The sequence below is a fragment of the Mycobacterium sp. NGS41 genome (genome assembly GCF_059812725.1).
Genome location: NZ_JCALDF010000002.1, coordinates 1 through 113,728, shown reverse-complemented (window position 1 = coordinate 113,728; position 113,728 = coordinate 1). Strand labels below are relative to the sequence as shown.

The following is a 113,728-nucleotide window of genomic DNA, read 5'->3' as shown; positions in this document are numbered from 1 at the left end:
CGTCCGCCGACTGTCATCTCGTGGCGGTGGTCGAACGTCGTGGTCGGCTCGGGAAACGAAAAATCAAAGGTGGTGGGGTCCGCTGGACCTTGAGTCTGGAAATGCTCGAGGAACGCGTCGGAGAACTTTTGGAAGGCGAACGCCGTTTTGGGTACGCGGTACCCCATGAGACGTTCGTTGTCGTCGCGCCAATACCGGTAGTTGCGGTGCATGACTATGTCGGTTCGACGGTCGGTGCCGTTTTCGCGCAGCGAGTTGACCCCGCCCCAATGATCGGCGTGCCCCTGGGTGACGACGATGGCACGGGTGGGGCCGGGGATATCGGCGAACGCCTTGCGGTGCAATGGTCCCTCGAACACCAGCCCCGCGTTGACGAGGACGCGACCGTCATCGGTGGCTACCGCGTAGGCGTTGGAAACGCCGGGCGACATCCAGATGTCGTTGCCCAGGGGCGTCGCGGCGGCACCGGTCGCGGCTGCGAGGTCGTCGGCTCCGGGACGCTCGCGATAAATCCCAGCCATGACACGCGATCCTCTATAGTTCTAGAGGTAATGTCAAGATTCATGGGAGCCATGGGACTACGCGGTCTGGCAGACAAGGTTGCGGTCGTGGTCGGCGGCGCGACCGGCATCGGCGCGGCGACCGCCGCTCGGCTCGGCGCGGAAGGCTGCCGGGTGATTGTCGGCGACGTCGCCGTGGACGCCGCTCAGCACACGGCTGCGCGCATCGTCGCGGCGGGCGGGGTGGCATCGCACGTCGGCTTCGACCTGGCCGACACCGAGTCGGTTGCCGGGCTGATCGACACCGCTGCCGCTACCTACGACGGAGTCGACATGCTGTTCAACGTCGGTGCGGACATGGGGGTGTTGCGCGACGATTCCGACGTGGTCGATATCGATTTCGGGGTGTGGGACCGCGTGATGGCAGTGAATCTGCGCGGATACGTGGCCGCCATGAAATACGCGATCCCGAGAATGCTGGAACGCGGTGGCGGTGCGATTGTCAACATGTCCTCGGCGGCGGCGTTCCAGGGCGAGCCGGCTCGCCCTGCGTACGCCACCGCGAAGGCCGGAATCGGCGCGCTCACAAGACATGTCGCCTCGCGGTGGGGAAAGGAAGGTATCCGCTGCAATGCCGTCGCACCCGGGTTTACCGCGACCGAGGCCATCCGCTCGGTTCCACAGTGGGAGCAGCTGCAGGCCGGCGCGCTGAAACGTATTCGCGGTACTCGCGTCGGCGATCCTGAAGATGTCGCGTCGTTGGTCGCCTTCCTGCTGTCTGACGAAGGCGGGTGGATCAACGGCCAGGTCGTCAACATCGACGGCGGCACGGTTCTGCGCTGACCCATGGCCATCGACACTCCACGGAAACGCGACGGCGACGCCCGTCGGCGCGAATTGTGCGACGCGGCAATCCAAGTGCTGGCCGAGCACGGATCTCGTGGGCTCACGCACGGCCAGGTCGACCGTTACGCCAAAGTCCCCGAGGGCACCACGTCGTACTACTACCGCACCCGCGCCGCCCTGCTGCGCGGGGTCGGCAAGCGTGTCGCCGAAATCGACACCGCCAACCTGCGTTCGGTGATCGACGAGCCGCTCGACCTGGATTCGCCGTTCGCGCACCTCGCAGAGCTCACCATGATGCAGGCCGACGGACCCGGTCTGGTGCTGAACCGGGCGCGCCAGGAGTTGCTGTTAGGCGCCGCGCGTGACCCCGATCTCGCGGCGACGTCACAAACTTTCGTCGGCCGGATCATCGGCATGGCTCAGGACGCCATTGCCCATCTGCAGCCGGGCACCGGTGACGCCGACCTGCTTGCCGCGCAGACCACGGCCGTGACCACATTTATCGCGGGTGTGTTCTCCCGGCTCGCCATGGGGGACCGCACCATCAACAGCGCCCAGCAACTCAGCCGCCTACTGGAGGCGGTCGCCGCCGCGGTGTTGCTGCAGCAGGCATAGCGTCTCGCCGAAAACGCTGTGTAGTCGCCCGACTAGACCTAACGTTATTGCCGTATCTCCACGCTGGAGCACCGCACGAGGATTGGACGGACATGAAGCGATCGATTTCCAAATGTGTCGCCGCGGGTGTGCTGGCTGTTGCGGGGTTGGTGACGACCGGGGTAGGCATCAGCAACGCCGACACGCTGCAGACCGAGGGCACCTACCCGTCTCACCAGGCTTGTCAGAACGCCGGGCCCGGCGTGAAAGCCTCGACGCCGCCGTTTAATTGGACCAGCTTCTGGTGTGTTCCGGATCCGCAAAATAGGAGCAACTGGCGCTTGGTTCTCAGCAACGGTTAGGACCGCGGCTCAGGACGGCGAGCAGACGCAAAAGCACCCGACACGCCGGGCGTGCGGGTGCTTTTGCGTCTGCTCGCCCTAATAGGTGTAGAAGCCCTCGCCGGACTTGATGCCCAACTTGCCCGCATCGACATACTCCTGCAACAGATCCCGCACACTCTCTGGGAGGTACGGGAACTCCTCGGCGTAGTGGTTTTCGATGTCGAGCACGACGTCCAAGCCGACGATGTCCATCATTTGGAACGGCCCGGCCGGCACGCGCCAGTTCACCTTGAACATCCCGTCGACATCCTCGGGCCGGGCCACGCCCTCGGCAACGACGGCGATGCATTCCCGCTTGATGGCGGCCCAGACCCGATTGAAGATGAAGCCGGTGCACTCCTTGCGTGCCTCGAAGGGGTGCACGCCGAACTCAGGCAGGACAGCCAGCAGGGTGTCCAGCAAGCCGCGGTCGGTCTGGCCGTCGGACATCAGGTCGAGGGCGTTGAATTGCGGTGGCATGTAGAAATGTGTGTTGCACAAACGTGTTTTGTCGCGGACGTTTTCGGCCATCAGTCGCGACGGGAACGACGACGAGTTGGTCGCGAAAATGGTGTCCGCCGGGGCCGCCCGGTCGATCTCGCCCCACAGCGGGATCTTGATGTCGAGCCGTTCGGGGACGGATTCGACGGCAAGCCAGCTGCTGTCTAATGCCTCCTCGAGCGACCCCGTTCCGATCGCGGTGCCTAGCTCGCCGAATCCTCTGTCCTGCAACAAACTTGGCAGATTATCGGTCACGTACTGCGTGGCCTCGGCGCGCTGCTCGGCTCGGCGTGCGTAAATCCGCACGGTTCCACCGCGACTGGCGAGCATCAGCGCAATACGGCGGCCCAGGGTTCCCGCCCCGATTACCGCGACCGGGCGGTTCTGGATGTCTTCAAAGGTGTAGATGTACTTGTCAGTCACACAAGCATGCTAAGTCGCGACCGGGTGCGCGCATGCGTGGCTAGTCGACAAAGATGACGTGACAGTTGTCGTCGGTAGACAACGACGACGAGCAAAGCGCCTGTTACGCGTAAAGCCGACAGCGCTCAAGCAACATGCCGGCGAGCCGTTCCGGTTCGCTGACCATTAGGCAGTGACACGTATCGATCTCTATGAGCGTCTGCACACCGCCGAGTGCCTCAATATTCTTCCGTTGCAACTTGGGACCGATGGCGCGATCCCGCAGGGTCAGAATCCAGGTACGCGGAATGTCCTCCGGCATTCCTTGCCGAGAAACATTCTCAGTGAGAATGCGCAGTGATTCGGCGTAGAGCTTGCCGGTCATGAATCGGCGTCGATACGAAGGAATTCCGTTCAGGTAGGCGAATCGCGCCAACCACCTTGGCGTTTCGCTCGGCACGCCTCGTTTTACGAATCGTCGGGCGATGGTCGCCAGTAGCCACGGTAGGCTGTCCGCAATTGACTTGCCTTCGGGCGGAAGGAAAGCCGCGGCGAAAATCATTTCACGTACCCGCGCTTTTCCAAGCCTGGCGGCCAGTGCTGGCAGCGTCATACCTCCTATCGAATGACCGACAATGACCATGTCCTCCAACGCGGCGCTCTCGATGTCGCCGACGAGCGAGTCGACAAAGTCGGCAACGGTCAGCTCCCTCAGGTCCCCAGGCTTGTTTCGCCGCCCTGGCAGGTCCGACGCAAGCACGTGTAATTCCGGTGCCAACCGGTGGATCTCCGCGACCGCCAGCTCCCATGAATCGGCGGCGAGCCCGCCCCCATGCACTAAAACCAGAGCGGGTAGCGCCATGGCGGGCCTCCTTCAGCGCGGCGAGCCTAGGATCGCATCGTAAAGCGCGATGACCCCTGCACGAGGGTGCGCAGTTGTACACGAAATACGGCGTGTCGATGTACAGACACGCACGCTCGCGAAAAGGCGCGGGCGTGCCGCCGCCGCTACAAGAGCGTGATCTGTTCGGGCTGCGGCTCGGCGGGCTCGAGCAGCTCGGGCCCGTTATTGCGGATGCTGTTGACCAGTGTCGACACCTGACGTAACTCGATGCCGCCCACGTCCGGTGGTTGGGCCAGCAGTTCGGCGTCCAGCGGGGCATCCGGATTCAGCCAGGCATCCCAATCGTTCTCGCCCACCACCAGCGGCATCCGGTCGTGGATTCCGGCCAGCTCTCCCGCCGCATCGGTGGTGATGATTGTGCAGCTCAACAGCGGTTCAGCATCTTTTGCCGGCTTCCACACCGACCACAAGCCGGCCATGCAGAGCAGTTCGCCGTCGTCGCGGTGCATGAAAAACGCCGTCTTGGCGGACTTCTTTCCAGCTGGCGCATCGGGGTTGGCTCGCCACTCATACCAGCCGTCCATCGGGACCAGGCAACGTTTGCTCTTCGCCGAGCTCCGGAACGCCGGTGAGGTGGCGACCTTGTCGGCGCGGGCGTTGATCAGCAGGGGGCCCTTGTTGTCCGGGGCACCGTCGGGACCGGCCTTGACCCATGGCGGAATCAACCCCCAGCGCATCAGCCGCACCCGGCGAGTCGGCTCGTCGTCGCGCTCGCTGTGCCGCGATACCACGGTCGCGATGGTGTTGGTGGGCGCCACGTTGTAGTTGGGCGCCGAGGCCCTATCGGAAGCGCCGGTGGCCTCGTCGATGGCCTTGATTTTCTGGGCCAACAGGGCCGGATCCGTCGTGACTGCGAACCGTCCACACATGACTCCATGGTGTCAGATCTATCCGACAGGCTCAGACAGGCAATGATGGAGCGATGAGCACATGGCCGGCACCGATCGCGCCGACCCCTGTCTACGCGACGGTGACCGTGCCAGGCTCGAAATCCCAGACCAACCGGGCGCTGGTGCTCGCGGGGCTATCAGCAGCCCAGGGCCAAGGCACGCCGACCATCTCCGGCGCGCTGCGCAGCCGGGACACCGACCTGATGATCGGGGCCTTGCGGACCCTGGGCCTACGCGTCGACGGGGATGCATCCGAGCTGACGGTGAGCGGACGAATCCAACCCGGCCCCGACGCACGCGTGGACTGCGGCCTGGCGGGCACGGTGTTGCGTTTCGTTCCGCCGCTGGCCGCATTGAGCGCCGTTCCGGTCACCTTCGACGGTGACGAGCAGGCCCGGGCCCGGCCCATCGCACCGCTGCTGGACGCACTGCGCGGTCTGGGTGTTCCCGTCGACGGGACGGGGCTGCCGTTCCGGGTTCAGGGCAGCGGATCGGTCGCCGGCGGCACGGTGGCCATCGACGCGTCGGCGTCGTCGCAGTTCGTGTCGGGCCTGCTGCTGTGCGGGGCGTCCTTCGCCGAAGGCCTGACCGTGCAACACACCGGCCCGTCGCTGCCGTCGGCCCCGCACATCGCGATGACGGTGGCGATGCTGCGGCAGGCCGGCGTCGACGTCGACGACTCGGCCGCTAACCGCTGGCAGGTGCGCGCGGGAACGGTCGCGGCCCGGCACTGGGACGTCGAACCGGACCTGACCAACGCCGTCGCCTTCCTGTCGGCGGCCGTGGTCACCGGCGGTACCGTGCGCATCACCGGCTGGCCGGCGACCAGCGTCCAACCCGCCGACCACATCCTGGATATCCTGCGCAAACTGAATTCCGTTGTCGTCCAGACTGCTTCATATCTAGAGGTGCGCGGATCGGCGGCTTACGAGGGGTTTGACGTCGACCTCCGCGCCGTCGGGGAGCTCACGCCGTCGGTAGCGGCGCTCGCCGCGCTGGCTACCCCGAGATCGGTGTCAAGGCTGACCGGTATCGCCCATCTGCGCGGCCATGAAACCGACCGGCTCGCCGCGCTGAGCACCGAGATCAACCGGCTGGGCGGCAACTGCCAGGAAACCGCGGACGGTTTGGTGATCACAGCGACACCGCTGGGGTCCGGCACCTGGCGAGCCTATGCCGATCACCGGATGGCGATGGCCGGGGCCATCGTCGGGCTGCGGGTCGCGGGAGTCGACGTGGACGACATCGCCGCCACCACCAAGACGCTGCCGGAGTTCCCGCGGCTGTGGGCCGAAATGGTCAAGGGATCCGGCGTTTGAGGCCCGGCGACTACGACGAATCCGACGTCAAGATTCGCTCCGGCAGGGGCTCACGACCGAGGACCAAGACACGTCCCGAGCACGCCGACGCCGAATCCGCCATGGTGGTCAGCGTCGACCGCGGTCGCTGGGGGTGTGTGCTGGGCGGCGATCCCGATCGACGGGTCACGGCCATGCGGGCGCGCGAGCTGGGCCGCACCCCGATCGTCGTCGGCGACGACGTCGACGTGGTCGGCGATCTGTCCGGCCGCACCGACACCCTGGCCCGCATCGTGCGGCGGGGCCCGCGGCGAACCGTGTTGCGGCGCACCGCCGATGACACCGACCCGACCGAGCGAGTCGTGGTCGCCAACGCCGACCAGCTGTTGATCGTGGTGGCGCTGGCCGACCCGCCGCCCCGCACCGGCCTGGTCGACCGGACGCTGATCGCCGCCTACGCCGGCGGGCTGGCGCCCATACTGTGCCTGACCAAGACGGACCTCGCGCCGCCCGAACCGTTCGGCGAGCAGTTCGCCGACCTCGACTTGACGGTGGTCGCGGCCGGCGTCGACGACCCGCTGCTGGCGGTGGCAGACCTGCTTGCCGACAAAACGACCGTGCTGCTGGGCCACTCCGGGGTCGGCAAGTCGACGCTGGTGAATCGCCTTGTGCCCGAAGCCGATCGCGCCGTCGGTGAGGTGACTGAAATCGGCCGCGGCCGGCACACTTCGACGCAGTCGGTGGCTCTTCCCCTGGGGAGCCCCGGGCTTCCGGAAGGCTGGGTGATCGACACCCCGGGGATCCGCTCGTTCGGGCTGGCCCATATCGAACCCGACGACGTGCTGATGGCCTTCTCGGATCTGGCCGAGACGATCCAAGACTGCCCGCGCGGCTGCGGGCACATGGGACCACCGGCCGACCCCGAGTGCGCGCTGGACACCCTTTCCGGGCCCGCCGAGCGCCGAGTCGCAGCGGCCCGGCGGCTGCTGGCTGTGCTGCGCGAGACCTAGCGGCCTGCCGAGCGTGCGTGGATGTACAGCGACACGCCGCTAAGGCCGTACATTTACGCACGCTCGCGATGTCCGGCGCTAACGGACCAATCGCATGCCGAGTTCGTCGGGCGGTACCGGATGCCCTTTGGTGCAGCGGATTTCGACGTCGGCGTCGGCCTCGCAGCCCAGATGCGTCAGCCGGAGACGATGGCGCCCCGGCAGGTGGCGTTGCCCCCACTGGAACATCGCCCAGACCACCGGCATGAACTCGACGCCGGCATCGGTGAGGACATACTCGTCGCGGCTACGCTGCCCGGGCTCCTGGTAGGGCTGCCGCGTCAGTAGCCCGAGGTCGACCAGTTCAGCCAACCGCGCCGAGGCGGCGGCCTTGGTGATGCCCACCCGGCGAGCGAAGTCGTCGAACCGGGTGGTGCCGTAGTACGCCTCGCGCATGATCAGCATCGCGGATTTGGTGCCGACGACCGTCATCGTCTTCTCGATCGCGCACTCCCCCACGGCCGACCACGTGTCGCGATCGGCGAGGCGGCCCTGAAGCATTGTCACGAAGATCACTCTCCCCTCTGGGTTGCGTTCAGTATACCCAGGCGTTATATCTGAGTATAGTAGTCAATACTCAGCTCAAGGAGGAGCCATGAGCCGTGACGCCGTCATCGTCGGCGCTGTTCGCACGCCCGTCGGAAAGGGCAAGGTCAGCGGCGCGCTGCACGACGTGCTGCCGGCCGACCTGCTGGCGCACAGTCTGCGCGAACTGGTGGTCCGCACCGGCGTGGACCCGGTGCAGATCGACGACGTCGTCGCCGGCGCTGTCACCCAGGCCGGCGACCAGGCGGCCAACATCGCGCGTAATGCGTTGCTGGGTGCGGGTTTTCCGGAATCGGTCCCCGGAACGACGGTCGATCGACAGTGCGGCAGCAGCCAGCAGGCCATCAGCTTCGCCGCCCACGGCGTGATCGCCGGCGCATACGACCTGGTGATCGCGGGCGGCGTGGAATCGATGAGCCGCGTCCCGATGGGTACCTCCGTACTGCCGGGCAGCAACCCGTTCGGCGAGGGTATGACCCGACGCTACCCCGACGGCCTGGTGCCGCAAGGCATCAGCGCCGAACTGATCGCCGCCCGCTGGGGCCTTTCCCGCACCCAACTAGACGAGTTCTCCGCGGGCAGCCACGAGAAGGCCGCCGCGGCCACCAAGGACGGGCTCTTCGACAGCGAGCTGATCCCGATCGCCGGATTTGCCACCGACGAGATCATCCGGCCCGGCACGACGGTGGAAACACTGGCCGCGCTTCAGCCCGCGTTCTACAGCGACGCAATGGAACAGCGCTTTCCGCAGATCAATTGGTCGATCACGCCGGGCAACTCCTCGCCGCTCTCCGATGGCAGCGCCGCGGTTTTGATCACCAGCAGCGAGGTCGCGAGGAAGCTGGGTCTGCGGCCGCTGGCCCGCATCCACACGACCACCGTGGTGGGCTCCGACCCGCTCTACATGCTGACCGGCGTCATCCGCGCTACCGAGAAAGTGCTGCAACGAGCTGGGCTGACGCTGGCCGATATCGATCTGTTCGAGGTCAACGAGGCGTTCGCACCCGTCGTACTCGCCTGGGCGCACGACACCGGCGCCGATCTGGCCAACACCAACGTCAACGGTGGGGCGATCGCGATCGGGCACCCGCTGGGCGCGAGCGGCGCGCGCATCATGACCACATTGGTCAATGCGCTGCACCATCGCGGGGGGCGGTACGGGCTGCAGACCATGTGCGAAGGCGGCGGCATGGCCAACGCCACCATCATCGAACGGCTCGGCTAGAAAGGAGCCTGGCAATGGGGAGTCCAAGCACGTCAGCGACTGAAACCCGTTTTGACGGAGTGCGATTGCGCTACGACAGTACGAAAAGCTACGACGAGCTGGTCGCCGCGCTGCTGGCCGACATCGGCGAACGGCCTGTTCCGATCGACGATATCGCGACGACGGCCGACAGTTGGCAATCGTACCAAGCCGAGGTCGAATCCCACGCCGGGCCAAGCGGATTCATGTTGTTCGGCGTGGTCGACCACGGCGCGTGGATCATCAAGGCCGGCATCGACCGCAAAGCGATACGCATCATTCTCGGTAATCCGCTTCTCGCGATCACCATGCTGCGGCACGACGTGACGGCGGGTCTGTTCGCCCCGGTCGAGCTGCTGGTGACCGACGCCGGCGACGGCCACAGCAGCCTCACCTATGTCAAGCCGTCGTCGCTGATGGTTGTCGATCACAACCCGGCGTTGCTTGCCGCCGCGGAACAACTCGACGCCAAACTGGCCGCACTGGCTGCGAAAGTCGTCTAACGCGAAAGTGAAGCCGCCGCGAAAAATCGGGAGATTTTTCGCGGCGGCTTCACGCTCGCCGTTCGGGCGCTAGGCGGCCAAGTCGCCGGGCGATCCCTCCGGCGAACGCTTGGCACGACGCCAGCGCCGCACGGAGGCGATCGCGGTCTTCAGTCCGCGCCGCCGGCCCGTCACCGGGTCGGTGACCGCGAAACCCGGCTCCAGTTCGGCGAACATCCGCTCGCTGCGGGTCTCCGGCGCATCGTCGGCGTTGTCCCGCAAGTACTTGTTCGGCAACGACAGCTTGGCCAAAGTACGCCACGTCTTACCGTACTGCACCAGGAATGAGCCTGTGGTGTAAGGCAAGTCGTACTTGTCGCACACCTGGCGCACCCGCACCGAGATCTCCGCCAGCCGGTTGCTCGGCAGATCGGGATACAGGTGGTGCTCGATCTGGTGGCACAGGTTCCCGCTCATGAACCGCAGCGCGGGACCGGCTTCGAAGTTCGCACTTCCCAGCATCTGCCGCAGGTACCACTGACCCTTGGTTTCGCCGATCATGTCGGTCTTGGTGAATTTCTCTGCGCCGTCAGGAAAATGACCGCAGAAGATCACCGCGTTGGCCCACACGTTGCGGATCACGTTGGCCGTCGCGTTGGCCGTCAGCGCGGACCGGTACGTCGCACCCGGTGACAGTGCGGTCAGTGCGGGGAACGCAATGTAGTCCTTCACTACCTGGCGACCGGCCTTGGCGAAGAACTCGTCGATCCGCTGGCGGGCCTCCGCGTGATCCATTCGGCGCTTGAGGATCTTGCCGATCTCGACGTGCTGCAGCCCGACACCCCACTCAAACAGCAGCGCCAGCAAGGTGTTCCACACCAGATTGAAGATGTTGAAGCGCTTCCAGCGCTGATCGCGGGTGACGCGCAGCATGCCGTAGCCGACGTCGTCGTCCATGCCCAGGATGTTGGTGTACTTGTGGTGCACGAAGTTGTGGGTGTAGCGCCAGTGCTTGGACGACCCGCTCATGTCCCACTCCCACGTGGAGGAGTGAATCTCCGGATCGTTCATCCAGTCCCACTGGCCGTGCATGACGTTGTGGCCGATTTCCATGTTCTCGACGATCTTGGCCACAGCCAGGGTCGCGGTGCCTGCCCACCAGGCGGAGCGTCGTGAGCTGGCGGCCAACAGCAGGCGTCCGGTGACTTCCAGTGCGCGCTGCGCGGCGATGGTGCGGCGGATGTAACGGGCATCGCGTTCGCCGAGCGAGTCTTCAACGTCCTGGCGGATGGCGTCGAGCTCAACGGCCAGGCCTTCGATGTCGGCGTCCGTCAAATGCGCGAACACGTCGACGTCGGTGATAGCCATCGTCTTGCCTCCCTACGGTTATGCAATCGGTGACCTTGTACGACTTACGCCATCGTAACCTACGATGCCGTAAGTTACCAATCAGTAGCTTTAAATCCCGACGACGCAATCGCCGGACGCGGCGGACACGCAGGTCTGGATGCGAGTGCCGGGGTCATGCTCCTGGCCAGTGCGCAGATCACGGACGTGGCCGTCGACCAAGTCGACCACACACGACTGACAAATACCCATCCGGCAGCCGAACGGCATCTGCACACCGACCGACTCACCCGCGTCCATCACGGACGTCGCGGCATCGGCGGCCACGCTCCGGCCGCTTCGCGCGAAAGTAACCGTCCCGCCGGCGCCGGCGGGCGCCGCCTTGGACACCGCGAACCGCTCCAAGTGCAGCCGGTCGCCGATACCCGCAGCAGACCACACCTTTTCGGCCTGGTTGAGCATGCCTTCCGGGCCGCAGGCCCAGGTCTGGCGTTCGCGCCAGTCCGGCACTTCGGCATCCAGCCGCCACAGATCGAACCGCCCCTCGGTGCGGGTTTCACGCACCCGCAGCCGGTAGCCGGGCTGGTCGACCTCGAGCGCGGCGAGTTCGGCGGTGAACATCGCGTCGGCCGCGGTGGGCGCCGAATGCACGTGGGTGATGTCGCCAATCTGGTTGCGACGCATTAACGTCCGCAGCATCGACATCACCGGGGTAATCCCCGATCCGGCGGTGAGGAACAGAATCGCTGCCGGCGCCGGGTCAGGCAGCACGAAATTGCCCTGGGGTGCGGCCAGCCGCACGATGGTCCCGGGCTCGACACCGGCCACCAGGTGGGTGGACAGGAAGCCTTCGGGCATCGCCTTGACGGTGATGGTGACCGTTCGGGCCGGCCCGGAATTGGCCGGGCTAGAGGTCAGGGAATACGAGCGCCAGCGCCAGCGCCCGTCGACCAGCAGCCCGATCCCGATGTACTGGCCGGGCTGATAGTCGAAGCTGAAGCCCCAGCCCGGTTTGATGACCAGGGTGGCGGAGTCTTCCGTCTCGCGGCGGACCTCCAGGATGCGGCCCCGCAATTCGCGGGCGGACCACAGCGGATTGGCCAGATGCAGGTAGTCGTCCGGCAACAGCGGCGTGGTGATGCGCGCAGCGACCTTGCGCAGCGCATGCCAGCCCGGATGCCTGTCGGCGCCGGCCACGGTCGCGGGCCGGGTATCGACCACGTTGGCGGTAATGGATGCGGTTTTCTTACTCATCTGGAAGCTCCTGCTCACGGCGCGGCCTTTGGCTTTCCGCTCATGTCGCGGACGGTTCCAGGTCCGTCTGGATAAAGCTACGGTACCGTAACTTACGGCACCGTATCCAGCCCTCGAGCGCTGACGTGCGTCACATATTGGCGTGTCTGATCCGTTTACAGCAGGTCGAGCAGGAATGGCAGCTCCTGGTTGGCATACCAAGCCAGGTCATGATCCTGGGCGTCGCCGACGATCAGGTCGGCGTCCTCATCGCCCAGGTCAGCCTCGTCGATGACCGCGATCGCGGCGACGACGGCCGGCTCGGCGTCGGCATTGTCGACGTAGGCGGCGATGACCTGGTCGATCGCGACGGCCCCACCCAGCCGAACGACTGCGTCGTCGAGGTCGGGCCGGTACTTGGCCCCGCATTCGCCCAAGTCGACTTCGGCGGCGAGCACCGCGCGTCGCGGCGGCAGGGCGGCCCCGGCGCCGCTTGTGTCGGGGACGTCGCTGACGTCGTCGTCAGCACCAGCCGCCAGTAGACGCAGGGACGCCAGCGCCGCCTCCTGCAATGCGACCTCGGCGAGCTCGTCGTCGTCACCCTCGGCATAGGACTCGCGCAACGCCGGCGTCACGGCGAACGCGGTGCCGTTCACCGGCGACAACGAGCCGTCGGTGACGAGCTGCCGGAGCATGGCCAGTGTGGCCGGGATGTAGACCTGCATTATCCGATCAACGTAGCCGCGTAGTCGTCGACGTACTTCGACAGCTCGCGCGGCGGCCGCTTGTAGTCGGCACTCACCACCGGCCGTTGCGGCAGCTTGACGTTCGGCCTCTCCACGTCCTGGTAGTCGATCGTGGACAGCAGGTGCCTCATCATGTTCAGCCGCGCGTGCTTTTTGACATCCGATTCCACGACATACCAGGGGCTCACCGGGGTGTCGGTGTGCACCATCATCTCGTCCTTGGCTCGCGAATAGTCGCCCCAGCGATACACCGACTCCATGTCCATCGGGCTCAGTTTCCATTGCCGCAGCGGATCGTTGAGCCGCGCCTTGAACCGGCGCAGTTGCTCGTCCGGCGAGACCGAAAACCAATACTTGCGCAACAGAATCCCGTCGTCGATCAGCATCTGCTCGAAGATGGGCGTCTGCCGCAAGAACAGCACATATTCTTGCGCGGTACAGAATCCCATGACCTTCTCGATGCCGGCGCGGTTGTACCACGAGCGATCGAAGAGCACGATCTCGCCTCGGGCCGGCAGATGGGCGATGTAACGCTGGTAGTACCACTGCCCGCGTTCGCGATCGGTCGGGACCGGCAATGCGGCGATGTGAGCGATGCGCGGACTGAGATATTCGGTGATCCGTTTGATCGCGCCGCCCTTGCCTGCGGCGTCGCGGCCTTCGAAAAGGATCACGATGCGTGCGCCGGAATACCGCACCCACTCCTGCAACTTCACGAATTCCGTTTGCAGCCGCAATAATTCGGCCTCGTAGACATCATTGGAAATCTTCGGTTTGGCCGGCGCAACCGATTTCTTCTTCTTCGCCTTCGCCGGCGCGCCGTCGCGTGTCACGGTGCTCACATCAACGAATGGTAGCCCCACGCAGCGATTTTGACCCCCCGAACGACTACCGGGAAGCTCCCAGCAGCTCGTCCAGCGCTTGACCCAACAGTCCGGGCAGCAGGTCGACATCGGCCATCGCATCGCGGTCGGCGTTGATGCCGAAGTACAGCATGCCGTTGTACGACGTGACGCTGATGGCCAGTGCCTGGTTGTGCAGCAGCGGCGGCACGGCGTAGGTCTCGAGCAACTTGGTGCCGGCGATGTACATCTGCGACTGAGCACCGGGCGCGTTGGTGATCAACAGGTTGAACTGCCGCGCCGAAAACGTGGTAGCCACGCGGATACCCATGGCGTGCAACGTGGGTGGCGCGAAACCCGACAGGGTGACGATGGTCCTGGCGTCGACCAGACTGGCGGCGGTCGGGTTGGATTCGGTGGCATGCGCGATCTGCGACAGCCGCACCACCGCATTGCCCTCCCCCACCGGCAGGTCAACGAGGAACGGCGTGACCTGACTGATCGCCTGGCCCGGACCGGTCGAGTCGAGCTGGTCGTCCGCGTAGACCGACAGCGGCGCCATCGCGCGAATCGTCGCGGTCGGTGCCACGGTTTCGCCACGCGACATCAGCCAGTTGCTCAATGCACCGGCAATGACCGCCAGTACGACGTCGTTGACGTCGCAGTCATACCGCGCCCGTACCGTTCGGTAGTCCTCCAGACTGCCGCGGGCGACCGTGAACCGGCGATTGCGCGAAACGGTGGCGTTGAGCGGACTGCTCGGTGCGGTACCGCGCGCCAGCGTGCGCGCGACGTCGACGACCCGCCGACCGGTGTCGATCAGTTGCCCGGAGTTGGTTGCCAGTCCGGCGATTGCGGAGCCGACGGCTTGCATTTGCGCCCCCGGACCGCCTACCCAGTCGCCGATCGCGCCCAGCAGCAGCCGGGTGTGGCCGGGGTCGCGCTCCGGGATCCAGATGTCCTCAGGGAACGGCGGCGGACGGCGGGTGCGGTCCGCGATGACATGGCCGATCTCCAGCGCGGTCATGCCGTTGATCAGCGCCTGGTGTGACTTGGTGTAAATGGCGATACGGTTCTTGGCCAGGCCCTCGACGAGATACATCTCCCACAACGGCCGTGACTTGTCCAACGGCCGCGCAGCCAGCCGCGCAATCAGTTCGTGCAGCTGCTCGTCGCTGCCCGGCGAGGGTAGCGCCGACCGCCTGATGTGATAGGTGATGTCGAACTCGGGGTCGTCGATCCACACCGGTCTGGCCATCCCGATCTTCACTTCGCGGACCTTCTGTCGGTACCGCGGTATCTGGGCGAGCCGCTGCTCGACGGTGGCCAATAGCTTTTCGTAGCTCAGTCCGGCGCGCGGGCGGCGCAGGATTGCGACCGAGCCCACATACATCGGCGTGGCCGTGTTCTCCAGCCGATAGAAAGACGCGTCCGCCGTGGACAACCGGGTCACCATTGCGGCCCTGTCCTCCTTGTCAATCCTTGTGAGTCGGTCGCGTCTACTCGGAGTTCTCGCCCACGGTAACCGCCTTCTCGGGAGCATTTCAGCGTGGGTACGCGCCGGCCGCGGTTGTGCGATGATTTGCCCGCAACCGGAAAAACCGAAAACCTTTCGTCTGCCACTCTCCAGCAGGCTCCCGTTCGAGATCGATGAGTTGGAGAGTGCCCGTTGACCGTCATTTCTAGCGTTGGCGCACCCCGCCGGGACGGCTTCGCCGTCGTGCCCGTCGTGGAGTACGAGCCTCCGAGCCAAAGCTTGCCGGGAAACGTCCCGCAGTGCCCGCAATCATCCCACGGGGTGTTGCGGCCCCGCATCTCGAGCGCGCCGCGTCGACAGCCCGGCCCGCCGGGCGCCGGCCAACCCGATGCCGCCAGCACGGTCATGCCGGCATCGATGGGCGAGGTGGCCGTCTTCGCCGACGCCGCCCTGCGCCGAGTGCTGGAAGTCATCGATCGCCGTCGTCCGCTGGCCCAGCTGCGACCCGTGTTGGCGCCCGGCCTCGTCGACTCCGTGCTGTCGGTCGGCCAGGCGATGGCCAGGCCGGCCGGATCGGCGCCCGGGCGCCCGGAACACGAAGGTGCGGCCGTGTTGCGTCGGCTGCGGCTTCAGCCGGCCGGACACCCCGATCCGGCGACCGCTGCCGAGGTTTTCGGGTCCTACAGCCGCGGAAACCGGGTTCATGCCATCGCCTGCCGCGTCGAACGGGTGCGCGCCGTCAAGGGAAGCAGATGGCTGGTGGTCGCCCTGCACCTTGGTTGATTTGCGCTGGTGGTCGCTAGTTCGGCGGTTCGGCACTGACCGGCAGCGGATTGCCGGTGTAGCGAGCCAGCACCGGACCCGCGATCGCCATGATGAACACATACGACGTCGCCAGGGCTGCGACCGTCGGGATCGACGTGCCGACCAGGCCAATGATGATCAGGGAGAATTCACCCCGGGCGACCAGGGCCGTGCCGGCTCGCAGCTGGCCGCGCCGCGCCACGTCGTCGCGCCGGGCGGCGAACATCCCGGTGAGCATCTTCGTCGCCGTGGTGATCACGGCCAGCCCCACCGCCACCGGAAGCATGGGAAGCAGCTCTTTGGGGTCGACCGAAAGTCCGATCGCCAGGAAAAAGATCGCGGCGAACAAGTCCCGCAACGGTCCCAGTACCTTGCGCGCCCGATTGGCCGTCTCACCGGTCAGGGTCAGGCCGACCAGGAACGCACCCACGGCCGCCGATGCGTGCAGGGCCTCGGCCATTGCAGCCACCATCAGCGTGATTCCCAGCACCCGCAGTAGCAGCTGCTCGGAATCGGGGTGAGCTACCAGCCTGCCGACGTGATGACCCCAGTGGAACGACGCGGCAAACGCGGCTAGTAGAGCGCCCACCGCGGCCAGCATCCCGCCGACGGCGTCCAGCCAGTGACCGCGCGACGCCAGGACCGCAACCAGCGGCAGGTAGCCCGCCATCGCGAAGTCCTCGAGGACCAGCACCGACAGCACTGCCGGCGTTTCGCGGTTGCCGAGCCGGCGCAGGTCTTCCAGCAGGCGCGCAATGACGCCCGACGAGGAGATGTAGGTGACGCCGGCCAGCGCGAGGATTGCGACGCCGTCCAAGCCCAGCAACCAGCCCGCGACCGCGCCGGGTGTGGCGTTGAGGACGATGTCGACGGCCGCCGACGGCAGGTGGTGTCGCAGGCTGCTGGCGAATTCGGTCGCGGAGAACTCCAGACCCAGGGTCAGCAGCAGCAGCACTATGCCGATGGGCGCGCCCGTGGTGACGAATTCGCCGGCGGCGGCCACCGGCAAGATGCCGCCCTTACCGAGAGCAAGCCCCGCCAGCAAATACACCGGTATTGGCGAAAGCGCGAATCTCCGTGCGATGGCGCCGAATACTGCAAGGGCGGTCAGGAGGGCGCCGAGTTGGAACAGCAGCGCCCCCGAGACTTGCATGGTTCAGCCCTTATCGACGATCTGCTCGACTCCGGCGATGCCTTCCTCGGTGCCGATCACTATCAGCACATCGCGGGCCCGCAAGATTTCGGCCGGCCCCGGGGAGGCGAGTACGTCCTCCTCGCGCACGATCGCAACGATCGACGAGCCGGTACGGGTACGCGCGTGAGTGTCGCCCAACGGCCGGTTCACGAAGGGACTGCCCGGCAGGATGTGGACCTGACCCGCTTCCAGCCCGGGCACTTCGCGGGTCAGTTCGGTGAATCGCTCAGCGATCCGCGGTGCGCCCAGAATCTGGGCGACGGTGTCGGCCTCTTCGTCGGTGAGCTGGAAGACCGGTCGCGCGCGGTCGGGATCGTCGCGGGTATACAGGACGACCTCGAATTCGCCGCCGCGCCGGGCGATGATGCCGATCCGCTCACCTTTGTGGCTGGTGAACTCGTAGCGAAGGCCGACGCCGGGCAGCAGCACCTCCTTGACATCCATACGGTCAATCCTTGACGAAATGCCGTCGAGATAGAAGTCGTACCGGCCAACCTCATAACTGAGCGCCGGCGCTAGGGTTGGCCGATGGACGGCAACACGGTCAGCGTCGAACGCGTGATCAACGCGTCGCCGAGCGAAGTCTTCGCGCTACTCGCGGACGCGGGCAAACACGCCAGTTTCGACGGTTCGGCTTCACTCGACCACGCCACCCAGGAGTCGGTGCCGTTGTCGGAGGGATCGAAATTCGGCATGGCGATGCGCGGACGAAAGGAGACGCTGTTCATCCCGTACCGGACGACCAACACGGTCATCGAGTACGAGCCGGACCGGCGCATCGCGTGGCAGACCACCGGACTGGGTGGCCTGGTCGGCGGCCGGATCTGGCGTTACGAGCTGAGCCCGGCCGACGGTGGAACGCTGGTGCGCGAGACCTGGGATGTGTCGCAGGACAAGCAGAAGCGGTTGATCACCAGTGGTTCGATGCCCAAACTGACCGAGGACGGCATGCGCGCCACCCTGGAGCGCATCGCCAAGCTGCTGGAAAGCTAGCCCGAAGCAGGTTCAGGCTCGACGGTTTCGGCGTTCTGCCGGCGTGGCAGCGGTACCAGCATGGGTACCTGACGTTGGTAAGTCCGGTATTCGTCGCCCAGGGCCGCCACTAGGTCGCGCTCCTCGATCTGGAGGGCGATCAGGATGTAGCCGGTGGTAGCGATCGCGAAAAGTAGGTGCCCTGCCGTCATCGTCGGCGTCGCCCAGAACGCTATGAAGAAACCGAGCATGAGCGGGTGGCGCACGAGCCGGTAGAGCAATCGGATGCGAAAACCGATGTCACTGTAGGGCTTTCCGCGCCACGCCAGATACACCTGCCGCAGACCGAACAGGTCGAAATGATTGACCATAAATGAGGAGGCGAACCCCGTCGCCCATCCCAGCCAGAACAGTGACCACAGGGCCAGGCGGGCCACCGGCTGACGGACATCCCAAATGACCGTGGGCATCGTTCGCCATTGCCAGTACAGCAAGAAGAGGACGGCACTCGACAGCAACACGTAGGTGCTGCGCTCTATCGACTGCGGCACGATTCGGGTCCACCATCGTTTGAATGCCGGCCGAGCCATCACACTGTGCTGGATGGCGAATGCACTGAGCAGCGCCACATTGATGGCCACGGCCTGGCCTATCGGGGCTGCAATTCCATGATCGATGGTCCGCGGCACCACGATCGCGCCGACGAATCCGATGGCATACAGAAAGGACACCACGAACGCCAGGTAGCTGGCGGTGCCGTAAGCGATTGTCAGGTAGCGCTTCATAGCCTGAGTGTCCTCCGAGCAGGTCTGTAGCACGTGAGGCGTTTGCCTCAATAGTTCGACGGGATAGCGGCGCAGAGGGTTCAACGCGCGCGCGGCGAAGTTGAGGCTAGGGCGTCGAGTGACCGCTCGGGCGTCGAATGTTCGCTCGGGTATCGAATGTGAGGCCTTGGCTTTGAGTGTGCAGCTAGGGCTTTCGGAGTGAGCCTGGGGCGGAGTTTCGGCAATTTTTCCACCCAGGGATCACGCCCGACGCCCTGGATGCACACCCGACGCCGTCGATGCACACTCAACGCCTAGGGCTCACGCCGACGCGTCCGGAAGGGCTACCGCTTCTTCACAGATTTCGGCGGCTTGGGCCCGCGTCCTTGTTGCCGTGCCGCCGCGCGGCGCTCGCGGCGGCTGGCCCCGCCGGGCACCCCGGCCGGCGTCTTGGCCGCGCCACCGCCGTTGCGCTGCACCTGCGCCGAGCCGTCCTCGGACGGCCCGGAATATGTCAAGGCCGGCGACTCGCTCTCAATGCCCTTGGCGCGCAACGTGCTCGGAGCCTCTTCGCGAGCAGCGGCAGGCGCGGGGCTTGCCCCGTCCTGGTGCCCCGAGCCACCAGTGGCCGCGGCTGTCGCGAATTCTCTGAGCTCTTCCGGTTCCTCGACGGGAGCCACCTGCGGGGAGGGGACCGTCTCCACGGTGACGTTGAACAAGAAGCCGACCGACTCCTCCTTCAAGCCGTCGAGCATGGCCATGAACATGTCGTAGCCCTCGCGCTGGTACTCCACCAACGGATCGCGCTGCGCCATCGCCCGCAGGCCGATGCCCTCCTTGAGGTAGTCCATCTCGTAGAGGTGCTCACGCCATTTGCGGTCGATGACGTTCAGCAACACGTTGCGTTCCAGCTGACGCATCGCGCCCTCGCCGGCCAATTCCTCGAGCTCGGCTTCCCTTGCGGCATAGGCACGTTCGCCATCCTTGAGCAGCGCCTCAAGCAGCTCCTCGCGAGTGAGGTCGTCGCGCTCGGAGTCGTCGTCATGACGCGTCAGGCTTTCATGCTCGATCCCGACCGGGTACAGCGTCTTGAGTGCCTCCCAGAGTTTCTCCAGGTCCCAGTCCTCGGCGTAGCCCTCGGCGGTTGCGCCGTCGACGTAGGCGGTGATCACGTCGCGGACCATGTCGAGCGCCTGCTCCTTGAGGTTTTCGCCTTCGAGGAGGCGGCGGCGCTCGGCGTAGATCACCTTGCGCTGCTGGTTCATCACCTCGTCGTACTTCAGGACGTTCTTGCGGACCTCGAAGTTCTGCTGCTCGACCTGGGTCTGCGCGCTCTTGATCGCCCGGGTCACCATCTTGGCTTCGATCGGCACGTCGTCGGGCAGGTTCAACCGGGTCAGCAGCGTCTCGAGCGCGGCGCCGTTGAACCGTCGCATCAGCTCGTCGCCCAGCGACAGGTAGAACCGCGACTCGCCAGGGTCGCCCTGTCGCCCGGAGCGGCCGCGCAGCTGGTTGTCGATGCGCCGCGACTCGTGCCGCTCGGTGCCCAGCACGTACAGCCCGCCGGCTTCGATCACTTCCTTGGCCTCTTCGCTGGCCTCTTCCTTGACCTTGGGCAGCTCCTCATGCCAGGCCGCGTCGTACTCTTCGGGCGTCTCCACCGGATCGAGCCCTTGCTCACGCAGCCGCTGGTCGGTGAGGAAGTCGACGTTGCCGCCCAGCACGATGTCGGTCCCCCGGCCGGCCATGTTGGTGGCGACGGTGATGCCTCCCCGCCGGCCCGCGACCGCGATGATGCCCGCCTCCTGCTCGTGATACTTGGCGTTGAGCACGTTGTGCGGGATCTGCCGCTTGGTGAACTGCCGCGACAGGTACTCCGAGCGCTCCACGCTGGTGGTGCCGATCAGCACCGGCTGGCCGTTCTCGTACCGCTCGGCCACGTCGTCGACCACCGCGATGTACTTGGCCTCTTCGGTCTTGTAGATGAGGTCGGACTGGTCACCGCGGATCATCGGCTTGTTGGTCGGAATGCTGACCACGCCGAGCTTGTAGATCTCGTGCAGCTCGGCGGCCTCGGTCTGGGCGGTTCCGGTCATGCCCGCGAGCTTGTCGTAGAGACGGAAGTAGTTCTGCAGCGTGATGGTGGCCAGCGTCTGGTTCTCGGCCTTGATCTCGACGTGCTCCTTGGCCTCGATGGCCTGGTGCATGCCTTCGTTGTAACGGCGCCCGATCAGCACGCGGCCGGTGAACTCGTCGACGATCAGCACTTCGCCGTCGCGGACGATGTAGTCCTTGTCGCGATTGAACAGCTCTTTGGCCTTCAGCGCGTTGCTGAGGTAACTGACCAGCGGAGAGTTGGCGGCTTCGTAGAGGTTGTCGATGCCGAGCTGGTCTTCGACGAACTCCACACCTTTTTCGTGCACACCGACGGTGCGTTTGCGCAGGTCGACCTCGTAGTGGGTGTCCTTCTCCATCAACGGGGCCAGCCGGGCGAACTCGGTGTACCAGTTGGAGGCGCCGTCGGCCGGACCGGAGATGATCAACGGCGTGCGGGCCTCGTCGATCAGGATGGAGTCGACCTCGTCGACGATGGCGTAGCTGTGCCCGCGCTGCACCAGCTCATCGAGCGAGTGCGCCATGTTGTCACGCAGATAGTCGAAGCCGAACTCGTTGTTGGTGCCGTAGGTGATGTCGGCGTTGTAGGCCGCCCGTCGCTCGTCGGGGTTCATGTTGGCCAGGATCACCCCGACCTGCAGCCCGAGGAAGCGGTGCACCCGGCCCATCCACTCGCTGTCGCGTTTGGCCAGGTAGTCGTTGACCGTGACGATGTGCACGCCGTTGCCGGCCAGCGCGTTGAGATAGGCGGGCAACACGCAGGTCAGCGTCTTTCCTTCACCGGTCTTCATCTCGGCGACGTTGCCCAGGTGCAACGCGGCGGCTCCCATCACCTGCACGTCGAAAGGACGCTGGTCGAGCACCCGCCAGGCGGCCTCGCGGGCGACGGCGAACGCCTCGGGCAGCAGGTCGTCGAGGTCTTCGCCCTCCTCGAGACGCTTCTTGAATTCGTCGGTTTTCGCCCTTAGTTCGGCGTCGGTCAGCTTTTCGATGTCGTCGGACAACGTGTTGACGTAGTCCGCCACCTTCTTGAGGCGCTTGACCATGCGACCTTCACCAAGGCGCAGCAACTTCGACAGCACAGCTAGCTCCCCTATTGGTAGGAGTCTTCTTCGATCGGGCGACTCCCATGTTAGGTGACGAGCCGGCGATGACCGCCGACGCGGCGATCGCAACCGCGGCATTGCCGGGCGCAGCGGGTCGCCGCGGAAGACTCGGTCAGCCGATCGCAAGCGCGGCATTCCCGCGAGTAGCGGGTCGCCGCTGAAGACTCGCTCAGGCGAGCCTGATCAGGCCGTAATCGTAGGCGTGCCGACGGTAGACCACCGACGGCCGTTCGGTCTCCTTGTCGAAGAACAAAAAGAAGTCGTGCCCTACGAGCTCCATCTCATAGAGCGCGTCGTCGACCGACATCGGCTTGGCCGGGTGCTCCTTGGTACGGACGATCCGGCCCGGCGCGTGCTCGGTGACGGCCTTTACTTTTTCGCCTACTTCTTCACCGTCGTGTTCCGGCGGCTCGACGGCTTGCTTCTTGGGCGCTCTGGGAGTCTTCCCGGGCGCGGGCACCACGGCGGTGGCAGTGGCCAGCGAAACCGGCGTTTTGTCGCCGTAGTGCACCTTGCGTCGATCCTTGACCCGGCGCAGCCGGTTCTCCAGTTTGGCGACGGCCGCCTCGAATGCGGCATAGAAGCTGTCGGCACACGCCTCCCCCCGGACCACCGGACCGCGGCCGCGGGCGGTGATCTCCACGTGTTGACAGGACTTGCGTTGGCGTCGGTTGCGTTCGTGATCGAGTTCGACGTCGAACAGGTAGATGGTCCGGTCGAACCGTTCCAAGCGAGCGAGTTTCTGCGAGACGTAAATGCGGTAGTGATCGGGGATCTCGACATTGCGGCCTTTGACGACGACCTCGGCCTGCGCCATCGGTTCGGCTTGTTCGTCGGCGTCGGTCGGTAGTTGGTCCAGAACCCGACTGGAATCCACGCTTGGCCTTGACATACGTGACAACTCGTTTCTCTTTTCGCGTCACACGCGCCCTGCGTGCCGGCTTCGTTGGTACACGCGCCGACGGGGTTGGAGCGGATTCGGAACTGTCACCGCCGCAGGCTGCCCGCCGGTGCAAGGTGTCGAATACTCACCCCCTCCCGCGGTGGCGTTTCAACCTGGGAAATCGCGACCATGAGTCCTTCCAGTAAGCCAAGAAGGTTGTTCTCGACGGTAGCTCGTGTACGCCCCGGCGTGCCACCAATTTGGTGGAGCTGTTGCGAGTTCTTCATGTCTTCGTGGGATCTTGATAGGTTTCGCCCATCTGCTCACGCGGCCGCGATCGTCAGGACCGCGACCACCCGTACCCCGGCAGCGTGCAGGACCCGGACGGACTCGCGGGCCGTCGCGCCGGTGGTGACTATGTCGTCGACAACCACCACCTCTGAAACCGGTGGTCGGCCGCGCAACCGCACCCGACCCGCGATATTGCGCTCCCGCGCCGACGTGCCAAGGCCCACCGAGTCGCGCGCTGACGCCTTCATTCGCAATGCCTCGGCGACGGTAATGTTCGGGCCCCCGCCCAGCGCTCCCGCAGTCGCCCGGGCCATTCGGGCGACCGGGTCGCCACCGCGCCGCCGCGCCGCCGAGCGCCGGGTCGGTGCGGGCACCATTGTCAGCGGCGTCTCGACCATGCCCCAGGAGACCAGCCGGTGGACGCCGATGGCCAGTGTGCGCGCCAGCGGTGTGACCAGGTCGCCGCGGCCGTGCTCCTTCATCGCCAGAATCGCCTGGCGGCGCGCGCCGGCGTAGCGGCCGAGCGTGAACACCGGAACCTGCGGGTCGATGCGAGGGCTCACCACGCGCGGCTGGTCGACGGTCACTGCGAGCTCTGTCGCGCAGGCATCGCACCAACGGGTCGACGGAGCCCCGCAGCCGCCGCATTCCAACGGCAGGATCAGGTCGAGCACACAGCAAGTGTGTCGGCCGGGGGTGACATGCTCGGGCTTCGCTCCGGCGTCCTCGATGTTCCCGCCAGCGGATTGATGCTCAGTCAACGCTGCCGCGTTGCACCACCCAGCGATGCTCGACTGCAAGTACTTCGGCAGCGATTTCAAAATCGGCGTCGTAATGGATCAGCATCAGATCGTGCCCGGCCGCGAGAGTGGCGATCAAGAGGTCGGCCATGCCCACGCCCCGGTCACGGCCGTTCCTGGCAAGCTCCCGCTGCGCACCCAATGCCGCCTGCCAGTGTTCGTCATTGGTCGGTAGATACTCGTACGCAAGCCGGCGATCTGACCAAAGTCCTTCGTATTCAACGTGATTGCGCACACTATACAGCGCTTCGGCGTCAAGCTGGGCTGTGGTTGCGACCAGGCCGGCCTCGATCAGAGGCGCGAGTCGGCCGCCGACTTCGGGGTGCTTCATCCTTGCGGCAGCGCTGGTGTCGATGAGGTAAGAGGCGATCAGCGCCACACATCACCACGCTGATCAGCTGTCGCCATGCCCTCCAGGCCGCCCGCTTGCAACCATGCGACCTGACGGGCGCGGGCGGACCGTGCTGCCGCTTGCTGCAACGCGATGCGAACTGTGTCAGTAACGCCAGTCGTTTTGAGCTCTTTTTGCGCGGAGGCCAAGAGTTCGTCGTCCAAGTCGATCAACCGCTTCGTCACAGACACCCCCACTGTATATACAAAATTCTTCATCAGCATATACATTCATGTGGTCGCCGACGCTCAGTCGGAGCTGTTGAACAGCGACGGCCAGGCGAAGCTGAGTGCCCCCTGACTCAGCCGGCTGATGAGGTCTTCGAGGTACTTCAGCGGCAACTCCATCCGCCACTCCGGCAGCAGGCCCGACAGCTGCAGCGAATCCACCCCCACGCTGACGCCGGTCACCAGCAGCCCGTGCGGCAGCTCGGGCAGCGGCACCTGATAGGCGGGCATCCGCGCCGGCAATGTCCAACGCCGCCGCCCGGTGACCAACGCGCGAGGACGCAGCCACAACGTCTTGCCCACCACGTCGACGTCGACGTCCAACCCTCCCCAGCCGGGCCGGCGGGCCCAGCGCAGCCGGGCATTGCCGTCCTCAATCAGCTCGCCGCGCAACTGCGGCGCCGCGCGCTGCAGCACATCGTCGAAAATGTTCGACGACACCGCCGTCGACAGTCTTGCGGGCGCGGCCACCACCAACGGCGGCATGCCCGGATGGATGTGCAGGTTGTGCAGGACCGCATCGGCGGTCTTCAGGTGGTTGCGGTCCCACCGGACGTCGCGCGCCGCCAGCCGCACGTCGCCGAGCTGGCCGACAGCCAAACCCCGCGGTTCCAATGCGGAATCCAGCTCGGTGACGGTCAGCACCACATTCTGATCCGCGATCCGAACCGTCACTTCCTTGCCAACGAGCAGTTGCTGCAGCGTGAGGAACAGGGTGCGGTACGGCATCGCGGCGGCCTGGGCTGCTCCGGCGGTGACCGACGGCAATCCGGTGGACGACCACAGCGAGCCCAGCATCTCCAGCGCGCCAAAGGGATCTTCCCAACGCAGGCGGGGAACTCTGGGCGACATCCGCAGGGCCTCCTCTAGGCCACCTCAGTGCGAGGGTAACCGTGCGATTGGCTCGCAGAGAAGACTTGGTCTTCAAATACGACTCGTCGTGAATCTACGGCTTCCGTAGTGGATCCGCGGCGTTGGTTGTGTATCTACGGCTTTCGCTGTGAACCCGCGGCTTTGGGTGTGTACGTAGGGCGAAAATCGGGACAACTTTCCGCCCAGGCTGCACCTCCAAAGCCGACGATTCACACCCAAGTGCGTCACCTTTCGACTCGGTCCTCAAGTACGAAAGCCGACTCAGCCGGGCAATACCGGCGCCGCCCCGGGCACCATCAACCCGGGCACCTCCGACCAGCCCTGTTGGCTTTCGGCAACCGTCGCCGAATACTGCAGAACCCCTTGCGGGGCACCGACATACACCGTCGAGGGGTTGGCCGCGATCGAGAACAGCGGAATCGTCAGGCCGCGCGCCGGCGCATCGGAGTTCACCCCGTCGAGGTTCACATATGACACCGGGTGCGTGGCGTCGTTGCGCGTCACCACGATGTCGTCGCCGGTTCGCCAGTACAGCGACACCACCGAGGTGCCCAACCCGAAGCCCAGCCGTCGCGGATAGGTCAGGGCGAACTGCCCCGCCTGGGTCTGCTCAACACCCGCCAGGATCACCTGACCGCCGATCACCATCGCGGCGCGTGTCCCGTCCCGGGACAGCTGCAGATCGGTGATCGGCCCCGGGAAGCGGCTGGCTACCGCCGCGGAGTCGACCGGAATACGCGCCGGTTGCCCCGACGCGGGTTCCGGAATCGCGCGCAGGACATTGTTGGAGTCGACCACCACCCAGACCGCGTCGTCCAGCGACCAGCTGGGCCGCGAGAGGCTGTGCCCGTCGGCGGACTGGACCGCCTCGCCGCCGAGGTCACCGATCCACAGTGAGGCGGCCATATCCGGTGCGCCGCGTCGCAGCGTCACTACCGATGCCACCTGGCGTCCGCTGCGCGACAGTGTCGCACCGGTCTGGTCGCCCATCCGTCCGAAGGCCCCGGGCAGTGTGGCGATGCGCTGGCCGTCCAGCCCCACCAGCGAGCCATTTACCAAGGCATGCAACCCCGCCCCCGCCCCGTCGGCGACGCCGGGGTCGGTGGCGGCGACGTCGGAGGTGGTCCACCCCTCGGCGAACCTGTCGTCCAGCGGAGCGCCGTCGGCGTTGATCACATACGGCCCTCGGATGTCGGCTCTGGCCAGCGTCCAGATGATCTGCGCGGCAAGCAATTGCCTGCTGTGTGGATCGGTGGTGGACAGCTTCTCCAGATCGACGCGCGCGCCGCCATAGCCACTGCCGATGCCGTTCTTGCCGCCGTCGGCCCGGGTCACCGGTCCGCGCAGCCGCAGCGGCGGAGCGAGCAGGTTGCGGACGGCGTGCGCCATCTCCGGTCGCGGGCCCGCCAACAGCTTGGAGACGAGCTCGGTGGCCAGTTGGTCGTGATCGGAAACAGCGACGTAGCGCGGGTCGGGAACCACGGTCTTGCCGGTCGGGTCGGCGAAGTACAGCGTGTTGCGTTTGTAGGTCGCCTGAAACTGTTGCCAGTCCAGGAACACCCCGTTGGGCAGACGGTCGATTCGCCAGCCACCCGAGGTCTTGACTAATTCGATCGGGCCCGGGTCGGGCAGCACGCCTTCGGCGGTCTCGAACACCCCCACATCCGACAGCGAACCCAGGATGTCGGCTCGCATTGTCGCCGAAACACGTTCGGCGGCACGGGTTTCGACGAACACCACATGGTCGATCAGCAGCGCGCTACCGGCGTCGTCCCATGCGTTGGACGCCGACTGGGTGAGGAACTGCCGCGCCGCCAGATGCCGGTTGGCGGGGTCGGCGGTGGCCTTGAGGAATTCGCGCAGCAATACGTCGGGATCCATGCCCGGGGTTGGCTTGGGCAGATTCGACGGCGCCGGTCGCTCGATGGTGCCGATGGCTTGCGGGGCCGACGAGGTCGGCACTCCCGCACAGCCCGCCAGCAGCGCGGCCGCGGACAGCAGCCGCAGCATCGTCCAGATCCGACGCATCAACCGCTCCGTTCGGCGTGCTCACGCTGCCGCTCCTGGCGCGGCGGCCCGGCGGTTTGCGCCGTTTGCGGGTTCTGGGCTGGTTTGGGGATCGGTTTCATCGGCAACGGGCTGGTGGTGACCTTGTGACCGCGGACCAACGGAAGCGTCAGCCGGAAACAGGCGCCCTCGCCGGGCTCGCCCCACGCCTCCAGCCGGCCCTGATGCAACCGGGCGTCCTCGATGCTGATCGCCAGGCCCAGCCCGGTGCCGCCGGAGCGCCGCACCCGTGACGGGTCGGAGCGCCAGAACCGGCTGAACACCAGCTTCTCCTCGCCTGGCCGCAGCCCGACCCCGTAGTCGCGGACGGTGACGGCCACCGTGTCTTCGTCGGCGGCCATCCGGATGTCCACCGGCTTGTGCTCGGCGTGGTCGATGGCGTTGGCGATCAGGTTGCGCAGGATCCGCTCGACCCGGCGTGCGTCGACCTCGGCGATCACCTCTTCGGTGGGCAGCTCGACCTGCAGCGTGATGCCGGCCTCCTCGGCCAGGTGGCCGACGTTGCCGAGGGCATTGTTGACAGTTACGCGCAGGTCGACCGCCTCGACGGACAACTCGGCCACACCGGCGTCGTGCCGCGATATCTCCAGCAGGTCGTTGAGCAGCGTCTCAAATCGGTCCAGCTCGTTGACCATCAGCTCGGTGGAGCGCCGCAGCGTGGGATCGAGGTCAGAGCTGTGGTCGTAGATGAGGTCGGCGGCCATCCGCACGGTGGTCAGCGGCGTGCGAAGTTCGTGGCTGACGTCGGAGGTGAAGCGGCGCTGCAGGTTACCGAACTCCTCCAGCTGGGCGATCTGCCGGGACAGGCTCTCGGCCATGTCGTTGAACGACACCGCCAACCGCGCCATGTCGTCTTCACCACGCACCGGCATCCGTTCGGACAGATGCCCTTCGGCGAACCGCTCGGCGATCCGCGACGCCGACCGCACCGGCACCACCACCTGACGGGAGACCAGCAGTGCGATGCCGGCGAACAGAACTAGCAGCACGAGACCGCCGGTGGCCATAGTGCCGCGCACCAGCGTGACCGTGGCCTGCTCGTTCTTGAGCGGAAAGATCAGGTAGAGCTCCAGGTTTGCCACCCGCGACGACGTCGGCGTCCCGATGATCAGCGCCGGCCCGCTGTAGCCCTCGGTGTGCAGCGTGGAGTACTGGTAGGCCGCCTGCCCGGCCTTGACGAATCCGCGCAACGAGCCGGGCACCTGCTCGACGGGTCCGGCGGTGGTCGCCGCGCGCGGGCCGTCGCCGGGCACCATCAGCACCGCGTCGAACGCGCCGGCAAGGCCGACGGCCGAGGCCGGGTCGGTTTTCGAGGTCAGGGTGTTACGGGCCAGCTGCAGGCTGCTGTCCAGCGAGCGGGTCTCCTCGCCGTTGACGATCCCGCTGACCGTGGTGCGCGCCCGTTCGATCTGCTCGATGGCGGCTTTGACCTTGACGTCGAGCACGCGATTGGTGAGCTGGCTGGTCAGCACGAAGCCAAGCGACAAGATCACGGCCAGCGAGAGTCCGAGGGTCAGCGCGACGACGCGCAGTTGGAGCGATCGGCGCCAGGCGACGCTCACGGCTCGGCTCAGCGCACTCATGCCGCGCGTCATGGGACCCGAGCGCCCCCAACGACTGCGTGTGCGCTGTCGCGAGCCCCAACTCAATGGCGCCGCTCCTCAGCATCACTAACATCGCAGCGCCATGCATCGTCTGCGGGGCAGGTCACGGAGGTCCGGCCTTGTAACCCACTCCTCGAACGGTGAGAACCACGGTCGGGTTCTCAGGGTCTTTTTCGACCTTGGCGCGCAGGCGCTGGACGTGCACGTTCACCAGGCGGGTGTCCGCCGGGTGCCGGTATCCCCACACCTGTTCGAGCAGCACATCACGAGTAAACACCTGGCGCGGTTTGCGCGCCAACGCGACCAAGAGGTCGAACTCCAGCGGTGTCAGGGAGATCTGCTCGCCGTTGCGGGTGACCTTGTGTGCCGGCACGTCGATCTCGACGTCGGCGATGGACAGCATCTCGGCGGGCTCGTCGTCGTTGCGCCGCAGCCGCGCCCGCACCCGGGCGACCAGTTCCTTCGGCTTGAACGGCTTCATGATGTAGTCGTCGGCGCCCGACTCCAGGCCCAGCACCACGTCCACGGTGTCCGTCTTGGCGGTCAGCATCACAATCGGAACGCCGGAGTCGGCACGCAACACCCGGCAGACGTCGATGCCGTTCATGCCGGGCAGCATCAAGTCCAGCAGCACCAAGTCGGGGCGCAGCTCACGCACCGCGGTCAGGGCCTGGGTGCCGTCGCCGACGACTGCGGTGTCGAAACCCTCCCCACGCAGCACGATGGTCAGCATCTCCGCCAGCGAAGCGTCGTCATCGACGACCAAAATCCTTTGCCTCATGCTGTCCATGGTGTCACCAGATCGGGACAAAACTGGGGCACCACACGGGTGTTTCGTGTCCGATAAGGGCAAATACCCCTCAAATTCGGGTTTCGAGCCACTTACAGCGGGCCGCCGGCGGTCAAAATGGCCGCCAGACGGTCCGGATCGACGTCCGCGTCGACCACCAGCCAGCGCCCGCCCCAGCCGGCGGCGGCCAGGCCCGCGTACACCGCGCCGGTGCGCTGCTGAAGTTCGTCGTCGCGTTCATAGCTGTCGCGGACGCGGGCGGGATCGCTGTCGGCCCGGCTACGCGCGCGCTGCCCGGCGAGTTCGGCGGACACCGCGAGCAGCACCTGCCAGTCGGGCGCGGGGAGCCCCAATCGCTGGTATTCGATCCGCTGTACCCAACCCACCGACTCCCCGGCCGCGTCCTGGTGCAGGCGTGCCGCGCTGTATGCCGCGTTGGAGGCAACGTAGCGGTCCAGGATCACGACGTCGTAGTCGCGCTTGAGCTCCTCGATCTGTGCGACGGCCCCGGCGCGGTCCAGCGCGAACAGCATTGCCATCGCATACACCGACGACGCGAGGTCGCCGTGATCGCCATGGAGGGCCTCCGCGGCGATGTCGGCCGGAATCGACTGGCCGTACCGCGGGAAGGCCAGCATGGCCACCGACTTCCCGCTGGCTTGAAAAGCGCGCTGCAGGCCTTGCGTTAGCGTCCGCTTGCCGGCGCCGTCGACCCCTTCGATTGCGATCAGCACGGCGCGAGCCCAATGCGTGCCGCCGAACGTGACTGCGCGGTCACACTCGCCGCCGAAAGTGACTGGATGGTCACGCTCGAGCACAAACGGCGAAGCGAACAGCTCAGTAGCGGTAGTGGTCCGGCTTGTAGGGACCTTCGACGTCGACGCCGAGGTATTCGGCCTGATCCTTGGTCAGCTTGGTGAGGTGACCGCCCAGCGCCTCGACGTGAATGCGGGCCACCTTCTCGTCGAGGTGCTTGGGCAGCCGGTAGACCTCGTTGTCGTATTCGTCGTTCTTGGTCCACAGCTCGATCTGGGCGATCACCTGGTTGGCGAAGCTGTTGCTCATCACGAACGAGGGGTGGCCGGTGGCGTTGCCCAGGTTCAGCAGGCGGCCCTCGGAGAGCACGATGATCGCCTTGCCGGTGTCACCAAAGGTCCACAGGTCGACCTGCGGCTTGATGTTGAGCTTGGTCGCCCCGGACCGCTCCAGTGCGGCCATCTGGATCTCGTTGTCGAAGTGACCGATGTTGCCCAGGATGGCGTGGTCCTTCATCGCCCTCATGTGCTCGAGCGAGATGATGTCTTTGTTGCCGGTCGCGGTCACCACAATGTCGGCGGCGGCGATCCCCTCCTCGACGGTGACCACCGGGAAGCCCTCCATCAACGCCTGCAACGCGTTGATCGGGTCGATCTCGGTGACGCTGACCCGCGCCCCCTGGCCCTTGGCGGCCTCCGCGCAGCCCTTACCCACATCGCCGTAGCCGCAGATCAGCACGTTCTTGCCGCCGATCAGCGCGTCGGTACCGCGGTTGATGCCGTCGATCAGCGAGTGCCGGGTGCCGTACTTATTGTCGAACTTCGACTTGGTCACCGAGTCGTTGACGTTGATCGCCGGGAAGGCCAGGTCCCCGGCCGCGGCGAACTGATACAGCCGCAGCACACCGGTGGTGGTCTCCTCGGTGACGCCTTTGACCGACTCGGCGATCTTCGTCCACTTGGTCTTGTCGGACTCGAAGCGCTGGCGCAGCACGTTCAGGAAGACCTTCCACTCCGCGGAGTCGTCCTCCTCGGCGGGCGGCACCACGCCGGCCGTCTCGTACTGCATACCGCGCAGCACCATCATGGTGGCGTCGCCGCCGTCGTCCAGGATCATATTTGCAGGAGCGGGCCCGGCTTCATTATCCGGCCAGGTCAGCATCTGCTCGGCGCACCACCAGTACTCCTCCAGCGTCTCGCCCTTCCAGGCGAACACCGGTACACCCTGGGGCTCGTCAGGGGTGCCGTGCGGTCCCACGACCACGGCGGCCGCCGCATGGTCCTGGGTCGAGAAGATGTTGCAGGATGCCCAGCGCACTTCGGCGCCCAGCGACGTCAGGGTTTCGATCAACACCGCGGTCTGCACGGTCATATGCAGCGACCCCGAAATACGCGCCCCCTTCAGCGGCTGCACCTCGGCGTACTCGCGGCGCAGCGACATCAGGCCGGGCATCTCGTACTCGGCGAGATCGAGTTCCTTGCGGCCGAAATCCGCGAGCGACAGATCGGCGATCTTGAAGTCGATCCCGTTACGAACGTCGGGGGTCAGCGAATTTTCGGTCGTCGTCATAGGGTGTTCGTCCTTCGTTGGGCCATCTTGGGGGCTTCTTTAGAGCGCATGAGAATTCACGCAGGCTTAGTTAGCCTAGTTATGCTGTTCAGCCACTCTAGTCCCCGCCGAATCGGAGCCCGACGGTGGTCACGGGACGTTGATGACTCCGTGGCGCTCCGCGAAGGGCGTCATCAGCCGCGCCAGGTCGGCGGCGACGTCGTGGTCCGACTCGGGCGGCATCGACACGTAGCTCAAGCACAGCCGCACAAGCGTGCGTGCCAGCATATTGGCGTCGTCGTCGCTGGTGGTCAGCCAGGTTTGGGTGAAGGCCGTGGCCAGCCGGGCCGACGATCGGGTGATGATGGGCCCGCTGTCGGTGGTGATGAGCTGCAGCAGATCGGGCTTGGCGACCCCGGTGAGCAGCGAAATCACCAGCGGGTCGGCCGCCGACTCGGCGAAGAAGGCTTGAAATCCCTCCAAAAACGACTGGTAGACGTTGCCGACGTTGGCCTCGAGACCCCCTCTGACGGTGTCGACCAGTCGGTCGGCCAGGCGCAGAGCGTAACCCTGCGCCAGGCCCTGCCGAGAGCCGAACTCGTTGTAGATGGTCTGCCGGCTGATGCCCGCGGCACGCGCGACGTCCGACAGCGTGATGGCGGACCAGTCTCGGGTGAGCAGCAGGTCGCGCATCGCATCCAGCACCGAGTCGCGCAACAGCGTCCGCGACGCCTCGGCGTAAGGAATACGCTTCACAGCCGGGACCCTATCGGTTTTCGTCTCGGTGCCGGTGCTGATCACGGCCGGGCCACCTCGACCATCACGAAGTCCGACTTGGCGGCGCCGCAATCCGGGCAGCTCCAATCCTCGGGGATGTCGTCCCAGCGGGTGCCGGGCGCGATACCGTCTTCCGGCCACCCCAGCGCCTCGTCGTACTCGAAGCCGCACTGCACGCACTGGAAGAGTTTGTAGTCGTTCATGTGTTTGCTCCTAACTTGAGACGGGTTCGAAATCTGGCTTTTCGCGGACCGCGCAGTCTGGACAGCACCAGTCGTCGGGGATCTGCTCCCATGGCGTGCCGGCCGGAAAACCTTCCCTGACATCGCCTTTGGACTCGTCGTACACATAGTCGCAGACGGGGCACTTGTACGCGTTTGTCATGTCCGCCATCATGCTGCAGCTCCGTAACGGGCCAGCAGCTTCTCCCGCAGCCGTGGTTGCAGGTTCACCTTGGTGATATCGCCGTCGTAGTGCTCGAGCACGCGGTGATCCATCACCTTGCGCCACACGGGCGGCAAGTAGGTCAGCGAGATCATCGACGCGTATCCGCTCGGCAGGTTGGGCGAGCCCTCCATGCTGCGCAGCGTCTGGTAGCGCCGCGTGGGGTTGGCGTGGTGATCGCTGTGCCGCTGCAAGTGGTACAGGAACAGGTTGGTGACGATGTGGTCGGAGTTCCAGCTGTGCACCGGCGCGCACCGCTCGTAGCGGCCGTTGGCGTTCTTCTGTCGCAGCAGGCCGTAGTGCTCGAGGTAGTTGACGGCCTCGAGGAGGGAGAAGCCGAAGACCGCCTGGATGATCACGAACGGGATCAGGGCCGGGCCGAACACCGCGATCAGCGCGCCGAACAGCACCACCGACATCGCCCAGGCGTTCAGCACGTCGTTGGACAGGTAGGTCTTGGGGTTCCAGGGACTCTTGCCGAGCCGGCGAATCCGCTGCGCTTCGAGATGAACGGACGAGCGCAGGCTCCCGAACACGCTGCGCGGCAAGAATTCCCAGAACGTCTCGCCGAAGCGTGCCGACGCCGGGTCCTCGGGTGTGGAGACGCGTACGTGGTGGCCGCGGTTGTGCTCGATGTAGAAGTGTCCGTACCAGGTCTGCGCGAGGGTGATCTTGGACAGCCAGCGCTCCAGCGAGTCCTTCTTGTGCCCCATCTCGTGGGCGGTATTGATGCCGACGCCGCCGAGCACACCGACCGACAGCGCCAGGCCGATCTTCCCGGCCAGGCTCAGCGGGCCGTCAAATCCGAGCCAGCTCAGGTCGGATGCGGTGAACAGGTACGCCCCGAGCACCACGCTCAGGTATTGGAACGGAATGTAGATGTAGGTGCAGTACCGGTAGTACTTGTCGTTCTCCAGCCGTTCCATCACCTCGTCGGGCGGGTTCTGCCCGTCGGGACCGAAGAACAAGTCCAGCGCCGGCAGCAGGATGTAGAGCAGGATGGGCCCGATCCACAGCGGCACCTGGGCCGCGGCGTGCCAGCCGAGTTGGTTCATTCCCCAGATGATCGGCAGCATCACGAACAATGCCGTCGGCGCGATGAGTCCCATCAGCCACAGGTAGCGCTTCTTGTCCCGCCATTCCGTCGCGGGCGCGTCGGGTACTTCACGGGTTGCCGATTTTTCAGGGGCCTCCGCTTTTGTGGGGGCATCCACTTTTTCGGGGCTGAGCTGGGTGGTCATATGCCAAACCTCCTTGTGAGTCACACCACGTTCACGGTTGACAATATATGAGTCTGCGTCTCGTGTCTAGACAGAGATGGGTATTTTGTAAAGCTGCGCTGCGACGGGCGGGCATCGAGTGTGTAGCCAGGGCGTCCAGCGTGAGCCCAGGGCGTTGAATGTGTAGCCGGGGCGTCCAGCGTGAGCCCAGGGCGTTGAGCGTGAGTCCAGGGCGTCGTTCCGGCGATTCCTACACCCAGGCTTCACCCTCGAAACCCTGGGCTCACACCCAACGCCCTGGATTCACATTCAGGACACGACGAGCCGGGCCAAAACGCCTATACGGCCGCGATGTCCGCGTCCGGGTCGGGTTCCTTGTCGTCGGCATCCGCCCCTTCGGCCTGTCGCTTGCCTTGCACCGAATGCCGGACCCCGTAGCCGAGATATATCGCGGTGCCAACCACCAGCCAGATAGCGAAGCGGACCCAGGTCAGCGCCGTGAGGTTCACCATCAACCAGATACACGCGATGATCGAAGCGATCGGGAGGGCCGGGACCCATGGAGCCCGGAAACCGCGCGGCAGGTCGGGCCTGGTCCTGCGCAGCACGATGACGCCGGCGGAGACGAGAACGAACGCGAAGAGCGTTCCGACGTTGACCATCTCTTCGAGCTTGTTGATCGGGAAGACCGACGCCGTCAAAGCCACCACAATGGCAACCAGCACGGTGATGCGCACCGGGGTGCCGTGCGAACCGGTCTTGGCCAACGTTCGCGGCAGCAGCCCGTCGCGGGCCATGGCGAACAGCACCCGGCACTGGCCGAGCATCAGGACCATCACCACGGTGGTCAGCCCGGCCAACGCTCCGACGGCGATGATCTTGCTCGCCCAGTGCACCCCGTTGGCCGTGAAGGCGGTGGACAGGTTCGCGTGGTTGCTGCCGGGGACGGTCTTGAGCTGGGTGTAGGAGACCATGCCGGACAACACGACGGAGACCGCGACGTAGAGCACGGTCACGATCGCCAGCGAAGCAAGGATCCCCTTCGGGACATCGCGCTGCGGATTCTTGGTTTCCTCGGCCATGGTGGCCACGATGTCGAACCCGATGAACGCGAAGAACACGATCGAGGCCCCGGCCAACACGCCGTACCAGCCGTAGTGACTGCCCTGCGCCCCGGTCAGCAGCGACAACACCGACTGGTCGATGCCGCGTGCCGCGCCGCCGGCTTCCGGCTTCGGGATGAACGGCGAATAGTTGGCGCTCTTGATATAGAAGGCGCCGACCACGATGACCAACAGCACCACGCCCACCTTGATGCCAGTCACCACCGCGGAAAACCTCGACGACAACTTGGTGCCCAGGGCGATCAGCGTAGACACGATCGCGACGATCACCAGGGCACCCCAGTCCAGGCTCACCGATCCGGCCTGGAGCGTGCCGCCGGCGAATCCGAACACCGTCCCCAAATAGCTTGACCAGCCTTTGGATACCACGGCCGCGCCGATCGCCAACTCCAGCAACAGGTTCCAGCCGATGATCCAGGCCAGAAACTCACCAAAGGTCGCGTAGGAGAAGGTGTAGGCGCTGCCTGCGACCGGCAGCGTCGAGGCGAATTCGGCATAACACAGCGCCGCCAGCGCGCAGGTGATCGCCGCGATGACGAACGACACCCCGATGGCCGGACCGGTGATGTCTCCGGTGGTGGACGCGGTGACCGTGAAGATCCCGGCGCCGATGACCACCGCGACGCCGAACACCACGAGGTCCCACCAGGTGAGGTCCTTGCGTAGCCGGGTGCCCGGCTCGTCGGTGTCAGCGATTGACTGTTCGACCGACTTCGTGCGCCATCGACCGGCCATCTGCGGTGTCCTCTCGTTACTCGTTGTGACGGACAGTACCGAGTAACCTCGCGTTGGTGCGCGGTCAAGGGGAAATCGTGCGGGACCACGCGGTGGTCATCGGGGGCAGCATCGCCGGTTTATGCGCGGCGCGGGTGCTCTCCGACTGCTATTCCCGGGTGACGGTGTTCGAACGCGACGACCTGCCGAGCGCGCCGGAGAACCGCGCCGCAGTACCCCAGGACCGGCACTTACACATGCTGATGGCCCGTGGCGCAATCGAGTTCGAGAGCCTGTTTCCCGGGCTGCTGGCCGACATGGTGGCCGCGGGCGTGCCCATGCTGGAGAACAGGCCGGACTGCATCCACCTCGGGGCTGCCGGCCATGTGCTGGGGACGGGCCACACCCTGCGCAAGGAGTTCACCGCCTACGTGCCCAGCCGGCCGCATCTGGAATGGCAGCTGCGACGGCGGGTGCTCGACGTCGCGAACGTGGAAATCATCCACCGCCACGTCTTGGAACCACGGTTCGACCCTGCCCGCCAGCGGGTGACCGGCGTGCTGCTGGATCCCGACGACGACGGCGACTCGGAGTTTGTCGCCGCTGACCTCGTGGTCGACGCGGCGGGTCGGGGCACCCGGCTGCCGGTGTGGTTGACGCAGTGGGGATACCAGCGCCCCGTCGAGGAGACCGTCGACATCGGCATCAGCTATGCCACTCAGCAGTTCCGCATCCCCGAGGGTCTGATCCGGGAGAAGGTGGTGGTCGCCGGCGCCTCACACGACGAGTCGCTGGGGCTCGGCATGCTGTACTACGAGGACCGCACCTGGGTGCTGACCACGTTCGGGGTGGCCCACGCGAAGCCGCCGAAGACGTTTCCCGGGATGCTTGCGCTGGCCGAACAGCTACTGCCGGCCCACTTCAGCACCGCGCTGGCCCGCGCCGAACCCTTGGGAGAACCGGCATTTCACGCTTTCCCGGCCAGCAAGTGGCGCCGCTACGACAAGCTGGAGCGCCTCCCGGCCGGGATCGTCCCGTTCGGTGATGCCGTGGCCAGCTTCAACCCCACCTTCGGTCAGGGCATGACGATGACGTCACTGCAGGGCGGTCATCTGCGGCGGGCGCTTCAATTCCCCGACGACAGGCTGGCCACCGAACTCAATCGCGCCACCGCGAAAACGACCTATCCGGTCTGGATGATGAACGCCATCGGCGACACCACCTTCCACCATGCCGAGGTGGAGGCCGTGCCGTGGTGGTGGCGCCCGTCCGGTGCCCTGTTCGACCAGTTCCTCGGCGCCGCCGAAACCGAACCCGTTCTCGCCGAATGGTTTTTGCGTCGGTTCTCGCTGCTGGACAGCCTGTACATGGTCCCGCCGCCGCGGATCATCGGCCGTGCCATCCGGCACAACATGCGGTTGTGGTTACGCGAACGCAAACAAGCCCGCGCCGTAGCGATCGCGAGCGCGGCGGAGCCGGGCGAGACGGGTCGCCACCATCAGGACTAGTGGCAGGCACCCCTTACAAGCCGACCGTCGCTCTGAACAGCTTGGCGGACTCGCGCGCGAGCAGCCGGATAGGTCCGTCGTCGGCGGCCACCCAGGCGGCCATGCCGCGTTCCAGGATCAACGAGTCCGACTTGCCGTACACAGTCGTGGAACCCTCTGTGCACAACAAGATTTGGGGGCCCTCATGCCGCGAGGACGCGTCGACCTCGTGGCCCAGATGTTCGCCCTCGAGCACCAGCAGCGAGACCGCGAACTCGTCGGTCGGGGTGTCGTAGACCAGCGACAGTCCGTCGCGGTGGATCGGCGGATGTAGCGAGGCTTCGGCCGTCGGGGCGAAGTCCAGCACCCGCAGCAGCTCGGGCACATCGACGTGTTTCGGAGTCAGGCCGCCGCGTAATACGTTGTCGGAGTTGGCCATTACCTCCAGCGCGAAGCCACGCAGATAGGTATGCAAATTGCCGGCCGGCAGGAAGATCGCCTCCCCGGGTGCCAGGGTGATGCGGTTGAGCAACAACGCCGCCAGCACACCGGCATCGCCGGGATAGCGTTCACCGAGCTCCAGCACCGTCTTGGCCTCGGGCAGGAATTCCGTTGCGCCAGAACTGGCGTAGTGGATGGCGCCGTCGAGAACGGCGGGCACCAGCACGTCGATGTCGGGCTGCGGGGCGGTGATCCAGGTGGTGAACAGCGCGCGCAGACCGTCGGCGTCGGACTGGTCGTTCAGCAATTCGATATACGGGTCGAGGTCGGAGACGGCAAGGGCCCGCAGTAGGTCCGTAGTCCGCGACGCCTGACGAAATCCGGCCAGCGCCTCGAATGGCTGCAGGGCCACTAACAACTCGGGCTTGTGACTGGTATCGCGGTAGTTACGGGTAGGCGCGGACACCGGGATGCCGAGCCGTTCCTCCCGCAGGTAACCCTCGACCGCCTGCTCGGCGCTGGGATGGGCCTGCAGCGACAGCGGCTCGTCGGCCGCCAGCACTTTGACCAAGAACGGCAGCACGTCACCGAACCGGGCCCGCGACGCGCCGCCAAGCTGGCCTTCCGGATCGGCGACCAGCGCCTGCAACAGCGATGTTTCGCCGTCCGCCGTTTCCAGCCACGCGGGATCACCCGGGTGCGCACCGAACCAGAGTTCGGCCTCGGGATGAGCCGCGGGGACCGGTCGTCCGGTGAATTCGGCAATGTCCGTACGCGATCCCCACGCGTATGTTCGTAACGCTCCGCGTAGCAGTTCCACTTGTGTATCTATCCCCGCACCAGTCGCAGATAAACCGCGGCCATCTCCAGTCGAACGGCCAATATAGCCAGCTGCTGCTCGGCCCGGGCGGGCGCGGGCAAAGTCCCGGGCAGGTCCGGCAGATCAGGCACGTCCCCGGCGGCGACCAGGTCGACGTCGTGCAGACCGGCGACGCGGTCAGCCACCACCATCCGCTCGCCGGCCAAAGTGAGCGCCAGCACGCGCAGTCGTTCGGGCAGTGGACCGTCGATCTCCTCGTCGTGAAACAGCGCCTCGGCAGAATCCTGGAAGCCACCCGACGTCGCGGTGCTCAGCGCCGCCACCGCATCGCTCAGCCCGGCGGCGGTGGCGACCTGGTCTGCGATGCGCAACAGCACCGAACTACCGTGTCGGGCCAGCGCCAGCGTCGCGGCACAGTCGCCGGCCAGCGCCACCCGGCGGCCGGACATGCGCGCGGCAAGTGTCTTGGCCGGGTTGGTGAACAGCTCGCGGCTCGCGCTGTTGTGCAGCGCCTCGGCGTCCAGCTCGTCGGCCAGCAGCGCCAGATCCACGCTGAGCCGGGGGTCAACGACCTGCAGAGTTGCCAGGCCGACGGCCAGGTACCGGCACAGGCCGAACTCGTCGGGCACCCACAGCCGCGGTGACAGCTCCGCGACACGCCCCGCCGTGGTGTCCCGCAGCGGACCCTCATACGGCGTGGCCACGACGACGCGCGCGCCGCGGCGGACCCCGGTCGTGGCGGCGCCGAACAAGGCAGGGTCGCTGGGGTCGTCACCCGCGACCACCAGCACGTCAAGGGGCCCAATCCAGGGCGGCACCTCGCTGGCAACCACGATCGGCTCGGCGGCCGTACCACCCAGCGTCGCGGCCAGCATCGCCCCCGCCGTCTCGGCGGTACCGCGGCCGGCTACCCAGATCACCGTCCGCGGACGGTCGTCGGTACGCAGCAATTCCAGCGCGCCTTCGTCGTGGGCGGCGGCAACCGCACGCACCTGCGCGCCGGCCGACGACGCGGCCCGCAACAGGCCTTGCCGGTCGGCGGCGAGCAGGCCGTCGGTGTCCTCGAGATCGATTGCGCTGGTGGTGTTCACGGGACTGCCCCGTTGGGCGCCGATTGGGCAGCTATTTGGGCGCTGACATGCGCAACCACCGCCTCGACATCCTCGGTGCTGCGGCCCTCCACGTTGAGCCGCAACAACGGCTCGGTGTTCGAGCTGCGCAGGTTGAACCAGCTGCCGTCGCCCAGATCCACCGTCACCCCATCGAGGTGATCGATGGAATGAATCCGGCTGCCCAACGACTTCAGCACGGCGTCCACACATTGCGCCGCATCGGCCACGGTGAAGTTGATCTCGCCGGAGGATTCGTAACGCTGGTAATCGGCGGTCAGCTCAGAAAGGGGTCTTGGCGGCCCGGCGGGCCCGTGCTGTTCACCGAGGGCGGCCAGCACATATAACGCGGCCAGCATCCCCGAGTCGGCACCCCAGAAGTCGCGGAAGTAATAGTGCGCCGAATGCTCACCGCCGAAGATCGCGCCGGTGTCGGCCATGAGCGCCTTTATATAGGAGTGGCCCACCCGAGAGCGCAGCGGTGTGCCGCCACGCTCGGTGACCAGTTCGGGCACCGCGCGCGACGTGATCACGTTATGGATGACGGTGGCGCCGATCTCCCGGTTGAGCTCACGAGCAGCCACCAGGCTGGTCACCGTCGACGGCGACACCGGTTCGCCGCGTTCGTCGACGACGAAACACCGGTCGGCGTCGCCGTCGAAGGCCAGCCCGATATCGGCACCGGTGTCGCGCACATAGGCCTGCAGGTCCACCAGGTTCGCCGGGTCGAGGGGGTTGGCCTCGTGATTGGGGAACGAGCCGTCGAGCTCGAAGTACAGCGGCAACAAGGTGATCGAGTCGATCGCGCCGAGCACAGCCGGGGTGGTGTGGCCGGCCATGCCGTTGCCGGCGTCCACGGCCACCCGCAGCGGACGCAGTTCGGACGTGTCGACCAGCGAACGCAGGAACGCGCCGTAGTCGGCGAGCACATCTCGGTCGGAAACAGTTCCACGGTGTCCGTGATGGTTCGGTACGCCGGCGATCACCTGGTCGCGGACGGCGAAGAGCCCGGTGTCCGCGCCGACGGGTTTGGCGCCCGCCCGGCACAACTTGATGCCGTTGTAGGCCGCCGGGTTGTGGCTGGCGGTGAACATCGCTCCGGGACAATCCAGCAAACCTGATGCGAAGTAAAGCTGGTCAGTGGACGCCAGCCCGATCCGCACCACATCGAGGCCCTGGCCGGTGACACCGGTTGCGAAAGCGGCAGCCAGCGACGGCGAGCTGTCCCGCATGTCGTGGCCGATCACCACCTGCTGCGCATCCTCGGCGCGCATCAGCCTGGCAAACGCCGCACCGAGCTCGGCTGCCAGCGACTCGTCGATCTCCTCACCAACCAGCCCGCGGACGTCATACGCCTTGATGACACGGTGGACAGCCGCGGCGGTCCGAGACATGCGGTGGCTCCTGAAGACTTGACCTGATTTCGCCTCTTGGCCGCCAGCCTATCGGCCCGGCTCCGCTGCGGGCCGGAACGGTCGCGAAGCGGTCGCGGGGTCAGTCGGCAGGGTCGGGCAACACCCGCAGATGTCCGCGCCGGCGTCCGGAACGATGCTCGGGCGGTGCCAGCAGACTGCCGCTGGGCGCGGTCGCATGTTGCAGGTACGCGGCGTCGCCGGAGCCACCTTCGGCCAGCTCGGTAAATCCGTTGGGGGGTGCGCCGGTCCCGCCGAACCCAGACCGGCCCCTATCGCTCGGACTGCCCTCGCGCACGGCATCCGCCAGCGCCACCAAGTCGTCATCGTCAGGATGGACGGGCTCAGAAAGGAGGGGTCCGGCGTGGCGCACGAGCTCCCAACCGCGCGGGGCGGTGATGCGGCCGGCATGGCCGACACATAAATCCCACGAATGCGGCTCCCGCACGGTCGCAAGTGGACCTACCACCGCCGTCGAGTCCGAGTAGACGAACGTCAACGTCGCCACGGCATAGTGCGGACACCCGGGCCTGCAACAGCGACGGGGAACGTTCACGACCGAAAGGCTATCGTGCGGAAACGCCGCGAAGCGCCGGACACGCGCAACCGGTCGAGGCAGGATGTGCAACCGTTACCATCGGCGCGTGGGCGATTCGCGCAGCTCTCCGCGGGACGGCCGGCCGGGGCGCCGCTTCGCTGCGCACCGGCCTTCCCGCAGGGGCCGCGATATGCGCGGTCCGCTGCTGCCGCCGACCGTGCCGGGATGGCGCAGCCGGGCCGAGCGATTCGACATGGCGGTGCTCGAAGCCTATGAACCCATCGAGCAACGCTGGCGCGATCGGGTGGCCGACCTCGACGTCGCGGTCGACGAGATACCCCGCATCGTCGCCAAGGACCCCGAGAGCGTGCAGTGGCCGCCCGAGGTCATCGCCGACGGGCCGATCGCACTCGCCCGCCTGATCCCCGCCGGCGTCGACGTCCGCGGTAACGCCACGCGGGCGCGAATTGTCTTGTTTCGCAAGCCGATCGAGCGACGGGCGAAGGACACCATCGAGCTCGCCGAATTGCTACATGAAATCCTGGTGGCTCAAGTCGCCATCTATCTGGACGTTGAGCCCTCGGTCATCGACCCGACGATCGATGACGACTGACCGAGACCGGTCAGATGATGCCGCGTTTTAAGCGGCGACGCTCGCGCTCGGAGAGGCCACCCCAAATGCCGAAGCGCTCGTCGTGGGCCAAGGCGTACTCGAGGCACTCATGCCGTACCTCGCAACCCAGGCAGATCTTCTTGGCTTCGCGGGTAGACCCGCCCTTTTCCGGAAAGAAAGCTTCCGGGTCCGTTTGCGCGCATAATGCGCGGTCCTGCCATTGATCTGGAGTGGTCGGCAGGGGTTCGGGCTCGAATGTGGCGGGCGCTTCGGGAACCACACTCAAATGCGGTCGAGTAATTGGCGCCGGCGGCGAGTCAATAGTGATGTGCGGTGTGCTTGCCAGTACACCCCGAAGGTGCTCGTAGGACATGCTTCCTCCGCCTCCTCAGATCCATTGGGAGAGTGGTTGTTTCGCGCTCTTGTGATGTACAGACAATTCGAACAAGTGATCGAATCTCGGTCTGCGACACCGGAACCGGCCGGCCAACCGGGAAATGACACTGATGTGATTAGACACGGGTTGGCCTGTCCGGTCAAGCATTTTGGCGCATTTCCATACCATCTCGTGATCAAATTTCTGCGTTTCTGTCATGCGTGGGCGTCGGCGTGTCTAGTGCAACTGCTCACAATTGCCTTCAGCCGCAGTCACAATGGCCCCTACAGTCACTTGCATTACCACTAATATCAGCCCGTCACAGAGTTCGCATCACGCCGGGCTGAAATGCCCGCTGCGCCACGCCAGCCGGCGGTCCGTCACGCGACTCGGCTCGCATCGTCGTCGGGCAGTACTGTCAAGCGATGTGAAGGTCACCGTTTTGGTCGGTGGGGTCGGCGGCGCACGCTTCCTGCTCGGCGTGCAGCAGCTGCTCGGTTTGGGTCAGTTCGCCCCGGCGCACCACCCGGCCGCGGACCACGAGCTGACCGCCGTCGTCAACATCGGCGACGACGCCTGGATTCACGGGCTGCGCATCTGTCCGGACTTGGACACCTGCATGTACACCCTCGGCGGCGGGGTCGACCCGCAGCGCGGCTGGGGTCACCGTGACGAAACTTGGCACGCTAAGCAGGAACTGGCGCGCTACGGTGTGCAGCCTGACTGGTTCGAACTCGGCGACCGCGATTTGGCGACCCATCTGGTCCGCACCCAGATGCTGCACGCCGGCTATCCGCTGTCGCAAATCACCATGGCCCTGTGCGATCGCTGGCAGCCGGGCGCACTGTTGATACCCGCCAGCGACGACCGCTGCGAGACGCATGTGGTGATCACCGATCCGGCCGACGACAACCGGCGGGCGATCCACTTCCAGGAGTGGTGGGTGCGGTACCGCGCCCAAGTGCCCACCCACAGTTTCGCTTTCGTCGGCGCCGAAAAGGCCAGCGCCGCAACCGAAGCGGTAGCCGCCATCGCCGACGCCGACATCGTGTTGCTGGCGCCGTCCAATCCCGTGGTGAGCATCGGCGCCATCCTGGCCGTGCCCGGTATTCGCGGGGCGCTGAGGGCTACGAGCGCCCCGGTCGTCGGCTACTCGCCGATCATCGGTGGAAAGCCGTTGCGCGGCATGGCCGATGCCTGCCTGCGCGTGATCGGGGTGGAGTCCACCGCACAGGCGGTCGGCCGGCACTACGGTGCCCGCAGCGCCACCGGGATCCTGGACTGCTGGCTGGTGCACGAGGGCGACTCGGCCGAAATCGAGGGGGTCGCGGTGCGGTCGGTGCCGCTGTTGATGAACGACCCGGAGGCGACAGCCCAGATGGTGAGCGCCGGGCTGGAGTCTGCAGGCCTGGCGCGCCGATGACCGAGCACGGCACCGGCTCGCCCGTCGAGATCCTGCCCGTCACCGGGCTTCCCGAATTCCGCCCCGGCGACGATCTGGCGTCTGCCCTGGCGGCGGCCGCGCCGTGGCTGCTCGACGGGGACGTCGTGGTGGTCACCAGCAAGGTGGTGTCCAAGTGTGAGGGCCGCCTGGTCCCGGCACCCGAGGATCCGGAGAGCCGGGACGAATTGCGTCGCAAGCTGGTCGACGACGAGGCGGTGCGCGTGTTGGCGCGCAAAGGCCGGACCTTGATCACCGAGAACCGGCTCGGACTGGTTCAGGCCGCCGCCGGAGTGGACGGATCCAACGTCGGACGTGACGAGCTCGCGCTGCTGCCCGTCGACCCGGATGCCAGTGCCGCCGGGCTGCGCGACGGGCTGCGCGAGCGGCTGGGCGTCACCGTCGCCGTCGTCATCACCGACACGATGGGTCGCGCGTGGCGCAACGGCCAGATCGACGCCGCCGTCGGCTCGGCCGGTCTGGCTGTGCTGCATAACTATTCGGGCGCCGTCGACCGGCACGGCAACGAGTTGGTGGTCACCGAGATCGCCGTCGCCGACGAGGTCGCCGCCGCCGCCGACCTGGTCAAAGGGAAACTGACCGCGCTGCCTGTCGCGGTGGTGCGCGGACTGCCCGGGCATGTGGTGACCGACGACGGCTCGACTGCCCGGCAGCTGCTGCGGCCCGGTCCCGAAGACCTGTTCTGGCTGGGCACCGCCGAAGCGCTGGACATGGGTCGGCGGCAGGCCCAGCTGCTGCGCAGGTCGGTGCGCCGGTTCAGTGACGAGCCGGTGCACCCGGAGCTGGTCGAAGCCGCGGTCGCGGAGGCCCTCACCGCTCCGGCTCCGCATCACACCCGACCGGTGCGGTTTGTTTGGCTACGTGCCCCGGCCACCCGGTCCCGGCTGCTGGACCGCATGAAAGAGCAGTGGCGTGCCGACCTCGCCGGCGACGGGAAGGCCGCCGATGCGGTCGAACGACGCGTAGCGCGCGGCCAGATCCTTTACGACGCGCCGGAGGTCGTCATTCCGTTCATGGTTCCCGACGGCGCACACGCCTACTCCGATGCCGCCCGCACCGACGCCGAGCACACCATGTTCACCGTCGCGGCCGGAGCGGCCGTGCAGGCCCTGCTGGTCGCACTGGCAGTGCGCGGGGTGGGCAGCTGCTGGATCGGCTCGACGATCTTCGCCGCCGACATCGTCCGCGCCGAGCTTCAATTGCCGGCCGACTGGGAGCCGTTGGGCGCCGTCGCGATCGGTTACGCAGCAGAGCCCGCCGGGTTGCGGGACCCGGTGCCCTTGGATGGCCTAGCGGACCTGCTGATCCACAAATGAATGCGTTCGCGGGCAAGGCGGCGGCGTCGGCTGACAAGATCCGCGGCGGCTACTACACCCCCGCGCCCGTCGCCCGCTTCTTGGCCCGCTGGGTAGTGCAGGCCGGTCCGCGGATTCTGGAACCGTCCTGCGGCGACGGCGCGATCCTGCGTGAGCTGGCCGCGCTCAGCAGCCGGGCGCACGGCGTGGAACTGGTCGCAGACGAGGCCGCGAAGTCGAGGGCCTTTGCTCCCGTCGACGCAGCGAACCTGTTCGCCTGGCTTCGCGATCCCGCCGTCGGCAACTGGGACGGGGTCGCGGGCAATCCGCCTTACATCCGATTCGGCAATTGGCCGTCCGACCAACGAGAGCCGGCCCTGGAACTGATGCGCCGCGTCGGGCTCAACCCCACCAGGCTGACCAACGCCTGGGTCCCGTTCGTCGTCGCGGCCACGACCCTGGTGCGCGACGGCGGCCGGGTTGGTTTGGTGCTGCCCGCCGAATTGCTCCAAGTCACCTACGCTGCGCAGTTGCGCGACTTTCTGCTCAGCCGCTTCTCCGAGATCACGCTGTTGACCTTCCAGCGGTTGGTGTTCGACGGCGTCCTGCAAGAAGTCGTGTTGTTCTGCGGTGTCGCCGGTGCGGGACCCGCGCAGATCCGCACAGTCAGTCTTCGCGACGCCGACGACCTCGCCCACGCGGACCTGGACGTTATTTCGGCTCCCGCTCTGCTGCACGAAAAGGAGAAGTGGACCAAGTATTTCCTGAGCCCCACCCAGATCGAGGTGTTACGAACGCTCAAGGGATCCGGCGCCCTGGCGCGGCTGGGCGATATGGCCGACGTCGACGTGGGCATAGTGACCGGCCGCAACAGCTTCTTCACCTTTACCGATGCGCAGGCCGGCACGCTCGGGCTGACCTCATCCTGCGTGCCGCTGGTCTCCCGCAGCGCCCAGCTGACCGGCCTCGTCTACGACGCCGACTGCCGCACCAGCGACGTCGCCGTCAACCACCGGACCTGGCTGCTCGACGCCCCGGACAACCCGACCGACCCGGCGCTGGTCGCGCACATTCGCGCGGGTGAGGCCGCCGGTGTCCACCGCGGCTACAAATGCTCGATCCGGACGCCGTGGTGGGCTACGCCGTCGCTGTGGGTTCCCGACCTGTTCCTGCTGCGCCAGATTCACCTGGCGCCGCGGCTGACCGTCAACGCCGCCGCGGCGACCAGCACCGACACGGTTCATCGGGTCCGGCTTGCGCGGCGCGTCGATCCGACCGCGCTGGCCACCGTCTTCCACAACAGCGCGACGTTCGCCTTCGCCGAGATCATGGGCCGCAGTTACGGAGGAGGCATCTTGGAGCTGGAACCCAATGAAGCCGAGCAGCTGCCCGTTCCCCCGCCGGGCTCTGCCACTACAGATCTGGCCGCGGACGTGGATCTGCTACTGAAGGCCGGCGAGGTCGAGAAGGCACTCGACCTGGTGGACCGTCGGGTGCTGATCGACGGACTCGGCTTGTCGCGCGAGGTCGTGGCGCACTGTCGATCCGCGTGGGTCGCGCTGCGGGATCGCCGCGTTAAGCGGAGATCTCGGTGAGCGTCCGCGACTCGACGATTGCGACGCTGACCGACTGGCAGGCGCCCGATCCGGGCCAGGACTCGTTGCGGCATGCCGTGCTGGCCTTCGTGCAGGCCCGCGCCGACGCCTGCCTGCGCGAGTGCGTGCCGGGCCACATCACCGCTTCGACATTGGTGCTCGACGACAGCGGCGCTCAGGTCTTGCTCACCCTTCACCCTCGCCTCGGTCGCTGGGTACAGCTCGGCGGGCATTGCGAGGACGACGACACTGACATCGTCGCCGCGGCACTGCGCGAGGCCACCGAGGAATCCGGTGTGTCCGGTCTGCGCATCGAGCCCGAACTGGTTGCGATCAACGTGCACCCGGTCACCTGCTCGCTGGGCGTACCAACCCGCCATCTGGACTTACAGTTCGTGGCCCGTGCGCCGGTCGGCGCGCAGATCGAGCTCAGCGACGAGTCGGTTGACCTGCGCTGGTGGCCGGCCGACGCGTTGCCGCCCGGAACCGATTACGCGCTGGCGTATCTCGTGCAGCGGGCGTCTGGCAGCTGAGGCGTCGAGATCGACGCCAGCGCGGAAAAGTGCGAGTGGACGTCACGCTAGCGTCGATCTGGGCGGTAACCACGACTGATAAGCGCTTGACATACCCGTCTGACCACATCATCGGGCCGATGTTCGGCAACCACCCGGATCGTGATCCAGCCCAAGTCCTGAACTTTGGCATTCCGAGTCATGTCGTGGACATAGCGTCGGCGGTCCGTGCGGTGTTGGTCGCCGTCGTACTCCGCAGCGACCATGAACTCTTCCCAACCCATATCGAGCACACCCACTAGTCGCCAACCGTCCGCAACCGGTATCTGCGTGGTCGGCTTCGGCAAACCGGCGTCGATGAGCAGCAGCCGCAACCAGGTTTCGCGCGGCGATGCGGCGCCACCGTCCACCAGTGGCAGCAACTCCTGGAGCTGTCGCAGACCCCGTGCGCCCCGGTAGCGCTTCGCCAACACACCGACGTCTTCAGCGGAAAACGGCGTGGCTCGCATCAGCGCGTCGAGTCGTTCCAATGCCTGGCCCCGCGGCAGGTGACGACCGAGATCGTAGGCAGTGCGCGCGACCGTCGTGACTGGAAGTCCCCGCCGCCGGGTGACCTCGTCGGCCCCGAGGGTCTCGTTGCGGACCACCAGTCCCCGTTGCGACGGGCACTTTTCGAGACGAGTTCCACTGGCGTGTCCGCGTCAAGCCAGTGCGCTCCGTGCAGCGCGGAGGCTGCGGCACCCGCCACGACCGCTCGCCGACGCGACCACAGCCACGCGCCCAGCATGCGATCGTTCAGCGACGGTTCAGCCGACTTGGGCATGTAGACGTCACGAAATATCGGTCGATACCACCGCCGAAGCTGATGCTCGGTCAATGCACCGGAATGGACCGCTTCGCTGCCAACAATCACTTCGGCCATTCGCCGATAGTGGTTGACACCACCGACACAGCCGTCGAGATCGACGCTGGCGCGGGAAAGTGCGAGTAAGTGTCACGCCAGCGTCGATCTCGACGACAAGTGCGCGCCTCAGACGTCGGATGAATACCGGATGCCGCCGTCGGGGATAGCGACACCCGGCCACACTCGGGCGCCGCGCAGCAGCTCGCAACGGGCACCGATGTCGGCGCCGTCGCCGATCACACCGTCGCGGATCAGCGCCCGGGGACCGACGCGCACGCCGAAGCCGATGATCGAACGCTCGATCACGCTGCCGGCCTCGATCTTGACGCCGTCGAAGATCACCGCACCGTCCAGCCGTACGCCGGGGCCGATCTCGGCGCCCCGCCCGACGACCGTCCCGCCGATCAGCACCGCACCGGGCGCCACCGCCGCGCTGTCGTGTACCAACCGCTCGCCGCGCTGACCGCTCAGGGCCGGCGACGGCGCGATCCCGCGTACCAGATCCGCCGATCCCCGCACGAAGTCCTCCGGGGTGCCCATGTCGCGCCAGTAGCTGGCATCGACGTAGCCGCAGATGTTGACGTGTATGTCGGAGAGCAGCGCCGGGAATACCTCGCGCTCCACCGACACCTCGCGGCCGCGGGGTATCCGGTCGATGATCTCGCGCCTGAAGACGTAGCAACCGGCGTTGATCTGATCGGTCGGCGGATCCTGGGTCTTCTCGAGAAAAGCGAGAACCCGGCCGTCATCGGTGGGCACGCAGCCGAATGCCCGGGGATCACCCACCCGCACCAGGTGCAATGTGACGTCGGCCTGATTGCTTTGGTGGAACTCCAGCAGCTGGCCCAGCTCCGCGCCGGACAATACGTCGCCGTTGAACACCATCACGGTGTCATGCCGCAGCTTGCCCGCGACGTTCGCGATGCCGCCGCCGGTTCCCAGCGGATGTTCCTCGGTCACGTAGTCGATCTGCAGACCCAGCTTCGATCCGTCGCCGAACTCGGTCTCGAACACCGCGGCCTTGTACGACGTGCTGAGGATCACGTGCTCGATGCCCGCCGCCGCGATGCGCGACAACAGATGCGTGAGAAACGGCTGCCCGGCGGTGGGCAGCATTGGCTTGGGTGCCGACAGCGTCAGGGGCCGCAGCCGGGTGCCCTTGCCGCCGACCAACACCACCGCATCGACCTGCGGGTTAGCCACCTCAGTGCCGCCCTTCCGCGAGCTTGAGCAGTTTGCGGCGCGAACTGCGCACCATCAGGCGGGAGCGGACCGCCAGCGATCCCCGCAACACCCACCGCAACGGCGCCCGCCACCAGCCGGGATGCCGATCAGCCAGGAAAAGGTATGTGCTCTGGTGATGCGCGGTCAGGTGGCTTGCCGGGTCGCGGCCGGTGGAGTGGCCCTTGTGGTGCAAGACTTCCGCCGACGGCACGTAGACGCTCAGCCAGCCGGCTTTGCCGAGCCGGTCACCCAGATCGACGTCCTCCATATACATGAAGTAGCGCTCGTCGAACCCGCCGACCTCGGTGAAGGCGGACCGGCGCACCAGCAGGCACGAGCCCGACAGCCAGCCCACCACGCGTTCGCTGGGCTCGAGCCGCTCCTGACGGTAGGCCGCCGTCCACGGATTGCGTGGCCACACCGGCCCGAGCACCGCGTGCATGCCGCCCCGGATCAGGCTGGGCAGGTGGCGCGCGGACGGGTACACGGACCCGTCCGGGTCGCGGATCAGCGGTCCGAGCGCTCCGGCACCGGACCAGCGGGCGGCGGCGTCCAGCAGGGCGTCGATGCTGCCCGGTCCCCATTGCACGTCGGGGTTGGCCACAATCAGCCACTCCTGGCCACCCAGCTCGGTCTCGAGCTTTGCGATCGCGCGATTCGCCGCGGTTCCGTACCCCAGGTTGCCGCCGGTCTCGAACAGCCGCACGTTGTCATAGCGCTCGACCGCGGTCTGCGGTGTTCCGTCGGTGGAGCCGTTGTCGGCCATCAGCACGCTCACCGGTCGTTCGGTGGCCAGCGACAAAGAAGCCAGGAACCGCTCCAGATGCGGACCCGGCGAATAGGTCACCGTCACGACCGGCAGCACGTCAGTCACGCGTAGAGGGTAACGGTCGATCGGGCCGGGCGCCGTTGTGACTTGCTGCCAGGGCGGCGACAAGTGCACTGCGCCAGGGTCTTAACGGTGTCAGGCCCGCCTCGGCCGACTGCCGGCTGGACAGCGCCGAGTAGTGCGGCCGGGGTGCCGGCCGCGGGTTTTGGGCAGTACTGACCGGGCGCACCCGCTGCGGATCGGCGCCGCATTCTTCGAACACCGCGCGGGCCTGCTCGAATCGGGAGACCGCACCCTGGTTGGCGGCGTGCAGGATGGGCCCGTGCGCGCGACCGTCCGCCGCCTCCAGCACCGCGTCGGCCAGGTCGGCAACATAGGTCGGCGAGCCGATCTGGTCGTCGACCACGTCCACGGGCCCGTCACCGGCAGCCAGTCGGCGCATGACGGCGACGAAGTCCTTGCCGGTGCCCCCGGTGTAGACCCACGCGGTCCGCATCACGATGGCTTGGGAGGCCTCCGGCAGCGCTGCCAGCACAGCCTTTTCGCCGGCCAGCTTGCTGCACGCGTACACGCCTGCCGGCGCGGTTTCATCGCTGGGTTCGTACGGGTGGGGATCGGCGTCCAATGGCGCGCCGAACACGAAGTCGGTGGAGATGTGGACCAACCGGGCCCCGGCGCGGGCGCAGGCCCGGGCGATGTGTTCTGGGCCCGCGGCATTGACCGCGAACGCGGCGGCTTCGTCGCTCTCGGCGGCGTCGACATTGGTGTAGGCCGCGCAATTGACCACGACGTCGCCACGTTGGACGAACCGTTGCGCGGCCCCCGGGTCGGTGATGTCCCACTGCGACGAGGTCAGCGCCACCACGTCGCGGCCCTGGGCGGCAGCCCGCGACGCCAGACAGCTGCCCAGCTGTCCGCCGGCGCCGGTGATCACCAGCCGTTCTGACATGTTTCGAGTCTGGCACGTGGGGCGCACGCCTCGGGCACGCCGGGGTTAGCTTCCCGCGAAGCTGGTGTGTCGCAAGTAACCTATTGTGATGCCTGTGCAACGTGTGGTTCGTGTGGTTGCCACTGTGCTGACCGTTGCGGTCGTCCTCGGCACCGGGGTCGCGTGGAGCAACGTCCAGTCGTTCCAGGACGGCATTTTCCACATGTCGGCACCCTCGCTGGGCAAGGGCGGCGACGACGGCGCGATCGACATCTTGCTGGTCGGCCTCGACAGCCGCACCGACGCCCACGGCAACCCGCTGTCGGCCCAGGAACTGGCGTCGCTGCGGGCCGGTGACGAAGAAGCCACCAACACCGACACCATCATCCTGATCCGGATACCGAACAACGGGAAGTCGGCCACCGCGATCTCGATTCCGCGTGACTCCTACGTTCAGGCCCCGGGTCTGGGCAAGACCAAGATCAACGGCGTCTACGGCCAGACCAGAGAGATTAAGCGGACCCGCCTGGTGCAGGCCGGAGCGTCGGCCAACGAGGCCGCCGCGCAGGGCACCGAGGCAGGTCGCGAAGCCCTGATCAAGACCGTAGCCGACCTGACCGGCGTCACCGTCGACCACTACGCCGAGATCGGGTTGCTGGGTTTCGCGTTGATCACCGACGCGCTCGGCGGCGTCGATGTGTGCCTCAAAGACGCGGTGTACGAACCACTTTCGGGTGCCGACTTTCCGGCCGGCCGGCAGAAGCTCACCGGGCCGCAGGCGCTCAGCTTCGTACGCCAGCGCCACGAGCTACCCCGCGGGGACCTGGACCGGGTGGTGCGTCAGCAGGCGGTGATGGCCTCGCTGGCACACCGGGTCATCTCCGGGAAGACGCTGTCCAGCCCGGCCACGCTGAAGCGGCTGGAGGCCGCCGTGCAGCGTTCGGTGGTGCTGTCGTCGGGCTGGGACATCATGGACTTCGTGCAGCAGATGCAGAAGCTGGCCGGCGGCAACGTCGCCTTCGCCACCATCCCGGTGCTCGACGGATCCGGCTGGAGCGACGACGGCATGCAGAGCGTGGTGCGGATCGACGCGCGCCAGGTGCAGGAGTGGGTGGGCGGCCTGCTGCACGACCAATCCCAAGGCAAGACCGAGCAGCTGGCCTACACCCCCGCCAAGACCACCGCCAGCGTGGTCAACGACACCGACATCAACGGTCTGGCCGCCGCGGTGTCAGACGTCTTGAGCGCCAAGGGATTCAGCACCGGTCCGGTAGGCAACAACGAAAACGGCCACGTCAAAAACAGCCAGGTGCGGGCCGCCAAGTCCGACGACATGGGCGCTCAGGAGGTTGCCAAGGAGCTGGGCGGACTGCCGGTGGTCGCCGACGGGTCGATACCGTCGGGATCGGTTCGGGTGGTGCTGGCCAACGACTACACCGGGCCGGGCTCGGGGCTTTCGGGCTCCATCCCGCCGGTGCGCGCGCCAGGCGGTGGCGGCGGCTCTGCCGACAGCACCGCTCCCCCGCCGTCGCCGATCCTCACTGCCGGCTCCGATAAGCCCGAATGCATCAACTGAGCACGCTGAGCGGGGCGATCCTGGACCCGCTGCTGAGGGCCGACCCGGTCGGTCCGCGGATCACCTACTACGACGATGCCCTTGGGACCATCGGCCACCGAATCGAACTGTCCGCGGTGACACTGGCCAACTGGGCCGCCAAGACCGGCAACCTGTTGCGCGACGAGCTGGGCGCCGGCTCGGCCAGCCGGGTCGCGATCCTGCTGCCGGCGCACTGGCAGAGCGCGGCGGTGCTGTTCGGCGTGTGGTGGATCGGTGCCGAAGTGGTGCTGGACGGCCCGGCAGACGTGGCCTTGTGCACGTCGGAACGGCTGGATGAGGCTGACGCGGCCATCGGTGGACTTGGTGAGGTCGCGGTGCTGTCGCTGGACGCGTTCGGCCGGCCCGCGCCCGACCTGCCGGTCGGCGTCACCGACTACGCGACCGCGGTCCGGGTGCACGGCGATCAGATCGTCCCCGAGCGCCATCCCGGCCCCGCGCTCGCCGGCCGATCGGTCGACGAAATCCTGGCCGGCTGCGCGCGATCGGTGGAAGTACACGGTCTGAAGTCGGCGGATCGAGTGCTGTCCACCGCATCGTGGAACAGGGCGGACGACGTGGTTGACGGATTGCTGGCGGTGTTGTCCGTTGGCGGGTCTCTGGTTCATGTGGCCAATCCCGACCCGAACGCGCTGCAACGCCGGATCGAGACCGAAAAGGTGACGAGAGTCCTGTAGCGGCTACTTTCGTCGCGTCAGGTCAGGTCGTTGTTCCAGTGATACTGCTCGAAGCAGATCGCGAGCGATCCCTGGAGTGCCCGCACCAGCCAAGCGGCCTCATCCTTGCTCAGAAAGTAGCGGTCGCTCCGGTGGGGCTGGCCCGGGGACACGCTCTCGACCTCGATCTCAATGCCGGCCAAGTTAAGTTGCTGGTCGTGATCCCAGAAATACCCGTCACTGGCGGGGCGAACGACAATCCGGCGCCCCGCCTCCATCCGCGGAGGAAGCTGAACGCCGATTGGAAGGCCGAACCAATCCCGCGCATCCTGCCGATGGGTAGCCGTGAACTCAAAACCGCACTGCTCGCACACCCCGGGCCAGTCGGCGTTCCACGGTTGAGGGCCGTAGTCAGACCCCCGACTGGGGTACTCGCCAGCACGGACGGGATTGCGACACCTCGGACAGCGAGGCATCCGGGCAGGCGTCGTCGGGGCGCTGCCGTCGGAAGACACGACAGCGAGCACGTACCCACACCGTCCGCAGTGATCGGGCTTCCCGTCAAGCGTCATCGCACATCGCGGACACTCCATCGCATCCTCCTGCGAGCAGGTTACAGCCGGGTCTCCCTGTGACGAGCAGACGCAGAATCGCACGCTGAGGGCCCTATGCGCCCGATTCTGCGTCTACTCGGCATTCATGTTGATATCGCGATATTTCGATGTTAGCGTCGTCGGAAAGGACGACAGCACGGGAAGGTTCGGGCGATGGCGGTGTACGGGCTCTTGGGGAAGGCGGCTTCGACGGTGGTGACCGGCTTGGCCGGGGTGACCGCCTACGAGCTGTTGCGCAAAGGGCTGGCCAAGGCACCGTTGCACGAGACCGCCGTGTCGGCCGCGACGCTGGGGCTGCGCGGGACCCGCCGGGCCGAGGAGGCCGCCGAGTCGGCCCGGCTGAAGATCGCCGACGTGATGGCCGAGGCCCGCGAGCGCATCGGCGAAGAGGCGCCCACCCCTGCCGTCGGCGACGTCCACCAGCACGAGCACTGACCCCCTCACCATGGCGCTCGCGATTGTCGAAGAAGTCGCAGCAACCGAAGACCCTGCCCTACAAGTACTTTCGGATGCGGCCGGACGGATGCGCGTCCAGGTGGACTGGCTGCGATCCGATTCCCGGCGTGCCGTGGCGGTCGAAGAGTCGGTCGCCAAGGAGAACGGTGTCCGGGTGGTGCACGCCTACCCCCGCACCGGGTCCGTCGTCGTCTGGTACTCGCCGAAGCGTTGCGACCGCGCGGCGGTGCTGGCGGCCATCAGCGACGCCGCACACGTCGCCGCGGAGCTGATCCCTGCCCGCGCGCCGCATTCGTCGGAGATCCGCAACGCCGACGTGCTGCGCATGGTCATCGGCGGCGCGGCCCTGGCCCTGCTCGGCGTGCGCCGCTATGTGTTCGCGCGGCCGCCGCTGCTGGGCCCGAGCGGCCGACTCGTTGCCACCGGCGTCACCGTCTTCACCGGCTATCCGTTCCTGCGCGGTGCGCTGCGTTCACTGCGCTCCGGGAAGGCCGGCACCGACGCGCTGGTTTCGGCCGCCACCCTGGCCAGCCTGATCCTGCGCGAAAACGTCGTGGCGCTCACCGTGCTCTGGCTGCTCAACATCGGGGAGTATCTGCAGGATCTGACGCTGCGGCGGACCCGACGGGCCATTTCGGAACTGCTGAGCGGCAACCAGGACACAGCCTGGATCCGCCTGGCCGACGGCACCGAGATACAGGTGCCGATGGATACGGTCCAGATCGGCGACGAGGTGGTGGTCCACGACCACGTCGCGATCCCGGTCGACGGCGAGGTGCTCGACGGCGAGGCGATTGTCAACCAGTCCGCCATCACCGGGGAGAACCTGCCGGTGTCGGTGACGGTCGGCACACACGTGCACGCCGGTTCGGTCGTCGAGCGCGGCCGGCTGGTGGTGCGCGCCCAGGCCGTCGGCAAGCAAACCACCATCGGGCGGATCATCACCAGAGTCGAAGAGGCTCAACATGATCGGGCGCCGATCCAAACGGTCGGCGAGAACTTCTCCCGCCGGTTCGTGCCGACGTCGTTCATCGTCTCGGCCATCACCCTGCTGATCACCGGGGACGTCCGGCGCGCGATGACGATGCTGCTCATCGCCTGCCCCTGCGCGGTGGGCTTGTCCACCCCGACGGCGATCAGCGCCGCGATCGGCAACGGCGCGCGCCGCGGCATCCTGATCAAGGGCGGCTCGCATCTGGAACAGGCGGGCCGCGTCGACGCGATCGTGTTCGACAAGACCGGAACGCTGACGGTAGGGCGGCCGGTGGTCACCAATATCGTTGCCATGCACAAGGATTGGAATCCCGAGCAGGTGCTGGCCTACGCTGCCAGCTCAGAGATCCACTCGCGGCACCCGCTGGCTGAGGCGGTGATCCGCTCGACCGAGGAACGCCACATCAGCATCCCGCCGCACGAGGAGTGCGAGGTGCTGGTCGGCCTGGGCATGCGGACCTGGGCCGACGGCCGGACCCTGCTGCTGGGCAGCCCGGGCCTGCTGCGCTCCGAGAAGGTGCGGGTGTCCAAGAAGGCGTCGGAGTGGGTGGACAAGCTGCGGCGCCAGGCGGAAACCCCGCTGCTGCTCGCGGTGGACGGCAAGCTGGTGGGATTGATCAGCCTGCGCGACGAAGTGCGCCCCGAGGCGGCCGATGTCCTGAAGAAGTTGCGCGCCGGCGGCATTCGCCGGATCGTCATGCTCACCGGAGACCACCCGGAGATCGCCAAGGTCGTCGCCGACGAGCTCGACATAGACGAATGGCGCTCCGAGGTGATGCCGGAAGACAAGCTCGAGGTGGTGCGCGAGCTGCAGAACGACGGGTACATCGTCGGCATGGTGGGCGACGGCATCAACGACGCGCCGGCGCTTGCGGCCGCCGACATCGGGATCGCGATGGGCCTGGCCGGAACCGACGTCGCCGTCGAGACGGCCGACGTGGCGCTGGCCAACGACGACTTGCATCGCCTGCTGGATGTACGCGACCTGGGCGCTCGGGCGGTCGACGTCATCCGGGAGAACTACGGCATGTCCATCGCGGTCAACGCCGCGGGGCTGCTCATCGGTGCGGGCGGCGCGCTGTCGCCGGTGCTGGCCGCGATCCTGCACAACGCGTCGTCGGTGGCGGTGGTGGTCAACAGCTCCCGGCTGATCCGCTACCGGCTGGACTGATCACTGGATTTCCCCATCGCCCGCCGAGCGTGCGCGTTTGTACATCATCGGACGGCGTTTCGCGTGCAAACACGCACGCTCGCCAGCCATTCAGCAGCCGCAGTCCATGCCACGCCAGGCCCGGACGCCCGACCAGATCGCGATCCCGGCGATGGCCAGCCCGATCGCCGGGTCAACCCACCAGGTGCCCGGCCAGATGGCGGTGATAGCAAGGCCGATCAGCACGCCGGCGGCCTGCGCGGCACACAGATAGTTCTGGGTGCCTTCGCCATGAGTCGCGCCGGAGCCCAGTCGCGCCGCCAGTTTGTGCTTGACCCGGCCCAGCGTCGGCATCAGCACCAAGGCCAGCGCCGTCAGCCCGATGCCGATCATCGAGGTCTCGGCGTGCTGTCTTTCGATCAGGTGCCGGACGGATTCGGCGGCGATATACGGGGCGGTCAGCCAGAACGACACCGCGACACCGCGTTGCGCCCGTCGCTCGGACTTCTCGCAGTGGGTGCGGGAGCCGCTGAAACGCCAGATCACCATCGCGCTGGCCAGCCCCTCGGGCGCGCTGCCCAGCGCCCACCCGGTCAACGCGATCGACCCGACCGCCAGCCCCTGCCACAGCCCGATGACGCCCTCGGACAGCATCACGACCAGGCTCACCCAGGCCAACCGCCGGGCCCATTGCGCGCTGCGCTGCCATCCGGCGTCGCGCGTGACCGGCGCGTGCGGGGCGTGGGTGGCGTGGGTGGCGTTGCCGACCGCATCGGAAGTAGTCGCCGGCTGCATCTAACGATGTTAAAGGCAACGTGGGCCCCGGCGCTGGAACGCTGCCGAGCCCCGGTGGCGCGCGTGTCGTTAATCTGTCTAATCAGTAGCACGGACGGACGGAGAAACTTCACCGATGGCGCGCACCGACAACGACACCTGGGACCTCGCGACGAGCGTGGGAGCCACCGCGACCATGGTGGCCGCCGGACGCGCCTGGTCCACCAGAGCGGGCCTGATCGACGACCAGTTCGCCGAGCCCCTGGTGCGGGCGGTCGGCATCGACTTCTTCAGCCGGTGGGCGGCAGGAGAACTCGACTCCGCCGTGGTCGACGACCCCGCTGCGCCCTGGGGCATGCAACGCATGAGCGACCTGCTCGCCGCCCGCACCCGCTACATCGATGCGTTTTTCGCCGAGGCGACCGCGGCGGGAATTCGCCAGGCGGTCATCTTGGCCTCCGGCCTGGACGCGCGCGGCTACCGACTCCAGTGGCCGGCAGGCACGACGGTATTCGAGATCGACCAACCCCAAGTCATCGAATTCAAGAGCGCGACCATCGCCGGACTCGGCGCCGAGCCGACGGCGGACATCCGGGCCGTCCCCATCGACCTCCGACACGACTGGCCGTCGGCGCTGCGCCAGGCCGGGTTCGACGTCGACCGGCCCGCCGCATGGGCCGCCGAGGGCTTGCTGGGCTTCTTGCCGCCGGATGCCCAAGACCAGTTGCTGGACAGCGTCACCGCGCTCAGCGCCGACGGCAGCCGACTGGTGGCCGAAATCTTCATAAATTCCGGTCCCAATCTGGCGGCTTTGAATGCCGCCGGTCAGAAATGGCGCGAGCATGGCCTCGATGTCGTGCTGGAGAACCTAGGATTCCCCGGCGAGCGCAACGACGTCGCCGACTACCTGGCTCACTGCGGTTGGGAAACGGAGCGAACCACGCTCAATACCCTGCTGGCCGGCGTCGGATTACCGGTTCACCCCACCATGGGCGATAAAGCCGATGAGCATGCGCCGTTCATCCAGAACTACTACTGCACCGCGGTGTTAGACAAGGGAAAGGCCGGCTGATGCCAAACAACAACGCCGCCAAGCCACTTGACGGGTTTCGGGTGCTGGATTTCACCCAGAACGTAGCCGGACCGCTGGCCGGACAGGTGCTGGCCGACCTGGGCGCCGAAGTCATCAAGATTGAGGCGCCCGGTGGCGAAGCGGCCCGGCACATCACCGCGGTGCTGCCCGGACGCCCGCCGCTCGCGACGTATTTCCTGCCCAACAACCGCGGCAAGAAGTCGGTGACGGCGGACCTGACCGACGAAGAAGCCAGGCAGCAGATACTGCGCCTGGCTGATACCGCCGATGTCGTGCTGGAAGGGTTTCGCCCCGGCGTCATGGAGAAGATGGGCCTGGGGCCCGACGACCTGCGGTCACGCAACCCCAGACTGATCTACGCCCGTCTGTCGGCCTTCGGCGGCAACGGCCCGCACAGCAGCAGACCGGGCGTCGACCTGATGGTCGCTGCCGAGTCCGGCATGACCACGGGAATGCCCACGCCCGACGGCAAGCCGCAGATCATCCCGTTCCAGCTCGTCGACAACGCCAGCGGTCACGTGTTGGCCCAGGCGGTGCTGGCCGCGCTGCTCAACCGGGAACGCCACGGGGTGGCCGACACGGTCCGGGTCGCGATGTACGACGTCGCGGTGGGACTGCAGGCCAACCAGCTGACCATCCACCTGAACAGGCCAGCCGAGGCGCCCAAGCCGAAACCCGACCAAGCGCCGAAAGCCAAGCGGCGCAAGGGAGTCGGATTCGCCACCCAGCCGTCCGACGCCTTCCGGGCCGCCGACGGCTACCTCGTGCTGTCCGCATACGTGCCCAAGCACTGGGCGAAGCTCTGCGAGATCATCGGCCGTCCGGACCTGCTCGAGGACGAGCGATTCGTCGACCAGCGCGCGCGGGCGCTCAACTACCCCGAGCTGACCGAAGAACTGGAGTCCGCCCTGGCCGCCAAGACCGCCGCCGAATGGGTCGAGCTGCTGCACGAAGGCGGGCTGATGGCCTGCCTCGCCTACACCTGGAAGCAGGTCGTCAACACCCCGCTGTTCGCCGAGAACGACCTCGCCTTACCCGTCGGCAGCGGTGACAACGCGATCATGGTGATCCGCACGCCGGCGCGCTACTCCAGCTTCAGCGCTGTGGCCACCGATCCCCCACCGGCGCTCGGCCAGCACAACGATGCATTTCTGGTCGCGCCGGAAGCCGCGTCTTGACCCTCATCACGCCGGTAGCTTGACCACCCTGTTGTTGCCGCGGTCAGCCACGTACACGGCTCCGCCGCTATCGACCGCGACCGACAACGGCACGTTGAGGCCCTGGAACGGCAGCTCGGTCGGGCTGTTCGACCCCGAGGCCAACTTGACCACCTTGCCGCTGTTGTGTTCGGTGACGTAGACGTTGCCGGTTTTGTCGACGGCGATCCCCCACGGCACGTTGATGCCGGAGGATACGAGGACGGTCTGGTCGCTCGACCCGGCGGCCAACTTCAGCACCCGGTTGTTGTCGGTGTCGGTGACGTAGACGTTGCCGGCGGCGTCCACGGCAACGCCGTCGGGGTTCTTCAGCCCGTTGAACGGCAGCACACTTTGGGCGTTCGACCCGCTGTCCAACTTGAGCACCCGGTTGTTTCCGCGGTCGGCGACATAGACGCTCCCCTGCGCATCCACCGCGACTCCCTCCGGATAACTGAGGCCGTTGAACGGCAGCACCTTCTGCTTGTCGGACCCGGGGGCCAGGCTCACCACCTGGTTACTGAAATCGGCGACGTACACGGTGCCGTTGCTGTCGACCGCCAACCCTTGAGGCTGGTAAAGGGAGGAGAACGGCAGCACCGTCGAGTTGCCCGACCCGGCAGCCAGCTTCACCACCTTGCCGTACATGCCCTCACTGGTGGTGTAAACGGAGCCGTCTTTGTCTACCGCCACCCCGCCCGGAGACAGCTGGAAGTCGAGGCCGTTGAACGGCAGCACGGTTTGCCCGGACGCCGACGTGTGCGACGGCCGCAGTGCCAGGTATCCGATGGTGGCGATGACCAGCAGCGCGACCGCGCCGATGAGGATCCATCGCTTGCGTATAGGCCGCGGCTGGCGACCGCTGGGCGCGAAGTCGGGCGGTCGGGTGTGCGGCTGGGGATGGCTGTAGCTCGGCGGAGGCCCGGGCGGGCCGGCGGGCGGCGGCGGTCCGGGCCGGTTGCGCCAACTGCCGGTGCCGACACCCTGCGGCACGGGCCGAGCCATCGTGTCGGCACGCGGCGACGGCTGCGGCCCCGGCTGGGGCCCAGGATGAGACGACGCCTGGGGCGGGAACCGCCGCAAGATCGTCGTCGCCTGATCCTGCTCGGGCACGCTCAGCGCGTGGTGGGCGGCGGCGGCCAGTTCACCGGCGCTGCGATAGCGCTCACCGGGGTTCTTTGCCATGCCCCTGGCGATCACCGCGTCGAATGCATCCGGGACAGCACCGGGTCGCAGCTGGCTGGGCCGCGGCGCCGGCTCGGTCAGATGCGCGGCGACCGCCCGCTCGATGCTGTCGGCTCGATACGGGGGCGAGCCGGTCAAGCATTCGCTCAGCACACACGCCAACGAATAGATGTCGGCGCGCTGGGTGACTTCTCCACCGGTTAACCGCTCCGGGGCCATGTAGTCGTAGGTGCCCATCGTGATCCCGGCCTGGGTCACCCGCGGGTCTGCGGCGGCGCGGGCGATGCCGAAATCCACCAGATAGGCGAAGTCGTCGTCGGTGATCAGGATGTTCTCCGGTTTGACGTCGCGATGCGTCACGCCGGTGGCATGAGCCGCGTCCAGCGCGGCCGCGACCTGGCCCACGATGGTCACCGCCCGCGGTGGGCTGATCGGCCCCGAACGGTTCAGCAGCGTGCCCAAATCGGTGCCGTCGACCAGCCGCATCTCCAAAAACAGCTTGCCGTCGATTTCGCCGTAGTCATGGATGGGCACCACATGCGGCTCGGTCAGCCGGCCTGCGGCGTCGGCCTCACGTTGCATCCGCGCGCGAAACTCCGGATTGCCGGAGTATTGCGGGGAGATCAGCTTTAGCGCCACCACTCGACGTTTGCGGGTGTCCTCGGCCTCATAGACCTCGCCCATTCCGCCGCGGCCCAGCAGCCGCATCAGCTGATAGGGACCAAACCGCGAACCCGCCCGCGACGCGGTGTCGTTCACCATCGCGCGCTCCTTTCGATTGATCCGCTGAGAGAAGTTGTCGTCACGAGATCGCGTTCACCGCCCCCGACAGCTTCGACTTGAACGAGTCCGGCAACGGAATCGATCCGTACTGGTCCAACCCTTTTTGGCCAGGACCGATCGCGGCCTGCATAAACGCCTTGACGGCCTTGCCGGTCTCGGCAGCCGGATATTTCGAGCAGACGATCTCGTAAGTCGCCAGCACAATCGGGTACGCGCCGGCCTGCGACGGCTTGTAGAACGACGACGTGTCCAACACCAGGTCATTGCCCTGTCCCAGGAACCGTGCCCCGGCGATCGTCTTGCCCACCGACTCGGTGGTGATCGCCACGGCGTTCGGGCCAGCGGACGTGATAATCCCGGCCATGCGTAACTGCTTGCCCACGGCGAATGACCACTCGTTGTAGGTGATCGACCCGTCGGTGCTCTCCAGCAGCGCCGACGTGCCGTCGTTCCCGGCGGCGCCGTCACCGACACCGCCGTCGAACGTCTCACTCACGCCTTTGCCCCAGGCGCCATCGGACGCGCCGTCGAGGTATTTCTGGAAGTTGTAGGTGGTACCGGACTTGTCGCTGCGGAAGACGACGTGGATGGGGGTCGACGGCAGGTCGATGTCGTTGTTGAGCGCTTTGACCGCCGCGTCGTTCCATAACCTGATGCCGCCGTTGAAGATCTTCGCGGTGGTGGGCCCGTCCAGCTTCAGCGCGGTCACGCCCTTGACGTTGTAGGTGACAGCGATCGGGCCAAACACCGTCGGCAGGTCCCATGCCTGCGAACCGCAACGCGCCGACGCCCGATCGGGCTCACCCGTGGACGGGTTCAGTGGCACGTCGGATCCCGCCAAGTCGGCCTGGTTGTTGACGAACGCCTCCACCCCCGCGCCGGAACCGTTTGCGGCGTAGTCCAGGGAGTAGCCCGGACATGCGTGACTATAGGCATAGACGAATTGCTGGATCGCGTTTTCCTGCGCGGTCGAGCCGGCGCCCTTCAGATCCTTCTTGCCGCCGCAGTTCACCGACCCCGACGAGTTGTTCGAGTGGCCGCCGCATGCCGACAGCACCAGCGCGACGACCGCGCTCACAGCCAGCAGGCTCAGGGCTGCGCCAGATCGGTTGAACTTCACGGAACTCCTTTACACGAGTCATGGGTGACGAACACCTGCACTTCGCCACCGGATCGAGCCGAGCCGCTGGAACCTTCCGCACACGGAAGCCCCGCTGTTGTTCGAAGGGTATTTACCTAACGGTCGATGTATAAACCTTGACGAGGCAGACCGAGGCTGCTAACGGCCCCTCGCAGTAGTCGTGGTTGACTCGCAATCCTGTTGGTGCTGCGGCACATAGCATTTCTTTAAGTTCTTTGAATTGCTGATGAATCCGCGTTCTGTTCATTCGATGAACCAGGCCATCGACGAGGATTTATTTCAGTTACCTGCGGGGAAGCAACATATTTGCTGCCCGCAAATTTGGCCGATCCACGTCCAACGGCGCGCGCTCTTGACCGCAGCCGGCCACCCGACTGACCGGTTTCGAGGAGTCGAACCATGACCACCGATGTCAACAAATTTGTCGGTGCGCTGAAGTCTGGAGCTCTCACCCGCAACCTGCGACATGACACTCCGTCGTCGATCGTGGTCTTCCTTGTTGCGCTGCCCCTTTCGTTGGGGATCGCCATCGCCTCCGGTGCTCCGCTGATGGCCGGGTTGATCGCGGCGGTGGTCGGCGGCATCGTCGCCGGTTGCCTTGGCGGCTCGGTGCTGCAGGTCAGCGGCCCGGCCGCGGGCCTCACCGTGGTGGTCGCCGGTCTGATCAACGACTTCGGCTGGCAGATGACGGGCATCATCACCATCTGCGCGGGCGCGATTCAGATCCTCTTCGGCGTGGTCAAGGTGGCCCGCGCCGCACTCGGCGTCGCTCCGGTCGTGGTACACGCCATGCTGGCGGGCATCGGCGTCACCATCGTCTTGCAGCAAATCCATGTCCTGATGGGTGGCTCGTCGCGAAGCTCGGCGTGGAAAAACATCGAGGCATTGCCCAACGGCATCCTCCACCACGAGCTGCACGAAGTGATCGTCGGCGGGATTGTGATCGGCCTGCTGATGTTGTGGCCCAAGCTGCCCGCCAAGATCCGCGTCATTCCCGGCGCCCTGGTGGCCATCGTGGTCGCGACCACCGTCGCCGAAGCTGCGAACCTCGAGGGTGTCGACCGAATAAACCTTTCCGGCAACTTCTTCCACGCCATCGGTTTGCCGCATCTTCCCCCCACCGCCCCCGGCGGAGCGCCGTGGACTCAGCAGATCGGTGCCGTGGCCCTGGGTGTCATCACCGTTGCCCTCATCGCCAGCGTCGAATCGCTGCTGTCGGCGGTCGCGGTCGACAAGCTGCACAACGGCCCGCGCGCGAACTTCAACCGCGAGATGATCGGGCAGGGCAGCGCCAACATGGTGTCGGGGTTGCTCGGCGGGCTGCCGATCACCGGGGTCATCGTCCGCAGCTCCACCAACGTAGCCGCCGGGGCCCGCACCCGCGCGTCGGCGATACTGCACGGCATCTGGATCCTGCTGTTCGCGTCGCTGCTGACCGATCTGGTGGAACTCATCCCCAAGGCAGCGCTGGCGGGACTGCTCATCGTGATCGGTATCCAGCTCATCAAGCTGGCTCACATCAAACTCGCTTGGCGCACAGGCAATTTCGCCGTATACACCATCACCATCGGATGCGTGGTATTCCTGAACCTGCTCGAGGGTGTGGCCATTGGCCTCGGCGTCGCGATCTTCATGCTGTTGACGCGGTTGGTGCGCGCACCCATCGAGGCCCGGCCGTACGGCGACGCAGAGTCGAAAAACTGGCGGATCGACATCGACGGCACGCTCAGCTTCCTGCTGTTGCCCCGCCTGACCACGGTGCTGTCCACCATGCCGCCCGGGTCTCAGGTGCGGCTCACGCTCAATGCGGACTACATCGACGAGGCTGTCTCCGAGGCTATTTCCGATTGGAGAACCGCTCACGAGGCGACGGGCGGAGCCGTGGTGATCGTGGAGACGTCACCGGCGACGCTGCACCACGCCCACACCAGCCGCCCCAAACGTCACTACCAGCGCCCGATCGAAGCCGTCTTGCGCAACGGTGACCATCATGACGCCGGAGTGTCGATTCTCGACGGCGTTGACGCGTACCACCGCAACGGCCGCGGAGAGCTGTACCCGCGGCTTGCCAAACTGACCGATTCGACGACACCGAGCGCGGTGTTCCTCACCTGTGCCGACTCGCGGGTGCTGCCCGACGTGATCACCGCCAGTGGGCCCGGCGACCTGTATATCGTCCGCAACGTCGGCAACCTGGTACCCGCCGACGCGACGGACCGATCGGTCGACGCGGTCCTCGACGTCGCGTTCAACCAGCTAGGTGTGACTTCCGTTGCGGTGTGCGGACATTCGTCGTGCCGGGCAATGGAGGCGTTAATTTCCGGGATTTCCGGCGTGTCGGGACAAACTGCGGTCGGTCAGTGGCTGGAACATGGCCGCGACAGCCTGGCAGCATTCCGGGATGGTCATCCGGCGCGCGCGAGTGCGGAGTCCGACGGCCTCAGCGAGGCCGACCAGCTGGGCATCGTGAACGTGGCCGTGCAGATGGAACGGCTGGCACACAGTCCGATCTTGGCCTCCGCCAAGGCCTCTGGCGCTTTGAAGGTCTACGGCATGTTCTTCGACGTGTCGACGGCCCATGTGTACGAGGTGAATCAGCACGGCATTGTGGGCGCCTTCGAGCCTGCCGCCACGCCTTAGCCCAGATGTGCGCGAGCAGACGCAGAAGCGCACTATTCTGCCCTGATTCGTGCGATTCTGCGTCTGCTCGCTGGCTCAGCGCAGCACTGCCCGTGACATGACCACGCGCTGAATCTGATTGGTGCCCTCGTAGATCTGGGTGATCTTGGCGTCGCGCATCATCCGCTCGACGGGGAAGTCGGTGGTGTAGCCGGCGCCGCCGAACAGCTGCACGGCCGACTCCGTGACGTCCATGGCGGTGTCGGAGGCGAAGCACTTTGCGGCCGCGGAAATGAATCCGAGATTCGGCTCGCCGCGTTCGGCGCGGGCAGCGGCCGTATAGACCATCAGGCGGGCGGCTTCGACTTTCATTGCCATGTCGGCCAGCTCGAACTGCACGCCCTGGAAGTCGGAGATGGACTTTCCGAACTGCTTGCGGTCCTTCGTATACGCAACCGTGGCGTCCAGCGCACCCTGCGCGAGACCCACGGCCTGGGCTCCCACCGTGGGGCGGGTGTGGTCGAGGGTCTGCAGCGCGGTCTTGAACCCGGTGCCGGGCTCGCCAATCATCCGATCGCCGGGGATGCGGCAATTCTCGAAGTACAGCTCGGTGGTCGGTGAGCCCTTGATCCCGAGTTTCTTCTCTTTCGGGCCGACGCTGAATCCCTCGTCGTCCTTGTGCACCATGAACGCCGAGATGCCGTTGGGACCCAGGTCCGGATCGGTCACCGCCATCACGGTGTACCAGGTCGACCTGCCGCCGTTGGTGATCCAGCACTTGGCACCGTTGAGAATCCAGTCGTCCCCGTCTGCCTTGGCCCGGGTCCGCATCGATGCCGCGTCACTGCCGGCTTCGCGCTCGCTCAGCGCGTAGGACGCCATGGCCCCTTCGCTGGCGATCGACGGCAGCACCTGCTTCTTCAGCTCTTCAGAGCCGCGCAGAATCAGGCCCATCGTGCCGAGCTTGTTCACGGCCGGGATCAACGAGGCGGAAGCGTCGACGCGCGCCACTTCTTCGATCACGATGCAGGCGGCCACCGAATCTGCGCCCTGACCGCCGTACTCCTCGGGAATATGCACAGCGTTGAAGCCGGCCGCGTTCAGCGCAGCCAGCGCCTCTTCCGGGAACCGCGAGTTCTCGTCCACATCCTTCGCGTAGGGAGCGATCTCCCGTTCCGCCAGAGCGCGGATCGCCGCCCGCAATTCCTCGTGTTCCTCGGGCAGCTTGTACACATCGAAGTCGGGGTTTCCGGCCCACGTACCCATTGCAGCCTCCTCGCTACTCGCCGGTAACTTTATCCTGAAGCTCCTGCAGAGCCGCATCCTTGGCGCGGACGGTCTCGGCCAGCTGCTCCTGGAATGCGACGATGCGGGCGCGCAACTTCGGGTCGGCGGCTCCCAGCATCCGCACCGCCAGCAAACCGGCGTTGCGGGCTCCGCCGATAGAGACCGTGGCCACCGGGACTCCGGCCGGCATCTGCACGATCGACAGCAAAGAGTCCAGGCCGTCCAGCCGGGCCAGCGGCACCGGCACGCCGATCACCGGCAGCGGCGTCGCGGCGGCGACCATCCCGGGCAGGTGTGCAGCACCGCCCGCGCCGGCGATGATCACCTCGATGCCGCGGTCGGCCGCGCTGCGGGCATAGTCGAACATCACCGCGGGGGTGCGGTGCGCCGAGACCACCCGAACCTCGGTAGGGATGTCGAATTCGGCCAGCGCCTTCGCGGCGTCGGCCATCACCGACCAGTCGCTGTCGCTGCCCATGATCACGCCGACGCGAGGATCTCGCTGAGTCATATGCGCCGCTCCTCTTCATCGCTGCGCTCTGCATCGTCGCCGGCCCCATGCACGTCCCATCCGTCCGTCCACTGCGCGTGAGATAACCAGTGTGCCGCCAGCTCGGCACGTTCACGAAGCCTGTCCAGATCGTCGCCGACAAAGTTGATGTGCCCCACCTTGCGACCGGGACGCTCAGCCTTGCCGTACAAGTGCACCCGAGCGTCCGGCATTCGCGCGAAGAGATGGTGCAATCGCTCGTCGACGGTCATGGCCGGCTGCTCCGCGGCGCCCAGCACATTGGCCATCACAGTCACCGGCGCGATCGCGTCGGTGTCGCCGAGCGGATAGTCCAGCACCGCACGCAGATGTTGCTCGAATTGACTGGTACGCGACCCGTCCATGGTCCAGTGTCCAGAGTTGTGTGGCCGCATGGCCAGCTCGTTGACCAGCAGCGCACCGTCGGTGGTCTCGAACAGTTCGACCGCGAGCACACCGACCACACCGAGTTCGCCGGCCAGCCGCAGGGCCAGCTCCTGCGCGGCGGCGGCGGTATCCTCGGCCAGCTGCGGCGCGGGCGCAATCACCTCCACGCAGATCCCGTCGGCCTGCACCGTCTCCACGACAGGCCACGCCGCACCCTGTCCGAACGGCGAGCGGGCCACCAGCGCTGACAATTCGCGGCGCAGGTTCACCTGTTCCTCGGCCATCACCGGCACTCCGTCGGCCAGGAAGTCGGCCGCGATCTCGCGGGCGTGCGAAGGGTCGCGGGCCATCCGCACCCCGCGCCCGTCGTAACCTCCGCGGACCGCTTTCACGACCACGGGGCCGCCCACCCGCGTGGCGAAGTCGTCCAGCGCGTCCAGGCCCTCGATCCCCGCGTACCGCGGCACGGGCACTCCCAGCGCCTCCAACCGCTGCCGCATGACGAGCTTGTCCTGAGCGTGGACCAGCGCCTGCGGCGGCGGCGCCACGGCGACGCCCTCGGCGACCAGCTTCTCCAGCAGCTCGGTCGGCACGTGCTCGTGGTCGAAGGTCAGGACGTCGGCCCCATCGGCGACCCGGCGCAGGTCCGCCAGGTCGGTGTGCGAGCCGATCACCGTATCGGGGCTGACCTTCGCGGCGGCTTCGTCGGCGGAGGTGGCCAACACCCGCAAGCTCTGTCCCAGAGCGATGGCGGCCTGATGCGTCATCCGGGCAAGTTGGCCGCCGCCCACCATCGCGACCAACGGCGTTCGTGTACTCGGCACGGCCATCATGGTGTCATGGGCTTTGACCGGCGTGTTAGCGGCTACGCGACCTAATCGTTATGTACGATTTTGCACCGCTTTTGCGTTAATCCGTAGACTGGCGTGCTGTGTCCTTTGCCGATGCCACGATTGCGCGTCTTCCCGGGGTTCTTCAACCCTTTGCGATGCGCCACCATGAGCTGATCAAATTCGCCATCGTCGGCGGCACAACTTTCATCATCGACTCGGCGATTTTCTACACGCTGAAGCTGACGATTCTCGAATCCAAGCCGGTAACCGCCAAGGTAATTGCGGGCATCGTCGCGGTAATCGCGTCCTACATCCTGAACCGGGAGTGGAGCTTCCGCGACCGCGGTGGCCGCGAGCGCCATCACGAGGCGCTGTTGTTCTTCGCGTTCAGCGGCGTCGGGGTGCTGCTGAGCATGGCGCCGCTGGGAATCTCCAGCTACATCCTGCAGCTGCGGGTCCCGACGGTATCGCTGACGGTGGAGAACATCGCCGACTTCATCTCGGCCTACATCATCGGCAACCTGCTGCAGATGGCGTTCCGCTTCTGGGCGTTCCGCCGCTGGGTGTTCCCCGACCAGTTCGCCCGCAGCCCCGACAAGGCGCTGGAATCCGCCCTCACCGCAGGCGGCATCGCCGAGGTCTTCGAGGACGCGTTCGACGCCGACTTGAAAGACGGCAACGTCACGTTGCTGCGCGCCTGGCGCAACCGCAGGGCCAGCCGGTTCGCTCAGTTCGACGAGCCGGACGGCCCGGTGTCGAAAACTTCGTGATACAGCAGCGCATGCACGTCGCGCAGGCGCGGAATGTTGGAGAACTCCAGCGGATCCTGTGACGCGGACTCGATGATCAGCGTTCCGGTCCGGAACATTCGCTCCAACAGCTTGTCCCGGAACTCCACGCTGTTGATCCGCGCCAGCGGGATGTCGATCCCGCTTCGGGTCAGCACTCCGTGCCGATACATCACCCGCCGGTTGGTGACGACGAAATTCGTGGTCAGCCAGCGCAGGAACGGCCACAGTGTCAGCCAGCCGACCAGCACCAGCCAAATCCCCCAGATGACCGCGTAGATCACGTTCTTGGCGACCTGGTCCCAATGCGTCGAGTTGACGAACCCGGACCCCAGCGCGGCCAGCCCGGTCGCGAGGATCAACACCAGGGCGGGCCAGATCAGCCGCTTCCAATGTGGATGGTGGTGCAGGACGACTTGCTCGCCTTTGGCCAGGACATTCTCCGGATAGCCCACCTCGGAAGGCTATCGCAGATGGACCACGTCGCCGGCCGAGATGATGACGGTGTCACCCTCGGTTTGGATGCACAGCCGCCCCTGCTCGTCGATATCGCGCGCGGTCCCGACGACCTCGCCGCCGCCCGGCAGCTCCGCACGCACCGGGCTCCCGAGGGTGAGACTGCGGGCCCGGTAGTCGGCCGCCAACTGCGGATCGGCGCCGCGGGCGGCCCGCCACGCGGCGATGCGCCCCGCGAGCTCTCGCAACAGCGTGGTGACCAGCACGCCCCGGTCGGGGGCAGCCACACCCAGGTCCAGCAGTGACGTCGCTCCGGGGCCGTCGACCTCCTCGGGGGCCTGGGTCACATTGAGCCCCAGGCCGATCACCACATACGGGCGCGCCACCTCGGCCAGGATGCCGGCCAACTTGCCGCTTCCGGCGAGCACGTCGTTGGGCCACTTCAGACCCGCCTGGACCCCGGTCGTCTGAACCACCGCGTCCACCACCGCGACGCCGGTGGCCAGCGTCAGCCAGCCCCAGGCGGCGACCGGAATGTCGACGACGGATACCCCGACTGACATCGTGATCTGCGCCCGCGGGGTGGCCGACCAGCCCCGGCCCTGCCGCCCCCGTCCGGCGGTCTGGTGCTCGGCGATCAGCACCGCTGCGCCGATGTCCTTGCCGGATGCCGCACGTGCCAGCAGGTCGGCGTTGGTGGAGCCGGTCTGCGCGATGACGTCGAATTGCCGCCAACCGGCCCCGATCACCTCGGTACGCAACGCGTCCGCGTCGAGCGGCGGCCTGAGCTGATCGCGGTCGTTCATTTGGCCAGCTTAGATACCTGCCCAGCGTCTAAGCGGTTGTCGTAGAGATTGGCCCGATATCTCGCCGAGGTCCGTCTCGCGAGAAGCCGCATCATGATGCGTTGCGGGAGCGGCACACCGGCCAGGATTTGTCGTGCCTCGTCAGCTGATGAAGCATCCAGGACCATACCGCCCAACACGAGCCCAAGCCTGAGATTCCTCCGCGATAGGAATTCAGCCGCGCGGGCAACGCATTGCTGCCATTCCTCAGCGTCGATGTGTTGGTTGATGAGCGGGACGATGTTTCGCTCTTCGTCGGCAAGATGCTCATCAACTCGAGCGGAGAGATCCTCAAGGGCCTCAACGAGGTGTTGAACGAGCCGGGAGTCAGCTGACGTTACCCACGACGCCAGAATCGATTGACCCTTAGGACAGCGTCGGCGATGCCCCAATGGGCTTGTTCCATGCGGAAGATGTCCTCGGCACAGGCGGGCGCTCGCGCGTGCAGTTTCGGCCAGATCAAATCGTCTTCGGCCGCATGGTGATGGTGGAGCGCGGCCACGATGAAGTCGAGGTGAGCGCCAACCACGGCAGATCGCGTTGTATCGCCGACCTCGACGTCCCTGACCAGCGCGGCAGCGTCGTGCAGTTGATTGCGGAATACCCGATGGACGATAGCCATGTCGAACGCGTCCGTCGGCATGACGGCTCCTTTCGCAGTGCGGATAGTCGCGTCGTGGTTGCCCGCCCAGATCGCAGCGTGGTGGAATGCCGCAAGGCATTTATTTGATTGCATTATTAATGCATTGACTACAGTAGGACTGTATCCAAATGACTGAGGAAGTCAAGCCCCGCCGGCGCTATAACTCATCGGCGCGAACCCGCCAGCGGGCGGCAACGCGCGCGGCGATTGTCGACGCCGCGGCGGCTGCATTCATCGAAAACGGCTATGCGGCAACCACAATCGCACAGTTGGCCGCGCGTGCCGAAGTCTCACCGGAGACCGTGTACGGCATCTTCGGCACCAAACGGGACGTATTGCGTGCGCTAGTTGAGCGGGCATCCGCCGGGGCGCCCAACACCGACGCGTGGCGAACCGGGGACTGGCTTGCGCGGGTGACGGCCGAGCCCAACCAGCGGCGCCGACTCGAGCTGATCACTGACGCCACTCGTAACGTACTGCGCCGCGTTGCGCCGGTAGACGAGATCGTGCGCTCAGTGGCCGCCTCCGATCCGGAGATCGCGGCGCTCCAGGATGAAGTTGAACGCCGTAGGCGAACCGACCTTCGGGCGCTTGTACAGCTGCTCGCAGAAGCCGGGCCGCTGCGGTTTTCCATCGACGACACAGTGGACCTGTGGTGGGCGCTGTTTCACCCAACCGGACCGTATCGTTCGCTCACCGTCGACCGAAGGTGGAGCGACCGACGGGCGCGGGCGGCACTCGTCGATATTTTGGCTTGCGCCATCCTCGCCGACTCGTAGTTGGCAATGAGCGGCTGCGCATCCCCGCGTTCCGACGGACAGTTGGTCATGGTCGCGGCTACTTAAGGAATTATTAAGGGTCGCGGCGCGCTGCCGCGAGGACTGCCGATAACATCGACTCCCATGACGAGCGTTACCGACCACTCAGCCGAGCCCGCCGCCGAGCACAAGATCGACATCCACACCACCGTCGGCAAGCTGGCCGAACTGCACAGGCGGCGCGAAGAGTCGCTGCACCCGGTCGGTGAGGACGCCGTCGAGAAGGTGCACGCCAAGGGCAAGCTGACCGCCCGCGAGCGCATCTATGCCCTGCTGGACGAGGACTCGTTCGTCGAACTCGACGCGCTGGCCAAGCATCGCAGCACCAACTTCGGCCTGGAGGCCAACCGCCCGCTCGGCGACGGCGTGGTCACCGGCTACGGCACCATCGACGGCCGCGACGTGTGCATCTTCAGCCAGGACGCCACGGTGTTCGGCGGCAGCCTCGGCGAGGTGTACGGCGAGAAGATCGTCAAGGTCCAGGAACTGGCGATCAAGACCGGTCGTCCGCTCATCGGCATCAACGACGGCGCGGGCGCGCGTATCCAGGAAGGCGTCGTCTCGCTGGGCCTGTACAGCAAGATTTTCCGCAACAACATCCTGGCCTCCGGCGTCATCCCGCAGATCTCGCTGATCATGGGCGCCGCGGCCGGCGGCCACGTCTACTCCCCCGCGCTGACCGACTTCGTCGTCATGGTCGACCAGACCAGCCAGATGTTCATCACCGGGCCCGACGTGATCAAGACCGTCACCGGCGAGGACGTCACCATGGAGGAGCTCGGCGGCGCCCACACTCACATGGCCAAGTCGGGCACGTTGCACTATGTCGCATCGGGCGAGCAGGACGCCTTCGACTGGGTCCGCGACCTGCTCAGCTACCTGCCGCCCAACAACTTCACCGACGCCCCGCGGTACGCCGAGCCGGTTCCCGAGGGCGCGATCGAGGAGAACCTCACCGAGGAGGACCTCGAGCTGGACACGCTGATCCCGGACTCGCCCAACCAGCCCTACGACATGCACGAGGTGATCACCCGCATCCTCGACGAGGACGAATTCCTGGAGATCCAGTCGGGTTACGCCCAGAACATCGTCGTCGGCTTCGGCCGCATCGACGGCCGGCCGGTCGGGATCGTGGCCAACCAACCCACGCACTTCGCCGGATGCCTGGACATCAACGCCTCCGAGAAGGCGGCCCGCTTCGTGCGGACCTGCGACTGCTTCAACATCCCGATCGTCATGCTGGTGGACGTCCCGGGCTTCCTGCCGGGCACCGGCCAGGAATACAACGGCATCATCCGGCGCGGCGCCAAGCTGCTGTTCGCCTACGGCGAGGCCACCGTCCCCAAGATCACCGTCATCACCCGCAAGGCCTACGGCGGGGCGTACTGCGTCATGGGCTCCAAGGACATGGGCTGCGACGTCAACATCGCCTGGCCCACCGCGCAGATCGCGGTGATGGGCGCCTCCGGCGCCGTCGGGTTCGTCTACCGCAAACAGCTGAAGGAAGCAGCCGACGCCGGCCAGGATGTCGACGCGCTGCGGCTGCAATTGCAGCAGGAGTACGAGGACACGCTGGTCAACCCCTACGTCGCGGCCGAACGCGGATACGTGGACGCGGTGATCCCGCCGTCGCACACCCGTGGCTACATCGGTACGGCGCTGCGGCTGCTGGAGCGCAAGATCTCCCACCTGCCGCCCAAGAAGCACGGGAACATTCCGCTGTGACGGGAACGAACATGAGCGACGAGACACACCAGGCGCACGAGCCGCACATCCAGGTACACAAGGGCCGGCCCACCGATGACGAGCTGGCGGCGCTGATCGCCGTGCTGGGCTGCGTCGGCGGTGCTGCCGAGCCCGAGCAGCCTCCGCACACCCGCTGGGGATTGCCGGTCGACAAGCTGCGGTTCCCCGTCACCAACCACCAACGAGTCACCCTGCAGGAACGCCTACACATGCAGCGATGACCCGCCTGGTGCTCGGGTCCGCCTCTCCTGGACGGCTCAAAGTACTGCGCCAGGCCGGCGTCGATCCGCTGGTCGTGGTTTCCGGCGTCGACGAGGATCGCGTCACCGCGGGTCTGGGGTCAGCGGCTTCGCCCGGTCAGGTCGTGTGCGCTCTGGCACAGGCCAAGGCCGACCAGGTCGCGGTCGTGCTCGATGAGACCGTCGGCGCGGATTGCGTTGTGGTCGGCTGTGATTCGATGCTCCACCTCGATGGCCGGCTCTGCGGCAAACCGCAGTCGGTGACCGACGCGCGCGAGCAGTGGCAGTCGATGGCAGGCCGTACTGGCCAGCTGTACACGGGCCACTGCGTCATCCGGCTGGCGGATCACCAAGTCGTCCAGCAGGAAACCGAAACATCAATTACCGCAGTGCGTTTCGGAACACCGTCGGCCGACGACCTACGGGCGTATCTGGCCAGCGGCGAATCGTTGCGGGTCGCCGGCGGCTTCACTCTCGATGGACTGGGCGGGTGGTTTATCGACGGCGTGGACGGCGACCCGTCGAATGTGGTCGGCCTGAGCCTGCCGCTGCTTCGGTCAATGCTGCAGCGGGTTGGGGTGTCGGTCGCAGTGCTATGGGCGGCCAATCCGGTGTGAAGCCAGGGCTTTCGTCGTGAGGCTACGGCTTTCGGTGTGAGGGTAGGGCTTTCGGAGTGAGCCTGGGGCGTCGATTCGGCGATTTTTTCGCCCAGGCTGCACAACCAACGCCGACGATTCACAACCAACGCCCAGGACTCACAATCAACGCCGGAGGGTGGACGCCTCAACGCCTGACGCCGGACGCCGGACGCCCGACGCCTGACACCTGACGCCCAACGCCAGCTAACCCGCATAGTGCCCACGCACTGACAATTCGCCGCCTTTCCGCCAGCGGTAGGCTCGAATACGTGCCGCTACCCCCAGATCCCAGCCCCACTCTGTCGGGCTACGCCCACCCCGAACGACTGGTCACCACCGAATGGCTGTCGGCCCACATGGGCGCGTCCGGCCTGGTGATCGTCGAATCCGACGAGGACGTGTTGCTCTACGACGTCGGTCATATTCCCGGCGCGGTGAAGATCGACTGGCACACCGATCTCAACGACCCGCGGGTCCGCGACTACATCACCGGGGAGCAGTTCGCCGGCCTGATGGACCGCAAGGGCATTGCCCGCGACGACACCGTGGTCATCTACGGCGACAAGAGCAACTGGTGGGCGGCCTACGCGCTGTGGGTTTTCACGTTGTTCGGCCATCCCGATGTGCGCCTGCTCAACGGCGGTCGCGACCTGTGGCTCGCCGAGCGCCGGGACACCACGCTCGACGTCCCGACGAAGACGTCGACCGGCTATCCAGTGGTGCAGCGCAACGACGCACCGATCCGCGCGTTCAAAGACGACGTGCTGGCCGTCATCGGCAACCAGCCGCTGGTCGACGTGCGCTCACCGGAGGAGTACACGGGCAAGCGCACCCACATGCCCGACTACCCCGAGGAAGGCGCGCTGCGGGCCGGCCACATCCCGACCGCCAGGTCGATCCCGTGGGGGAAGGCGGTGGACGAGACCAGTCGCTTCCGCAGCCGTGAAGAGCTCGAAGAGCTGTACGGGTTCATCACCCCGGACGACAAGACCGTCGTCTATTGCCGCATCGGCGAGCGCTCCAGCCACACCTGGTTCGTCCTCACCCACCTGTTGGGCAAGCCGGGAGTGCGCAACTACGACGGCTCGTGGACCGAGTGGGGCAACACCGTACGCGTGCCGATCGTCGCGGGCGCAGAACCAGGACGTGCCCCGGGAGACACATGACGCTGCCCGCCCCGCTCGCAGAGGTGGTGTCCGACTTCGCCGAAGTCCAGGGCCAGGACAAGCTGCAGCTGCTGCTGGAATTCGCCAATGAACTTCCAGCGCTTCCGTCCGATCTGGAAGAGGCAGCAATGGAGCCGGTGCCCGAGTGTCAATCTCCGCTGTTTCTGCATGTCGACGCCGACGATCCGAGCCGGATCCGGCTGTATTTCAGCGCGCCGGCCGAAGCGCCGACCACCCGGGGGTTTGCCTCCATTCTGGCCGCGGGCCTCGACGAACAACCCGCGACCGACATCCTGGCGGTGCCCGAAGACTTCTACAACGACCTGGGTCTGGCAGCTCTGATCAGCCCGCTTCGGCTGCGCGGGATGTCGGCGATGCTCGCCAGGATCAAGCGGCGACTGCGCGAGACCTCGCAAGAATCCTGATTTCCCGGCACCGCCTGGCCGGGCTTCCGGCGCGGCGCTTAGACTTCCCCCGAGTTGTAAGAAATTCTCTTAGACACCCCATGTCTGCAGATATGCCAAACAGGAGGCGCAGTGGCTAGTCACGCCAGCTCGAGGATCGCTGTGATCTCGAAGGTTCTGGTCGCTAATCGCGGCGAGATCGCGGTCCGGGTGATCCGGGCGGCCCGGGACGCGGGACTGCCCAGCGTGGCGGTGTACGCCGAACCGGACGCCGAAGCCCCGCACGTGGCCCTTGCCGACGAGGCGTACGCACTGGGCGGCCAAACCTCGGCAGAGTCCTACCTGGACTTCGCCAAGCTCCTCGACGCGGCGGCGAAGTCCGGCGCCAACGCGATCCATCCCGGCTACGGCTTCCTGTCCGAGAACGCCGACTTTGCCCAGGCGGTCATCGACGCCGGCCTGATCTGGATCGGGCCCAGCCCGCAGTCGATTCGGGACCTGGGTGACAAGGTCACCGCACGCCACATCGCCGCCCGCGCACAGGCCCCGCTGGTGCCCGGCACCCCGGATCCGGTCAAGAACGCCGACGAGGTGGTGGCGTTCGCCAAGGAGTACGGCGTGCCGATCGCCATCAAGGCCGCATTCGGCGGCGGCGGCAAGGGCATGAAGGTGGCCCGCACCCTCGAGGAGATCCCCGAGCTGTACGAATCAGCAGTCCGCGAGGCGGTGTCCGCGTTCGGCCGCGGCGAGTGCTTCGTAGAGCGCTATCTCGACAAGCCACGTCACGTCGAGGCGCAGGTGATCGCCGACCAGCACGGCAACGTCGTCGTCGCCGGAACCCGCGACTGCTCGCTGCAGCGCCGCTTCCAGAAGCTCGTCGAGGAGGCACCCGCGCCGTTCCTGACCGACGCGCAGCGCAAGGAGATCCACGAGTCGGCGAAGCGGATCTGCAAAGAGGCCCACTACTACGGCGCAGGCACGGTTGAATACCTGGTCGGCCAGGACGGGCTGATTTCGTTCCTGGAGGTCAACACCCGCCTGCAGGTCGAGCACCCGGTCACCGAGGAGACCGCGGGCATCGACCTGGTCCTGCAGCAATTCAAGATCGCCAACGGCGACAAGCTCGACATCACCGAGGACCCCACGCCCCGCGGGCACGCCATCGAATTCCGGATCAACGGCGAGGACGCGGGACGCGGCTTCCTGCCCGCGCCCGGCCCGGTCACCCGCTACGACATCCCGACCGGACCCGGTGTTCGGCTGGACTCCGGCGTGGCGGCCGGTTCGGTCATCGGCGGCCAGTTCGACTCGATGCTGTCCAAGTTGATCGTGTACGGCGCCACCCGCGACGAGGCGCTCGCCCGCTCCCGCCGCGCCCTGGACGAATTCCACGTCGAAGGCCTTGCCACCGTCATCCCGTTCCACCGCGCCGTGGTCTCCGACCCGGCGTTTATCGGCGACGAGAAGGGCTTCTCGGTACATACCCGCTGGATCGAGACCGAGTGGAACAACACCATCGAGCCGTTCACCGCCGGCGAACCCCTCGACGAAGAGGAAACCCGCCCGCGGCAGAAGGTCGTCGTCGAGGTCAATGGCCGGCGTCTCGAGGTGTCGCTGCCCGGCGATCTGGCGCTGAGCAACGGCTCGGCCGACCCAGCCGGTGTTATCCGAAAGAAGCCCAAGCCGCGCAAGCGGGGCGGCCACTCCGGCGCGGCGGCTTCCGGTGACGCGGTGACCGCGCCCATGCAGGGCACGGTGGTGAAAGTCGCGGTCGAGGAAGGCCAGGAGGTCGCCGTCGGCGACCTGGTGGTGGTGCTCGAGGCGATGAAGATGGAGAACCCGGTCACCGCGCACAAGGACGGCACCATCACCGGCCTGGCCGTCGAGGCCGGCGCGGCCATCACTCAGGGCACGGTGCTCGCCGAAATCAAGTAGACCTCCCGCCGGGGGTTGCTAGAGGGCTGCCTCGGCACCACAGCGCCCATGTGCCACGCCGGTCTGTGCCGATGCTGTGAATCGGGTTGGAGTACATTGTCGGTCCGGCCCGGCTTGGGTAGGGTGCGACATAGGTTGAGTTCACAGCCGCCCGGAATCACGTCAGTGACGCTCGGGAGGCGAATCCGCTGCCGCGAGCGTTCCCGAACCCGCTGGCGCGATCCACAGCACGAGCCCTCATCGGCTGATGGGAGTCAGCTATGTCTGTGATCCAATCGTGGCAATCATGCCGCACCGCGGAATTCACCACTCGCCCTGGCACATCCGCCACGGTGATCACCGCACACGGCGAGATCGACGCCGCAAACGCCAACCAGTTCAGTGACTACGTCCAACGGGCCCTCCGGCAGTCCAGGCGAGTGGTTTTGGACCTGCGCGAGCTGGATTTCATTGGTACTGCCGGTTTTTCGGCACTGCACCGGATCAACGTGGTGTGCTCGGCGGCCGGCGCGCGCTGGGTGCTGATACCGGGAGATGCGGTAAACCACCTACTGCGCATCTGTGATCCCGACGGGACACTGCCGACGGCAGTTTCGCTGGCCGAGGTGGCAACTGGGATGAGCCGTGGCAGTGCGAAGAAGGCCACGACCGCGAGAAGCCGTCTACTCCAACTGGTCCCGCAGCCGCGTTAGGGATTTAGCCAGCAATCGGGACACGTGCATCTGCGAGATGCCGATCCGTTCGGCGATCTGCGTTTGCGTCATCGACTCGAAAAACCTCAGCACCAACACCATTCGTTCCCGCTCGGGCAGCGCCTCGAGCAGCGGACGCAGCGCCTCCTGATCCTCGATCCGATCAAGACTGTTGTCGACATCGCCCAGCGTGTCGGCGATGGCCCGGGCGTCGTCCTCCTCGCTGCCGCCGGCACTGTCGATGGACAAGGTGTTGTAGGAGCTGCCCGCCACCAGGCCCTCGACCACCTCCTCGCGATCCATCCCGAGCTCATCGGCCAATTCCGTTGCGGTGGGCGCCCGGCCGAGCCGTTGCGACAGGTCGGCGGTGGTGGTGCCAAGCCGTAAATGCAGCTCCTTCAACCGCCGCGGGACCTTGACCGACCAGCTGTTGTCACGGAAGTGGCGCCGAACCTCGCCCATGATGGTGGGCACCGCGAACGAGACGAAGTCCGAGCCGGTCTCGACGTTGAAGCGGACCACCGCGTTGACCAGTCCCACCCGGGCGACCTGAACCAAGTCGTCGCGAGGTTCGCCGCGGCCCTCGAAGCGGCGGGCGATGTGATCCGCCAGCGGCAAGCACCGCTCCACGATCTCGTCCCGCCGGCGCTGGAACTCCGCCGGGTCTTCGGTCAGTGTCGCCAACTCACGGAACATATCCGGGACATCGGCGTATTCGTTAGGGCGCGACACGGAACCGCCGGCTCGCGCTGTCACCTGGCTCTCACCTGCTAGGAGCCGCCCGGGGCGCCGTCAGCGTGATGCCGAAAACACTGCCGGATTCATCGGGCTCGCGTCCATCGTGAAAGGTCTGGACGTCGTCGGCCAGCGAGGTCAGCACGTGCCAGCTGAAGCTGCCGGGTGCCACGACATCGTGGGTGTCGCAGGCCGCGGAAGCCTCTACTACTAGTTCGTCGTCGCGCGGGTCGACGACAACGGTGAGGATTGCGTCCGGAGTAGCCGAGCGGATCAACCGGGTGCACACCTCGTCCACCGCGAGTCGCAGGTCGGCGACGGCATCGAAATCCAGATCCTCGAAGGTGCCGATTGCACCGACCAGGGTGCGCAGCATCGCCAGGTTTTCCAGGCGCGCAGCAACTTGCAGTTCGACAGCGCGCTGGCCGCGTGGGCGCTTGTTGCCACGCGATTCCGCATCGGTCATATAGTCTCCCGGCAATGTCTGATCGGCACCACGCCCGCCTTGAAACCCGCCTTGGACGCTGTGTTCGAGGCGGTTACTCATAATTTCTGTCGCTGCTTTCGTCGTTCGCATGATGGGGTAACCACGCTAACCCACTCTCGCCGGCACGCCATCATCGTCTAGACCTGATACCCGCTCGACGTGGCGAATAACCCAGTACCTGACGATGCTCGGCCACAACGAAGTTACTTAACAGTGCCACCCGGCAGACCTACACTTATGCCATGAGGCGAATCCTGCTGTGGGCAGTTGTGCTTCCAGGATCGTGGGCCATCGGACTGCTGGTCGCGGCCTCGGTCGTTCCCCATGTTTCGATGTCGGTATCGGGGTTCATCGTCGCCGTGGTGTTGTTCTCGGTGGCGCAGGCGATCTTGTCGCTGCTGGTTTCGAAGTTGCCGCATGGATATGCGTCGCTGCTCCTCGGAGGAGTCGGCCTGGTACTGACCTTCGTCGCGCTGAGCCTCGCCGCGGCATTGACGCACGGACTCACCATACGCGGCACTGCATCCTGGATTGCCACAGCGATCGTGGTGTGGCTCGTGACAACGGTTGGCGCGATTCTGCTGCCCGACACGCTCGTTCGCACTCCGACGGCCGGCTCAACCTGAACCCCGTGGACATTCCCCAACACGCCTCGCGGACCGGCTTGAACCGCCTGGTTAGTGGCAAAACTGTGAGTTTTCCCAGGTCCGCGAGGTAATATCGCTGTTATCTCGTCCGACGACGGAGGGAGATGTGGTGGGAGACAGGCATCACGACCCGACGGATCATTTCCGGACCACGCAACCGCACGCCGGTATCACCATGAAGGACAACCTCTTCTGGCCCGGCTTCATCCTGCTGGCCGTCGCATTGGCCGGGGTGATCAGCGCTCTGGCTGCTGCCGCCTACCGGCATTACGAGTGGCTTCCCACGACGGTGCTGGTCGCGGTGCTGGGAACGGTCGCCGGGGCGCTGTGGTTCGTTGTGGAGTGCCGCCGCGTGGCGCGTATCGACGAGCAGTGGCAGGTCGCAGGTGTCGATAGCCCGCCGCGCCAGCGCGTTGCCAGCCAACGGCCGATCGCAAGTTAGACCACGCTAGACACGGTCAAAGTGCCATTACCGGCCCGACGATGGGCGGAACGACCATCGACAGGGTCAGGACCATCAATGTGAATAGAAACCAGCCGGCGCCGTGCCATCCCCACCAGGTGCCTTGCCTGCGCCAGACCCGGTAGGTGCGCACAAAGGCCCAGAGCCCTCCGACGAGCAGGATCAAGGGTCCGCCGAGCCCCAGCAAGGTCCGCTGGGGCGGGCCGCACGCCGCGGTGTCGACGCTCACTCCCGGACAGGTGCTGACCCACAACGCGGCCAGAATGACGAAGCCGACGCCGGCCGCCGCGACTAGGACTGCAAAGCGGACCGCGGCGTGGACCTCGCTGTCCTGTTGGCCCAAGCGGTCACCATGTGACTGCTCACGCGCTCTCTGCATTTCGAACCTCATATTCCGTTCGGCATATTCCGTTCGGCCGCTTGTGGGGCCTAAAAGATCTTTCGTTTGCTGCGTCACATTCGTTTCAGTGCTATTCCGAGCTATGCCGAGCTAGCCCGGTTTCATCGGTGAGTACCCGATTACCGCCGGTGTAATCGTCGTCAAGTGCTATCTCACAGCGGTCAACGCGCTGCGTATGGCGCCAATCGCGGCATCGATGTCGGCGAGGGAAACGGTCAGTGCGGGACGGAACCGCACGCCGCGGGGGCCGGTGGGCAGCACGATCACCGCGCGCTGCCACAACTGGCGGATCAACTCGTCGCGATCGGCCGTGTTCGGCAGGCTGAACGCGCACATCAGGCCGCGGCCGCGAGGGTCGAGAACCAGACCGGGAAAGTCATGGGCGAGTTCGTCGAGCCGAGCCCGCAGGTAGCTGCCCCGCTCGGCAGCGCGCTGGAACAAGCCGTCGTCCTCGATCACCTCGAGGATGCGACGGGCGCGCACCATGTCGACCAGATTGCCGCCCCACGTCGAATTGAGCCGGGAGGCGACGGCAAACACGTTGTCGGCGATTTCGTCGACCCGCCGGCCCGCCATCACGCCGCACACTTGGGTCTTCTTGCCGAACGCCACGGCATCGGGTTCGACCCCGAATTGCTGGTAGGCCCAGGGTGTTCCGGTCAATCCGCAGCCGGTCTGAACTTCGTCGAAGATCAACAGTGCGTCATGCTCGTCGCACAGCTCACGCATCTTCGCGAAAAACTCCGGCCGGAAGTGGCGGTCCCCGCCCTCGCCCTGGATCGGCTCGGCGATGAAGCACGCGATGTCGTGCGGATACGTCTCGAAGGCCGCGCGGGCCTGGCGCAGCGACTCGGCTTCCCGGGCGTCCATGGCCCGCCCGTCCAGGCCCGGCTGGAGGTAGGGCGCGTCAATGCGCGGCCAGTCGAACTTTGGGAAGCGGGCCACGGTGACCGGTTTGGTGTTGGTAAGCGACAGGGTGTAGCCGCTGCGGCCGTGAAACGCCCCGCGCATGTGCAGCACCCGGGTGCCGAGTGCGGGGTCGATCCCGTGTTTCTCGTTGTGCCGGCTCTTCCAGTCGAAGGCGGCCTTCAACGCGTTCTCCACCGCCAGCGCCCCGCCTTCGACGAAGAACAGGTGCGGCAGAGCCGGGTCGCCCAGCACCCGAACAAAGGTTTCGACGAACCGGGCCATCGCCACCGAGTACACGTCGGAATTGCTGGGCTTGTTCAGCGCGGCGTCCAGCAGTTCGGCGCGGAATTCTTCGTCGTCGGCCAGCGCCGGATGGTTCATGCCCAGCGCCGAGGAAGCCACGAAGGTGAACATGTCCAGATACCGCCGACCGTCGCGGGCGTCGACCACATACGAACCAGCCGACCGTTGCAGATCGAGCACTAGATCGAAACCGTCGAGCAGGATGCTTCGCGCCAGCACCTCATGGACCTGGCCAGGCTCTGTCGCCGTCTCGGCGAGCTTGAGAGCGCGAGTCATGGCGCCCATGATAGTCGGGAATTTACGGGATCATGACATTTATACCGGAAAGTTTATGGTATGTACTGTCTATCGCTGTAAAAAGTATTCAATATGATGGTGCTCCGAGTTTGGACGTTCGCGGTTGTCCGGATCCGTCGCAACAGGTCCTCGAGCGCACGCGCGGACTCGACGCGCACCAGCAAGATGTAGCTCTCCTCGCCGGCCACCGAGTGACACGACTCGATCTCCTCGATGTGCTCGAGGCGGGCCGGCGCATCATCGGGTTGAGACGGATCAAGAGGAGTGATCGCCACGAACGCGGACAAAAGGTGCCCGACCGCCGCGGGGTTGATCCGCGCGGAATACCCAGAGACCACACCGCGGGACTCCAGCCGGCGCACCCGCGACTGGACCGCCGACACCGACAGGCCGGCGCTGGCAGCGAGCTCCGAGAGGGTGGCGCGTCCGTCGGCGACCAGCTCGCGCACCAGGATCCGGTCGATGTTGTCGAGCGTGTCACCCATGGCCGGAGATTATCGCAACCCGCTTCCATCAGAAGTCGCGTTATGAGCTCGAAAGAGCGCCCCGCCGAGAAGCTGGAGACCTGGCAGCTGCGGGCCGCCTTCGCCACGGGGCTGTCGACGATGTACGCCGGCGAGGTCCCGGCGTACGACACGTTGGTGCGCGTCACCGCGGCGGTCAACCGGGACTACGTGACGCGCCACCCGGACGCCGAGCGACTCGGCTCGCTGCAGCGAGTCACCGCGGAGCGTCACGGCGCCATCCGCGTCGGCAACCCGGCCGAGCTGACCGCGGTCGCCGACCTGTTCGCGGCGTTCGGGATGCTGCCGGTGGGCTATTACGACCTGCGCTTCGCCGAGTCGCCGATTCCGGTGGTATCCACGGCCTTTCGTCCCATCGACGGCGACGAGCTGGCCCGCAACCCATTCCGGGTGTTCACCTCGATGCTGGCCACCGACGACCCCCGATTCTTCGATGCCGGCCTGCGGACCCGCGTGCAGTCCTTCCTCGCTCGCCGAAGGCTGTTCGACCCCGCGCTGCTCGCCCGGGCGCGGACCATCACGGACGACGGCGGCTGCGACGCCGAGGACGCGCCGGATTTCGTCGCAGCGGCGGTGACGGCGTTCGCGCTGTCCCGCGAACCGATCGACAAGGCCTGGTATGGCGAGTTGTCGCGGGTGTCGGCGGTGGCCGCCGACATCGCCGGCGTCGGCTCCACGCACATTAACCACCTGACTCCGCGAGTGCTCGACATCGATGATCTGTACGCGCGGATGAACCGGCGCGGCATCACCATGATCGATGCCATCCAGGGACCGCCCCGCACCGACGGCCCCGCTGTGCTGTTGCGCCAGACTTCCTTCCGTGCCCTGGCCGAACCGTGCCTGTTCCGCGACCGTGCTGGCGTTGTCAGCCCGGGCAGCCTGCGGGTGCGCTTCGGCGAGGTCGAGTCGCGCGGTGTCGCGCTGACGCCGAAGGGCCGCGCGCGCTACGACGTCGCGATGGCTCAACTGGCCGGGTCGCCCGACCCGGCCCGGCTGTGGGGCGATTACTTCCCGTCCACCGACGCGGAGATGGCCGCGCAGGGGCTGGCCTACTATCGCGGCGGCGACCCGTCGGCGCCGGTCGTCTACGAAGACTTCCTGCCGGCGTCGGCGGCGGGCATCTTCCGCTCCAACCTGGACGGCGATAGCAGTGCCCAGGACGTTGCCGACGATTCCTGTTACGACGTGCAGTGGCTGGCCGGCGCAATCGGCCGCGACATTCGCGATCCCTACGCGCTCTACGAGGAGGCATCCGCATGACCCCCAAGCCGTTGTCCGCCCGGGTGCTCGAGGCGTTCGGCGCGATCGGCGTCACCGCCGAATTGGGCGAGCCGGGCGACTCCGGCGATGACGGGCTGCCCGCCAGTAGCCCGATCACCGGCGAGGTGCTGTTCACGGTCGCGCAGACCACCCCCGAGCAGGCCGACCGCACGATCGCCGATGCGGCCGAGGCGTTTTCGGCATGGCGAGCCACACCGGCCCCGGTGCGCGGCAGACTGGTCGCCCGGCTCGGCGAGCTGCTGACCGCACACCGGAACGACCTCGCGGCGCTGGTGACGACCGAGGTCGGCAAGATCACCTCCGAGGCGCTGGGCGAGGTGCAGGAAATGGTCGACATCTGCGATTTCGCTGTCGGACTGTCGCGCCAGCTCTACGGCCGGACCATCGCCTCGGAGCGTCCGGGGCACCGGCTCCTGGAGACCTGGCATCCGCTCGGTGTGGTCGGCGTGATCACTGCCTTCAACTTCCCGGTCGCGGTCTGGGCGTGGAATGCCGCGGTCGCGCTGGTCTGTGGCGACCCGGTGGTGTGGAAGCCCTCGGAGCTGACGCCGCTGACCGCGCTGGCCTGCCAGACGCTGATCGCGCGGGCCGCCGCCGACGTCGGTGTGCCACCCGCGCTAGCCGGGCTCCTCCTGGGTGGCCGCGACCTGGGTGAGCGGCTCGTCGACGACCCGCGAGTTGCGCTGCTGACCGCGACCGGTTCGGTACGGATGGGTGAGCAGGTCGCTCCCCGCGTCGCGGGCCGCTTCGGGCGGGTGCTGCTGGAACTGGGTGGCAACAACGCGGCGATCGTCACGCCGTCGGCCGACCTGGAGCTGGCGGTGCGCGGCATCGTGTTCGCCGCGGCCGGCACCGCTGGTCAGCGCTGCACCAGCCTGCGCCGGCTGATCGTGCACCGCTCGGTGGCCGATTCAGTCGTAGAGCGGGTGGCGGCCGCTTTCGCGCAGCTGCCGATCGGCGACCCGTCGGCTCCGGGCACGCTCGTCGGCCCGCTCATCCACGAGACCGCTTACCGCGACATGGTGGGAGCGCTGGAACAGGCGCGGGCCGACGGTGGTGAGGTGATCGGCGGAACACGCCGACAGGTAGGCGCACCCGGCGCGTACTACGTCGCTCCCGCCGTCGTGCGGATGCCGGCACAGACCGCCATCGTGGCGACCGAAACGTTCGCCTCGATCCTCTACGTGCTGACCTACGACGACCTCGACCAGGCCATAGCGCTCAACAACGCGGTGCCACAAGGGCTTTCGTCGGCCATTTTCACTACCGACCTACGCGAGGCGGAGCGTTTCCTGGACGGATCGGACTGTGGCATCGCCAACGTCAACATCGGCACTTCGGGCGCCGAGATCGGCGGGGCGTTCGGCGGCGAGAAGCAGACCGGCGGCGGTCGGGAGTCCGGTTCGGATGCGTGGAAGGCCTATATGCGGCGCGCCACCAACACCGTCAACTACTCGAGCGAACTGCCGCTGGCGCAGGGCGTGCAGTTCGGCTGAACATTTCGAATTGGCAGAGCACACGGCCGCCGTGAGTAGTATCTAGACCCATGGCAGCAACCCGGAGGCGGTTATCCCCTGAAGACCGCCGGGCCGAGTTGCTCGCCCTGGGGGCCGAGGTCTTCGGGAAACGGCCTTACGACGATGTCCGCATCGACGAGATCGCAGAGCGAGCCGGGGTGTCCCGCGCCCTGATGTATCACTATTTTCCGGACAAGCGTGCGTTCTTCGCCGCGGTGGTCAAGGAGGAGGCGGACCGGCTCCACGAGGCCACCCAGAACCTGCCGCCCACCGGCCTGACCATGTTCGAGGAAATCCGGATCGGGGTGTTGGGGTACATGGCGTACCACGAGCAGCATCCGGAGGCCGCTTGGGCCGCATATGTCGGCCTCGGCCGGACCGATCCGGTTCTGTTGGGTATCGACGACGAAGCCAAGAACCGCCAGCTGGAGCACATCATGGACCGCATCGGCGTGGTGGTCGGCGATATTCCCGGCGCGAAACTGAGGCCGGAGGTCGAGCGGGATCTGCGGATCATCCTCAACGGCTGGCTGTCGTTCGCCTTCGAGATCTGCCGACAGCGCATCATCGACCCCACGACCAATGCCGAACGCCTGGCCGACGCCTCCGCTCACGCACTGCTGGATGCGATCGCCCGGGTGCCCGAGATTCCGCCCGAACTCGCCCACGCGATGGCGACCGCGCGGCAGATACCGCAGGGGTGATTCGGCCCGGCGCTTACCGGCACCTGGCAACTCGGTGGTTATTTGTCGGTACCCGTTGGCACGATGGCTAGGTGACCTCGTTAGGCCGATTCAGCGCGATCACCCGCGACTGGTTCGCCAGCACCTTCACCGCGCCCACCGCCGCACAGGCCAGCGCGTGGGAAGCGATCGCCGACGGCAAGAACACCCTGGTCGTTGCGCCGACCGGGTCGGGTAAGACGCTGGCGGCGTTCCTGTGGGCTCTGGACAACCTCGCCAGCCTGGCCGGTTCGGCGGACCGGCAGCCCGGAACCCGCGTGCTGTACGTGTCTCCGCTCAAGGCGCTGGCGGTCGACGTCGAGCGCAACCTGCGCACGCCGCTGGCAGGACTAACCCGGCTCGCCGAGCGGCGCGGTCTGCGGCCACCCGAGATCAGCGTCGGGGTCCGCTCGGGCGATACCCCGCCCGCACGCCGGCGTGAGCTCATCAGCCACCCGCCCGACATACTGATCACCACGCCGGAGTCGCTGTTTTTGATGCTGACCTCGGCCGCGCGCGAAACCCTGGCCGGCGTGCAGACCGTCATCGTCGATGAGATCCACGCGATAGCCGCTGGCAAGCGCGGCGCACACCTGGCGCTGTCGCTGGAACGGCTGGACGACTTGGCTGTCGGCCTGCCCGACGGCCGCCGCGCGCAGCGCATCGGGCTCTCGGCGACCGTGCGGCCCCCCGAGGAGCTCGCGCGGTTCCTGTCCGGCGGGGCCCCGACCACCCAGACAACGGTGGTCGCTCCCCGCTCCGCCAAGACTGTCGAGCTGTCGGTGCAGGTGCCGGTGCCCGACATGGCGAACCTGACCAACAACACCATCTGGCCCGACGTCGAGGCGCGGCTGGTGGACCTGATCGAGTCGCACAATTCGACGATCGTGTTCGCCAATTCGCGACGGCTGGCCGAGCGGCTTACCGCGCGGCTCAACGAGATCCACGCCGAACGATCCGGGATTGCGCTGGGCGACGAGACCAACCCGCAGGTCGCCGGCGGGGCGCCGGCGTACGTCATGGCCAGCGGCCAGACCTTCGGCGCACCCCCGGTGCTGGCTCGGGCCCACCACGGCTCGGTCAGCAAGGAACAGCGCGCTGTGGTCGAAGACGACCTCAAACGCGGGCAACTCAAGGCCGTGGTGGCGACCTCGAGCCTGGAGCTCGGCATCGACATGGGCGCGGTGGACCTGGTGATCCAGGTAGAGGCCCCGCCGTCGGTAGCCAGCGGACTGCAACGCATCGGGCGTGCCGGACACCAGGTCGGCGAGATCTCGCGCGGGGTGCTTTTCCCCAAGCACCGCACCGATCTGATCGGCTGCGCGGTCAGCGTGCAGCGGATGCTCACCGGCCAGATCGAAACCATGCGGGTGCCCGCCAACCCGCTGGACATCCTCGCGCAGCACACCGTGGCGGCCGCCGCGCTGGAGCCGCTGGACGCCGACCGCTGGTTCGACACGGTGCGTCGCAGCGCACCGTTCGCAACCCTGCCGCGCAGCGTATTCGAGGCCACCCTGGACCTGCTGTCCGGCAAATACCCGTCGACCGAATTCGCCGAGCTGCGGCCGCGGCTGGTCTACGACCGCGATACCGGCACCCTGACCGCGCGGCCTGGCGCGCAGCGGCTGGCCGTCACGTCCGGCGGCGCCATCCCGGACCGCGGCCTGTTCACCGTCTATCTCGCTTCGTCTGTCGAAGACTCCGGAAAACCGTCGCGGGTCGGCGAACTCGACGAGGAAATGGTCTACGAGTCGCGCCCCGGAGACGTCATCTCGCTGGGCGCCACCAGCTGGCGGATCACCGAGATCACCCACGACCGGGTGCTCGTGATCCCCGCGCCCGGCCAGCCGGCCAGACTGCCGTTCTGGCGCGGCGACGACGTCGGCCGGCCCGCGGAGCTCGGCGCCGCGCTCGGCGCGTTCACCGGCGAGCTGGCCGCCCTGGACCGCGACGCGTTCGGGAAGCGCTGTGCGGGCCTGGGTTTCGACGACTACGCGACCGACAACCTCTGGGTGCTGCTGGACGACCAGCGGACCGCCGCCGGGGCGATACCCACCGACACCACGCTGCTGGTCGAGCGGTTCCGTGACGAGCTGGGCGATTGGCGGGTGATCCTGCACTCGCCGTACGGGCTGCGGGTCCACGGGCCGCTCGCGCTGGCGGTGAGTCGGCGGCTGCGCGAACGATACGACATCGACGAGAAGCCCACCGCCTCCGACGACGGCATCGTAGTGCGGTTGCCGGATTCCGGAGACGGCCCGCCGGGCGCCGAGTTGTTCGTGTTCGATGCCGACGAGATCGACCCGATCGTCACCGCCGAAGTCGGCGGTTCGGCGCTGTTCGCCTCGCGGTTCCGGGAATGCGCGGCACGCGCCCTGCTGCTGCCCCGCCGACACCCCGGCCGCCGCTCACCGCTGTGGCACCAGCGTCAGCGCGCCGCCCAGTTGCTGGAAGTGGCCCGCAAATACCCCGACTTCCCGATCGTGCTGGAGACCATCCGCGAGTGCCTCCAGGACGTTTACGACGTTCCGACTTTGGTGGAGCTGATGGCTCGCATCGCGCAGCGCAAGGTGCGAGTGGTCGAGGTGGAAACCGCCAAACCCTCCCCGTTCGCGGCGTCCTTGTTGTTCGGGTACGTCGGCGCGTTCATGTACGAGGGCGATGTCCCGCTGGCCGAGCGCCGGGCCGCCGCGCTCTCACTGGACAGCACGCTGCTGGCCGAGCTGCTCGGTCGGGTCGAACTACGCGAGCTGCTGGACCCCGAGGTCGTCGCCGCGACCGGCCGCCAATTGCAGCACCTGTCGGCCGACCGGGCCGCGCGCGACGCCGAAGGCGTCGCGGATCTGCTACGGCTACTCGGCCCGCTGACCGCCGACGAGGTCGCTGCGCGGGCCGGCGTCGCCGACGGCGTCGACATCAGCGGCTGGTTGGAAGGTCTCCGCGCCGCGCGGCGCGCGCTGACGGTGTCGTTCGCCGGCCGTAGTTGGTGGGTGGCCGTCGAAGACATCGGCCGGCTGCGCGACGGGGTGGGCGCGGCGGTTCCGGTCGGCGTCCCGGCCAGCTTCACCGAAGCGGTCGCCGATCCGCTTGGCGAGCTGCTCGGCCGCTACGCACGCACCCACACCCCGTTCACCACCGCCGAAGCGGCCGCCCGGTTCGGCCTGGGACTGCGGGTGACGGCGGACGTCTTGGGTCGGCTGGCCGGGGACGGTCGGCTGGTGCGTGGCGATTTCGTCGCCCCCGAACCATCGGGCGTGTCCGGCGGTGCGGGGGCCGAGCAATGGTGCGACACCGACGTGCTGCGCATCCTGCGGCGACGCTCGCTGGCCGCGCTGCGGGCCCAGGTCGAGCCGGTCAGCACCGCGGCCTACGCACGGTTCCTGACGGCTTGGCATCAGGTCGGCACCCCGGATTCGGGGCCCGCAGGGGTCGACCGGCTGGCGTCGGTCATCGATCAGCTCGCCGGCGTGCGGATACCCGCGTCAGCGCTGGAACCGCTGGTGTTGGCTCCCCGCGTCCGCGATTACTCGCCGACGATGCTCGACGAGCTGCTCGCGGCCGGGGAGGTCACCTGGTCGGGGGCCGGGTCGATCTCCAGCAGCGACGGCTGGATCGCACTGCACCCCGCCGATTCCGCGCCGTTGACCCTCGCGTTGCCGGTAAGCAGGCCCGCCGACCTCGACTTCACCGACGCCCACCGCGCGATCCTGGACACGCTGGCCGGCGGCGGCGCCTACTTCTTCCGCCAGCTGGCCTCCGACGGGCTTGCCGAGGCGCAGCTCAAAACCGCGCTGTGGGAACTGATTTGGGCCGGCTGGATCACCGGTGACACGTTCGCACCGGTGCGCGCGATGCTCGGCGGCGGCGGCGCGCGCACCCGCAAGCGCTCCGCCCCTGCGCATCGCGGACGTCGCGCACCGCGCCTGAGCAGCTACAGCGTCGCGCACGCGCACGCTCGCACCGCCGACCCCACCGTCGCCGGGCGTTGGTCGGCGCTGCCGGCTCCGGAGCCGGACTCCACCCTGCAGGCCCACTATCACGCCGAGCTGCTGTTGAACCGCCACGGCGTGCTGACCAGGGGCGCGGTGGCGGCCGAAGGTGTGCCAGGCGGGTTCGCCACCCTCTACAAGGTGCTGAGCGCGTTCGAGGACGCGGGCAGATGCCAGCGGGGCTACTTCGTCGAGTCATTGGGCGGCGCCCAGTTCGCCGTCGCCTCGACCGTCGACCGGCTGCGCGGCTACAGCGACGATCCCGGCAGTTTCGCAGACCCGGAACGGCCCGAATACCGGGCGGTCGTGCTGGCCGCGGCGGACCCGGCCAACCCGTACGGCGCGGCACTGCCGTGGCCCACCACCGGCGCCGACGGCCCCGGGGCCCGGCCGGGCCGCAAAGCCGGGGCACTGGTCGTGCTGGTCGACGGGCAGCTGGCCTGGTTCCTCGAGCGGGGCGGACGATCGCTGCTGACCTTCACCGACGATCCCGCGGCCGACCACGCGGCGGCGACGGCGCTGGCCGACCTGGTGACAACACGCCGCGTCGCGTCGATCCTGGTCGAGCGGGTAAACGGGGTCGCGGTGCTGCACCCCGGCGGGCCCAGCCCGGTGGCGGCGGCTCTGGTCGACGCCGGTTTCGCCCGCACTCCGCGTGGGTTGCGACTGCGGTAACGCAATGCCCGAAGGAGACACCGTCTGGCACACGGCGGCCCAGTTGCGGGAGCATCTGACCGGCCGCACGCTGACGCGCTGCGACATCCGGGTGCCGCGTTATGCCACCGTCGACCTCACCGGAAGCGTGGTGGACGAGGTGCTCAGTCGCGGCAAGCACCTGTTCATCAGGGTCGGGCCGGCCAGCATCCACTCGCATCTGAAGATGGACGGCAGCTGGCGGGTCGGTAGCCGGCCGGTGCGCATCGACCACCGCGTCCGAATCATCTTGGAGGCCGGGGATATTCGGGCGCTCGGCATCGACCTGGGAGTGCTAGAGATCCTGGAGCGCGCACGTGACGGCGACGTGGTCGCACACCTGGGACCTGACCTGCTGGGCGAGGACTGGGACCCGGCGGTGGCCGCCGCCAACCTGACGGCACGTCCGGACCGGCCGATCGCCGAGGCGCTGCTGGACCAGCGGGTGCTGGCCGGGGTCGGCAACGTCTACTGCAACGAACTGTGTTTCGTCAGCGGACACCTACCGACCGCGCCGGTCAGCAACCTCTCCGACCCGCGACGTCTGGTCTCGCGGGCTCGGGACATGTTGTGGGCCAACCGCTTCCGCTGGAATCGCTGCACCACCGGGGACACCCGGACGGGACGGCAGCTGTGGGTCTATGGCCGCGGCGGGCAGGCTTGCCGTCGCTGCGGCACCCTCATCGCCTTCGACGACACCGGCGACCGGGTGGCGTATTGGTGCCCAACCTGCCAGCGCTGAACCGGGCCGGGCAGTTAAGGTCAATCCCGGCCGTGCGCCAGGAAAAACTGCGCGATGACCTGCGAGGCGTCGAAGGCCCGCGTCGTGGGCCCGATGACCACCTTGGGCAGGTACTGCTTGCCTCCCGGCCAGGTGTGCCCGCCGTGGTCGATCTGATAGAAAATCACCTCGGTGCCGGCCGCGCAGAGGGTGGAAGCGAAGCGGCGAACCAAGGTCCCGTCCCCGACGTCGGGCAGCACCTGCGCCGCGGGTTCGCCCTGGCACCCATCGATCACCCGCCATTTGTCGACCAGGCCGGCAGCCGAGATGGCATGGCTGACGCCGCCACGGCCGCGCACATCGCCGCCGTTGAACGGCACCACCGGATCGGAGGTGCCGTGCGCGTCCAGAACCGACACGGGCCGGGACGGCTCGCAGCCCACGCTCACGCCCAGCGTCCCGGACACCGGAGCGATCGCCGCGAAGACATCGGCACGGTCACAGGCCAACCGATTGGACATGAATCCGCCGTTGGACATGCCGGTGGCAAAGACATGCCCGGCGGGGACGGCGAACTCGTCCCGCAGCTTGCTCACCAACGCGACCAGGAACCCGACGTCGTCGAGATGGCGACGGTCCGCCGGCGACGCCCCTCGCCCGTCGGCCCAGCTCTTGTCGTAACCGTCCGGGTAGACCACCAGCAGGTTGCTGGCATCGGCAACGGCGTCGAAATCGGTCAGACCCTGCTGGCCGGTTCCGGTGCCTCCGCCGCCGTGCAGGCTGAGCACCAGGCCGACCGGAGGACCGGGCGGCACGTGCACGGTATAGGTCCGCTTCAGGCCGCCGAATGCAAACGTCCCGAACTGATCCCGGGCCGCGGCCTGTACAGGCCGTGTGCCACAGCTGGTGAGACAGGTCGCGATGGCGGCCAGCGAGACGGCCAGCGACAGCAATCGCGCCAGGGACATGGGGTCAAAATTACCGATTGCCGTCATTGCTCGAGGACAGTGGGCCAGTTTGCGGGAACCGCTCACCCCGCTGATGGCGGTCGGGGCATCACGGTGCCCTTGACCTCCAGGCCGTATGCGAGGTCCTCATATTTCTGGGGTTTCCTCTTGCGCCAGCCGCTTCCTGCGGACATCGGCGGCGGCATCAACGGCGGCAGCATGGGAAACCCGGACTCCCCGGAGGAAAGCGGGGATACCGCCGAAGCAAGCTGCACCGGCGTTTGCGCAGTGGGCATCAACCCCACCACGGCGGGTGGCGCGGTGAGGCTGCCCATCCGAACTCCAACACCGACCGCTGCTGTCGGTGCTCCCGCGGTGCCAAGGGCTGTGACCGCACCGGCCAAACTGGCCGCCGACGCTCCCAGCGCCGACTCCCCTTCCGAGAGGCCCTGGGCGATTTCGGGAGCCACCGCCTGCAGTGCCTGAGCCGACGTGTTCTGCGCCAGATAGCTCAGCAGGTTGATCGGGAATCCCGACGATATGAACTGGTTCGCGTAGTCGTTGGCCAGCTGAAACCACCCATTGTCAACGACATTATCGGAAAGCGATGACACGGTCGTTGTCGCGGTAGCGGCAGCCGAGGGCACGGCACGGGCTTGAGCGGACAGACCCGTCGCATTGACAACCGAAGGCGGCGAAGAGAACTGGGGCAGCGCGAGAGCTTGCGCAGACACTGCCTCATAGCGATACATCGCAGCAGAATTGTTGACCCACATGCTCTGGTATTGCGCTTCGGTTTCGGCGATAGCGGCGAGGTTTTTGCCGAATCCGTTGGTGGCGAGCAAGGTTGCCAGCTGAATCCTGTTGGCGCTGACCGTCGCCGGATGAACCACTGCCGAGAGCGTGGAGCCGAATGCCGCCGCAGCGACCTGCGCCGAGAAGGCCAGCTGCTGGCACTGCTGCGCGGTGGCACCCAGCCAGGTGAGGTAGGGCGCCACCGCCTGGATCATCGCCGACGAGGACGGACCGTGCCAGGCGTCGGTCACAGCGGACAACACCGGAGCATAGGAGCGAACAGAGTCCTCCAAATCGATGGCGAGCCGCCGCCACGCGCCGGCGGCTTCGATCAGGGATTCCGCCCCTGGCCCCGAGTGGATCAGTGCCGAGGTGACCTCGGGCGGCAATGATGTGAACTCCACAAAATCTTCATTGATTATCAAAGGAAATTTTTTGGAACATTGGGTCGACTACGGCGGGAAAACCCCAGGAACATTGCGTCCCGGATCACGAGATGGCGTCGACTGCGGTCGACAATCGCGGCATGAACTCGGCTGGAACGGGGATGTATCCGTCGTCCGCCAAACCATTCTGGCCGGCCTCGATGGTGCTGCGCAGGAACGCCTTTACGGCCATACCGACCTGAGCATCGGGATACTTCGAGCACACAACCTCGTACGTCGCCTGCACGATCGGGTAGGAGCCGGGCCAGTTTGGCCGGTAGAACGAGATGGTGTCGAGGGCGAGATCGTTGCCCGCACTGATGAACCAGGCAGCGGAAATCGTCTTCCCCACCGAGTCTGAGCTGATCGGTATCGGGTCCGGGCCAGCCGAGGTGACGAACTTCGCGGTGTTCAGCCGTTGCGCCTGCGCGAATGACCATTCGACGTAAGTGATCGACCCTTCGGCGCGATGGACGGCCGCGGCCACGCCTTCGCTGCCCTCGGCGCCCTCGCCGACACCGCCGTTGAACGTCTTTCCGGCACCCCGCCCCCACGCGCCGTTGGAAGAGGTATCGAGATATCTCTGGAAGTTCTCCGAAGTTCCGGACTGATCGCTGCGGACAACCACGCGAATTGGCTTGGCGGGCAAGTCGACATCGGGGTTCAGCGCCTGGATCGCGGGATCATTCCAGGTGGCGATGCCGCCGTTGAAGATCTTGGCCACAGTTGGACCGTCGAGGTTCAGCGATGCCAGACCGCTGACGTGGTAGGCGACGGCGACCGGACCGAACACCATCGGCAGGTTCCACACCGGTGAGCCGCACCGCTGCTGCGCCTTGGTGTACTCGCCCTTGCTCAGCGGCGAGTCCGAGCCGCCGAAATCAGTTCGGCTACTCAGAAATTCGCTGATTCCAGCACCGGAGCCGTTCGCCGTGTAGTTCAACGACTGGCCCGGACATGCTTCGTGGAACGCCTTGGCGAAATGGGTCATTGCGGTTTCCTGAGCCGTGGAGCCACTGGCCTTCAGGGTCAGCTTGCCGCCGCAGCTCACCTGGGTTGCATTGTTGACGCTTCCACATGCCGACACCATTGCACTCGCGGCCAGAATACGCAGCGCGGCACCAAACCGGTTAAATTCCAAGCTAATTCCTCGAATGGTGAGCGGCGCCGTCTTCCACGCAGTCTCGCGGCCAGGCTATCGCCGAACAAGACCGGATTGCGGATTTCCGCAACAGTTTGTCGCCGGTACACCCTCCCGACATACCGCGCTCAACATGGCCGCGTCCCGTATAACCAACCGCACAGAGGAGGCTTCATCCGGCAATGGCGACCAGCCAGGTGGGCTCGCCCAGACCCGTGCTGGCCGGTGTTGCCCTGGCGAGGGCGCTGCTCAGCTTCGCGACAGTCGCGGCCCCGAACGCGCACGCCGACGGCGTCGACGACGCCTTCCTGAACGCGGTGAAGTCCAAAGGCATCGACTTCGCGTCACCGCAGACCGCGATCATCGCCGGTCATGAGGTCTGCGACGAGCTCGACCTCGGTAGGCAGAAGTCCGACGTCGTAACCGATGTGACGCATAGCAGCAACTTGGACGGCTACCGGGCCGGGTTCTTTGTCGGCGTGAGTGTAGCCGCATACTGCCCGCGGCATCACTCCTAGATTTGCCGCCCGCTGACGAACTCGCGGCGAGACCCGCTGCGCGGATCGTCGAACTCGATACGCTGGGCCAGCAGTCGCAGCGGCGTGCTGAAGTCGTCGGCAGGCACGTCAATCACCTTGGGATACAACGGATCACCGCTGATCGGTATCCCCAGCGACGACATGTGCAGGCGCAACTGGTGGGTGCGTCCGGTGCGCGGCGTCAGCCGGTAGAGCCCGTCGGATGACTGGAGCTCAACCAGCGTCTCCGCGTTGGGAGCACCGGGTTCGCAGACCGCCTGCAACTGGCCGCGGCGCTTGACGATGCGGTTGTGCACCACCCGCGGAAACACCAGCGCCGGGTCGACCGCCGCCCGGGCCAGATAGGTCTTGCGCACCAGACCGCGGGCGAACAACGTCTGGTAGGGACCCCGCAATTCGCGTCGGGTGGTGAACAGCAACACCCCGGCCGTCAGCCGGTCGAGGCGGTGGGCCGGGCTGAGCTCGGGCAGTCGCAGTTCCCGTCGTAGCCGCACCAGTGCGGTCTGCGCGACGTGGCGCCCCCTGGGCATGGTCGCCAGAAAATGCGGCTTGTCGACGACGACGATGTCCGCGTCTTGATGCAGCACCGTGATTTCGAAAGGCACCGGCACTTCATCGGGCAGGTCGCGATAGAGGTAGACGCTGGAGCCACCCGGCAGCACCGTCGCCTCATCGACCACCGTTCCGTCGGCGTCGACGACTTCCCCGGCCAGCACTTTCGCGGCGGCCAGGGCACCGAACCGGGCGGTCAGCTCGGCCAGCACCGGCCCGCCGTGCAGCCGCACCCGGGCGGGCCCCAAGCCGTCGCGAACCGGAAGTGGCGGGGCTTTCACCGAAAACTCAATTGAGCGGCACCGGCTCGAGGATCTCGGCCCGCGCCTCGGGCGCGCTGGCGCGCAATTCGTCTGCCGACACGTCGTCGGGCTGGGCCTGCGACAGGATCTCGGCCTCCACCCGCGCGTTGTAGTTGGCGACCTCACGATTGACGTCCTCGGCGGTCCACCCCAGCACCGGGGCGACCAGGTCGGCCACCTCGCGGGCGCAGTCGACCCCGCGATGCGAGTATTCGATGGAAATGCGCATCCGGCGCGCGAGAATGTCCTCGAGATGCAGTGCGCCCTCGGCGGCAGCGGCATATACGGCCTCCACCTTGAGGTAGCCGGGCGCCTCCTTGATCGCGCCGAGCAGCTCTGGGCGGTCCGCCGCCAGGGCCAGCACGTCGTCCATCAGGGAGCCGTAGCGGTCCAGCAGATGGCGCACCCGGTAGGGATGCAGTCCCACTCGCTCGCCGACGTGTTCGACCTGGTTGATCAGTGCGAAGTACCCGTCAGCGCCCACCAGGCTCACCTTCTCGGTGATCGACGGCGCCACCCGGGCCGGAATGAACTGCACCGCAGCGTCTATCGCGTCGGCGGCCATCACCCGATAGGTGGTGTACTTGCCACCGGCGATGGCGATCAGACCCGCCGCGGGCACCGCCACGGCGTGCTCACGGGACAGCTTGGAGGTCTCGTCGCTCTCCCCGGCCAGCAGTGGTCGCAGCCCGGCATACACGCCGTCGATGTCGGCGTGGGTCAACGGAGTGGCCAGCACGGTGTTGACGGTGCTCAGGATGTAGTCGATATCGGCCTTGGTGGCCGCGGGGTGGGCCAGGTCGAGGTCCCAGTCCGTATCGGTGGTCCCGATGATCCAGTGGCTCCCCCACGGGATGATGAACATCACCGACTTCTCGGTGCGCAGGATCATCGCCACGTCGCTGACAATCCGGTCCCGTGGCACCACCACATGCACGCCCTTGGAGGCGCGCACCTGGAATCGGCCGCGCTGCTTGGACAACGCCTGGATTTCGTCGGTCCACACCCCGGTGGCGTTGACCACGACGTGACCGCGGACCTCGGTGGTCGAGCCGTCCTCGGAGTCGCGCACCCGCACGCCGGTGACCCGGTCACCTTCCCGCAGCAACGCCACCACCTGAGTGGAGCACCGCACCACCGCGCCGTAATGCGCGGCGGTACGCGCGACGGTCATGGTGTGGCGGGCGTCGTCGACGACGGTGTCGTAATAGCGGATGCCGCCGATCAGGGCGCTTCGCTTCAGGCCCGGGCTCAGTCGCAACGCACCGGCACGAGTCAAATGCTTTTGCGCCGGAACCGATTTCGCACCGCCGAGGGTGTCGTAGAGCAAGATGCCCGCGGCGATGTACGGGCGTTCCCACATTCGCTTGGTCAACGGGAACAAGAACGGAAGCGGCTTGACCAGGTGCGGCGCCAGCTTCGTCAGCGACAACTCGCGCTCATAGAGCGCCTCGCGCACCAGACCGAACTCCAGCTGCTCGAGGTAGCGCAAACCGCCATGAAACATCTTCGACGAGCGGCTCGATGTGCCGGAGGCAAAATCACGCGCCTCGACCAGCGCCACCTTGAGGCCGCGCGTGGCCGCGTCCAGCGCACACCCGGAACCCACCACGCCGCCCCCGATGACCACCACATCGAACTGCTCGGCGCCGAGTCGCTCCCACGCCAGCGCGCGTTGCTGCAGTCCCAGTTCGTGGATCGGACTGGTCATTCGCCGAAACTCCCGTCAGTTACTCGTCGGTAGGGCAATGCTCCAGCCAGACTACGGGGAGTCAGTCGAGGTCGTCGTGGGCCATGAGCCGGCGGGCGGCCTCGGTGATCGAGCCCGACAGCGACGGGTAAACGGCCAGCGTCTGAGCCAATTCGTTGACGCTGATGCGGTTGGTCACGGCCACCGCGATCGGCAGGATCAGCTCCGAGGCGATCGGCGCCACCACGACGCCGCCGATCACCACGCCGGTGGACTTGCGACAGAAGACCTTGACGAAACCCTGCCGGATCCCCGACATCTTGGCCCGCGCGTTGGTCCGCAACGGCAGCATGATGGTGCGGGCGCTGAACGTCCCGTCGTCGATCGCCGACTGCGGCACGCCCACCGCGGCGATCTCGGGTCGGGTGAACACCGTCGCGGCGACGGTGCGCAACCGGATCGGGCTGACGCCTTCGCCCAGCGCGTGATACATCGCGATGCGGCCTTGCATCGCGGCGACCGACGCCAGCAGCAGCAGGCCGGTGCAGTCGCCGGCGGCATAGATGCCGGGTACCGAGGTACGCGAGACGCGGTCCACGGTCAGGTAGTCGCCCTTGCCGAGCTCGATGCCGACTCGTTCCAGTCCGAGGCCGCTGGTGTTGGGCACCGACCCGATGGTCATCAGGGCGTGGCTGCCCTCGACGGTGCGGCCGTCGGTCATGGTGACCAGGACCCCGGCGTCGGTGCGGGTGACCGACTCGGCGCGGGCGTTCTTGAACAGCTGGACGCCACGCTCGGCGAACGACTCTTCCAGGACCGCCGCGGCGTCCGCATCCTCGTACGGCAGCACCCGGTCCCGACTGGCCGCCACCGACACCTGCACACCCAATTCGGTGTAGGCGTGCACGAATTCCGCGCCGGTGACCCCTGAGCCCACCACGATGAGGTGTTCGGGCAACGACTGCAGGTCGTACAGCTGGCGCCAGGTCAGGATCCGCTCACCGTCGGGCTGGGCCGACGGCAGGATCCGGGGGCTGGCCCCGGTGGCGATCAGCACCACTTCGGCGTCGTGTTCGCTGGTCGAGCCGTCACAGTGGGTGGCCTCGATGCGGTGACGGGCCAGGCCGGGGCTGGGGTCGATCAGCTCGCCGCGCCCGGCGATCACTTCGACGCCGACGCTGCGCAGCTGGGCGGTGATGTCGGCCGACTGCTCGGCGGCCAGCGTCTTGACGCGGGAATGGATTTGCGGCAGTGAGATCTTGGCGTCTTCGATGTCGATCTCGAAACCCAGCCGCGGCGCGCGGCGCAGCTCGGTGCGCAGGCCGGTGGAGGCGATGAACGTCTTGGACGGCACGCAGTCGTCCAGGACGGCCGCCCCGCCAACGCCTTCGCTGTCGATCACGGTGACGCGGGCCGTGTCCGGATGTGAGGTCGCGGCGACCAGCGCGGCCTCGTAGCCGGCCGGGCCTCCGCCGATGATCACGATGCGGGTCACCACAGGCCATAACCTAATCGCGACGATGCAGCCACGCGAGCCCGTCCCGTCTAAGCTTTCCCCGTGCCGCTCTACGCCGCGTACGGGTCGAACATGCATCCCGAGCAGATGCAGCAACGCGCACCCCACTCGCCGATGGCCGGAACGGGCTGGTTGCCGGGATGGCGGCTGACGTTCGGCGGCGAGGATTTCGGTTGGGAGGGTGCGCTGGCCACCGTCGTCGAGGACCCGAATTCCAGGGTGTTCGTCGTGCTTTACGACATGACACCCGCCGACGAGAAGAATCTGGACCGGTGGGAGGGCTCCGAATTCGGTGTGCACAAGAAGATTCGCTGCCGGGTGGAGCGCGAGTCCTCAGACACCACTATCGATCCCGTGCTCGCATGGCTATACGTGCTGGACGCCTGGGAGGGCGGGCTGCCTTCTGCGCGCTACCTGGGCGTGATGGCCGACGCGGCCGAGATTGCCGGTGCGCCAGACGATTACGTACACGATCTGCGTACTCGCCCGGCCCGCAACATCGGTCCGGGAACCAGCGCCTAGCCTCCTTTGCCGCGAGCGTGCGTGTTTGTACACGACACGCGGCTGCCGGCTGGCATTCTGCGCACGCTCACGCGGCACTGGCGCGCTCGAGACACCGCGCGATGCGGGCGACGAGTTCTGCCGGCCTGTGCCTGACGTCCTCGGCGATGATGGGCACCACCACCCAACGCAGGTCCTGCAATGCGCTCGCGCGTCGCCGGTCCCGGCGAAAAGCGTCCGGCCCGCTGTGCCAGTCCAGGCCGTCGTACTCAGCGGCCACGCGGTGCTCGGGCCAGGCGAAGTCGAGCCGCCAGAGGCGCCCCTGCAGATCAACGATCTCGTACTGCAACACGGGCGGCGGCAAGCCGCCGTCGAGCATGACCAGCCGTGCCTCGCTCTCCATCGGCGACTCGGCCAGCGGGGAGGCCAACCCGAGCAGCTCCCGAGCCGCGACAACGCCGCGCCGCCCGGAATGCCGCTTGAGCACGCTCCGCAGTTCGTCGCGGTCGCAGGTGCCGCTGCGCAACGCGGCGTCCAGCGTCGCCAGGGCTCTTGGCCTGCGCAGGCTGCGCGCCACCTCGATAGCCGTCCACGTGGGCACGGTTGCCGGCCGCCCGGCGACGATGGCCAGCGGTGCGCCCGCACGGCGATGTACCACCAGACCGCGGGTCGGTCGCAGCTGTTGCCCACCGGGGTTTAGCACGTGGAGGTCCGTATCTTCTTCGGTGTCGAAGCCGTACGCGGCCGCTGCGGTGCTTAGACAGACCGCGATCGTCGTGCCTGTAGCCAAATCCAGGCCGCGCAGCCGCAGCGCATCGGTGATTTCACCGCGGCCGTAAATGTTGTACCAAACCTTTTGCAACACACCGCATTTCAAGCTGATCTCCAGGCCGCGGCGGGTGAGGTGGGTCAAGGTCTGGGCGGAGGTAGCCACGCCGCCTTGCGCCGTGAGCAATCGGTCGAGCTCCGCATTCACGCCCGGTATCGTCGGCGCACCGCGGCACGCCCACAATTCACCTCCTGCCGAGCGTGCGCAGAATGCCGGCCGAAGGCGGCGTGTCCTGTACAAACACGCACGCTCGCGGGTGGTGGCAGCGGGTAGTGGCAGTTAGAAAGCGGCGGCCTGCTCGATGATGTTGACCAGCACCCGCACGCCGATCCCCAGCGCCCGCTCGTCGAGGTCGAACGTCGGCTGATGCAGGTCCAGCTGCGGCCCCTCGCCGGACCAGACGCCCAACCTCGCCATCGCGCCGGGGATCTCCTCCAGGTACCAGGAGAAGTCCTCGCCGCCGCCGGACTGCCGGGTGTCGGCCAGCACATCGGGGCCGACGGCCTCGATCGCGTGGGTGAGGATGCGCGTTGAGACGTCCTCGTTGACCACCGGTGGCACCCCACGGCGGTACTGCAGCGTGTGTTCGATCTCCAGCGGCGACAGCAGGCCCGCGACGGCCTGACGAATCATCTCCTCGAGAGCCACCCAGGTCTGGCGGCTGGCGGTGCGCACGGTGCCGGCCAGCACGCCGGTTTGCGGAATGGCGTTGGGCGCCACACCCGCATTAACCGCGCCCCACACCAGCACCGTGCTGTTGCGCGGGTCGATTCGGCGGGACAGTACCCCGGGCAACCCGGTGATCAACGTGCCCAGCGCGTAGACCAGGTCCGCGGTCAGGTGTGGCCGCGACGTGTGCCCGCCCGGCGAATACAGCGTGATCTCGAGCTGGTCGGCCGCCGACGTGATAGGGCCTTGCCTGACCGCGACCTTGCCCACCTCCAGCCGGGGATCGCAGTGCAACGCGAAGATTCGTGACACCCCGCCTATCGCGCCGGCCGCGATGGCGTCGATGGCGCCGCCGGGCATCAGCTCTTCGGCGGCCTGGAAGAGCAGCCGCACCCCCACCGGGAGCTCCGGCACCGATGCCAAGGCCAGTGCGGCGCCCAGCAGGATGGCCGTGTGCGCGTCATGACCGCAGGCGTGCGCGACGTTGGGCATCGTCGAGGCATAGGGGGCACCGGTCCGCTCGGCCATGGGTAGCGCGTCCATGTCGGCGCGCAGCGCGATCCTCGGCTGATGCTCGGGGCCGAAGTCGCAGGTCAGTCCCGTCCCGCCGGGCAGCACCTTGGGGTTGAGCCCCGCATCGGCCAACCGTTCGGCGACGAACTGCGTGGTCGCGAACTCCTGCCGGCCCAGCTCCGGATAGCGGTGAATGTGCCGGCGCCAGGCGATCAGGTTGTCGTAGTTTGCCGCCAGCCACGATTCGGCGGTGTCGACGATGCTCATAGCGCCGCCCTGCGCTGCTGGGCAGCCAGGACCCGGTCCCGTTCGGCCGGGGTCTCGGCGAGCTGGACGATGGTGCGCGCCAGCATGATCGCCCCCTCGACGACCGCGCGGTCGGCGCTGGGACCGGCGGCCGCGTCGGCGAAGGCACGCTGATGAACCGTGGCGCCGCCCGCGTCGACCCCGATCACCGGATGGATCCCGGGCAGCACCTGCGTCACATTGCCCATGTCGGTGCTGCCCATCGGGAGCCCGGCCTCGACGTCGGGGGCAAGCGGGTGACGCCCGAGCCGCCGCATCTCCTCCCGGCACACATTGGCGAGCCATTGGTCGGGCTTGAGCTCCGCGTATGCCGGTCCCGGGGTGTTGATCTCGTATTCGCAGCCAGCCGCCAGCGCACCGGCGGCAAAGCAGGCGAACATCCTGCCCTCCAGCTCGCGCAGCGAATCCGACTCGGTCGCCCGCATCGCATAGTGCAACGTCGCGCGGCCGGGGATCACATTGACCGCCTGTCCGCCCTCGGTGACGATGCCGTGCGCCAGCTGTCCGGGCGCCATCTGCTGCCGCAGCACCCCAATGGCGACCTGCGCGACCGTCACCGCGTCGGCGGCGTTGATCCCCAGATGCGGCGCGACGGCGGCATGGGATTCTTTACCCCGATATACGACGGTGACCTCGGACAATGCCAGGGATCGAGCCCCGGCGATGTCGGCCGGGCCGGGGTGCACCATCACTGCCACGGCGACGTCGTCGAACGCCCCGGCCTGCAGCATCAGGGCTTTGCCGCCGCCGGCCTCCTCGGCGGGTGTTCCCAGCAAAGCCACCCTCAGGCCCAGGTCGTCGGCCACCTCAGCCAATGCCAGCGCTGTGCCCACTGCCGATGCCGCGATGATGTTGTGCCCGCAGGCATGTCCGATCCCCGGCAGCGCGTCGTACTCGGCGCACACCCCGACGACCAACGGTCCGCTGCCGAAGTCGGCGCGAAAGGCGGTGTCCAAACCGGCAGCGGGCGAGGTGATTTCGAAGCCACGCTCGGCGACCAGCGCCTGCGCTTTGGCGCAACTGCGGTGCTCGGCGAACGCGAGCTCCGGCTCGGCGTGGATCGAGTGGGACAACTCGACAAGATCGGCGCCACGACGCCGCACCACATCCTCGACGCTGTCCAAGGCGCTGGTTGCGGGCATGGAGGCAGTATCTCACTGACGAGCAGCAACGCGGACCGCACCGGTTAGGCTCGCCCAGTGACCGACTCCGGACCCGACGAACTGGCGCGTCGAGCAGCGCACGCCATCGCGGAGCACACCGGGGTCGCTCAGCACGACGTCGCAATCGTCCTCGGCTCGGGATGGGCTCCGGCGGTTACGGCGCTGGGCTCGCCAACCGCCGTGCTACCCATGGCCGAGCTGCCCGGGTTCACACCGCCGAGCGCGGTTGGGCATCGCGGCGAGCTGATGTCGATGCCCATCGGCGGGCACCGGGTTCTGGTGCTGGCCGGTCGCGTACACCCCTACGAAGGCCACGACCTGCGCCACGTCGTCCACCCGGTGCGGGCAGCCTGCGCGGCGGGCGCACGCATCGTGGTGCTCACCAACGCGGCCGGCGGACTGCGCCCGGACCTGCAGATCGGCCAGCCGGTGCTGATCAGCGACCATCTGAACCTGACCGCACGTTCGCCGCTGATCGGCCCCGAGTTCGTCGACCTGACCGACGCCTACGCTCCACGGCTGCGCCAGCTGGCCCGCGACGCCGACCCGAGCCTGACCGAAGGCATCTACGCCGGCCTGCCCGGGCCGCACTACGAGACGCCCGCCGAAATCCGCATGCTGCGCACACTGGGCGCCGACCTGGTGGGCATGTCGACGGTGCACGAGACCATCGCGGCCCGCGCGGCTGGCGCCGAGGTGCTGGGTGTATCGCTGGTGACCAACCTGGCCGCCGGTATCAGCGATGAGCCGATCAACCACGCCGAGGTGCTGGCGACGGGCGCCGCGTCGGCGACGCGGATCGGCTCGTTGCTGGCCGACGTCATCGCCAGAGCGCCGGCCTAGTCCGAGTCCCACTGTGACACCCGAGGATTGGATCGCGCACGACCCCGATCCAGTCACGGCCGCCGAACTGGCCGCCTGCGGCCCCGACGAACTGGCCGCGCGATTCGCCCGCCCACTGACGTTCGGCACCGCGGGATTGCGCGGGCCGGTGCGCGGCGGACCCGACGCGATGAACGTCGCCGTGGTGCTGCGCGCCACCTGGGCAGTGGCACAGGTACTTACGAGCCGCGGGTTGGCTGGCGCGACGGTGATCGTCGGCCGCGACGCCCGCCACGGGTCCACGGCATTCAGCATCGCGGCGGCAGAAGCCCTTGCCGCTTCGGGCTTTTCGGTGCTGCCGCTGCCCGATCCGGTGCCCACCCCGGTGCTGGCCTTCGCGGTACGCGACACCTGCGCCGCCGCCGGGATACAGATCACCGCGTCGCACAACCCGCCGTCCGACAACGGCTACAAGGTGTACTTCGACGGCGGCATCCAGATCGTCTCCCCCACTGACCGTCAGATCGAAGCCGCCATGTCCGCCGCTCCCCCGGCCGACCAGATCGCCCGCAGCAGAGTCCAATCCGCCGATACCGACCTGATGGACCGCTACATCGAGTGTGCGGCCGCAGTACGGCGCTGCACCGGCTCGGTTCGGGTGGCCCTGACACCACTGCACGGCGTGGGGGGTGCGGTGGCCGTCGAGACCCTGCGACAAGCCCGCTTCGACGAGGTGCACACCGTCGCGACGCAGTTCGCGCCGGATCCCGACTTCCCCACCGTCGCGTTCCCCAATCCCGAGGAACCCGGCGCCACCGACGCACTGTTAGGCCTGGCCGCCGATGTCGGGGCCGACGTCGCGATCGCCCTGGATCCCGACGCCGACCGGTGCGCGGTCGGAATCCCCACCGGATCCGGTTGGCGAATGCTCTCGGGCGACGAAACCGGTTGGCTCCTCGGTGATTACATCCTGAAGAACTCGGGTGAGCAGAGTCCGGTGGTGGCCAGCACGGTGGTGTCGTCGCGGATGCTGGCCGCGATTGCCCGGCATTACGGCGCAGTGCACGTCGAGACCCTGACCGGCTTCAAGTGGCTGGCGCGCGCCGACGCGGACCAAGCGGGCACGCTGGTGTACGCCTACGAGGAAGCGATCGGGCACTGCGTCGACCCCGCAGCGGTGCGCGACAAAGACGGCATCAGCGCCGCGGTGTTGGTGTGCGATCTTGTTGCCGCGCTGCAGGATCAGGGCCTTTCGGTGTCCGATCTGCTCGACGAGCTGGCCTGCCGCCACGGCGTGCACGAGGTCGCGGCGGTGTCGCGCCGAGTCGCCGACGCGGATGAGGCCGCCACGTTGATGCAACGGCTGCGAACCACCCCGCCCAGCGGGCTGGCCGGGTTCACCACCACCGATATCGCCGACGCGCTCGTCTTCACCGGCGGTGACGACGACATGTCGGCCAGGGTGGTGGTGCGGCCGTCAGGAACCGAGCCAAAGCTGAAGTGCTACTTGGAAGTTCGCTGCGCGCCAGACGCTTCAAGCGATGACCTGCGACGCGCCCGGGCACGGGCCCGGGCCATGCTCGGCGAGCTGGTCTCCGCAGTGAAAAGCTAACGCGGCCCGAACTGCCGGTCGCCCGCATCGCCCAGACCCGGGACTATATAGGCGATCTCGTTGAGATGGTCGTCGATCGCCGCGGTGAACACCCGAATGGCCGGGGCGATTTTCTCCAGGGCCGCAAGGCCTTCCGGTGCTGCCACCACACAGAGCACCGTGATGTCTGTCGCGCCGCGGCGCTGCAGCAGGCCGATGGTGTGCGTCATCGACCCACCGGTGGCCAGCATCGGGTCCAGGACCATCACCGGCAGATCAGACAGGTCGTCGGGCAGCGATTCCAGATACGGCACCGGCTGGTGAGTTTCCTCGTCGCGCGCGACGCCGACGAACCCCACCCTGGCCTCGGGCAACGCGGCGTGCGCCTCGTAGACCATGCCCAGCCCGGCCCGCAGCACGGGAACCAGCAGTGGCGGATTGGCCAGCCGCGATCCAACCGTCTCGGCCAGCGGTGTGCGTATCGAAACCGGCTGGCTGGGCGCATCCCGGGTGGCCTCGTACACCAACATCAGCGTCAGTTCGCGCAACGCCGCCCGGAATCCGGCGTTGCCGGTGCGTTCGTCGCGCAGCGCGGTCAACCGCGCGGCGACCAACGGGTGCTCAACGACGCTGACATCCACGGATTTCGACCCTAATGGCTCATGTAACAATCCGACGTAGCTCCGCTGAAACGCTCGCGTCAGTCGCCTCAACAGGCCGAACCCGCCCATATACTCCCCCGATGCGAGCCCTGCGGGTGTTCTGCGTCGTGGCGACGGTAGGGGTGGCACTGGCCTTGCCGTGGGGACAGAAGCCGCCGCGGGTGAGCCTGGCGGCGGCCACTCTCCCCACGCCTGCGCACGTGGTGATCGTGGTGGAAGAGAACCGCTCCCAGGCCAACATCATCGGCAACAAGTCGGCTCCGTTCATCAACGCGCTGGCCGCAGGCGGCGCCATGATGGCCCAGTCATTCGCCGAAACGCATCCAAGCGAACCCAACTATCTGGCGCTGTTTGCGGGCGACACATTCAGCGTGGCGAAAGACAGTTGCCCGCTCAACGGCGGCGCCCTGCCCAACCTCGGCTCTGAATTGCTGGCCGCCGGCCACACATTCGTCGGATTCGCCGAAAGCCTGCCGGCGGTCGGTTCGACGGTCTGCGTTGCGGGCAAATACACCCGCAAGCACGTGCCCTGGGTCAACTTCAGCAACATCCCGCCGGCGAACTCGGTGCCGTTCTCGGCGTTTCCGGCCCCGGGCAACTATGCGAGCCTGCCGACCGTCTCGTTCGTCATTCCCAACAACGACAACGACATGCACGACGGGTCGATCGCTCAGGGCGATGCCTGGCTGAATCGCCAGCTGTCCGGCTACGCCACGTGGGCCAAGGCCAACAACAGCCTGCTGATCGTGACGTGGGACGAGGACGACGGCAGCAGCCGCAACCAGATTCCGACGGTGTTCTACGGCGCGCACGTACAACCGGGGACCTACAACGAGCAGATCAACCACTACAACGTGCTTTCCACGCTGGAGCAGATGTATGGGCTGCCCAAGACCGGCAACGCGGCGAACGCGCCCGTCATCGCCACCATCTGGGGCGGCTAAGCGCTACCGGGACCGGCGCCGAAGCGGGCCGTCGCTATTCTGTGCCGCATGGCTGCTGCTCTCGTGCCCATCCGCTTGAGCCTTTCCGAAGGTGACCGCTACACCGTGTGGGCACCCCGTTGGCGCGATTCCGGCGACGAGTGGGAAGCGTTTCTGGGCAAGGATGAAGACCTGTTCGGCTTCGAGGCCGTGGCTGACCTGGTGGCGTTCGTGCGCAGCGATTCCGACAACGATCTCGTCGACCATCCGGCGTGGAAGGACCTGACCGCGGCCCACGCACGCAAGCTCGAACCGGCCGAGGAGCGGAAGTTCGATTTGGTTGCCGTCGAGGAGTTGGTCGCCGAGAAGCCCACCGAAGAGTCGGTGACCTCGCTGGCCGCCACGCTGGCGATCGTCTCGTCCATCGGATCGGTGTGCGAGCTGCCGGCGGTGTCGAAGTTCTTCAACGGCAATCCCACCCTGGGCACGGTCTCCGGCGGGATCGAGCACTTCACCGGCAAGGCGGGCCAGAAGCGCTGGAATGCGATCGCCGAGATCATCGGCCGCAGCTGGGACGACGTGCTGAGCGCGATCGACGAGATCGTCACTACGCCCGAGGTCGACGAGGCGGCGTCCGAGAAGGCCGCCGAGGAGTTGGCCGAGGAGCCGGAAGAGCCCGAGGACGAAGCCGACGAAGACGCCGCAGCCGAGGCTGCCGAGGACGCCGACGAGACCGAGACCGAAACCGAGGCCGACCAGGCCGACGAGACCGAAGACGAAGACGCCGGCGAAGAGGACGAGGAAGCCGACGACGAAGAGGACGCCCGCGCGGCCGGCGACACCGTCGTGTTGGGCGGTGACGAGGACTTCTGGCAGCAGGTGGGGATCGACCCGATTCGGATCATGACGAGTGCCGGCACCTTCTACACGCTTCGCTGCTACCTGGACGACCGGCCCATCTTCCTCGGCCGCAACGGCCGGATCAGCGTGTTCACCTCCGAGCGCGCCCTGGCCCGGTACCTGGCCGACGAGCACGACCACGATCTGTCCGACTTGAGCACCTACGACGACATCCGCACCGCCGCCACCGACGGCTCGCTGGCAGTCGAGGTCATTGACGACAACATCTACGTGCTGAGTGGGCTGGCCGACGACCTTGGCGACGGGCCCGACGCGGTCGATCGCGAGCAGCTGGACCTGGCGGTGGAGTTGCTTCGCGATATCGGCGAGTACTCCGAGGAGAGCACGATCGATAAGGCGCTGGAGACCGGTCGGCCGCTGGGCAAGCTGGTGGCCTATGTGCTGGAGCCGGACTCCGTCAAAAAGCCCGCAGGGCCGTACTCGGCTGCGGTACGTGAGTGGGAGAAGTTAGAGCAGTTCGTGGAGTCACGGCTAAGGCGCGAGTAGCGCTAGGCATGTGCTGACCGGGCTCGCCAGGCCCGTTTGACGGACAATCGAGGTTCCCCTTTACTGGCGGCAAGTGCCCGCCGACGTACGAAGGGGCGGCCGAGCGGGAGGTGAGCACAGTGACGCTTCCCGGCATTGGCCCGTTGCCGCTGTCCCAGTTCCAACGCCCGGGCATGCTGTTGTTCGGGTTGATCCCACTGGCGCTGCTCGCCGCCTACGTCATGGTTCAGGCTCAACGCCGGAATCGCCTGCACCGATACACCGAGGCGCATGTGCCGCAGTCGTTGTGGCGACACCTCCCGATCGCGCTGGCTCTGTTCGGCCTGTTCCTGCTGACGGTGGCGCTGGCGACGCCCACCCATGACATGCGCATACCGCGCAACCGCGCCGTCGTCATGCTGGTGATCGACAACTCGAATTCCATGCGGGCAACCGACGTCGAGCCCAACCGCCTGAGGGCGGCCGAGGAGGCAGCAAAACGGTTCGCCAATCAACTGACGCCGGGCATCAACCTGGGGCTCGTCGGTTTCGCCCGAACGCCGTACCTGCTGGTGCCCCCGACCCCGCACCACCAGGCGACCGTCGACGCGCTGCCCAAACTGCAGTTCGGAGACAGCACGGCCACCGGTGAGGCGATTTTCACCGCTCTGCACGCGATCGAAGCCTCGGCCGTAACCGCCGGCGACAAACCACCGCCGGCCCGCATCGTGCTGCTTTCCGACGGCGGCGCCAACAAGCCGCAGAATCCCAACGATCCGCATGACGGTGTCTACACGGCATCGCGACTGGCGAGGGACCACGGGGTGCCCATCTCGACGATCACGTTCGGCACCAAGGGCGGCAACATCGAACTCGACAAACAACGCGTCAACGTTCCCGTCAACCCCGACCAGATGAGGACCGTCGCGCGGTTATCCGGCGGACAGTCCTACACCGCCACCGATCTAGGCGAACTCAACCGCGTCTACGACAACATCGAGCAGGAGATCGGATACCGCACGGTAGCCGGGCCGGGCAGTGCCGGATGGCTGCGCCTGGGTGTCGTCGTGGCGTTCATCGCCGCGGGGTTGGCGTTGTTGATCAACCGCCGCCTTCCCGTCTGATCGGCCAGGCGGGTCAGGCGGGCAGCCTGCGGTTCAGGTACAACCCGGCCAGTACGGCGGCGGCCATCAACACCGCGCCGAGCAGGATCCATGCGCTACTGGCGTCGCCGCGTACGGTTTCATAGCCGATCTGCTGCTGCAGAGTCGCATACACGTCCTTGAGCGATTCCAGGCTGTCGGCGTGGAACGCCTGACCGTCGGTGATCTCGCAGATTTTCTTCAGGGTTTGGTCGTCGACGGGAACCGGGATGGTGGTTCCGTTGAAATCCACGGTGCCGTAGGGCGTACCGAAGGAAATCGTCGATATCTGCACTCCCTGCGACTTGGCGGCGCGAGCCGCGGTAAAGGCTCCCTGCGGGGCGTTGGGGTCCAGCGGTACGTTCTCGGCACCGTCGGACTCCAGCACGATTCGCGCGGGGGGCGGGCCGTCGCCGCCGCCCATCACCGCGCCGACGGTCGCGATGGCCTGCAGCGCCGTGAAAATGCCCTCTCCCGTCGCCGTTTTGGGAGCCGGCTGCAGGTTGTCGATCGCGGCCTTGACAGCGCCACGGTTTGTCGTGGGCGAGACCAGCAGGGTGGCGTTGGCGGCGAATTGCACCAGGCCGAGGTTGATCGCCGGCGTCAACTCGTCGGCGAACTGCTTGCCGGCCTCCTTAGCGGCGGCCAGTCGGCTCGGCGCGACGTCGTTGGCAGCCATGGACTCCGAGACGTCGATGACCAACACCACCACGGCCCGGTTCAGCGGGATCCGGATGTTGGATGTCGGTCCGGCCATTGCCGTCGTCAGCAGCACCAACGCCGTGACAAGCAGGATTGTGGGCACGTGCCGCCACCGACCGCGGCGAGCCGGCGCGACGGAGTCGAGCACATCCATGTTGGCGAATCGCAGCACCCGCCGCCGGCGGGCGAAAAGCACCGCGACATATACGCCCACCACCAGCAGCACGAGCAGCAGGAACAAGAAGAACCAGGCGTGCTCGAAGCCGGTGAGCGATATCGGGCCCAGCAGAGGCAACTTCACCTCACCAACTTGGTGTCAGTTCCGTCCGCCGTCAAGTTCGCTGCTCGGGGGATCAACGTCAGGAGAGTCTTGTATACTCGAACACATGTTCGAAGGAGCGATTGTCCGGTCGCAAGCCTCTAGCGTCGCCGAGGTCGAGGAGACCGTTGACGAGATCGGGCTGCGCACCCCGACCCCGGAGTCTCGGTCGTGGGTGCAACGCGTGGCGGCGGCGGCCCGCGCGGAGAACCAGGCTGCGGCTGCGCAGTTGGTGGCCATCGGGGAGTTGTTCGCCTACCGGCTGTCCCAGAGTTCGGACACCGAGGACTGGGCGATTGACACCATGGAGGCGGTGGCCGCCGAGGTGGGCGCGGGGTTGCGGATCAGCCAGGGCTTGGCGGCCAGCCGCATCCGCTATGCGCGGGCCATGCGCGAGCAACTGCCTCAGACGGCTGCGGTATTTATCGTCGGCGACATCGACTACCGGGCGTTTCAGACCATCGTGTATCGCACCGACCTGATCACCGACCCCCAGATCTTGGCCCGGGTGGATGCGGTGGTGGCGGCCAATGTGACCCGCTGGCCCTCCATGACCCAGGCCCGGCTGTCGGGCAAGGTCGATGTCATCGTGGCCCGCGTGGATGCCGATGCGGTGCGCCGGCGTAAA

General features: G+C 66.8%; 108 protein-coding genes and 1 pseudogene (1 of these 109 cut by a window edge). 45 read left to right on the top strand and 64 right to left on the bottom strand.

Features of this window, described 5'->3' with window-relative positions:
- Window positions 1-521, bottom strand: the 5' end (the start) of a protein-coding gene (locus AC5Y21_RS02710) for an alkyl sulfatase dimerization domain-containing protein (RefSeq protein ID WP_499909164.1). The gene continues 745 nt to the left of window position 1, outside the view; only the first 521 of its 1,266 coding nucleotides appear in the window; the start codon lies at window positions 519-521; the stop codon falls past the left edge of the window.
- Window positions 522-572: 51 nt separating this feature from the next.
- On the opposite strand from AC5Y21_RS02710, the gene AC5Y21_RS02705 reads away from it, so the two are divergent.
- On the top strand, window positions 573-1,343 hold the full coding sequence (locus AC5Y21_RS02705) for an SDR family NAD(P)-dependent oxidoreductase (RefSeq protein ID WP_499909563.1): 771 nt from the start codon (window positions 573-575) through the stop codon (window positions 1,341-1,343).
- Window positions 1,344-1,346: 3 nt separating this feature from the next.
- Window positions 1,347-1,961, top strand: a complete 615-nt coding sequence (locus tag AC5Y21_RS02700; protein ID WP_499909162.1) for a TetR/AcrR family transcriptional regulator — start codon at window positions 1,347-1,349, stop codon at window positions 1,959-1,961.
- 419 nt (window positions 1,962-2,380) lie between these two features.
- Here AC5Y21_RS02700 and AC5Y21_RS02695 read toward each other — a convergent pair whose 3' ends face one another.
- The 3 genes from AC5Y21_RS02695 to AC5Y21_RS02685 form a co-directional block, all read right to left on the bottom strand.
- On the bottom strand, window positions 2,381-3,247 hold the full coding sequence (locus AC5Y21_RS02695) for a 3-hydroxyacyl-CoA dehydrogenase family protein (RefSeq protein WP_499909160.1): 867 nt from the start codon (window positions 3,245-3,247) through the stop codon (window positions 2,381-2,383).
- 103 nt (window positions 3,248-3,350) lie between these two features.
- The gene (locus AC5Y21_RS02690) at window positions 3,351-4,088 is read right to left on the bottom strand and encodes an alpha/beta fold hydrolase (RefSeq protein WP_499909158.1); all 738 of its coding nucleotides are present in this window, start codon (window positions 4,086-4,088) and stop codon (window positions 3,351-3,353) included.
- Between the two features lie 146 nt (window positions 4,089-4,234).
- Complete coding sequence (locus AC5Y21_RS02685; RefSeq protein WP_499909156.1) at window positions 4,235-4,999, bottom strand: SOS response-associated peptidase; 765 nt, start codon at window positions 4,997-4,999, stop codon at window positions 4,235-4,237.
- A 53-nt stretch (window positions 5,000-5,052) separates the two neighbouring features.
- Between AC5Y21_RS02685 and aroA the strand changes: the two genes are divergently transcribed.
- Together aroA and rsgA are read left to right on the top strand one after the other, a co-directional pair.
- Complete coding sequence (gene aroA / locus AC5Y21_RS02680; protein ID WP_499909154.1) at window positions 5,053-6,339, top strand: 3-phosphoshikimate 1-carboxyvinyltransferase; 1,287 nt, start codon at window positions 5,053-5,055, stop codon at window positions 6,337-6,339.
- On the top strand, window positions 6,336-7,328 hold the full coding sequence (rsgA, locus tag AC5Y21_RS02675) for a ribosome small subunit-dependent GTPase A (RefSeq protein WP_499909152.1): 993 nt from the start codon (window positions 6,336-6,338) through the stop codon (window positions 7,326-7,328). Before aroA ends, rsgA begins: the two co-directional genes overlap by 4 nt.
- Before the next feature lie 78 nt (window positions 7,329-7,406).
- Here the strand turns inward: rsgA and AC5Y21_RS02670 are convergent, their stop codons facing one another.
- The gene (locus AC5Y21_RS02670) at window positions 7,407-7,874 is read right to left on the bottom strand and encodes a winged helix-turn-helix transcriptional regulator (RefSeq protein WP_499909150.1); all 468 of its coding nucleotides are present in this window, start codon (window positions 7,872-7,874) and stop codon (window positions 7,407-7,409) included.
- An 88-nt stretch (window positions 7,875-7,962) separates the two neighbouring features.
- Between AC5Y21_RS02670 and AC5Y21_RS02665 the strand changes: the two genes are divergently transcribed.
- Window positions 7,963-9,138, top strand: coding sequence for a thiolase family protein (locus tag AC5Y21_RS02665; RefSeq protein ID WP_499909148.1), 1,176 nt, complete (start codon window positions 7,963-7,965; stop codon window positions 9,136-9,138).
- A 14-nt stretch (window positions 9,139-9,152) separates the two neighbouring features.
- Window positions 9,153-9,659, top strand: a complete 507-nt coding sequence (locus AC5Y21_RS02660) for a DUF302 domain-containing protein (protein WP_499909146.1) — start codon at window positions 9,153-9,155, stop codon at window positions 9,657-9,659.
- A 69-nt stretch (window positions 9,660-9,728) separates the two neighbouring features.
- Here AC5Y21_RS02660 and AC5Y21_RS02655 read toward each other — a convergent pair whose 3' ends face one another.
- The 5 genes from AC5Y21_RS02655 to AC5Y21_RS02635 all read right to left on the bottom strand — a co-directional run bounded on the left by AC5Y21_RS02655 (window position 9,729) and on the right by AC5Y21_RS02635 (window position 15,262).
- The gene (locus AC5Y21_RS02655) at window positions 9,729-11,006 is read right to left on the bottom strand and encodes a fatty acid desaturase family protein (RefSeq protein WP_499909144.1); all 1,278 of its coding nucleotides are present in this window, start codon (window positions 11,004-11,006) and stop codon (window positions 9,729-9,731) included.
- A 90-nt stretch (window positions 11,007-11,096) separates the two neighbouring features.
- Entirely contained in the window at window positions 11,097-12,239 is a 1,143-nt protein-coding gene (locus AC5Y21_RS02650; RefSeq protein WP_499909143.1) for a ferredoxin reductase, read from the bottom strand.
- Window positions 12,240-12,394: 155 nt separating this feature from the next.
- Window positions 12,395-12,946: a DUF6912 family protein gene (locus tag AC5Y21_RS02645; protein ID WP_499909561.1), complete on the bottom strand. Its 552-nt coding sequence runs from the start codon at window positions 12,944-12,946 to the stop codon at window positions 12,395-12,397.
- On the bottom strand, window positions 12,943-13,806 hold the full coding sequence (gene ppk2 / locus AC5Y21_RS02640; RefSeq protein WP_499909141.1) for a polyphosphate kinase 2: 864 nt from the start codon (window positions 13,804-13,806) through the stop codon (window positions 12,943-12,945). The genes AC5Y21_RS02645 and ppk2 overlap by 4 nt, the downstream gene beginning before the upstream one ends.
- A gap of 46 nt (window positions 13,807-13,852) precedes the next feature.
- Window positions 13,853-15,262 carry a WS/DGAT/MGAT family O-acyltransferase gene (locus AC5Y21_RS02635; RefSeq protein ID WP_499909139.1) on the bottom strand — a complete coding sequence of 470 codons (1,410 nt, stop codon included), beginning with the start codon at window positions 15,260-15,262 and terminating at the stop codon, window positions 13,853-13,855.
- Between the two features lie 213 nt (window positions 15,263-15,475).
- On the opposite strand from AC5Y21_RS02635, the gene AC5Y21_RS02630 reads away from it, so the two are divergent.
- Entirely contained in the window at window positions 15,476-16,066 is a 591-nt protein-coding gene (locus AC5Y21_RS02630; protein ID WP_499909137.1) for an Rv3235 family protein, read from the top strand.
- Window positions 16,067-16,082: 16 nt separating this feature from the next.
- Here AC5Y21_RS02630 and AC5Y21_RS02625 read toward each other — a convergent pair whose 3' ends face one another.
- The gene (locus AC5Y21_RS02625) at window positions 16,083-17,240 is read right to left on the bottom strand and encodes a cation:proton antiporter (RefSeq protein ID WP_499909135.1); all 1,158 of its coding nucleotides are present in this window, start codon (window positions 17,238-17,240) and stop codon (window positions 16,083-16,085) included.
- Between the two features lie 3 nt (window positions 17,241-17,243).
- A complete protein-coding gene (locus AC5Y21_RS02620) occupies window positions 17,244-17,726 on the bottom strand; it encodes a cation:proton antiporter regulatory subunit (RefSeq protein WP_499909133.1) in 483 nt (160 codons plus the stop codon).
- 84 nt (window positions 17,727-17,810) lie between these two features.
- Here AC5Y21_RS02620 and AC5Y21_RS02615 point away from each other — a divergent pair, with 84 nt between their 5' ends.
- Complete coding sequence (locus AC5Y21_RS02615; protein ID WP_499909131.1) at window positions 17,811-18,275, top strand: SRPBCC family protein; 465 nt, start codon at window positions 17,811-17,813, stop codon at window positions 18,273-18,275.
- On the opposite strand, the gene mddA is transcribed toward AC5Y21_RS02615, so the two are convergent.
- The 17 genes from mddA to AC5Y21_RS02530 form a co-directional block, all read right to left on the bottom strand.
- Window positions 18,272-19,039: a methanethiol S-methyltransferase gene (gene mddA, locus AC5Y21_RS02610; protein WP_499909129.1), complete on the bottom strand. Its 768-nt coding sequence runs from the start codon at window positions 19,037-19,039 to the stop codon at window positions 18,272-18,274. The two genes, AC5Y21_RS02615 and mddA, sit on opposite strands and share 4 nt — an antisense overlap.
- A gap of 323 nt (window positions 19,040-19,362) precedes the next feature.
- Window positions 19,363-22,215, bottom strand: a complete 2,853-nt coding sequence (gene secA / locus AC5Y21_RS02605) for a preprotein translocase subunit SecA (protein WP_499909127.1) — start codon at window positions 22,213-22,215, stop codon at window positions 19,363-19,365.
- Between the two features lie 193 nt (window positions 22,216-22,408).
- Window positions 22,409-23,056, bottom strand: a complete 648-nt coding sequence (gene hpf / locus AC5Y21_RS02600) for a ribosome hibernation-promoting factor, HPF/YfiA family (protein WP_499909559.1) — start codon at window positions 23,054-23,056, stop codon at window positions 22,409-22,411.
- 389 nt (window positions 23,057-23,445) lie between these two features.
- On the bottom strand, window positions 23,446-24,087 hold the full coding sequence (locus AC5Y21_RS02595) for a ComF family protein (protein ID WP_499909125.1): 642 nt from the start codon (window positions 24,085-24,087) through the stop codon (window positions 23,446-23,448).
- Between the two features lie 79 nt (window positions 24,088-24,166).
- A complete protein-coding gene (locus AC5Y21_RS02590; protein WP_499909123.1) occupies window positions 24,167-24,592 on the bottom strand; it encodes a PIN domain-containing protein in 426 nt (141 codons plus the stop codon).
- Window positions 24,583-24,828 carry a DUF2191 domain-containing protein gene (locus AC5Y21_RS02585; protein ID WP_499909121.1) on the bottom strand — a complete coding sequence of 82 codons (246 nt, stop codon included), beginning with the start codon at window positions 24,826-24,828 and terminating at the stop codon, window positions 24,583-24,585. The genes AC5Y21_RS02590 and AC5Y21_RS02585 overlap by 10 nt, the downstream gene beginning before the upstream one ends.
- A 24-nt stretch (window positions 24,829-24,852) precedes the next feature.
- Window positions 24,853-25,683: a hypothetical protein gene (locus AC5Y21_RS02580; protein ID WP_499909119.1), complete on the bottom strand. Its 831-nt coding sequence runs from the start codon at window positions 25,681-25,683 to the stop codon at window positions 24,853-24,855.
- Between the two features lie 282 nt (window positions 25,684-25,965).
- The gene (gene lpqB / locus AC5Y21_RS02575; protein WP_499909557.1) at window positions 25,966-27,714 is read right to left on the bottom strand and encodes an MtrAB system accessory lipoprotein LpqB; all 1,749 of its coding nucleotides are present in this window, start codon (window positions 27,712-27,714) and stop codon (window positions 25,966-25,968) included.
- A 17-nt stretch (window positions 27,715-27,731) separates the two neighbouring features.
- A complete protein-coding gene (mtrB, locus tag AC5Y21_RS02570; protein ID WP_499909117.1) occupies window positions 27,732-29,420 on the bottom strand; it encodes an MtrAB system histidine kinase MtrB in 1,689 nt (562 codons plus the stop codon).
- A 58-nt stretch (window positions 29,421-29,478) separates the two neighbouring features.
- Window positions 29,479-30,165 carry a two-component system response regulator MtrA gene (mtrA, locus tag AC5Y21_RS02565; protein ID WP_067237492.1) on the bottom strand — a complete coding sequence of 229 codons (687 nt, stop codon included), beginning with the start codon at window positions 30,163-30,165 and terminating at the stop codon, window positions 29,479-29,481.
- 92 nt (window positions 30,166-30,257) lie between these two features.
- Window positions 30,258-30,899, bottom strand: coding sequence for a dTMP kinase (locus AC5Y21_RS02560; RefSeq protein ID WP_499909115.1), 642 nt, complete (start codon window positions 30,897-30,899; stop codon window positions 30,258-30,260).
- Between the two features lie 103 nt (window positions 30,900-31,002).
- The gene (gene ahcY / locus AC5Y21_RS02555; RefSeq protein WP_499909113.1) at window positions 31,003-32,490 is read right to left on the bottom strand and encodes an adenosylhomocysteinase; all 1,488 of its coding nucleotides are present in this window, start codon (window positions 32,488-32,490) and stop codon (window positions 31,003-31,005) included.
- Between the two features lie 129 nt (window positions 32,491-32,619).
- The gene (gene alkX / locus AC5Y21_RS02550) at window positions 32,620-33,225 is read right to left on the bottom strand and encodes a TetR family transcriptional regulator AlkX (protein WP_499909111.1); all 606 of its coding nucleotides are present in this window, start codon (window positions 33,223-33,225) and stop codon (window positions 32,620-32,622) included.
- 41 nt (window positions 33,226-33,266) lie between these two features.
- Window positions 33,267-33,449 carry a rubredoxin gene (locus AC5Y21_RS02545; RefSeq protein ID WP_499909109.1) on the bottom strand — a complete coding sequence of 61 codons (183 nt, stop codon included), beginning with the start codon at window positions 33,447-33,449 and terminating at the stop codon, window positions 33,267-33,269.
- 10 nt (window positions 33,450-33,459) lie between these two features.
- Window positions 33,460-33,630, bottom strand: a complete 171-nt coding sequence (locus tag AC5Y21_RS02540) for a rubredoxin (RefSeq protein WP_499909108.1) — start codon at window positions 33,628-33,630, stop codon at window positions 33,460-33,462.
- An 8-nt stretch (window positions 33,631-33,638) separates the two neighbouring features.
- Window positions 33,639-34,931, bottom strand: a complete 1,293-nt coding sequence (locus tag AC5Y21_RS02535; protein WP_499909106.1) for an alkane 1-monooxygenase — start codon at window positions 34,929-34,931, stop codon at window positions 33,639-33,641.
- Between the two features lie 317 nt (window positions 34,932-35,248).
- Entirely contained in the window at window positions 35,249-36,769 is a 1,521-nt protein-coding gene (locus tag AC5Y21_RS02530; protein WP_499909104.1) for an amino acid permease, read from the bottom strand.
- 92 nt (window positions 36,770-36,861) lie between these two features.
- On the opposite strand from AC5Y21_RS02530, the gene AC5Y21_RS02525 reads away from it, so the two are divergent.
- On the top strand, window positions 36,862-38,256 hold the full coding sequence (locus AC5Y21_RS02525) for an FAD-dependent oxidoreductase (RefSeq protein WP_499909555.1): 1,395 nt from the start codon (window positions 36,862-36,864) through the stop codon (window positions 38,254-38,256).
- 13 nt (window positions 38,257-38,269) lie between these two features.
- On the opposite strand, the gene manA is transcribed toward AC5Y21_RS02525, so the two are convergent.
- From manA to AC5Y21_RS02505, 4 genes are all read right to left on the bottom strand, one after another.
- Complete coding sequence (manA, locus tag AC5Y21_RS02520; RefSeq protein ID WP_499909102.1) at window positions 38,270-39,496, bottom strand: mannose-6-phosphate isomerase, class I; 1,227 nt, start codon at window positions 39,494-39,496, stop codon at window positions 38,270-38,272.
- A gap of 8 nt (window positions 39,497-39,504) precedes the next feature.
- The gene (locus tag AC5Y21_RS02515; RefSeq protein ID WP_499909100.1) at window positions 39,505-40,587 is read right to left on the bottom strand and encodes a TobH protein; all 1,083 of its coding nucleotides are present in this window, start codon (window positions 40,585-40,587) and stop codon (window positions 39,505-39,507) included.
- The gene (locus tag AC5Y21_RS02510) at window positions 40,584-41,999 is read right to left on the bottom strand and encodes a phosphomannomutase/phosphoglucomutase (RefSeq protein ID WP_499909098.1); all 1,416 of its coding nucleotides are present in this window, start codon (window positions 41,997-41,999) and stop codon (window positions 40,584-40,586) included. Before AC5Y21_RS02510 ends, AC5Y21_RS02515 begins: the two co-directional genes overlap by 4 nt.
- 100 nt (window positions 42,000-42,099) lie before the next feature.
- Entirely contained in the window at window positions 42,100-42,573 is a 474-nt protein-coding gene (locus AC5Y21_RS02505; RefSeq protein ID WP_499909096.1) for a DUF3499 domain-containing protein, read from the bottom strand.
- Window positions 42,574-42,745: 172 nt separating this feature from the next.
- Between AC5Y21_RS02505 and AC5Y21_RS02500 the strand changes: the two genes are divergently transcribed.
- A complete protein-coding gene (locus tag AC5Y21_RS02500; protein ID WP_499909553.1) occupies window positions 42,746-43,168 on the top strand; it encodes a metallopeptidase family protein in 423 nt (140 codons plus the stop codon).
- A gap of 10 nt (window positions 43,169-43,178) precedes the next feature.
- Here the strand turns inward: AC5Y21_RS02500 and AC5Y21_RS02495 are convergent, their stop codons facing one another.
- Complete coding sequence (locus tag AC5Y21_RS02495) at window positions 43,179-43,541, bottom strand: WhiB family transcriptional regulator (RefSeq protein WP_499909094.1); 363 nt, start codon at window positions 43,539-43,541, stop codon at window positions 43,179-43,181.
- Between the two features lie 430 nt (window positions 43,542-43,971).
- On the opposite strand from AC5Y21_RS02495, the gene cofD reads away from it, so the two are divergent.
- From cofD to AC5Y21_RS02475, 4 genes are read left to right on the top strand one after another with little or no spacing between them, the layout of a single operon-like run.
- Complete coding sequence (gene cofD / locus AC5Y21_RS02490; RefSeq protein WP_499909092.1) at window positions 43,972-44,967, top strand: 2-phospho-L-lactate transferase; 996 nt, start codon at window positions 43,972-43,974, stop codon at window positions 44,965-44,967.
- A complete protein-coding gene (locus AC5Y21_RS02485) occupies window positions 44,964-46,322 on the top strand; it encodes a coenzyme F420-0:L-glutamate ligase (RefSeq protein ID WP_499909090.1) in 1,359 nt (452 codons plus the stop codon). The genes cofD and AC5Y21_RS02485 overlap by 4 nt, the downstream gene beginning before the upstream one ends.
- Window positions 46,319-47,896, top strand: coding sequence for an Eco57I restriction-modification methylase domain-containing protein (locus AC5Y21_RS02480; RefSeq protein WP_499909088.1), 1,578 nt, complete (start codon window positions 46,319-46,321; stop codon window positions 47,894-47,896). Before AC5Y21_RS02485 ends, AC5Y21_RS02480 begins: the two co-directional genes overlap by 4 nt.
- On the top strand, window positions 47,893-48,429 hold the full coding sequence (locus tag AC5Y21_RS02475; RefSeq protein ID WP_499909086.1) for an NUDIX hydrolase: 537 nt from the start codon (window positions 47,893-47,895) through the stop codon (window positions 48,427-48,429). The genes AC5Y21_RS02480 and AC5Y21_RS02475 overlap by 4 nt, the downstream gene beginning before the upstream one ends.
- Before the next feature lie 47 nt (window positions 48,430-48,476).
- Here AC5Y21_RS02475 and AC5Y21_RS02470 read toward each other — a convergent pair.
- The 4 genes and pseudogenes from AC5Y21_RS02470 to rfbD all read right to left on the bottom strand — a co-directional run bounded on the left by AC5Y21_RS02470 (window position 48,477) and on the right by rfbD (window position 52,314).
- Window positions 48,477-49,330, bottom strand: a pseudogene (locus AC5Y21_RS02470) (type IV toxin-antitoxin system AbiEi family antitoxin).
- Window positions 49,331-49,438: 108 nt separating this feature from the next.
- Complete coding sequence (gene manB, locus AC5Y21_RS02465) at window positions 49,439-50,515, bottom strand: mannose-1-phosphate guanylyltransferase (RefSeq protein WP_499909084.1); 1,077 nt, start codon at window positions 50,513-50,515, stop codon at window positions 49,439-49,441.
- 1 nt (window position 50,516) lies between these two features.
- Window positions 50,517-51,410 (bottom strand): glycosyltransferase family 2 protein, encoded by an 894-nt coding sequence (locus AC5Y21_RS02460; RefSeq protein ID WP_499909082.1) that lies wholly within the window; start codon window positions 51,408-51,410, stop codon window positions 50,517-50,519.
- A complete protein-coding gene (gene rfbD / locus AC5Y21_RS02455) occupies window positions 51,403-52,314 on the bottom strand; it encodes a dTDP-4-dehydrorhamnose reductase (protein ID WP_499909080.1) in 912 nt (303 codons plus the stop codon). Before rfbD ends, AC5Y21_RS02460 begins: the two co-directional genes overlap by 8 nt.
- Window positions 52,315-52,399: 85 nt before the next feature.
- Here rfbD and AC5Y21_RS02450 point away from each other — a divergent pair, with 85 nt between their 5' ends.
- Both AC5Y21_RS02450 and AC5Y21_RS02445 read left to right on the top strand, forming a co-directional pair.
- The gene (locus AC5Y21_RS02450) at window positions 52,400-53,869 is read left to right on the top strand and encodes an LCP family protein (protein WP_499909078.1); all 1,470 of its coding nucleotides are present in this window, start codon (window positions 52,400-52,402) and stop codon (window positions 53,867-53,869) included.
- Window positions 53,857-54,585: a TIGR03089 family protein gene (locus AC5Y21_RS02445; RefSeq protein ID WP_499909076.1), complete on the top strand. Its 729-nt coding sequence runs from the start codon at window positions 53,857-53,859 to the stop codon at window positions 54,583-54,585. Before AC5Y21_RS02450 ends, AC5Y21_RS02445 begins: the two co-directional genes overlap by 13 nt.
- A 17-nt stretch (window positions 54,586-54,602) precedes the next feature.
- On the opposite strand, the gene AC5Y21_RS02440 is transcribed toward AC5Y21_RS02445, so the two are convergent.
- Entirely contained in the window at window positions 54,603-54,842 is a 240-nt protein-coding gene (locus AC5Y21_RS02440; RefSeq protein WP_499909074.1) for a hypothetical protein, read from the bottom strand.
- A 489-nt stretch (window positions 54,843-55,331) separates the two neighbouring features.
- On the opposite strand from AC5Y21_RS02440, the gene AC5Y21_RS02435 reads away from it, so the two are divergent.
- Both AC5Y21_RS02435 and ctpC read left to right on the top strand, forming a co-directional pair.
- Window positions 55,332-55,613 carry a DUF1490 family protein gene (locus AC5Y21_RS02435; RefSeq protein WP_499909072.1) on the top strand — a complete coding sequence of 94 codons (282 nt, stop codon included), beginning with the start codon at window positions 55,332-55,334 and terminating at the stop codon, window positions 55,611-55,613.
- Window positions 55,614-55,623: 10 nt separating this feature from the next.
- Window positions 55,624-57,798, top strand: coding sequence for a manganese-exporting P-type ATPase CtpC (gene ctpC, locus AC5Y21_RS02430; RefSeq protein ID WP_499909070.1), 2,175 nt, complete (start codon window positions 55,624-55,626; stop codon window positions 57,796-57,798).
- Between the two features lie 90 nt (window positions 57,799-57,888).
- On the opposite strand, the gene AC5Y21_RS02425 is transcribed toward ctpC, so the two are convergent.
- Window positions 57,889-58,572, bottom strand: a complete 684-nt coding sequence (locus AC5Y21_RS02425) for a cation efflux transmembrane domain-containing protein (RefSeq protein WP_499909068.1) — start codon at window positions 58,570-58,572, stop codon at window positions 57,889-57,891.
- 115 nt (window positions 58,573-58,687) lie between these two features.
- On the opposite strand from AC5Y21_RS02425, the gene AC5Y21_RS02420 reads away from it, so the two are divergent.
- Both AC5Y21_RS02420 and AC5Y21_RS02415 read left to right on the top strand, forming a co-directional pair.
- The gene (locus AC5Y21_RS02420; protein ID WP_499909066.1) at window positions 58,688-59,623 is read left to right on the top strand and encodes a class I SAM-dependent methyltransferase; all 936 of its coding nucleotides are present in this window, start codon (window positions 58,688-58,690) and stop codon (window positions 59,621-59,623) included.
- On the top strand, window positions 59,623-60,822 hold the full coding sequence (locus tag AC5Y21_RS02415) for a CoA transferase (RefSeq protein ID WP_499909064.1): 1,200 nt from the start codon (window positions 59,623-59,625) through the stop codon (window positions 60,820-60,822). Before AC5Y21_RS02420 ends, AC5Y21_RS02415 begins: the two co-directional genes overlap by 1 nt.
- 6 nt (window positions 60,823-60,828) lie before the next feature.
- Here the strand turns inward: AC5Y21_RS02415 and AC5Y21_RS02410 are convergent, their stop codons facing one another.
- A complete protein-coding gene (locus AC5Y21_RS02410; protein WP_499909551.1) occupies window positions 60,829-62,784 on the bottom strand; it encodes a serine/threonine-protein kinase PknD in 1,956 nt (651 codons plus the stop codon).
- 43 nt (window positions 62,785-62,827) lie between these two features.
- Window positions 62,828-63,928, bottom strand: a complete 1,101-nt coding sequence (pstS, locus tag AC5Y21_RS02405; protein WP_499909062.1) for a phosphate ABC transporter substrate-binding protein PstS — start codon at window positions 63,926-63,928, stop codon at window positions 62,828-62,830.
- Between the two features lie 420 nt (window positions 63,929-64,348).
- On the opposite strand from pstS (AC5Y21_RS02405), the gene AC5Y21_RS02400 reads away from it, so the two are divergent.
- Window positions 64,349-66,589, top strand: coding sequence for a SulP family inorganic anion transporter (locus AC5Y21_RS02400; RefSeq protein ID WP_499909060.1), 2,241 nt, complete (start codon window positions 64,349-64,351; stop codon window positions 66,587-66,589).
- Between the two features lie 75 nt (window positions 66,590-66,664).
- On the opposite strand, the gene AC5Y21_RS02395 is transcribed toward AC5Y21_RS02400, so the two are convergent.
- From AC5Y21_RS02395 to AC5Y21_RS02385, 3 genes are read right to left on the bottom strand one after another with little or no spacing between them, the layout of a single operon-like run.
- A complete protein-coding gene (locus AC5Y21_RS02395; RefSeq protein WP_499909058.1) occupies window positions 66,665-67,834 on the bottom strand; it encodes an acyl-CoA dehydrogenase in 1,170 nt (389 codons plus the stop codon).
- Between the two features lie 13 nt (window positions 67,835-67,847).
- On the bottom strand, window positions 67,848-68,366 hold the full coding sequence (gene purE / locus AC5Y21_RS02390) for a 5-(carboxyamino)imidazole ribonucleotide mutase (protein WP_499909056.1): 519 nt from the start codon (window positions 68,364-68,366) through the stop codon (window positions 67,848-67,850).
- A complete protein-coding gene (locus AC5Y21_RS02385; protein ID WP_499909054.1) occupies window positions 68,363-69,604 on the bottom strand; it encodes a 5-(carboxyamino)imidazole ribonucleotide synthase in 1,242 nt (413 codons plus the stop codon). The genes purE and AC5Y21_RS02385 overlap by 4 nt, the downstream gene beginning before the upstream one ends.
- 98 nt (window positions 69,605-69,702) lie before the next feature.
- Between AC5Y21_RS02385 and AC5Y21_RS02380 the strand changes: the two genes are divergently transcribed.
- Complete coding sequence (locus AC5Y21_RS02380) at window positions 69,703-70,374, top strand: GtrA family protein (RefSeq protein ID WP_499909052.1); 672 nt, start codon at window positions 69,703-69,705, stop codon at window positions 70,372-70,374.
- On the opposite strand, the gene AC5Y21_RS02375 is transcribed toward AC5Y21_RS02380, so the two are convergent.
- The 3 genes from AC5Y21_RS02375 to AC5Y21_RS02365 form a co-directional block, all read right to left on the bottom strand.
- Window positions 70,332-70,847, bottom strand: a complete 516-nt coding sequence (locus AC5Y21_RS02375) for a PH domain-containing protein (protein WP_499909050.1) — start codon at window positions 70,845-70,847, stop codon at window positions 70,332-70,334. The genes AC5Y21_RS02380 and AC5Y21_RS02375 overlap by 43 nt on opposite strands.
- A gap of 9 nt (window positions 70,848-70,856) precedes the next feature.
- Complete coding sequence (locus tag AC5Y21_RS02370) at window positions 70,857-71,654, bottom strand: biotin--[acetyl-CoA-carboxylase] ligase (RefSeq protein WP_499909048.1); 798 nt, start codon at window positions 71,652-71,654, stop codon at window positions 70,857-70,859.
- Window positions 71,655-72,030: 376 nt separating this feature from the next.
- A complete protein-coding gene (locus tag AC5Y21_RS02365; RefSeq protein ID WP_499909549.1) occupies window positions 72,031-72,315 on the bottom strand; it encodes a hemerythrin domain-containing protein in 285 nt (94 codons plus the stop codon).
- 149 nt (window positions 72,316-72,464) lie between these two features.
- Here AC5Y21_RS02365 and AC5Y21_RS02360 point away from each other — a divergent pair, with 149 nt between their 5' ends.
- The 8 genes from AC5Y21_RS02360 to AC5Y21_RS02325 all read left to right on the top strand — a co-directional run bounded on the left by AC5Y21_RS02360 (window position 72,465) and on the right by AC5Y21_RS02325 (window position 79,974).
- The gene (locus tag AC5Y21_RS02360; protein WP_499909046.1) at window positions 72,465-73,115 is read left to right on the top strand and encodes a TetR/AcrR family transcriptional regulator; all 651 of its coding nucleotides are present in this window, start codon (window positions 72,465-72,467) and stop codon (window positions 73,113-73,115) included.
- A 123-nt stretch (window positions 73,116-73,238) separates the two neighbouring features.
- A complete protein-coding gene (locus AC5Y21_RS02355; RefSeq protein ID WP_499909044.1) occupies window positions 73,239-74,879 on the top strand; it encodes an acyl-CoA carboxylase subunit beta in 1,641 nt (546 codons plus the stop codon).
- An 11-nt stretch (window positions 74,880-74,890) separates the two neighbouring features.
- Entirely contained in the window at window positions 74,891-75,121 is a 231-nt protein-coding gene (locus AC5Y21_RS02350) for an acyl-CoA carboxylase subunit epsilon (protein ID WP_499909042.1), read from the top strand.
- Window positions 75,118-75,756, top strand: coding sequence for a Maf family protein (locus AC5Y21_RS02345; RefSeq protein WP_499909040.1), 639 nt, complete (start codon window positions 75,118-75,120; stop codon window positions 75,754-75,756). Before AC5Y21_RS02350 ends, AC5Y21_RS02345 begins: the two co-directional genes overlap by 4 nt.
- 290 nt (window positions 75,757-76,046) lie before the next feature.
- Window positions 76,047-76,943: a sulfurtransferase gene (locus AC5Y21_RS02340; protein WP_499909038.1), complete on the top strand. Its 897-nt coding sequence runs from the start codon at window positions 76,047-76,049 to the stop codon at window positions 76,941-76,943.
- Window positions 76,940-77,368, top strand: coding sequence for a SufE family protein (locus tag AC5Y21_RS02335; RefSeq protein WP_499909036.1), 429 nt, complete (start codon window positions 76,940-76,942; stop codon window positions 77,366-77,368). Before AC5Y21_RS02340 ends, AC5Y21_RS02335 begins: the two co-directional genes overlap by 4 nt.
- Before the next feature lie 111 nt (window positions 77,369-77,479).
- The gene (locus tag AC5Y21_RS02330; protein WP_499909034.1) at window positions 77,480-79,282 is read left to right on the top strand and encodes an acetyl/propionyl/methylcrotonyl-CoA carboxylase subunit alpha; all 1,803 of its coding nucleotides are present in this window, start codon (window positions 77,480-77,482) and stop codon (window positions 79,280-79,282) included.
- 260 nt (window positions 79,283-79,542) lie between these two features.
- Complete coding sequence (locus tag AC5Y21_RS02325) at window positions 79,543-79,974, top strand: STAS domain-containing protein (protein WP_499909032.1); 432 nt, start codon at window positions 79,543-79,545, stop codon at window positions 79,972-79,974.
- On the opposite strand, the gene AC5Y21_RS02320 is transcribed toward AC5Y21_RS02325, so the two are convergent.
- Window positions 79,945-80,730 (bottom strand): RNA polymerase sigma factor SigF, encoded by a 786-nt coding sequence (locus AC5Y21_RS02320; protein WP_499909030.1) that lies wholly within the window; start codon window positions 80,728-80,730, stop codon window positions 79,945-79,947. The genes AC5Y21_RS02325 and AC5Y21_RS02320 overlap by 30 nt on opposite strands.
- A 7-nt stretch (window positions 80,731-80,737) precedes the next feature.
- Complete coding sequence (locus AC5Y21_RS02315) at window positions 80,738-81,175, bottom strand: ATP-binding protein (RefSeq protein WP_499909028.1); 438 nt, start codon at window positions 81,173-81,175, stop codon at window positions 80,738-80,740.
- 263 nt (window positions 81,176-81,438) lie between these two features.
- Between AC5Y21_RS02315 and AC5Y21_RS02310 the strand changes: the two genes are divergently transcribed.
- The gene (locus AC5Y21_RS02310) at window positions 81,439-81,822 is read left to right on the top strand and encodes a hypothetical protein (RefSeq protein ID WP_499909026.1); all 384 of its coding nucleotides are present in this window, start codon (window positions 81,439-81,441) and stop codon (window positions 81,820-81,822) included.
- Window positions 81,823-81,952: 130 nt separating this feature from the next.
- Window positions 81,953-82,285 (top strand): protein UsfY, encoded by a 333-nt coding sequence (gene usfY, locus AC5Y21_RS02305; protein ID WP_499909024.1) that lies wholly within the window; start codon window positions 81,953-81,955, stop codon window positions 82,283-82,285.
- Between the two features lie 16 nt (window positions 82,286-82,301).
- On the opposite strand, the gene AC5Y21_RS02300 is transcribed toward usfY, so the two are convergent.
- The 3 genes from AC5Y21_RS02300 to AC5Y21_RS02290 form a co-directional block, all read right to left on the bottom strand.
- A complete protein-coding gene (locus AC5Y21_RS02300; protein ID WP_499909022.1) occupies window positions 82,302-82,685 on the bottom strand; it encodes a hypothetical protein in 384 nt (127 codons plus the stop codon).
- Between the two features lie 168 nt (window positions 82,686-82,853).
- Entirely contained in the window at window positions 82,854-84,203 is a 1,350-nt protein-coding gene (lat, locus tag AC5Y21_RS02295; protein ID WP_499909020.1) for an L-lysine 6-transaminase, read from the bottom strand.
- 44 nt (window positions 84,204-84,247) lie between these two features.
- A complete protein-coding gene (locus AC5Y21_RS02290) occupies window positions 84,248-84,700 on the bottom strand; it encodes an Lrp/AsnC family transcriptional regulator (RefSeq protein ID WP_499909018.1) in 453 nt (150 codons plus the stop codon).
- A 42-nt stretch (window positions 84,701-84,742) separates the two neighbouring features.
- Between AC5Y21_RS02290 and hglS the strand changes: the two genes are divergently transcribed.
- From hglS to nei2, 5 genes are all read left to right on the top strand, one after another.
- Complete coding sequence (gene hglS, locus AC5Y21_RS02285) at window positions 84,743-86,002, top strand: 2-oxoadipate dioxygenase/decarboxylase (protein WP_499909016.1); 1,260 nt, start codon at window positions 84,743-84,745, stop codon at window positions 86,000-86,002.
- Entirely contained in the window at window positions 85,999-87,519 is a 1,521-nt protein-coding gene (gene amaB, locus AC5Y21_RS02280; RefSeq protein ID WP_499909014.1) for an L-piperidine-6-carboxylate dehydrogenase, read from the top strand. Before hglS ends, amaB begins: the two co-directional genes overlap by 4 nt.
- A gap of 50 nt (window positions 87,520-87,569) precedes the next feature.
- Window positions 87,570-88,244: a TetR/AcrR family transcriptional regulator gene (locus tag AC5Y21_RS02275; protein ID WP_499909012.1), complete on the top strand. Its 675-nt coding sequence runs from the start codon at window positions 87,570-87,572 to the stop codon at window positions 88,242-88,244.
- 71 nt (window positions 88,245-88,315) lie between these two features.
- Window positions 88,316-92,926, top strand: coding sequence for an ATP-dependent helicase (locus AC5Y21_RS02270; RefSeq protein ID WP_499909010.1), 4,611 nt, complete (start codon window positions 88,316-88,318; stop codon window positions 92,924-92,926).
- A gap of 4 nt (window positions 92,927-92,930) precedes the next feature.
- The gene (gene nei2, locus AC5Y21_RS02265) at window positions 92,931-93,686 is read left to right on the top strand and encodes an endonuclease VIII Nei2 (RefSeq protein ID WP_499909008.1); all 756 of its coding nucleotides are present in this window, start codon (window positions 92,931-92,933) and stop codon (window positions 93,684-93,686) included.
- 20 nt (window positions 93,687-93,706) lie between these two features.
- Here the strand turns inward: nei2 and AC5Y21_RS02260 are convergent, their stop codons facing one another.
- The 3 genes from AC5Y21_RS02260 to pstS (AC5Y21_RS02250) all read right to left on the bottom strand — a co-directional run bounded on the left by AC5Y21_RS02260 (window position 93,707) and on the right by pstS (AC5Y21_RS02250) (window position 96,973).
- Window positions 93,707-94,633: a CE1 family esterase gene (locus AC5Y21_RS02260; protein ID WP_499909006.1), complete on the bottom strand. Its 927-nt coding sequence runs from the start codon at window positions 94,631-94,633 to the stop codon at window positions 93,707-93,709.
- 62 nt (window positions 94,634-94,695) lie between these two features.
- Window positions 94,696-95,811, bottom strand: a complete 1,116-nt coding sequence (locus tag AC5Y21_RS02255) for a PPE family protein (protein ID WP_499909004.1) — start codon at window positions 95,809-95,811, stop codon at window positions 94,696-94,698.
- 85 nt (window positions 95,812-95,896) lie between these two features.
- Window positions 95,897-96,973: a phosphate ABC transporter substrate-binding protein PstS gene (pstS, locus tag AC5Y21_RS02250; protein ID WP_499909002.1), complete on the bottom strand. Its 1,077-nt coding sequence runs from the start codon at window positions 96,971-96,973 to the stop codon at window positions 95,897-95,899.
- 182 nt (window positions 96,974-97,155) lie between these two features.
- On the opposite strand from pstS (AC5Y21_RS02250), the gene AC5Y21_RS02245 reads away from it, so the two are divergent.
- Window positions 97,156-97,491 (top strand): DUF732 domain-containing protein, encoded by a 336-nt coding sequence (locus AC5Y21_RS02245; protein ID WP_499909000.1) that lies wholly within the window; start codon window positions 97,156-97,158, stop codon window positions 97,489-97,491.
- Here the strand turns inward: AC5Y21_RS02245 and AC5Y21_RS02240 are convergent.
- The 3 genes from AC5Y21_RS02240 to AC5Y21_RS02230 all read right to left on the bottom strand — a co-directional run bounded on the left by AC5Y21_RS02240 (window position 97,488) and on the right by AC5Y21_RS02230 (window position 101,554).
- Window positions 97,488-98,345, bottom strand: a complete 858-nt coding sequence (locus AC5Y21_RS02240; protein WP_499908998.1) for a pseudouridine synthase — start codon at window positions 98,343-98,345, stop codon at window positions 97,488-97,490. The genes AC5Y21_RS02245 and AC5Y21_RS02240 overlap by 4 nt on opposite strands.
- 7 nt (window positions 98,346-98,352) lie before the next feature.
- Window positions 98,353-100,077, bottom strand: coding sequence for a glycerol-3-phosphate dehydrogenase/oxidase (locus tag AC5Y21_RS02235; protein ID WP_499908997.1), 1,725 nt, complete (start codon window positions 100,075-100,077; stop codon window positions 98,353-98,355).
- 61 nt (window positions 100,078-100,138) lie between these two features.
- On the bottom strand, window positions 100,139-101,554 hold the full coding sequence (locus AC5Y21_RS02230; protein ID WP_499908995.1) for an NAD(P)H-quinone dehydrogenase: 1,416 nt from the start codon (window positions 101,552-101,554) through the stop codon (window positions 100,139-100,141).
- A gap of 60 nt (window positions 101,555-101,614) precedes the next feature.
- Between AC5Y21_RS02230 and AC5Y21_RS02225 the strand changes: the two genes are divergently transcribed.
- Complete coding sequence (locus AC5Y21_RS02225) at window positions 101,615-102,094, top strand: gamma-glutamylcyclotransferase family protein (RefSeq protein ID WP_499908993.1); 480 nt, start codon at window positions 101,615-101,617, stop codon at window positions 102,092-102,094.
- Between the two features lie 67 nt (window positions 102,095-102,161).
- Here the strand turns inward: AC5Y21_RS02225 and AC5Y21_RS02220 are convergent, their stop codons facing one another.
- The 3 genes from AC5Y21_RS02220 to AC5Y21_RS02210 all read right to left on the bottom strand — a co-directional run bounded on the left by AC5Y21_RS02220 (window position 102,162) and on the right by AC5Y21_RS02210 (window position 105,532).
- Window positions 102,162-103,049 (bottom strand): type IV toxin-antitoxin system AbiEi family antitoxin, encoded by an 888-nt coding sequence (locus AC5Y21_RS02220; protein ID WP_499908991.1) that lies wholly within the window; start codon window positions 103,047-103,049, stop codon window positions 102,162-102,164.
- 132 nt (window positions 103,050-103,181) lie between these two features.
- The gene (locus tag AC5Y21_RS02215; RefSeq protein WP_499908989.1) at window positions 103,182-104,351 is read right to left on the bottom strand and encodes a M20 family metallopeptidase; all 1,170 of its coding nucleotides are present in this window, start codon (window positions 104,349-104,351) and stop codon (window positions 103,182-103,184) included.
- Window positions 104,348-105,532: a M20 family metallopeptidase gene (locus tag AC5Y21_RS02210; RefSeq protein ID WP_499908987.1), complete on the bottom strand. Its 1,185-nt coding sequence runs from the start codon at window positions 105,530-105,532 to the stop codon at window positions 104,348-104,350. The genes AC5Y21_RS02215 and AC5Y21_RS02210 overlap by 4 nt, the downstream gene beginning before the upstream one ends.
- 57 nt (window positions 105,533-105,589) lie before the next feature.
- On the opposite strand from AC5Y21_RS02210, the gene AC5Y21_RS02205 reads away from it, so the two are divergent.
- Together AC5Y21_RS02205 and AC5Y21_RS02200 are read left to right on the top strand one after the other, a co-directional pair.
- A complete protein-coding gene (locus tag AC5Y21_RS02205; protein ID WP_499908985.1) occupies window positions 105,590-106,396 on the top strand; it encodes a purine-nucleoside phosphorylase in 807 nt (268 codons plus the stop codon).
- A 13-nt stretch (window positions 106,397-106,409) separates the two neighbouring features.
- On the top strand, window positions 106,410-107,987 hold the full coding sequence (locus AC5Y21_RS02200; protein ID WP_499908983.1) for a phospho-sugar mutase: 1,578 nt from the start codon (window positions 106,410-106,412) through the stop codon (window positions 107,985-107,987).
- On the opposite strand, the gene upp is transcribed toward AC5Y21_RS02200, so the two are convergent.
- A complete protein-coding gene (gene upp / locus AC5Y21_RS02195) occupies window positions 107,984-108,607 on the bottom strand; it encodes a uracil phosphoribosyltransferase (protein WP_499908981.1) in 624 nt (207 codons plus the stop codon). The two genes, AC5Y21_RS02200 and upp, sit on opposite strands and share 4 nt — an antisense overlap.
- 101 nt (window positions 108,608-108,708) lie before the next feature.
- Here upp and AC5Y21_RS02190 point away from each other — a divergent pair, with 101 nt between their 5' ends.
- From AC5Y21_RS02190 to AC5Y21_RS02180, 3 genes are all read left to right on the top strand, one after another.
- Window positions 108,709-109,572, top strand: coding sequence for an alkaline phosphatase family protein (locus tag AC5Y21_RS02190; RefSeq protein WP_499908979.1), 864 nt, complete (start codon window positions 108,709-108,711; stop codon window positions 109,570-109,572).
- 48 nt (window positions 109,573-109,620) lie between these two features.
- Window positions 109,621-110,958: a protein export chaperone SatS gene (gene satS, locus AC5Y21_RS02185; RefSeq protein ID WP_499908977.1), complete on the top strand. Its 1,338-nt coding sequence runs from the start codon at window positions 109,621-109,623 to the stop codon at window positions 110,956-110,958.
- A gap of 119 nt (window positions 110,959-111,077) precedes the next feature.
- Window positions 111,078-112,061, top strand: a complete 984-nt coding sequence (locus AC5Y21_RS02180; protein ID WP_499908975.1) for a VWA domain-containing protein — start codon at window positions 111,078-111,080, stop codon at window positions 112,059-112,061.
- Between the two features lie 13 nt (window positions 112,062-112,074).
- On the opposite strand, the gene AC5Y21_RS02175 is transcribed toward AC5Y21_RS02180, so the two are convergent.
- Window positions 112,075-113,082 carry a VWA domain-containing protein gene (locus AC5Y21_RS02175; protein WP_499908973.1) on the bottom strand — a complete coding sequence of 336 codons (1,008 nt, stop codon included), beginning with the start codon at window positions 113,080-113,082 and terminating at the stop codon, window positions 112,075-112,077.
- Between the two features lie 85 nt (window positions 113,083-113,167).
- Between AC5Y21_RS02175 and AC5Y21_RS02170 the strand changes: the two genes are divergently transcribed.
- On the top strand, window positions 113,168-113,728 hold a 561-nt coding region (locus AC5Y21_RS02170), incomplete at its 3' end, for a DUF222 domain-containing protein (RefSeq protein WP_499908971.1).

Bases quoted from the DNA above. Each gene is read 5' to 3' on its own strand.
- AC5Y21_RS02705 (WP_499909563.1), top strand. From the start codon at position 573: ATGGGACTACGCGGTCTGGCAGACAAGGTTGCGGTCGTGGTCGGCGGC.
- AC5Y21_RS02700 (WP_499909162.1), top strand. From the start codon at position 1,347: ATGGCCATCGACACTCCACGGAAACGCGACGGCGACGCCCGTCGGCGC.
- AC5Y21_RS02690 (WP_499909158.1), bottom strand. From the start codon at position 4,088: ATGGCGCTACCCGCTCTGGTTTTAGTGCATGGGGGCGGGCTCGCCGCC.
- AC5Y21_RS02685 (WP_499909156.1), bottom strand. From the start codon at position 4,999: ATGTGTGGACGGTTCGCAGTCACGACGGATCCGGCCCTGTTGGCCCAG.
- aroA (WP_499909154.1), top strand. From the start codon at position 5,053: ATGAGCACATGGCCGGCACCGATCGCGCCGACCCCTGTCTACGCGACG.
- AC5Y21_RS02665 (WP_499909148.1), top strand. From the start codon at position 7,963: ATGAGCCGTGACGCCGTCATCGTCGGCGCTGTTCGCACGCCCGTCGGA.
- AC5Y21_RS02660 (WP_499909146.1), top strand. From the start codon at position 9,153: ATGGGGAGTCCAAGCACGTCAGCGACTGAAACCCGTTTTGACGGAGTG.
- AC5Y21_RS02655 (WP_499909144.1), bottom strand. From the start codon at position 11,006: ATGGCTATCACCGACGTCGACGTGTTCGCGCATTTGACGGACGCCGAC.
- AC5Y21_RS02650 (WP_499909143.1), bottom strand. From the start codon at position 12,239: ATGAGTAAGAAAACCGCATCCATTACCGCCAACGTGGTCGATACCCGG.
- AC5Y21_RS02635 (WP_499909139.1), bottom strand. From the start codon at position 15,262: ATGGTGACCCGGTTGTCCACGGCGGACGCGTCTTTCTATCGGCTGGAG.
- AC5Y21_RS02625 (WP_499909135.1), bottom strand. From the start codon at position 17,240: ATGCAAGTCTCGGGGGCGCTGCTGTTCCAACTCGGCGCCCTCCTGACC.
- AC5Y21_RS02620 (WP_499909133.1), bottom strand. From the start codon at position 17,726: ATGGATGTCAAGGAGGTGCTGCTGCCCGGCGTCGGCCTTCGCTACGAG.
- AC5Y21_RS02615 (WP_499909131.1), top strand. From the start codon at position 17,811: ATGGACGGCAACACGGTCAGCGTCGAACGCGTGATCAACGCGTCGCCG.
- mddA (WP_499909129.1), bottom strand. From the start codon at position 19,039: ATGAAGCGCTACCTGACAATCGCTTACGGCACCGCCAGCTACCTGGCG.
- hpf (WP_499909559.1), bottom strand. From the start codon at position 23,056: ATGGCGCAGGCCGAGGTCGTCGTCAAAGGCCGCAATGTCGAGATCCCC.
- AC5Y21_RS02585 (WP_499909121.1), bottom strand. From the start codon at position 24,828: ATGCTGATGAAGAATTTTGTATATACAGTGGGGGTGTCTGTGACGAAG.
- AC5Y21_RS02580 (WP_499909119.1), bottom strand. From the start codon at position 25,683: ATGTCGCCCAGAGTTCCCCGCCTGCGTTGGGAAGATCCCTTTGGCGCG.
- lpqB (WP_499909557.1), bottom strand. From the start codon at position 27,714: ATGCTGCGGCTGCTGTCCGCGGCCGCGCTGCTGGCGGGCTGTGCGGGA.
- mtrA (WP_067237492.1), bottom strand. From the start codon at position 30,165: ATGGACAGCATGAGGCAAAGGATTTTGGTCGTCGATGACGACGCTTCG.
- ahcY (WP_499909113.1), bottom strand. From the start codon at position 32,490: ATGACGACGACCGAAAATTCGCTGACCCCCGACGTTCGTAACGGGATC.
- AC5Y21_RS02545 (WP_499909109.1), bottom strand. From the start codon at position 33,449: ATGAACGACTACAAACTCTTCCAGTGCGTGCAGTGCGGCTTCGAGTAC.
- AC5Y21_RS02540 (WP_499909108.1), bottom strand. From the start codon at position 33,630: ATGACAAACGCGTACAAGTGCCCCGTCTGCGACTATGTGTACGACGAG.
- AC5Y21_RS02535 (WP_499909106.1), bottom strand. From the start codon at position 34,931: ATGACCACCCAGCTCAGCCCCGAAAAAGTGGATGCCCCCACAAAAGCG.
- AC5Y21_RS02530 (WP_499909104.1), bottom strand. From the start codon at position 36,769: ATGGCCGGTCGATGGCGCACGAAGTCGGTCGAACAGTCAATCGCTGAC.
- AC5Y21_RS02510 (WP_499909098.1), bottom strand. From the start codon at position 41,999: ATGTCTCGGACCGCCGCGGCTGTCCACCGTGTCATCAAGGCGTATGAC.
- AC5Y21_RS02500 (WP_499909553.1), top strand. From the start codon at position 42,746: ATGCGCGGTCCGCTGCTGCCGCCGACCGTGCCGGGATGGCGCAGCCGG.
- AC5Y21_RS02495 (WP_499909094.1), bottom strand. From the start codon at position 43,541: ATGTCCTACGAGCACCTTCGGGGTGTACTGGCAAGCACACCGCACATC.
- AC5Y21_RS02485 (WP_499909090.1), top strand. From the start codon at position 44,964: ATGACCGAGCACGGCACCGGCTCGCCCGTCGAGATCCTGCCCGTCACC.
- AC5Y21_RS02480 (WP_499909088.1), top strand. From the start codon at position 46,319: ATGAATGCGTTCGCGGGCAAGGCGGCGGCGTCGGCTGACAAGATCCGC.
- rfbD (WP_499909080.1), bottom strand. From the start codon at position 52,314: ATGTCAGAACGGCTGGTGATCACCGGCGCCGGCGGACAGCTGGGCAGC.
- AC5Y21_RS02445 (WP_499909076.1), top strand. From the start codon at position 53,857: ATGCATCAACTGAGCACGCTGAGCGGGGCGATCCTGGACCCGCTGCTG.
- AC5Y21_RS02440 (WP_499909074.1), bottom strand. From the start codon at position 54,842: ATGGAGGCGGGGCGCCGGATTGTCGTTCGCCCCGCCAGTGACGGGTAT.
- AC5Y21_RS02435 (WP_499909072.1), top strand. From the start codon at position 55,332: ATGGCGGTGTACGGGCTCTTGGGGAAGGCGGCTTCGACGGTGGTGACC.
- ctpC (WP_499909070.1), top strand. From the start codon at position 55,624: ATGGCGCTCGCGATTGTCGAAGAAGTCGCAGCAACCGAAGACCCTGCC.
- AC5Y21_RS02425 (WP_499909068.1), bottom strand. From the start codon at position 58,572: ATGCAGCCGGCGACTACTTCCGATGCGGTCGGCAACGCCACCCACGCC.
- AC5Y21_RS02420 (WP_499909066.1), top strand. From the start codon at position 58,688: ATGGCGCGCACCGACAACGACACCTGGGACCTCGCGACGAGCGTGGGA.
- AC5Y21_RS02415 (WP_499909064.1), top strand. From the start codon at position 59,623: ATGCCAAACAACAACGCCGCCAAGCCACTTGACGGGTTTCGGGTGCTG.
- AC5Y21_RS02400 (WP_499909060.1), top strand. From the start codon at position 64,349: ATGACCACCGATGTCAACAAATTTGTCGGTGCGCTGAAGTCTGGAGCT.
- AC5Y21_RS02395 (WP_499909058.1), bottom strand. From the start codon at position 67,834: ATGGGTACGTGGGCCGGAAACCCCGACTTCGATGTGTACAAGCTGCCC.
- purE (WP_499909056.1), bottom strand. From the start codon at position 68,366: ATGACTCAGCGAGATCCTCGCGTCGGCGTGATCATGGGCAGCGACAGC.
- AC5Y21_RS02385 (WP_499909054.1), bottom strand. From the start codon at position 69,604: ATGATGGCCGTGCCGAGTACACGAACGCCGTTGGTCGCGATGGTGGGC.
- AC5Y21_RS02370 (WP_499909048.1), bottom strand. From the start codon at position 71,654: ATGAACGACCGCGATCAGCTCAGGCCGCCGCTCGACGCGGACGCGTTG.
- AC5Y21_RS02365 (WP_499909549.1), bottom strand. From the start codon at position 72,315: ATGGCTATCGTCCATCGGGTATTCCGCAATCAACTGCACGACGCTGCC.
- AC5Y21_RS02360 (WP_499909046.1), top strand. From the start codon at position 72,465: ATGACTGAGGAAGTCAAGCCCCGCCGGCGCTATAACTCATCGGCGCGA.
- AC5Y21_RS02355 (WP_499909044.1), top strand. From the start codon at position 73,239: ATGACGAGCGTTACCGACCACTCAGCCGAGCCCGCCGCCGAGCACAAG.
- AC5Y21_RS02350 (WP_499909042.1), top strand. From the start codon at position 74,891: ATGAGCGACGAGACACACCAGGCGCACGAGCCGCACATCCAGGTACAC.
- AC5Y21_RS02345 (WP_499909040.1), top strand. From the start codon at position 75,118: ATGACCCGCCTGGTGCTCGGGTCCGCCTCTCCTGGACGGCTCAAAGTA.
- AC5Y21_RS02335 (WP_499909036.1), top strand. From the start codon at position 76,940: ATGACGCTGCCCGCCCCGCTCGCAGAGGTGGTGTCCGACTTCGCCGAA.
- AC5Y21_RS02325 (WP_499909032.1), top strand. From the start codon at position 79,543: ATGTCTGTGATCCAATCGTGGCAATCATGCCGCACCGCGGAATTCACC.
- AC5Y21_RS02315 (WP_499909028.1), bottom strand. From the start codon at position 81,175: ATGACCGATGCGGAATCGCGTGGCAACAAGCGCCCACGCGGCCAGCGC.
- AC5Y21_RS02310 (WP_499909026.1), top strand. From the start codon at position 81,439: ATGAGGCGAATCCTGCTGTGGGCAGTTGTGCTTCCAGGATCGTGGGCC.
- AC5Y21_RS02300 (WP_499909022.1), bottom strand. From the start codon at position 82,685: ATGCAGAGAGCGCGTGAGCAGTCACATGGTGACCGCTTGGGCCAACAG.
- lat (WP_499909020.1), bottom strand. From the start codon at position 84,203: ATGGGCGCCATGACTCGCGCTCTCAAGCTCGCCGAGACGGCGACAGAG.
- AC5Y21_RS02290 (WP_499909018.1), bottom strand. From the start codon at position 84,700: ATGGGTGACACGCTCGACAACATCGACCGGATCCTGGTGCGCGAGCTG.
- hglS (WP_499909016.1), top strand. From the start codon at position 84,743: ATGAGCTCGAAAGAGCGCCCCGCCGAGAAGCTGGAGACCTGGCAGCTG.
- amaB (WP_499909014.1), top strand. From the start codon at position 85,999: ATGACCCCCAAGCCGTTGTCCGCCCGGGTGCTCGAGGCGTTCGGCGCG.
- AC5Y21_RS02275 (WP_499909012.1), top strand. From the start codon at position 87,570: ATGGCAGCAACCCGGAGGCGGTTATCCCCTGAAGACCGCCGGGCCGAG.
- nei2 (WP_499909008.1), top strand. From the start codon at position 92,931: ATGCCCGAAGGAGACACCGTCTGGCACACGGCGGCCCAGTTGCGGGAG.
- AC5Y21_RS02260 (WP_499909006.1), bottom strand. From the start codon at position 94,633: ATGTCCCTGGCGCGATTGCTGTCGCTGGCCGTCTCGCTGGCCGCCATC.
- AC5Y21_RS02245 (WP_499909000.1), top strand. From the start codon at position 97,156: ATGGCGACCAGCCAGGTGGGCTCGCCCAGACCCGTGCTGGCCGGTGTT.
- AC5Y21_RS02235 (WP_499908997.1), bottom strand. From the start codon at position 100,077: ATGACCAGTCCGATCCACGAACTGGGACTGCAGCAACGCGCGCTGGCG.
- AC5Y21_RS02215 (WP_499908989.1), bottom strand. From the start codon at position 104,351: ATGAGCATCGTCGACACCGCCGAATCGTGGCTGGCGGCAAACTACGAC.
- AC5Y21_RS02210 (WP_499908987.1), bottom strand. From the start codon at position 105,532: ATGCCCGCAACCAGCGCCTTGGACAGCGTCGAGGATGTGGTGCGGCGT.
- AC5Y21_RS02190 (WP_499908979.1), top strand. From the start codon at position 108,709: ATGCGAGCCCTGCGGGTGTTCTGCGTCGTGGCGACGGTAGGGGTGGCA.
- satS (WP_499908977.1), top strand. From the start codon at position 109,621: ATGGCTGCTGCTCTCGTGCCCATCCGCTTGAGCCTTTCCGAAGGTGAC.